The 114,515-nt window shown below is 72.5% G+C and carries 97 protein-coding genes and 2 pseudogenes (2 of these 99 cut by a window edge); 47 read left to right on the top strand and 52 right to left on the bottom strand.

The features are described from left to right. From dxs to HC362_RS07225, 4 genes are all read left to right on the top strand, one after another. Positions 1-798, top strand: the 3' portion of a protein-coding gene (gene dxs, locus HC362_RS07240; RefSeq protein ID WP_243083099.1) for a 1-deoxy-D-xylulose-5-phosphate synthase. The gene continues 1,119 nt to the left of window position 1, outside the view; 798 of the gene's 1,917 nt are visible here — the last part of the coding sequence; its start codon lies beyond the left edge, outside the window; its stop codon occupies positions 796-798. Positions 799-992: 194 nt separating this feature from the next. After that, positions 993-2,462 carry a glycosyltransferase family 39 protein gene (locus HC362_RS07235; RefSeq protein ID WP_243083098.1) on the top strand — a complete coding sequence of 490 codons (1,470 nt, stop codon included), beginning with the start codon at positions 993-995 and terminating at the stop codon, positions 2,460-2,462. Between the two features lie 154 nt (positions 2,463-2,616). Beyond that, complete coding sequence (locus HC362_RS07230; protein WP_243083097.1) at positions 2,617-3,090, top strand: type VII secretion target; 474 nt, start codon at positions 2,617-2,619, stop codon at positions 3,088-3,090. Further along, entirely contained in the window at positions 3,087-5,402 is a 2,316-nt protein-coding gene (locus HC362_RS07225; RefSeq protein ID WP_243083096.1) for a hypothetical protein, read from the top strand. Before HC362_RS07230 ends, HC362_RS07225 begins: the two co-directional genes overlap by 4 nt. Positions 5,403-5,495: 93 nt before the next feature. Here the strand turns inward: HC362_RS07225 and HC362_RS07220 are convergent, their stop codons facing one another. From HC362_RS07220 to HC362_RS07200, 5 genes are all read right to left on the bottom strand, one after another. Continuing rightward, positions 5,496-7,616 (bottom strand): 3-hydroxyacyl-CoA dehydrogenase NAD-binding domain-containing protein, encoded by a 2,121-nt coding sequence (locus HC362_RS07220; protein ID WP_243083095.1) that lies wholly within the window; start codon positions 7,614-7,616, stop codon positions 5,496-5,498. Positions 7,617-7,618: 2 nt separating this feature from the next. Beyond that, a complete protein-coding gene (locus HC362_RS07215) occupies positions 7,619-8,833 on the bottom strand; it encodes an acetyl-CoA C-acyltransferase (RefSeq protein ID WP_243083094.1) in 1,215 nt (404 codons plus the stop codon). A 132-nt stretch (positions 8,834-8,965) separates the two neighbouring features. After that, a complete protein-coding gene (locus tag HC362_RS07210) occupies positions 8,966-10,228 on the bottom strand; it encodes a ribonuclease D (RefSeq protein ID WP_243083093.1) in 1,263 nt (420 codons plus the stop codon). A 124-nt stretch (positions 10,229-10,352) separates the two neighbouring features. Next, positions 10,353-11,033, bottom strand: a complete 681-nt coding sequence (locus HC362_RS07205; protein WP_099884917.1) for a response regulator transcription factor — start codon at positions 11,031-11,033, stop codon at positions 10,353-10,355. 361 nt (positions 11,034-11,394) lie between these two features. Further along, positions 11,395-12,066 (bottom strand): DUF3000 domain-containing protein, encoded by a 672-nt coding sequence (locus HC362_RS07200; protein WP_243083092.1) that lies wholly within the window; start codon positions 12,064-12,066, stop codon positions 11,395-11,397. Positions 12,067-12,139: 73 nt separating this feature from the next. On the opposite strand from HC362_RS07200, the gene hemE reads away from it, so the two are divergent. Beyond that, positions 12,140-13,237, top strand: a complete 1,098-nt coding sequence (gene hemE, locus HC362_RS07195) for a uroporphyrinogen decarboxylase (protein WP_243083091.1) — start codon at positions 12,140-12,142, stop codon at positions 13,235-13,237. Between the two features lie 37 nt (positions 13,238-13,274). On the opposite strand, the gene HC362_RS07190 is transcribed toward hemE, so the two are convergent. After that, positions 13,275-14,666, bottom strand: coding sequence for an FAD-dependent oxidoreductase (locus HC362_RS07190; RefSeq protein ID WP_243083090.1), 1,392 nt, complete (start codon positions 14,664-14,666; stop codon positions 13,275-13,277). 104 nt (positions 14,667-14,770) lie between these two features. Between HC362_RS07190 and hemG the strand changes: the two genes are divergently transcribed. After that, the gene (hemG, locus tag HC362_RS07185; RefSeq protein ID WP_243083089.1) at positions 14,771-16,207 is read left to right on the top strand and encodes a protoporphyrinogen oxidase; all 1,437 of its coding nucleotides are present in this window, start codon (positions 14,771-14,773) and stop codon (positions 16,205-16,207) included. Beyond that, complete coding sequence (hemQ, locus tag HC362_RS07180; RefSeq protein ID WP_243083088.1) at positions 16,200-16,916, top strand: hydrogen peroxide-dependent heme synthase; 717 nt, start codon at positions 16,200-16,202, stop codon at positions 16,914-16,916. The genes hemG and hemQ overlap by 8 nt, the downstream gene beginning before the upstream one ends. A 39-nt stretch (positions 16,917-16,955) precedes the next feature. On the opposite strand, the gene HC362_RS07175 is transcribed toward hemQ, so the two are convergent. From HC362_RS07175 to HC362_RS07165, 3 genes and pseudogenes are all read right to left on the bottom strand, one after another. Next, positions 16,956-18,563, bottom strand: a complete 1,608-nt coding sequence (locus HC362_RS07175; RefSeq protein WP_243083087.1) for an alpha/beta hydrolase — start codon at positions 18,561-18,563, stop codon at positions 16,956-16,958. A gap of 191 nt (positions 18,564-18,754) precedes the next feature. Then, positions 18,755-19,970, bottom strand: a pseudogene (locus HC362_RS07170) (DUF692 family multinuclear iron-containing protein). A gap of 142 nt (positions 19,971-20,112) precedes the next feature. Then, complete coding sequence (locus HC362_RS07165) at positions 20,113-20,817, bottom strand: peptidyl-tRNA hydrolase (RefSeq protein ID WP_243083086.1); 705 nt, start codon at positions 20,815-20,817, stop codon at positions 20,113-20,115. Between the two features lie 46 nt (positions 20,818-20,863). On the opposite strand from HC362_RS07165, the gene HC362_RS07160 reads away from it, so the two are divergent. Both HC362_RS07160 and HC362_RS07155 read left to right on the top strand, forming a co-directional pair. Beyond that, complete coding sequence (locus tag HC362_RS07160; RefSeq protein ID WP_243083085.1) at positions 20,864-21,721, top strand: ATP-binding cassette domain-containing protein; 858 nt, start codon at positions 20,864-20,866, stop codon at positions 21,719-21,721. 10 nt (positions 21,722-21,731) lie between these two features. Continuing rightward, positions 21,732-22,409 (top strand): ABC transporter, encoded by a 678-nt coding sequence (locus HC362_RS07155; RefSeq protein WP_243083084.1) that lies wholly within the window; start codon positions 21,732-21,734, stop codon positions 22,407-22,409. Positions 22,410-22,450: 41 nt separating this feature from the next. Here the strand turns inward: HC362_RS07155 and HC362_RS07150 are convergent, their stop codons facing one another. Then, positions 22,451-23,824: an alkaline phosphatase PhoX gene (locus HC362_RS07150; protein ID WP_243083083.1), complete on the bottom strand. Its 1,374-nt coding sequence runs from the start codon at positions 23,822-23,824 to the stop codon at positions 22,451-22,453. Positions 23,825-23,986: 162 nt separating this feature from the next. Further along, complete coding sequence (gene zapE / locus HC362_RS07145; protein ID WP_243083082.1) at positions 23,987-25,120, bottom strand: cell division protein ZapE; 1,134 nt, start codon at positions 25,118-25,120, stop codon at positions 23,987-23,989. 63 nt (positions 25,121-25,183) lie between these two features. Here zapE and HC362_RS07140 point away from each other — a divergent pair, with 63 nt between their 5' ends. The 5 genes from HC362_RS07140 to HC362_RS07120 all read left to right on the top strand — a co-directional run bounded on the left by HC362_RS07140 (position 25,184) and on the right by HC362_RS07120 (position 30,301). Beyond that, on the top strand, positions 25,184-26,035 hold the full coding sequence (locus HC362_RS07140; RefSeq protein WP_243083081.1) for a pyrimidine reductase family protein: 852 nt from the start codon (positions 25,184-25,186) through the stop codon (positions 26,033-26,035). A 106-nt stretch (positions 26,036-26,141) separates the two neighbouring features. Next, on the top strand, positions 26,142-26,612 hold the full coding sequence (locus tag HC362_RS07135; protein ID WP_243083080.1) for an indole-3-glycerol phosphate synthase: 471 nt from the start codon (positions 26,142-26,144) through the stop codon (positions 26,610-26,612). 220 nt (positions 26,613-26,832) lie between these two features. Continuing rightward, positions 26,833-28,248: a UDP-N-acetylmuramate--L-alanine ligase gene (gene murC, locus HC362_RS07130; RefSeq protein WP_243083079.1), complete on the top strand. Its 1,416-nt coding sequence runs from the start codon at positions 26,833-26,835 to the stop codon at positions 28,246-28,248. Between the two features lie 32 nt (positions 28,249-28,280). Then, positions 28,281-28,688, top strand: coding sequence for a peptide-methionine (R)-S-oxide reductase MsrB (gene msrB / locus HC362_RS07125; protein ID WP_243083078.1), 408 nt, complete (start codon positions 28,281-28,283; stop codon positions 28,686-28,688). 122 nt (positions 28,689-28,810) lie between these two features. After that, a complete protein-coding gene (locus tag HC362_RS07120) occupies positions 28,811-30,301 on the top strand; it encodes an MFS transporter (RefSeq protein ID WP_243083077.1) in 1,491 nt (496 codons plus the stop codon). Positions 30,302-30,323: 22 nt separating this feature from the next. On the opposite strand, the gene treZ is transcribed toward HC362_RS07120, so the two are convergent. Then, entirely contained in the window at positions 30,324-32,084 is a 1,761-nt protein-coding gene (treZ, locus tag HC362_RS07115; RefSeq protein WP_243083076.1) for a malto-oligosyltrehalose trehalohydrolase, read from the bottom strand. A gap of 76 nt (positions 32,085-32,160) precedes the next feature. Beyond that, positions 32,161-33,591, bottom strand: a complete 1,431-nt coding sequence (lpdA, locus tag HC362_RS07110; RefSeq protein WP_243083075.1) for a dihydrolipoyl dehydrogenase — start codon at positions 33,589-33,591, stop codon at positions 32,161-32,163. Positions 33,592-33,725: 134 nt separating this feature from the next. Between lpdA and HC362_RS07105 the strand changes: the two genes are divergently transcribed. Both HC362_RS07105 and HC362_RS07100 read left to right on the top strand, forming a co-directional pair. Then, a complete protein-coding gene (locus HC362_RS07105) occupies positions 33,726-34,481 on the top strand; it encodes a hypothetical protein (RefSeq protein ID WP_243083074.1) in 756 nt (251 codons plus the stop codon). A gap of 23 nt (positions 34,482-34,504) precedes the next feature. Then, positions 34,505-35,389, top strand: a complete 885-nt coding sequence (locus tag HC362_RS07100) for a LysR family transcriptional regulator (protein WP_279240072.1) — start codon at positions 34,505-34,507, stop codon at positions 35,387-35,389. Positions 35,390-35,417: 28 nt separating this feature from the next. On the opposite strand, the gene treY is transcribed toward HC362_RS07100, so the two are convergent. Both treY and glgX read right to left on the bottom strand, forming a co-directional pair. Continuing rightward, the gene (treY, locus tag HC362_RS07095) at positions 35,418-37,820 is read right to left on the bottom strand and encodes a malto-oligosyltrehalose synthase (protein ID WP_243083073.1); all 2,403 of its coding nucleotides are present in this window, start codon (positions 37,818-37,820) and stop codon (positions 35,418-35,420) included. Positions 37,821-37,829: 9 nt separating this feature from the next. Beyond that, the gene (glgX, locus tag HC362_RS07090; RefSeq protein ID WP_243083072.1) at positions 37,830-39,968 is read right to left on the bottom strand and encodes a glycogen debranching protein GlgX; all 2,139 of its coding nucleotides are present in this window, start codon (positions 39,966-39,968) and stop codon (positions 37,830-37,832) included. 178 nt (positions 39,969-40,146) lie between these two features. On the opposite strand from glgX, the gene HC362_RS07085 reads away from it, so the two are divergent. From HC362_RS07085 to HC362_RS07075, 3 genes are all read left to right on the top strand, one after another. After that, a complete protein-coding gene (locus tag HC362_RS07085; protein ID WP_243088405.1) occupies positions 40,147-41,490 on the top strand; it encodes an SAV2148 family HEPN domain-containing protein in 1,344 nt (447 codons plus the stop codon). A gap of 154 nt (positions 41,491-41,644) precedes the next feature. Continuing rightward, the gene (locus HC362_RS07080; RefSeq protein WP_243083071.1) at positions 41,645-42,883 is read left to right on the top strand and encodes a S8 family peptidase; all 1,239 of its coding nucleotides are present in this window, start codon (positions 41,645-41,647) and stop codon (positions 42,881-42,883) included. A gap of 86 nt (positions 42,884-42,969) precedes the next feature. Then, positions 42,970-44,193 carry a S8 family peptidase gene (locus HC362_RS07075; protein WP_243083070.1) on the top strand — a complete coding sequence of 408 codons (1,224 nt, stop codon included), beginning with the start codon at positions 42,970-42,972 and terminating at the stop codon, positions 44,191-44,193. A gap of 224 nt (positions 44,194-44,417) precedes the next feature. Here HC362_RS07075 and HC362_RS07070 read toward each other — a convergent pair whose 3' ends face one another. The 12 genes from HC362_RS07070 to HC362_RS07010 form a co-directional block, all read right to left on the bottom strand. Beyond that, the gene (locus tag HC362_RS07070) at positions 44,418-45,236 is read right to left on the bottom strand and encodes a sirohydrochlorin chelatase (protein ID WP_243083069.1); all 819 of its coding nucleotides are present in this window, start codon (positions 45,234-45,236) and stop codon (positions 44,418-44,420) included. Further along, complete coding sequence (locus HC362_RS07065) at positions 45,236-46,312, bottom strand: ABC transporter permease (RefSeq protein ID WP_243083068.1); 1,077 nt, start codon at positions 46,310-46,312, stop codon at positions 45,236-45,238. The genes HC362_RS07070 and HC362_RS07065 overlap by 1 nt, the downstream gene beginning before the upstream one ends. Next, a complete protein-coding gene (locus HC362_RS07060) occupies positions 46,299-47,078 on the bottom strand; it encodes an ABC transporter ATP-binding protein (protein WP_243083067.1) in 780 nt (259 codons plus the stop codon). The genes HC362_RS07065 and HC362_RS07060 overlap by 14 nt, the downstream gene beginning before the upstream one ends. Then, the gene (locus HC362_RS07055) at positions 47,075-48,205 is read right to left on the bottom strand and encodes an ABC transporter substrate-binding protein (RefSeq protein ID WP_243083066.1); all 1,131 of its coding nucleotides are present in this window, start codon (positions 48,203-48,205) and stop codon (positions 47,075-47,077) included. The genes HC362_RS07060 and HC362_RS07055 overlap by 4 nt, the downstream gene beginning before the upstream one ends. Before the next feature lie 175 nt (positions 48,206-48,380). Then, positions 48,381-49,733, bottom strand: a complete 1,353-nt coding sequence (locus HC362_RS07045; RefSeq protein WP_243083064.1) for a GTP-binding protein — start codon at positions 49,731-49,733, stop codon at positions 48,381-48,383. Between the two features lie 3 nt (positions 49,734-49,736). Continuing rightward, a complete protein-coding gene (gene cysD, locus HC362_RS07040) occupies positions 49,737-50,672 on the bottom strand; it encodes a sulfate adenylyltransferase subunit CysD (protein ID WP_243083063.1) in 936 nt (311 codons plus the stop codon). Further along, entirely contained in the window at positions 50,669-51,211 is a 543-nt protein-coding gene (gene cysC, locus HC362_RS07035; RefSeq protein ID WP_243083062.1) for an adenylyl-sulfate kinase, read from the bottom strand. The genes cysD and cysC overlap by 4 nt, the downstream gene beginning before the upstream one ends. A 46-nt stretch (positions 51,212-51,257) precedes the next feature. Beyond that, positions 51,258-51,974, bottom strand: a complete 717-nt coding sequence (locus tag HC362_RS07030; RefSeq protein ID WP_243083061.1) for a phosphoadenylyl-sulfate reductase — start codon at positions 51,972-51,974, stop codon at positions 51,258-51,260. Next, a complete protein-coding gene (locus HC362_RS07025; protein ID WP_243083060.1) occupies positions 51,971-52,156 on the bottom strand; it encodes a hypothetical protein in 186 nt (61 codons plus the stop codon). Before HC362_RS07025 ends, HC362_RS07030 begins: the two co-directional genes overlap by 4 nt. Continuing rightward, complete coding sequence (locus HC362_RS07020; RefSeq protein WP_243083059.1) at positions 52,153-53,877, bottom strand: nitrite/sulfite reductase; 1,725 nt, start codon at positions 53,875-53,877, stop codon at positions 52,153-52,155. Before HC362_RS07020 ends, HC362_RS07025 begins: the two co-directional genes overlap by 4 nt. A gap of 596 nt (positions 53,878-54,473) precedes the next feature. Further along, on the bottom strand, positions 54,474-55,049 hold the full coding sequence (locus HC362_RS07015) for a GNAT family N-acetyltransferase (RefSeq protein ID WP_243083058.1): 576 nt from the start codon (positions 55,047-55,049) through the stop codon (positions 54,474-54,476). A gap of 22 nt (positions 55,050-55,071) precedes the next feature. After that, on the bottom strand, positions 55,072-56,919 hold the full coding sequence (locus HC362_RS07010) for an ABC-ATPase domain-containing protein (protein WP_243083057.1): 1,848 nt from the start codon (positions 56,917-56,919) through the stop codon (positions 55,072-55,074). A 286-nt stretch (positions 56,920-57,205) separates the two neighbouring features. Here HC362_RS07010 and HC362_RS07005 point away from each other — a divergent pair, with 286 nt between their 5' ends. After that, positions 57,206-58,354, top strand: coding sequence for an MFS transporter (locus tag HC362_RS07005; protein ID WP_243083056.1), 1,149 nt, complete (start codon positions 57,206-57,208; stop codon positions 58,352-58,354). A gap of 20 nt (positions 58,355-58,374) precedes the next feature. On the opposite strand, the gene HC362_RS07000 is transcribed toward HC362_RS07005, so the two are convergent. Next, the gene (locus HC362_RS07000; protein ID WP_243088404.1) at positions 58,375-58,908 is read right to left on the bottom strand and encodes an SRPBCC family protein; all 534 of its coding nucleotides are present in this window, start codon (positions 58,906-58,908) and stop codon (positions 58,375-58,377) included. Positions 58,909-59,077: 169 nt separating this feature from the next. Here HC362_RS07000 and HC362_RS06995 point away from each other — a divergent pair, with 169 nt between their 5' ends. Beyond that, positions 59,078-59,506, top strand: coding sequence for a protein phosphatase (locus HC362_RS06995; protein ID WP_243083055.1), 429 nt, complete (start codon positions 59,078-59,080; stop codon positions 59,504-59,506). A gap of 57 nt (positions 59,507-59,563) precedes the next feature. On the opposite strand, the gene HC362_RS06990 is transcribed toward HC362_RS06995, so the two are convergent. From HC362_RS06990 to HC362_RS06980, 3 genes are all read right to left on the bottom strand, one after another. Next, positions 59,564-60,337: a Mut7-C ubiquitin/RNAse domain-containing protein gene (locus HC362_RS06990; RefSeq protein ID WP_243083054.1), complete on the bottom strand. Its 774-nt coding sequence runs from the start codon at positions 60,335-60,337 to the stop codon at positions 59,564-59,566. Further along, the gene (locus HC362_RS06985; protein ID WP_243083053.1) at positions 60,334-60,636 is read right to left on the bottom strand and encodes an acylphosphatase; all 303 of its coding nucleotides are present in this window, start codon (positions 60,634-60,636) and stop codon (positions 60,334-60,336) included. Before HC362_RS06985 ends, HC362_RS06990 begins: the two co-directional genes overlap by 4 nt. A gap of 104 nt (positions 60,637-60,740) precedes the next feature. Next, positions 60,741-61,232, bottom strand: a complete 492-nt coding sequence (locus tag HC362_RS06980; RefSeq protein WP_243083052.1) for a MarR family winged helix-turn-helix transcriptional regulator — start codon at positions 61,230-61,232, stop codon at positions 60,741-60,743. Between the two features lie 284 nt (positions 61,233-61,516). Between HC362_RS06980 and HC362_RS06975 the strand changes: the two are divergent. Beyond that, positions 61,517-62,967: pseudogene (locus HC362_RS06975) on the top strand (MFS transporter). 98 nt (positions 62,968-63,065) lie between these two features. After that, entirely contained in the window at positions 63,066-63,524 is a 459-nt protein-coding gene (locus tag HC362_RS06970) for a TIGR03618 family F420-dependent PPOX class oxidoreductase (RefSeq protein ID WP_243083051.1), read from the top strand. Positions 63,525-63,587: 63 nt separating this feature from the next. Here the strand turns inward: HC362_RS06970 and HC362_RS06965 are convergent, their stop codons facing one another. After that, positions 63,588-63,932, bottom strand: coding sequence for a MerR family transcriptional regulator (locus tag HC362_RS06965; RefSeq protein WP_243083050.1), 345 nt, complete (start codon positions 63,930-63,932; stop codon positions 63,588-63,590). Between the two features lie 130 nt (positions 63,933-64,062). Here HC362_RS06965 and HC362_RS06960 point away from each other — a divergent pair, with 130 nt between their 5' ends. After that, complete coding sequence (locus HC362_RS06960) at positions 64,063-64,860, top strand: aminotransferase class IV family protein (protein WP_243088403.1); 798 nt, start codon at positions 64,063-64,065, stop codon at positions 64,858-64,860. Here HC362_RS06960 and HC362_RS06955 read toward each other — a convergent pair. The 4 genes from HC362_RS06955 to HC362_RS06940 form a co-directional block, all read right to left on the bottom strand. Next, positions 64,852-65,391 carry a GNAT family N-acetyltransferase gene (locus tag HC362_RS06955; RefSeq protein ID WP_243083049.1) on the bottom strand — a complete coding sequence of 180 codons (540 nt, stop codon included), beginning with the start codon at positions 65,389-65,391 and terminating at the stop codon, positions 64,852-64,854. The two genes, HC362_RS06960 and HC362_RS06955, sit on opposite strands and share 9 nt — an antisense overlap. 71 nt (positions 65,392-65,462) lie before the next feature. Further along, on the bottom strand, positions 65,463-65,831 hold the full coding sequence (locus tag HC362_RS06950) for a DUF4180 domain-containing protein (RefSeq protein WP_243083048.1): 369 nt from the start codon (positions 65,829-65,831) through the stop codon (positions 65,463-65,465). Positions 65,832-65,890: 59 nt separating this feature from the next. Continuing rightward, positions 65,891-67,318, bottom strand: a complete 1,428-nt coding sequence (locus HC362_RS06945) for an NAD-binding protein (RefSeq protein WP_243083047.1) — start codon at positions 67,316-67,318, stop codon at positions 65,891-65,893. 657 nt (positions 67,319-67,975) lie between these two features. Then, on the bottom strand, positions 67,976-68,191 hold the full coding sequence (locus tag HC362_RS06940; RefSeq protein WP_209264226.1) for a hypothetical protein: 216 nt from the start codon (positions 68,189-68,191) through the stop codon (positions 67,976-67,978). Positions 68,192-68,273: 82 nt separating this feature from the next. Here HC362_RS06940 and HC362_RS06935 point away from each other — a divergent pair, with 82 nt between their 5' ends. From HC362_RS06935 to HC362_RS06920, 4 genes are all read left to right on the top strand, one after another. After that, positions 68,274-69,737 (top strand): MFS transporter, encoded by a 1,464-nt coding sequence (locus HC362_RS06935; protein ID WP_243083046.1) that lies wholly within the window; start codon positions 68,274-68,276, stop codon positions 69,735-69,737. A gap of 69 nt (positions 69,738-69,806) precedes the next feature. Further along, complete coding sequence (locus HC362_RS06930) at positions 69,807-70,925, top strand: metallophosphoesterase (protein ID WP_243083045.1); 1,119 nt, start codon at positions 69,807-69,809, stop codon at positions 70,923-70,925. Positions 70,926-71,059: 134 nt separating this feature from the next. Beyond that, positions 71,060-72,670 carry a murein biosynthesis integral membrane protein MurJ gene (gene murJ, locus HC362_RS06925; protein WP_243088402.1) on the top strand — a complete coding sequence of 537 codons (1,611 nt, stop codon included), beginning with the start codon at positions 71,060-71,062 and terminating at the stop codon, positions 72,668-72,670. A gap of 133 nt (positions 72,671-72,803) precedes the next feature. After that, complete coding sequence (locus tag HC362_RS06920) at positions 72,804-73,751, top strand: carbohydrate kinase (protein ID WP_243083044.1); 948 nt, start codon at positions 72,804-72,806, stop codon at positions 73,749-73,751. Positions 73,752-73,800: 49 nt separating this feature from the next. On the opposite strand, the gene HC362_RS06915 is transcribed toward HC362_RS06920, so the two are convergent. After that, the gene (locus HC362_RS06915) at positions 73,801-74,766 is read right to left on the bottom strand and encodes a beta-ketoacyl-ACP synthase III (RefSeq protein ID WP_243083043.1); all 966 of its coding nucleotides are present in this window, start codon (positions 74,764-74,766) and stop codon (positions 73,801-73,803) included. 93 nt (positions 74,767-74,859) lie between these two features. Between HC362_RS06915 and HC362_RS06910 the strand changes: the two genes are divergently transcribed. After that, on the top strand, positions 74,860-75,477 hold the full coding sequence (locus tag HC362_RS06910; protein WP_243083042.1) for a TetR/AcrR family transcriptional regulator: 618 nt from the start codon (positions 74,860-74,862) through the stop codon (positions 75,475-75,477). 221 nt (positions 75,478-75,698) lie between these two features. Continuing rightward, positions 75,699-76,391: a GPR1/FUN34/YaaH family transporter gene (locus HC362_RS06905; RefSeq protein ID WP_243083041.1), complete on the top strand. Its 693-nt coding sequence runs from the start codon at positions 75,699-75,701 to the stop codon at positions 76,389-76,391. Positions 76,392-76,426: 35 nt separating this feature from the next. Here HC362_RS06905 and HC362_RS06900 read toward each other — a convergent pair whose 3' ends face one another. Continuing rightward, positions 76,427-78,097: an acyl-CoA dehydrogenase family protein gene (locus tag HC362_RS06900; RefSeq protein WP_243083040.1), complete on the bottom strand. Its 1,671-nt coding sequence runs from the start codon at positions 78,095-78,097 to the stop codon at positions 76,427-76,429. Between the two features lie 17 nt (positions 78,098-78,114). Between HC362_RS06900 and HC362_RS06895 the strand changes: the two genes are divergently transcribed. From HC362_RS06895 to HC362_RS06885, 3 genes are all read left to right on the top strand, one after another. Further along, the gene (locus tag HC362_RS06895) at positions 78,115-79,305 is read left to right on the top strand and encodes a YihY/virulence factor BrkB family protein (protein WP_243083039.1); all 1,191 of its coding nucleotides are present in this window, start codon (positions 78,115-78,117) and stop codon (positions 79,303-79,305) included. Positions 79,306-79,558: 253 nt separating this feature from the next. Continuing rightward, positions 79,559-80,707 carry a ribosome small subunit-dependent GTPase A gene (gene rsgA / locus HC362_RS06890; RefSeq protein WP_243088401.1) on the top strand — a complete coding sequence of 383 codons (1,149 nt, stop codon included), beginning with the start codon at positions 79,559-79,561 and terminating at the stop codon, positions 80,705-80,707. 126 nt (positions 80,708-80,833) lie between these two features. After that, the gene (locus tag HC362_RS06885) at positions 80,834-82,375 is read left to right on the top strand and encodes a DNA-3-methyladenine glycosylase 2 family protein (RefSeq protein WP_243083038.1); all 1,542 of its coding nucleotides are present in this window, start codon (positions 80,834-80,836) and stop codon (positions 82,373-82,375) included. Here the strand turns inward: HC362_RS06885 and HC362_RS06880 are convergent. Beyond that, positions 82,329-82,748, bottom strand: coding sequence for a PPOX class F420-dependent oxidoreductase (locus tag HC362_RS06880; RefSeq protein ID WP_243083037.1), 420 nt, complete (start codon positions 82,746-82,748; stop codon positions 82,329-82,331). The genes HC362_RS06885 and HC362_RS06880 overlap by 47 nt on opposite strands. Before the next feature lie 126 nt (positions 82,749-82,874). On the opposite strand from HC362_RS06880, the gene HC362_RS06875 reads away from it, so the two are divergent. Beyond that, positions 82,875-84,002 (top strand): protein phosphatase 2C domain-containing protein, encoded by a 1,128-nt coding sequence (locus HC362_RS06875; RefSeq protein ID WP_243083036.1) that lies wholly within the window; start codon positions 82,875-82,877, stop codon positions 84,000-84,002. 9 nt (positions 84,003-84,011) lie between these two features. Here the strand turns inward: HC362_RS06875 and HC362_RS06870 are convergent, their stop codons facing one another. Further along, positions 84,012-84,386 (bottom strand): MerR family transcriptional regulator, encoded by a 375-nt coding sequence (locus HC362_RS06870; RefSeq protein WP_209264212.1) that lies wholly within the window; start codon positions 84,384-84,386, stop codon positions 84,012-84,014. A gap of 112 nt (positions 84,387-84,498) precedes the next feature. On the opposite strand from HC362_RS06870, the gene HC362_RS06865 reads away from it, so the two are divergent. Then, a complete protein-coding gene (locus HC362_RS06865; protein ID WP_243083035.1) occupies positions 84,499-85,758 on the top strand; it encodes an MFS transporter in 1,260 nt (419 codons plus the stop codon). Between the two features lie 47 nt (positions 85,759-85,805). Here the strand turns inward: HC362_RS06865 and HC362_RS06860 are convergent, their stop codons facing one another. Together HC362_RS06860 and HC362_RS06855 are read right to left on the bottom strand one after the other, a co-directional pair. Then, positions 85,806-86,954 carry a DUF2637 domain-containing protein gene (locus tag HC362_RS06860; RefSeq protein ID WP_243083034.1) on the bottom strand — a complete coding sequence of 383 codons (1,149 nt, stop codon included), beginning with the start codon at positions 86,952-86,954 and terminating at the stop codon, positions 85,806-85,808. 218 nt (positions 86,955-87,172) lie between these two features. After that, a complete protein-coding gene (locus HC362_RS06855; protein WP_243083033.1) occupies positions 87,173-88,024 on the bottom strand; it encodes a (2Fe-2S)-binding protein in 852 nt (283 codons plus the stop codon). Between the two features lie 140 nt (positions 88,025-88,164). Here HC362_RS06855 and HC362_RS06850 point away from each other — a divergent pair, with 140 nt between their 5' ends. Continuing rightward, positions 88,165-88,986: a GntR family transcriptional regulator gene (locus tag HC362_RS06850; RefSeq protein ID WP_243083032.1), complete on the top strand. Its 822-nt coding sequence runs from the start codon at positions 88,165-88,167 to the stop codon at positions 88,984-88,986. An 88-nt stretch (positions 88,987-89,074) separates the two neighbouring features. Here HC362_RS06850 and HC362_RS06845 read toward each other — a convergent pair whose 3' ends face one another. Beyond that, positions 89,075-89,896 (bottom strand): hypothetical protein, encoded by an 822-nt coding sequence (locus tag HC362_RS06845; RefSeq protein WP_243083031.1) that lies wholly within the window; start codon positions 89,894-89,896, stop codon positions 89,075-89,077. A gap of 404 nt (positions 89,897-90,300) precedes the next feature. On the opposite strand from HC362_RS06845, the gene HC362_RS06840 reads away from it, so the two are divergent. Genes HC362_RS06840 through HC362_RS06825 form a run of 4 tightly spaced genes read left to right on the top strand, consistent with a single transcriptional unit; the run spans position 90,301 to position 94,849 of the window. Continuing rightward, positions 90,301-91,752 carry a hypothetical protein gene (locus HC362_RS06840; protein WP_243083030.1) on the top strand — a complete coding sequence of 484 codons (1,452 nt, stop codon included), beginning with the start codon at positions 90,301-90,303 and terminating at the stop codon, positions 91,750-91,752. Further along, positions 91,652-92,791 carry a glycosyltransferase family 4 protein gene (locus HC362_RS06835; protein WP_243088400.1) on the top strand — a complete coding sequence of 380 codons (1,140 nt, stop codon included), beginning with the start codon at positions 91,652-91,654 and terminating at the stop codon, positions 92,789-92,791. The genes HC362_RS06840 and HC362_RS06835 overlap by 101 nt, the downstream gene beginning before the upstream one ends. Beyond that, a complete protein-coding gene (locus tag HC362_RS06830; RefSeq protein ID WP_347568423.1) occupies positions 92,785-94,155 on the top strand; it encodes a sensor domain-containing protein in 1,371 nt (456 codons plus the stop codon). The genes HC362_RS06835 and HC362_RS06830 overlap by 7 nt, the downstream gene beginning before the upstream one ends. A 46-nt stretch (positions 94,156-94,201) precedes the next feature. Next, the gene (locus HC362_RS06825; protein ID WP_279240176.1) at positions 94,202-94,849 is read left to right on the top strand and encodes a response regulator transcription factor; all 648 of its coding nucleotides are present in this window, start codon (positions 94,202-94,204) and stop codon (positions 94,847-94,849) included. A 46-nt stretch (positions 94,850-94,895) separates the two neighbouring features. On the opposite strand, the gene HC362_RS06820 is transcribed toward HC362_RS06825, so the two are convergent. Continuing rightward, positions 94,896-96,671 (bottom strand): PucR family transcriptional regulator ligand-binding domain-containing protein, encoded by a 1,776-nt coding sequence (locus HC362_RS06820; protein ID WP_243083028.1) that lies wholly within the window; start codon positions 96,669-96,671, stop codon positions 94,896-94,898. Between the two features lie 355 nt (positions 96,672-97,026). On the opposite strand from HC362_RS06820, the gene HC362_RS06815 reads away from it, so the two are divergent. The 5 genes from HC362_RS06815 to HC362_RS06795 all read left to right on the top strand — a co-directional run bounded on the left by HC362_RS06815 (position 97,027) and on the right by HC362_RS06795 (position 103,751). Beyond that, entirely contained in the window at positions 97,027-97,932 is a 906-nt protein-coding gene (locus tag HC362_RS06815; protein WP_243083027.1) for a xanthine dehydrogenase family protein subunit M, read from the top strand. After that, a complete protein-coding gene (locus HC362_RS06810; RefSeq protein ID WP_243083026.1) occupies positions 97,923-98,447 on the top strand; it encodes a (2Fe-2S)-binding protein in 525 nt (174 codons plus the stop codon). Before HC362_RS06815 ends, HC362_RS06810 begins: the two co-directional genes overlap by 10 nt. Next, on the top strand, positions 98,448-100,841 hold the full coding sequence (gene pucD / locus HC362_RS06805) for a xanthine dehydrogenase subunit D (protein WP_243083025.1): 2,394 nt from the start codon (positions 98,448-98,450) through the stop codon (positions 100,839-100,841). Positions 100,842-101,004: 163 nt separating this feature from the next. Then, positions 101,005-102,486 carry an NCS2 family permease gene (locus HC362_RS06800; RefSeq protein ID WP_243083024.1) on the top strand — a complete coding sequence of 494 codons (1,482 nt, stop codon included), beginning with the start codon at positions 101,005-101,007 and terminating at the stop codon, positions 102,484-102,486. A 101-nt stretch (positions 102,487-102,587) separates the two neighbouring features. Continuing rightward, positions 102,588-103,751: an XdhC/CoxI family protein gene (locus HC362_RS06795; RefSeq protein WP_243083023.1), complete on the top strand. Its 1,164-nt coding sequence runs from the start codon at positions 102,588-102,590 to the stop codon at positions 103,749-103,751. A gap of 36 nt (positions 103,752-103,787) precedes the next feature. Here HC362_RS06795 and HC362_RS06790 read toward each other — a convergent pair whose 3' ends face one another. Beyond that, positions 103,788-104,813: an endonuclease/exonuclease/phosphatase family protein gene (locus HC362_RS06790; RefSeq protein ID WP_243083022.1), complete on the bottom strand. Its 1,026-nt coding sequence runs from the start codon at positions 104,811-104,813 to the stop codon at positions 103,788-103,790. 124 nt (positions 104,814-104,937) lie between these two features. Here HC362_RS06790 and HC362_RS06785 point away from each other — a divergent pair, with 124 nt between their 5' ends. After that, positions 104,938-106,629, top strand: coding sequence for an AMP-binding protein (locus HC362_RS06785; protein ID WP_243083021.1), 1,692 nt, complete (start codon positions 104,938-104,940; stop codon positions 106,627-106,629). 87 nt (positions 106,630-106,716) lie between these two features. Here the strand turns inward: HC362_RS06785 and HC362_RS06780 are convergent, their stop codons facing one another. The 4 genes from HC362_RS06780 to HC362_RS06765 all read right to left on the bottom strand — a co-directional run bounded on the left by HC362_RS06780 (position 106,717) and on the right by HC362_RS06765 (position 110,440). Beyond that, positions 106,717-107,451, bottom strand: coding sequence for a hypothetical protein (locus tag HC362_RS06780; protein ID WP_243083020.1), 735 nt, complete (start codon positions 107,449-107,451; stop codon positions 106,717-106,719). Positions 107,452-107,728: 277 nt separating this feature from the next. After that, the gene (locus HC362_RS06775; protein ID WP_243083019.1) at positions 107,729-109,204 is read right to left on the bottom strand and encodes a catalase; all 1,476 of its coding nucleotides are present in this window, start codon (positions 109,202-109,204) and stop codon (positions 107,729-107,731) included. A 135-nt stretch (positions 109,205-109,339) separates the two neighbouring features. Then, entirely contained in the window at positions 109,340-109,489 is a 150-nt protein-coding gene (locus HC362_RS06770; protein WP_243083018.1) for a hypothetical protein, read from the bottom strand. Between the two features lie 75 nt (positions 109,490-109,564). Next, on the bottom strand, positions 109,565-110,440 hold the full coding sequence (locus HC362_RS06765) for an NAD-dependent epimerase/dehydratase family protein (protein WP_243083017.1): 876 nt from the start codon (positions 110,438-110,440) through the stop codon (positions 109,565-109,567). A 118-nt stretch (positions 110,441-110,558) separates the two neighbouring features. Between HC362_RS06765 and HC362_RS06760 the strand changes: the two genes are divergently transcribed. After that, complete coding sequence (locus HC362_RS06760) at positions 110,559-111,086, top strand: MarR family winged helix-turn-helix transcriptional regulator (RefSeq protein WP_243083016.1); 528 nt, start codon at positions 110,559-110,561, stop codon at positions 111,084-111,086. Between the two features lie 94 nt (positions 111,087-111,180). On the opposite strand, the gene gcl is transcribed toward HC362_RS06760, so the two are convergent. From gcl to HC362_RS06745, 3 genes are all read right to left on the bottom strand, one after another. Further along, positions 111,181-112,950, bottom strand: a complete 1,770-nt coding sequence (gene gcl, locus HC362_RS06755; protein ID WP_243088398.1) for a glyoxylate carboligase — start codon at positions 112,948-112,950, stop codon at positions 111,181-111,183. 125 nt (positions 112,951-113,075) lie between these two features. After that, positions 113,076-113,987, bottom strand: a complete 912-nt coding sequence (locus HC362_RS06750; RefSeq protein WP_243083015.1) for a 2-hydroxy-3-oxopropionate reductase — start codon at positions 113,985-113,987, stop codon at positions 113,076-113,078. A 63-nt stretch (positions 113,988-114,050) separates the two neighbouring features. Continuing rightward, positions 114,051-114,515 carry the 3' portion of a TIM barrel protein gene (locus tag HC362_RS06745; RefSeq protein WP_243083014.1) on the bottom strand. It continues 351 nt past the right edge of the window, so only the last 465 of its 816 coding nucleotides appear in the window; its start codon lies beyond the right edge, outside the window; its stop codon occupies positions 114,051-114,053.

Raw genomic sequence — 114,515 nt, 5'->3', positions numbered from 1 at the left:
GCCGGGCTCGCCACCGGCGGCCTGCACCCGGTCTTCGCCGTCTACGCCACCTTCCTCAACCGCGCCTTCGACCAGCTCCTGATGGATGTGGCGCTGCACAGGTGCGGTGTGACGTTCGTGCTGGACCGGGCAGGGGTCACGGGCTCGGACGGCGCCTCGCACAACGGCATGTGGGACATGTCCGTCCTGCAGTGCGTCCCGGGCCTGCGACTGGCCGCGCCCCGCGACGCCGACCAGGTGCGCGCCCAGCTCCGCGAGGCCGTCGAGGTGGACGACGCGCCCACCGTGGTGCGGTACTCCAAGGGCGCCGTCGGCCCGGCCGTCCCCGCGGTGCGCCGGGTCGGAGGCATGGATGTGCTGCGCGAGCCCGCCGACGGCGCTGGGGCGGATGTCCTGGTGGTGTCGGTGGGGGCGCTGGCCCCGATGTGCCTGGAGGTGGCCGACCTGCTCGACAAGCAGGGGATCACCGCCACGGTGGTGGACCCGCGCTGGGTCAAGCCGGTCGACGAGTCGCTGCCGCCGCTGGCCGAACAGCACCGGGTCGTCGTCACCGTCGAGGACAACAGCCGCGCCGGGGGCGTCGGCTCCGCCGTCGCGCAGGCGCTGCGGGACGCGGGTGTGGACGTTCCGCTGCGGGACTTCGGTATTCCCGAACGCTTCCTGGACCACGGGTCCCGGAAGGAGATCATGGCCGAGATCGGCCTGACAGCGCCGGACATCGCCCGCCAGGTCACGGGGCTCGTCGCCAAGCTGGACGGGCGCTTCGACGCGGAGCGGGCCGAGGTGGCCCGCGACTGACCGCTTTCGCGGGGTGCCTTTCTCCGGCTCCGGGGAGGGGCACCTCCGCGTACCCCTCGCCCCTGAATCGCCGCTCCGCGAAGCGGAGGGTGGGCAGCGCAGCGCACTGTGCCCGGTGGCGCTAGATTGAGGGGATGCCGTTGTCCTCTCTTGCGGAGCGCCACACCACCGCCGCGAGTCACAAGGAACCCGCGGTGAACTGGACGCGGCTCATCGCCGTTCTCCTCGCCCTCACGGTCGTCACCCGTATCCCCTCCTTCGTACGCACCCCATGGAATCCGGACGAGGGGTATCTGGCCACCCAGGCGCGCCAACTGGCCGACGGCGGCGTGCTCTACGACACCGTGGTCGACCGCAAGCCTCCCTTCGTGCCCCTGCTCTACCGCGGTGCCTTCGCCGTCTTCGGTGACGGCTCGCTGTGGCCGGTGCGGATGGCGGCCATCGTCGCCGTGCTGGTGGGTGCGGCCCTGGCCGCCTCGATCGCGGCGCGGCGCTGGGGGCAGCGGTCGGCGTGGACGGCCGGTGCCTGCTACGTCTTCCTGACGATCGGGCTCAAGCCGGAGGACACCCAGGCGGCAACGTTCGAGGTCTTCATGCTGCCCTGGACGGTCGCGGCGATCTGGTACGCCGAGCGGGCCCGCTGGCTCGGGGCCGGGCTGGCGGCGGCCGGAGCGGTGCTCTCGAAACAGACCGGTGGTGCCGTACTGCTGCCGGTCCTCGTCCTGCTGTGGCAGCACCGGGCGGGCTGGGGCGCCTTCGCCCGGGTCGCCGCGGGAGCGGCGCTCCCGGTCGTGAGCGCTGCTCTGGCCTTCGACCCGGGCCGGTTCCTGTACTGGATCGCGACCGGGTCGGGCTCGTACCTGTCCGCCGAGGGCGCCGGGCTCAAACCCGTGCTGCGCGCCCTCGCCGGCGTCGGGCTGCTGACGCTCGCCGCTCTCCCGCTGGTGGTCGCCCTCGTCCGCGTCGTACGCTCGCGCGCCGCCGTGCCGCCCGCCGGCCGGGCCCCGCTCAGCGGCACGGCAGATCTGTGGATCTGGCTGGCCGCCTCGCTCGGCGCCGCCACCGTCGGCTTCCAGTTCTTCGGGCACTACTTCCTGCAACTCGTCCCGCCGCTCGCGCTGCTGGGCGCCGCGGCGCTGCACGAGCTCACCGCCCGCGCCGCCACCGCGGCGCTCACCGCCACCGCACTGGTGGCCTGCGGCTACGTCGGCTGGGGGTTCACCGACAGCCGCGCCGAGGTCGACCACGCGCGCCGGCTGGCCGACACCGTGCGCTCGTACACCGACCGCAAGGACCGGGTGCTGCTGTGGGGCATGCACCCGGAGGGGTACTGGCTGTCCCAGCGCTCGCCCGCCTCCCGCTATCTGACCGCCGGGTTCCTCACCAACTTCAGCGGCGGCCGGGGCGAGGCGCGGGTGGGCGAGCGGTACGCGATGGACGGCGCCTGGCCGCACTTCGAACGGGAGCTGCGGCGGCGCCCGCCCGAGCTGATCGTCGACGACTCGCGCGGCAAGCGGTACGGCGTCCAGCAGATCCCCACCCTTCGCCGGCACCTCGCCCGCCACTACGAGAAGGTGGCCACCATCGACGGCTCCTCGTTCTACCTGCGCAACCGCCCGGAGATCCGCACCTCCCGGGCCGGCCACGCGCCACACCGCCGCTGAGGGTGCCACGCGCGCCGGGCCGTGTTCGCTTGTCCAGTTGCCGCTCCCTTGTTGATCGTCTGCTGTTTCCCTGCGGTGGCTACGGTCGCCCCGCGTGCGTCGCGTCGATGCGCGCGGGGGAAGTCCCACGACGCAGGGCTACGGGGAGGACAGCTTGTCGTTCGAGCAGGAGTGGGCCGGGCTCAAGGCCGCGTACGCGCCCGAGGGGACGGCGCACTTGCGGCTCGCCGGGGCCGACGGGCTCCAGGGAGGCGGCGGTGGTGGCATCGGAGGCGGGCCGAACCCGAAGCAGCGACTCAATGTGACCGGATCCGTGCTGCGGGGTCGGGCGGGCCGTGCGGAGACCGTGCGGGGACAGTTCCTCAAGGCGGACGACGAGGTCATGCGCGAGACCGGGCAGATCACCGGAACCCTCAAGGGCTTCCGTACGGACGCCGCGATCGCCACCTTCCAGGAGCGCTGGCGCGACCAGATGAGCTACGTCAAGCAGCAGTTCAGCAGCACCGCTTCCGCGCTGCGTACCGCAGCGGGCGCGTTCGAGACCGAGGATCACCGGCGCAAGAAGGACATCGACCGTGCCGCCGGTACGAAGGACAGCCACGCACCGGCCGGAGGTGGCCGCTCGTGAGCGACCAGCTCGGCTACACCGACGTACGTCATGCCGACCTCACCCCGCTGGACGAGGCGGTCGGCAAGTGGAAGAACGCGCCGGGCAAGTTCCAGCAGGTCGCGACCAACTTCCAGACCGAGGTCGTCAAGGGCCTGGCGAACTCCGACTTCGAGGGGGAGACGGCCGAGGCGGCGTGGCGGAAGTTCCGCGCCGTCAAGGCCGAGCTGCTGGCGGCACAGGAGGAGTCCCGGCGGGTGCACACGGTGCTGTCCGAGGCGCTGTCGAAGTTCCGTGCCGCGCAGAAGGAGCTCGAGGCCATCGAGGACGAGCTGGAGGGGCACAAACACCTCAAGCTCAACAAGAAGGACGGCACCGTCGAGCTGAAGCTCACGGACGAGGAAGAGAAGTCCCGTGTGGCTTACTCACAGGCGTACAGCGCGGTCATCGCCGGTTACTGGTTCCGTACCAGCGCGGCTCTCGAAAGCGCCGACCAGGCCGACCAGGACCTCGCCCAGGCGCTGACCACCGACGTCAACGGCGCCGCGCGCGGCTTCAACGACCACGCGTACGACAGCCTCAAGGCCGCCCGCGAGCACTCCGCGCAGGACCTCAAGGAGGCCCTGCACCTGGCGAAGGCCGAGAACGGCAAGATGTCCTCCGACCAGTTCGAGCGGCTCACCGCGCTGGTCACCCGGCACAGCCAGGACCCGGAATTCGCCGAGCGGTTCGCCACCAAGCTCGGCGCCCAGCGGACGCTGCAGCTGTGGTACAACGCCACCCACCCGCACAATGAGCTGTACCCGGACACGAAGATCGACGACAAGGCGTGGTGGAAGTCGGCCAGGACGCTCCAGGACTCGCTCAGCACCACGCTGGCCACCGCCTCGCACGCGGACTCGCCGCAGATGCGCCAGTGGCAGAACGACATCATCGCGCTGGGCGACAAGCGGCTGGAGAGCAGCGGCGGCAGGACCCACCCCTTCGGCTTCCAGCTGATGAGCAACCTCATGCACTCGGGCACCTACGACAGCGGCTTCCTCAACCGCTACGGTGACCGGCTCGTCGCCTGGGACAAAGAGCTCAACACCCGTGAAAACTATGCCTACTGGGCCAACAGCGCCGATACCGACGACCTCGACCCGTCCGGTGAGCCCGGCGACACCGGCCACGACGCGATGGTCGGCTTCCTGGAGGCGCTCGGCCACAACCCCGAAGCCTCCACCGAGTTCTTCGCCCAGCCGGACTCCGTCAACGGCGCCGTTGACCGGGACTCCGAACTCAACGACCACCTCAAGTATCTGACCGAGGACCGCAACTGGATCTTCGACGGCAACACCCAAGCGGGCCCGCGCCGGCTTCCCGGACACGAGGCGCTCGGCCACGCGCTCACCGCCGCCACGACCGGCTACGCCTGGGACGATCCGCAACTCAGGGGCGCGGACCCGGAGATCTTCGCGCACGGCGGCAACCGGCGCACCGCGGCCACCGCCGGGGTGATGGAACAGGTCGTCCACGTCTACAGTGGCGAGGACGGCCCCAAGCTGCTGCACGACCAGCCGGCCCTCGCCGCAAGCCTGGGCGCGATGGGCGGCGCCTATGTGGACGACATCAACCGTGCCGTCTCCGGCGTGGGCGACTCGCTGCAGAGCGACGGTGCCTTCCCGCCGGGCTACCGGTCCCCGGCACAGTTCAGCCGCGACCAAGCGGTGGATTTCCTCAGCGTCCTCGGCCAGAACGAGACCTCGCACGGCCTGATGAACCAGGCCGAACACCTCTACACCCTGGACCGGTTGGCCCACGACCCGCCCTCCGGCAGCGACGAGGCCTGGGCAACGGGGCGGCGGGTGCTGCTGACCGAGGCCGAGGCACGGGGCACGCTGGACCACTCCCGGGTCCAGCAGATCGAGGCCCGGTACGCCGCCGACAGCGCCGAGGCACAGAAGGCGTTCGCGGAGTCGGCCGACTGGACCCGCGTCGGTATGAGCACCGGGGCGCCGGCGCTCGCCAACGGAATACTGAGCGTGGTGGGCAAGAGCGGGCCCTGGGGCGTGCTCGTTCCGCTCGTCCAGGCGGGCGGCGTGGAATGGGCGAAGCAGTTCCACGACGACGTTGTTTTCGGGGGGCCGGATCTGCCCGATCCACCGCGGAACAAAGATCAGTTCTTCGCTCGCGGTGAGCACGATCTCGGCGCCACCGCCGAAAAATACCTGGAGAAGTACGGCAAGGGTCCCGATGTGACCGGAGATCTCGCCGACGACATCAAGTCCAAGTACCTGGCCATCGGCCCGCAGGGCAACGCCTTTGAAGGCCGCGAGCCCTATACAGGGTGAAAGAGCCCTGCCCTGCCCTTGAAGGAAAACACCGGCCGAAACCACGGGCGAAACCCGATAGAAACGGCGGAAGGGCAGGGCAGGGTTACCGCCTTACTCGGGGATGCTGGCCAGTCCCGGCTCCAGGAAGCGGCGCCCGGTGGCCCGCTCGCTGACACCCGCGCGGTCCAGGTAGGGGGTCACTCCACCGAGGTGGAAGGGCCACCCGGCACCGGTGATCAGGCACAGGTCGATGTCCTGGGCCTCGGCCACCACGCCCTCGTCCAGCATCAGCCGGATCTCCTCGGCGATGGCGTTCAGCGCCCGCTCCCGCACCTGCTCCTCGGTCAGCACGGTGCTGCCGACCTCGAACAGCGAGGCGACCTCCGGGTCCAGCTCCTGGGTGCCGGGAACGTACAGGTTCCGCTTGCCGGCCTCCACGACCCGCCCCAGGTTCTCCGAGACGGCGAACCGGTCGGGGAATGCCTCGTGCAGCGTGCCGGCGACGTGGTGTGCGACGGCGGGGCCCACCAGCTCCAGCAGCTGGATCGGCGACATGGGCAGCCCCAGCGGCGCCAGCGCCCGGTCGGCGACCTCGACAGGCGTGCCCTCGTCGATGGAGCGCAGCACCTCGCCGAGGAAGCGGGTCAGCACCCGGTTGACGACGAACGCGGGTGCGTCCTTGACCAGTACGGCCGTCTTCTTCAGCTTCTTGGCGACGCCGAAGGCGGTGGCCAGCGAGGCGTCGTCGGTCTTCTCGCCCCGCACGATCTCCAGCAGCGGAAGGATCGCCACCGGGTTGAAGAAGTGGAAGCCCACGACCCGCTCGGGGTGCTTGAGCTGCGAGGCCATCTCGCTGACCGACAGCGAGGAGGTGTTGGTGGCGAGAATGGCGTGCTCCGGCACGGCCGCCTCGACCTCGGCGAACACCTTCTGCTTGACGCCCATCTCCTCGAAGACGGCCTCGATGACGAAGTCCGCGTCGGCGAACGCGGTGGCCTTGTCCAGGGAGCCGGTCACCAGGGCCTTGAGGCGGTTGGCCTTGTCCTGGTTGACACGGCCCTTGAGCAGCAGCTTGTCGATTTCCTCGTGGCAGTAGGCCACGCCCTTGTCGACCCGCTCCTGGTCGATGTCGGTCAGTACGACCGGCACCTCCAGACGGCGGGCGAACAGCAGCCCGAGCTGCGAGGCCATCAGCCCGGCGCCGACGACGCCGACCTTGGTGACCGGACGCGCCAGGTCCTTGGAGGGGGCGCCCGCCGGGCGCTTGGCGCGCTTCTGCACCAGGTTGAAGGCGTAGATGCCGCTGCGCAGTTCGCCGCCCATGATCAGGTCGGCCAGCGCCTGGGTCTCCTCCTCGAAGCCCTTGCGCAGGTCGCCGTTCTTGGCCGCGGCGATGATGTCCAGCGCGCGGTAGGCGGCCGGGGCCGCACCGTGCACCTTGCTGTCCGCGATCTGCTTGCCGCGCTCGACGGCCGCGTCCCATGCCTCGCCGCGGTCGATCTCGGGGCGTACGACGTCGATCTCGCCCTTGAGGACGGACGCCGTCCAGCGCAGCGACTCCTCCAGGAAGTCGGCGCCCTCGAACAGGGCGTCGGCGATGCCCAGTTCGTAGACCTGCTTGCCCTTGAGCTGGCGGTTCTGGTTGAGCGAGTTCTCGATGATGACGCTGACCGCGCGGTCGGCGCCGATCAGGTTCGGCAGCAGCGCGCAGCCGCCCCAGCCCGGCACGAGGCCCAGGAAGACCTCGGGCAGCGAGAAGGCGGGCAGCGCGGCCGAGACGGTGCGGTAGGTGCAGTGCAGCCCCACCTCGACACCGCCGCCCATCGCCGCGCCGTTGTAGTACGCGAACGTCGGCACGGCCAGGTTGGCGAGCCGGACGAAGACGTCGTGGCCGCCCTTGCCGATGGCGACCGCCTCCTCGTGCCGCTTCAGCAGCTCGACGCCCTTGAGGTCGGCGCCGACGGCGAAGATGAACGGCTTGCCGGTCAGCCCGACGCCGACGATCTCGCCGTCCGCCGCCTCCTTCTCCACCTGGTCGATGGCGGCGTTCAGATTGGCCAGCGACTGCGGCCCGAAGGTGGTGGGCTTGGTGTGGTCAAGGCCGTTGTCCAGCGTGATGAGGGCGAACCTGCCCGCCCTGCCGGGCAGGTCGAGGTGGCGTACGTGCGCCTGGGTGACGACCTCGTCAGGGAACAGCTCGGCCGCGCCCTTCAGCAGCTCAGCGGTGCTCATTCTTACTTGCCCTCCCAGTGCGGGTTCTCCCAGATGACGGTCCCGCCCATGCCGAAGCCGACGCACATGGTGGTCAGGCCGTAGCGGACGTGCGGCTGCTCCTCGAACTGACGGGCGAGCTGAGTCATCAGCCGCACGCCGGAGGAGGCCAGCGGGTGGCCGAAGGCGATGGCGCCGCCGTACTGGTTGACGCGCGGGTCGTCGTCGGCGATGCCGTAGTGGTCCAGCAGCGCGAGCACCTGGACGGCGAACGCCTCGTTGATCTCGAACAGACCGATGTCGTCGATCGACAGACCGGCCTTCGCCAGCGCCTTCTCGGTGGCCGGCACCGGGCCGACGCCCATCACCTCGGGCTCCACACCGGCGAACGCGTAGGACACCAGCCGCATCTTGACCGGCAGCCCCAGTTCCTGCGCCACGTCCTCGGCGGCGATCAGCGAGGCGGTGGCGCCGTCGTTGAGCCCCGCGGCGTTGCCCGGGGTGACCCGGCCGTGCGCCCGGAACGGGGTCTTGAGCCCGGCCAGGTTCTCCAGCGTGGTGCCCGGCCGCATCGGCTCGTCGGCCGTGGCCAGACCCCAGCCGGTCTCACCGCCCTCGGGCGAGGTGCGGCGGATGGAGATCGGCACCAGGTCGGGCTGGATCTTGTCGTTCGCGTACGCCTTGGCCGCCTTCTCCTGGCTGCGCACCGCGAAGGCGTCGGCGCGCTCCTTGGTCAGGTGCGGGAAGCGGTCGTGCAGGTTCTCGGCGGTCATGCCCATGAACATCGCCGACTCGTCGACCAGCTTCTCAGAGACGAAGCGCGGGTTGGGGTCGACGCCCTCGCCCATCGGGTGGCGGCCCATGTGCTCGACGCCGCCGGCGACGACGAGGTCGTACGCGCCGAAGGCGATCGAGCCGGAGGTCGTGGTCACGGCCGTCATCGCGCCCGCGCACATCCTGTCGATGGAGTAGCCGGGGACGGTCTTCGGCAGCCCCGCGAGGATTCCGGCGGTGCGGCCCAGGGTCAGCCCCTGGTCACCGATCTGGGTGGTCGCCGCGACGGCGACCTCGTCGATGCGCTCCGGAGGCAGGTCGGGGTTGCGGCGCAGCAGCTCACGGATGCACTTGACGACCAGGTCGTCGGCGCGGGTCTCGTGATAGATGCCCTTGGGGCCCGCCTTGCCGAACGGTGTGCGAACGCCGTCGACGAAGACGACGTCCCTTGCGGTACGAGGCACTTTGGCTCTCCTCCAGGTGCGGCCAGGGGTCTGTCACTCCCCATGCTACTTGCCAGTAACCGCCTGGCAAGGGTCGCCCTCGTCACGGCTCACCATGTGCCGGTTGTGGGCATCTGTTCCGGGGGTGCCCCCTTACGCGGAAGCGGTCAGCGCCACGCGCAGCAGCTCCGCGGTTTGGGTGATCTGCCATTCGCGGGCGCCCAGCGCACGCAGGGCCGCGGCAACCGAGTCGACGGAAACCTCCGCCGGAGGCTCCCAGCACAGGCGCCGCACCGTGTCAGGCGTCAGCAGATTCTCCTGCGGCAGGTTCAACTCCTCCGCGTGCTGTGTGACCGCCGCGCGCGCTGCCGCGAGCCGGGCCGCCGCCGCCGGGTCCTTGTCGGCCCAGGAGCGCGGCGGGGGCGGCCCATTGGTCGCCTGCGACTGCTGCGGCAGCTGCTCCTCTGGCAGCGCGCGGGCCCGCTCGACGGCCGCCTGCCACTGGTCGAGCTGCTTGCGGCTCATCCGCTGCCCGAACCCGGGCAGCGCGGCCAGCGCTCTGGCGTTGGCGGGCATCGCCAGCGCCGCCTCCACGATGGCGGCGTCGGACAGCACCTTGCCCGGCGAGACGTCCCGCTTGCGCGCCACCGCGTCCCGCGCCTGCCACAGCTCCCGTACGACAGCCATCTGGCGGCGCCGCCGCACCTTGTGCATGCCGGAGGTGCGCCGCCACGGGTCCTTGCGCGGGGGCGGGGCCGGGGCCGCGGCGATGGCCGCGAACTCCTCCTGGGCCCACGCCAGCTTCCCCTGCCGGGACAGCTCCTGCTCCAGCGCGTCCCGCAGATCGACCAGGAGTTCCACGTCCAGTGCCGCGTACCGCAGCCAGGGCTCGGGCAGCGGCCGGGTGGACCAGTCCACGGCGGAGTGGCCCTTCTCCAGGGCGTATCCGAGTACGTTCTCCACCATGGCGCCCAGCCCGACCCGGGCGAACCCGGCGAGGCGTCCGGCCAGCTCGGTGTCGAAGAGCCGCGTGGGCCGCATGCCTATTTCCCGCAGGCACGGCAGATCCTGGCTGGCGGCGTGCAGCACCCACTCGGTGCCCGCCAGGGCCGCGTCCAGGCCGGACAGATCGGGGCACGCGACGGGGTCGATCAGCGCGGTGCCCGCGCCCGCGCGGCGCAGCTGCACCAGATAGGCCCGCTGTCCGTAGCGGTACCCGGACGCGCGTTCGGCGTCGACGGCCACCGGGCCGCTCCCCACGGCGAAGGCGTCCGTCACCCGCGCCAGCTCCTCGGCCGTCACGGTGACGGGCGGGATCCCCTCGCGTGGTTCCAGGAGAGGGACCGGCGCCGGCGCTGCGTCCTGGAGGTGGGCCTGAGCTGCGGATGCTGATGCGGTCTCTTGGGCGTCGGTCACCAGTCAAGGGTATCCGCGCGCACGCAATGGCGAGCGCCCGCCGACGGAACGTTACGTCGACGGGCGCCCGGAAAGCCGAAAAGCGAGGGAGGCAGGGGGGTACCGGAGAGTAGGGGTGGGGGGATCAGTGGATGATGCCTGTCCGCAGGGCGACGGCGACCATCCCGGCACGGTCGCCGGTGCCCAGCTTGCGGGCGATCCGGGCGAGGTGGCTCTTGACCGTCAGCGCCGAGAGGCCCATCGACACACCGATGGCCTTGTTGGACTGGCCCTCGGCCACCAGGCGCAGCACCTCGACCTCGCGGCCCGACAGCTCCCGGTAGCCGCCCGGGTGGCCGGGGCCACCGGGGCCGCCACCCGGCCTGCGGTGCATCCGCGCGGCAGCGGCGGCGCCGATGGGTGCGGCACCGTGCCGGGTGGGCAGCGGGCCGCCCAGGTTGGTGCGGGTGCCGGTGACGACATAGCCCTTGACGCCGCCGGCCAGGGCGTTGCGTACGGCGCCGATGTCGTCGGCGGCGGAGAGCGCCAGGCCGTTGGGCCAGCCCGCCGCTCTGGTCTCGGACAGCAGGCTGAGCCCGGAGCCGTCGGGCAGGTGGACGTCGGCCACGCAGATGTCGCGTGGGTTGCCGATTCGGGGACGGGCCTCCGCGATGGACGACGCCTCGATCACGTCCCGTACGCCGAGAGCCCACAGGTGGCGGGTCACGGTGGAACGGACGCGGGGGTCGGCCACGACGACCATGGCCGTCGGCTTGTTCGGGCGGTAGGCGACCAGGCTTGTGGGGTGCTCAAGGAGAACAGACACCGGGCCTCCTGGGGGAGTGGCTGTGGGGGACGGATCCGAACGAGTCGGGTATTCCGCGTGAAGGGTCACAGACTCCTTCGGCACCTTCTCCACCCCTCTTTAGAGAAAGATCACGAATTAGTGACCCGAATTTCCACAATGCCGTTTCCCCGGGCATTTTCCACCGCTGGAAAGATTCCTTTGTCTACACAGAGACCGACGGTCCGGTGCCTGGAATTGTCCAGCGTCTTTGTAGACAAAACGCCGCACCCGAAGGGTGCGGCGATGCAGAGAGGGCGCGCCCCGTCCCGCCCGACTCAGCAAGGGGCACCCCCTCATCAGCACAAGGGGGTGCCCGTCAGTACAGCGGAGGGGTCAGGCCCTAGCGCGGCCCCCGGCGCTGCGGCAGCTGCACCACCGACGTACCCTCACCTGTCTCGGGCGGCAACCCCGCACACTGGCAAAGGAGTTCGCACCACGCCGTCAGATGCGCGGCCGCATCCGGCGTGGCGCCCTCCGGCGTCCAGCTCGCCCGGATCTCCAGCACCTCCTCGGCGGCACGCTCCGCCAGCCCGCCGAAGTACGCGGAACTCGACCGTGTCACCGTCCCGCTCGGCTCCCCGTACCCGGCGCCCCGCGCCTCCAGCGCTCCGGTCAGCCATGTCCAGGTCACCTCGGGCAGCAGCGGGTCACCGGCGATCTCCGGCTCCAGCTCGGCCCGGCCCAGGGTGACCACCCGGAAGGTGCCCTGCCACGACTCCTGGCCCTGCGGATCGTGCAGCAGCACGAACCGCCCGTCGGCCAGCTCGGCCCCCGCGTCGTCCGGCTCCGTCACCGTCGCCTCCAGTGCGAAGGAGTACGGTGCCAGCCGCCGGGGCGCGGGGAGCGTCGAGAGCCGGACCTCGGGGCGCGGCCGGGTCTCGCTCAGCGCCTCGACAGCCGCCCGGAAAGGGGGCGGCGAGGAGTCCCCGCCCCCGCCGCCGGAGCCTCCCGTCCCGCTGGTGTCTTCCACTCCGCCGGAGCCTCCCGCCTTCGCCGCCCGAGCCGCAGTCATGGCCCGAAGAGTAGGCGGACGGCGGGCCCGAGGCTGGTAGGGACACCCCATTAGGCCATGGGAGACTTCGGGTGTGAGTGGAAACGACCGCCCTGAGGGCCAGCCGACGCAGACATCTCACGCCGCAGCGGGCGCCGCGGCGGACAAGACGTCCGCACCGTTCCTCCGCGCTTGCCGACGTGAGCCCGTGCCGCACACGCCGGTGTGGTTCATGCGACAGGCCGGCCGCTCACTGCCGGAGTACCGCAAGGTGCGCGAGGGCATCGCGATGCTCGACTCGTGCATGCGGCCCGACCTGGTCGCCGAGATCACCCTGCAGCCCGTGCGCCGGCACAAGGTGGACGCCGCGATCTACTTCAGCGACATCGTCGTCCCCCTCAAGGCCATCGGTGTCGACCTGGACATCAAGCCGGGCGTCGGCCCCGTCGTCGAGAAGCCCATCCGCACCCGCGCCGACCTGGAGCGGCTGCGTCCCCTGGACCCCGAGGACGTCTCGTACGTCACCGAGGCCGTCGGCATCCTCACCCGGGAGCTGGGCGCCACCCCGCTCATCGGCTTCGCCGGTGCTCCCTTCACGCTGGCCAGCTACCTGGTGGAGGGCGGCCCCTCCAAGAACCACGAGCGCACCAAGGCCCTGATGTACGGGGACCCCGAACTGTGGGCCGATCTGCTGGACCGGCTCGCCGACATCACCGCCGCGTTCCTCAAGGTGCAGATCGAGGCCGGCGCCAATGCTGTGCAGCTGTTCGACTCGTGGGTGGGTGCGCTCGCCCCTGATGACTACCGGCGCAGCGTCCAGCCCGCCTCCCGGAAGGTCTTCGAGGCCGTCGCCGGCTACGGGGTGCCCCGCATCCACTTCGGCGTCGGCACCGGTGAGCTGCTCGGTCTCATGGGGGAGGCCGGCGCCGATGTCGTCGGCGCCGACTGGCGGGTGCCGGTGGACGAGGCCGCACGCCGGGTCGGCCCCGGCAAGGCGATCCAGGGCAACCTGGACCCGGCCGTCCTCTTCGCGCCCCGCGAGGCCGTGGAGCGCCAGGCCGCGCACATCCTGCAGGCCGCACGCGGGCTGGAGGGGCACATCTTCAACCTGGGCCACGGGGTCCTCCCGGACACGGACCCCCAGGCCCTCACGGACCTGGTGGCGTACGTGCACGAAAACAGCTCGCGCTGAGGGCGGACGGACTGGTTCCGGCCCACAGCCCGGGGGGTCAGCTCTCCCGGACGGCGGCGGCCGCCTTGCGGGCCGCAACGAGCACCGGGTCCCACACCGGGCTGAACGGCGGGGCGTAGCCCAGGTCCAGAGAGGTCATCTGCTCCACCGTCATACCCGCGTGCAGGGCGACCGCGGCGATGTCCACCCGCTTCCCCGCGTTCTCACGGCCGACGATCTGGACGCCGAGCAGCCGCCCCGAGCGGAGTTCGGCGAGCATCTTGACGTGGATCGGCCGGGTGCCCGGGTAGTACCCGGCCCGGGTCGTCGACTCGATCACCACGCTGGTGAAGCGGAGCCCGACGGCGGCGGCCTGCGCCTCCAGCAGACCCGTCCTGGCGATCTCCAGGTCGCACACCTTGCTGACCGCCGTGCCGACCACGCCGGGGAAGGTGGCGTAGCCGCCGCCGATGTTGGCGCCGATGACCTGGCCGTGCTTGTTGGCGTGCGTGCCCAGCGGCACGTGCTGGGCACGCCCTGAGACGAGGTTGAGGACCTCCACGCAGTCGCCGCCCGCCCAGATGTTCTCCTGGCCGCGCACCCGCATCGCCAGATCCGTCAGCAGCCCGCCCGACTCGCCCAGCGGCAATCCCGCCTCGCGCGCCGGCTCGGTCGCCGGCCGCACGCCCAGCCCCAGTACGACGACGTCGGCCGGGTACTCGGCGTCCTGGGTGGCGACCGCGCACGCGCGTCCCCGCTCGTCGGTACGGACCTCGGTGACGGCGGCGCCCAGCACCGTCTCGATGTCCATCGAGCACATCGCCTCGTGCACCAGCTTGCCCATGTCCGGGTCGAGGGTGGACATCGGCTGCTCGGCCTTCTCCAGCACCGTCACCTGGTAGCCGCGCCGCACGAACGCCTCGGCCATCTCCACGCCGATGTAACCGGCGCCGACGACGACCGCCCTGCGCGGGGAGTCGCCGCCGGACTCCACCCTCCCCTCCAACGCGTCCAGCAGCCGCTGACCGTCGTCCAGCGTCTGCACCCCGTACACGCCCTCCGCGTCGATGCCCGGCAGCGGCGGGCGTACCGGGACGGCGCCGGTGGCCAGCACCAGCTGGTCGTAGCCCACCCAGCGCTCGGCGCCCTCCTGCTCCCTCACCCGGACCCGCTGGCCGGCCACATCGAGCTCGACCGCCTCGGTACGCATCCGCAGATCGATGCCGCGTGAGCGGTGCTCCTCGGGCGAGCGGGCGACGAGACTGTCCCGCTCGGCGACCTGACCGCCCACCCAGTAGGGGATGCCGCAGGCCGAGTACGAGGAGAAGCGGCCCCGCTCGAAGGCCACGATCTCCAGCTCTCCCGGGCCCTTGAGCCGGCGTGCCTGCGCGGCGGCCGACATGCCCGTCGCATCCCCGCCGATGACCACCATCCGCTCCGCTGCCGCCATCGCGGACGCTCCTTTCGCCGTGCGGGCCGCGCCGCCCACCGGACCCGCTGTCACTGACAGGGCCCACGCTATGCGCCGGATACCGTTCTGCGAGACTTGCCCGTATGCACGTACTTGTCATCGGGGGCGGTATCTCCGGGCTGGCCGCCGCGCACCAACTGCTGGCGTCCGGCGCGCGGGTGACCCTCGCCGAGGCCGACACCCGGCTCGGCGGCAAGCTGCGTGTGGGCAGCATCGCCGGAACGGCCGCCGTCGACCTGGGCGCCGAGTCCATGCTGGCCCGCCGCCCCGAGGCGGTGGAGCTGGCGCGCGCCGTGGGTCTGGGCGAGCAGCTCCAGCCGCCGTCCGTCGCCGGGGGCGCGATCTGGACGCGCGGCGCCGTACGGCCCATGCCCAAGGGACATCTCATGGGCGTACCCGGCGATCCGAGCGCGGTCAGCGGGGTGCTCTCACCCGAGGGGCTGGCCCGGATCAGCGAGGACGGGCGGCTGCCGCGCACCGAGCTCGGCGCCGACGCGGCCGTGGGCAGCTATGTCGCCGAGCGGCTCGGCCGGGAGGTCGTCGACCGGCTGGTGGAACCCCTGCTGGGCGGGGTGTACGCCGGTGACGCGTACCGCATCTCGATGCGCGCCGCCGTCCCGCAGCTGTACGAGGCGGCGCGCGGCGAGCGCTCCCTGCTGGCCGCGGTACGCGCCGTGCAGGACCGCGCCGCCGCCACGCCCGCACCCGCGGGGCCGGTCTTCATGGGCATCGAGGGCGGCGTCGGACGGCTGCCCCAGGCCGTGGCCGACGCCTGCGCCGCCAAGGGCGCCGACATCCGGCTGAACACTCCGGTGCGCGAGCTGCGTCGTACGACCACCGACGGCGGACCCGGCTGGCTGGCCGTGACCGACTCCGAGGTGCTGAACGCCGACGCCGTCGTACTGGCCATCCCCGCACCGGCCGCGGCCAGGCTGCTGGCACCGCACGTGCCCGCGGCGGCCACGGCGCTCGACGCGGTCGAGTACGCCTCGATGGCCCTGGTCACCCTTGCCTTCCGCAGGTCCGAGGCGGACCGCGTACCGGACGGCAGCGGCTTCCTGGTGCCGCCCGTGGACGGCCGCGCCATCAAGGCCGCCACCTTCTCCGCGCACAAGTGGAGCTGGGTCGCCGAACAGGACCCCTCCCTGTTCGTGCTGCGCACCTCGCTGGGCCGCTACGGCGAGGAACACCTGCTCCAGCGGGACGACGCCGAACTGGTGGAGCTGTCGCTGCGCGACCTGCGCGCAGCCACCGGGCTGGACGCGCGCCCCGTCGACACCCTTGTCTCCCGCTGGGACAGCGGACTGCCGCAGTACCCGGTCGGACACCTCGAGCGCGTGGCCGCCGTACGGGCGGCCACAGACGCGCTGCCGGGCCTCGCCGTGGCCGGCGCCGTCTACGGGGGCGTGGGGATTCCCGCCTGCGTGGCCGACGGCCGGCGAGCGGCCCGGCACGTACTGCAAGCAGCCGCATCGGCTGAGTCGGTCAACGAGAACGGTGAGAAGACACGCCATGAGTGAGGCACCGCAGAAGTCGCCCAACGCGGGCAAGAAGGCCAAGGACCTCAACGAGGTCATCCGCTACACCCTCTGGTCGGTCTTCCGGCTGCGCGACGTACTCCCCGAGGACCGCGCCGGGTACGCGGACGAGGTGGAGGAGCTGTTCGGCCAGCTCGCCGCCAAGGACGTGGTCGTCCGCGGTACGTACGACGTCTCCGGGCTGCGGGCCGACGCCGACCTGATGATCTGGTGGCACTCGGAGGACTCCGACGCGCTCCAGGACGCCTACAACCGCTTCCGCCGCACCGGGCTGGGCCGCGCGCTGGAGCCCGTCTGGTCGAACATGGCGCTGCACCGCCCCGCCGAGTTCAACAAGTCGCACATCCCGGCCTTCCTCGCCGACGAGGAGCCGCGCGCCTATGTGAGCGTCTACCCCTTCGTGCGCAGCTATGAGTGGTACCTGCTGCCCGACGAGGACCGCCGCCGGATGCTCGCCGACCACGGCAAGATGGCCCGCGGCTTCCCGGATGTCCGGGCCAACACCGTGCCGGCCTTCTCGCTGGGCGACTACGAGTGGATTCTCGCCTTCGAGGCCGACGAGCTGTACCGCATCGTCGACCTGATGCGGCACCTGCGCGGTTCGGAAGCGCGCAGGCATGTGCGGGAGGAGATCCCCTTCTTCACGGGCCGCCGCAAGGCGCTGCGCGAACTGGTCGCGGGGCTCGCGTAGCCAGGACCCTTCCGGACAGGGCACCTCTTCCCGGCCCCACTAGCGGAGCACTCCCACACCGGCGCCCGGCAGCGCACGTTGCCGGGCGCCCGGCTTCGGCTCGGGCCGCGCCGCGCACTCCGCGTGGGTGCCCGGCGTCTTGCCGTCGAGGAGGTACCGCTCGATGTGGGCGTCCACGCAGGGGTTGCCGCCGCTGACCCCGTGGTTGCCGGCGCCGCGCTCGGTCACCAGGGCGGACCCGGCCAGCCGGCGCTGGGTCTCCAACGCGCCGTTGTACGGCGTGGCCGCGTCGCGGGTGGCGGCCACCAGCAGTACGTCAGGGAGCTCACCCGCGTCGGCGCCGACGTCCAGCGGCTTGTCCGGCTGCGTCTTCCAGTAGGCGCACGGCAGGTTCATCCAGGCGTTCTCCCAGGTGTTGAACGGTGCCACGGCAGCCGTCGCGGAGTTGTCCCTCTCCCAGCGCTCCCAGTCGCGCGGCCAGGGCGCGTCCTGGCACTCGACCGCGTTGTAGACGGCGTTGCCGTTCTCCTCGCTCTGCGCCTTCTCCATCTTGGGCGCGGCCAGCTTCACCAGCGGTTCCGGGTCGCCGTCGCGGAAGTCGGAGAGGGCCTGTGCGTACGGGGCCCAGGTGACGTCCGCGTATCCGGTGTCCAGATAGGTGGCGATCAGTTCCTTGGAGCCGACCGTGCCGCCCGCGGGCCGCCGGTCGACGGCCGCCCGCACCGCGTCGAAGGAGCGCTGCACCTCCTGGGCCGTGTGTCCCAGGTGGTAGGTGTCGTGGTGCCGGGCGACCCAGCTCTTCCAGTCCGTCCAGCGCCGCTCGAAGGCGCGGTTCTGGTCGAGGTTGGCCTGGTACCAGACGCTGTCCGGCGAAGGGTCGACCACGCTGTCGAGCACCAGGCGGCGGACGTGGCCGGGGAAGAGCGTGGCGTAGACGGAGCCGATGTAGGTGCCGTAGGAGACCCCGAGGTAGTTGAGTTTGCGCTGCCCCAGGGCCGCGCGCAGTACGTCCAGGTCGCGGGCGTTGTTCGGCGTGGTGTAGTGCCGCAGCCGGTCGGGCTGGGCCTTGGCGCAGCCGGCGGCGTAGGCCGCGGCCTTCCGCTTCATGGCCTGCTTGAACTCCGGGCCGGGGCGCTCGGGGGAGTGGTTGGGGCCCTTGAGGAACTCCGCGGGGTCCTGGCAGGAGAGCGGGTCGGAGCGGCCGACGCCTCGTGGCGCGTAGCCGATGAAGTCGTAGCTCGCGTTCAGGCGCTTCCACAGGCCGCCGAGCTTCGAGTAGAGGGGGAACTTCATGGCGCTGCCCCCAGGGCCGCCCGGGTTGTAGACGAGCGCACCCAGGTGCTGGTCGCTGCCGCCGGTGGCCCGGGCCCTGCTGACGGTGAGGTGGATCTGCTCGCCGTCCGGCCGGGCGTAGTCGACCGGGACCGAGACGGTGCCGCACTCGATGAAGCTGGGCAGCCGCTCGGCCGGGGGGCAGTGCCCCCACTCGATGCCGCGATCCACCGCGTCGGCGGCCGCAGCCTTGACACCGGCCGACTCCGGTACGCGCCCGGACGGCGGCCAGGCGCCGCGGTCGGCCGCCATGGAGGCGGGCGCCAGGGTGAGGGCCAGGGCACCGACTGTCGAGGGGATCGCTGCTGCGCGCACTGAGGCTCCCGCTGTGTGTCGCTGTCGCTCCGTCAGCCATGCCCCAGGGCACCGCCGCTCATATTTGATGCTCAGCGGCTCATACGCAGATGTAAAGGATCACCTACCGGTGTCGCGGAACACCGCCCGATCGGGGCGATCCGGGCGAGGGTGGGGGCCGGCGCCGGAGGCCACCGTCGGCGGGGCTGATATCAGCGTGGCCGCGGGCCCGCGCGGTGCTTGTACCAGCGCTTGAGCTCCCTGCGCGAGCGCCGGGGGAGCCGGGCCTCCTCGAGTGCGTACGCGGCGAAGTGCAGTGCGTCCCAGCGGTAGTTGGCCGTCATGGGCCGCCCTGTCGCGTACGCGGCGAACAGGGCGCGGTACTCCTCCTCGCCGAGGAGCTCCGGCAGCTGAGGCGCCACCTTCGCGACGATGTCGGCGCGCTTGGCCCGCAGCGCCCTGGCCTGGATCTCCAGCCTCTGCCGGTCGAAGCCGGGCGGCGCGGGCGCGCCGGCGACCAGCGCCGACAGCAGCGCCGCCTGGTCACGGCTCAGCCGGGCCCGCGCGTCATCGGACACCGGTGGCCCCCTGCCGCGCGGCGTCGGCCGCGGCCTCGGCCACAGCGCGGATCCGGTCCAGCTCCGCTGCCAGCTCCGCCACCGGAGGGAAGTTCTCGTCCCGCTCCAGCAGCACCCCGGGCGGTACCGTCCTGGCGCACAGCTCCGCCAGGACGTCCAGCACGGGTCCGGTCACCGGGTGCCCATGGCTGTCGTGCCAGACGCCGCCGCGTTCGACACCGCCCGCCACATGGACGTAGCCGAGTGCCTCCAGCGGCAGCCGGTCCAGCGCGGCCACCGGGTCCTCGCCGCGGTTCACCCGATTGGTGTGCAGGTTGGCGACGTCGATCAGCAGGCCGACGCCGGTGCGCTCGACCAGCTCGGCCAGGAACTCGCCCTCGGTCAGCTCCTCGTGGGGCCAGCTGACGAGTGCTGCGATGTTCTCCACGGCCAGCGGCACCGGCAGCGCCTCCTGCGCGATACGGATGTTCTCGCACAGCACGTCCAGCGCGTCCCGGGTGCGGGGCACCGGCAGCAGGTGACCGGCCTCCATCCGGGGGAGGCCCGTGCTGCCGCCGCCGGCTCTGACGAACGCGATGTGCTCGGTCACCAGTGGAGCGTCCAGCGCCTCGGCGCACGCGGCGAGTGCGGCCAGCCGCTCGGGGCAGGGGCGCTCGGCGCCCCCGAGGCCGAGCGTCACTCCGTGCGGCACCACCACGGTGCCGCGCTTCCGCAGCCGCAGCAGCGAGTCGGGCAGATGGCCCGGACACACGTTCTCGGCGACGACCTCGACCCAGTCGATACCCGGCAGCGCCTCGATGCCGTCCGCGATCTCGGGACGCCAGCCGATCCCGGTGCCCAGCCTCTCCATGGCCCGCTCCTCCCCCGTGGCTGCGTCAGGACTCCTGCTCCGCGAGCACCGGTTCATGCGCGGAGCACGGCTGTTCAGAGCTGAACTTGAGCTTCGGGCGGACCGGACCGAGCTTCGTGCGCGGCCTTCGGCGTGACCAGGGTCAGCCCGCGGGCCGCAGCGCCGGGTGCTCCGCGACGACGGTGCACGAGCCGGGCGCGACCTCGGTGAACCCGGCGTCCCTGACCACCGGGAGCCCGCCGCCGGTCAACTCCGCCCAGTGCGCGGGCCCGTGTGCCGGGCGCACCGCCAGGGGAAAGCCCGCCGCGCCCCACTCGGTTCGCGCGGCGGCGTCCAGCTGCCACCAGGCGAGCTGCGCGGCATGGCCGGCCTGGGCCATGGCCTTGCCCGCCGACATCTCCACCTCCGGATTGAGCCACAGCACCGGCGTACCGGCGGCGGGCGCGGCCGGCGGCTGAGGATCGTCCAGCTCGGTACCCGACACCTGGAGCCGCGCCAGCTCCTTGGGCCAGCCGTCCAGCGGAACCGGCGGGAAGACCCGCACCTGGGCCGTACGCCCCGACACGGTGATGCCCTCCAGCGGCTCGGTGCGCCGCCACTCAGCACCGCGGGCCCGGCGTACCACCTTGCGGATCTGCCGCTCCTCCCACAGCCGCACCCGCTTGTGCCACTCGCCGGTCTCCTCGGCCGTACGCGGGTCGGCCAGCAGCGTGAGCACCGCGCGGGCCGCTGTCTCCAGGGCGTCCGTACGCGCCGGCGGTGCCGTGCGCTCGATACGGACGACGAGGGGCAGGACGAACCTGTCGGGTTCGGCGGGGTGCGGTGCTGCGGATTCGGAGACGGTCACACCGTTCAGTCTGCCAGCGGCCGGTGCCGCTCCTAGGATCGGGCCCATGAGGCTGGAGAACGTGGGCCGCCGCTACCGTGCGGGCGGCCCCTGGGTGCTGCGCGGGGTGAACCTCGACCTGCGCGCGGGCACCCTGCTGCGCGTGGAAGGCGGCAACGGAACCGGCAAGTCCACCCTGCTGCGGCTGATGGCGGGGATCGACGCGCCCAGTGCGGGGCGGGTGCGCGCACGCCCGCGCACCCGCGGCTACGTTCCCGAACGCTTCCCCGCCGCACTCCCGTTGACAGCGCTCGGCTACCTCACCCACCTCGGCCGCGTGCGCGGACTCGGCAAGCGCGCGGCAGCCGAGGAGGGCGCCGCCTGGCTGGAGCGGTTCGGCGCCGGGCAGTACGCCGCGACCAGGATGCGGGAGCTGTCCAAGGGCAGCGCACAGAAAGTCGCCGTCGCACAGGCCCTCGTCGGCAGCCCTGGGCTGCTGGTGCTCGACGAGGCCTGGACCGGCCTCGACCAGCGCGCCCGTACGGTGCTCGACACCGTGGTACGCGGGCGGGTGGCCGCCGGTGCCACCGTGGCCTTCGTCGATCACGACCCGGCCCGGCTCGCCGGTGCCCCGGACCTCACCGTGCGGGTCGCGCCCGGGGGCCTGGTCACCGCGGCCGAGCCGGTGGAAGGCGCGCGGCGGCCCGCGATGACGCGCATCGAAGCGCTGGGGGCGCCCGGCGCCGGGGCGCCCGAGGGCCTGCCGGGAAGCGCGCGGCGGCGGCTCGCGCCGGATGGCGAGCTGGCGCTGACGGTGCCGGACGCCGACTCCGACGCGGCGCTGCGGGCCCTGCTGGCGGCCCGGCCGGGCTGGCACATCCGTTCCGTACGACCGCTCGGGGAGCGGGAAGGGGACTCCGTATGAGGGCGACACGATGAAGGCCACGCTCGCACTGACCCGCTACCAGCTGGCCCTGCTGGTGCGCTCCCAGCGGTGGCTCGCGCCGCTGCTGCTGTACGTGGGACTGCTGGCCGTCGGTGTCCGCGCCGGGCAGCCGGTGCTGGACTCGCTCGGGCTCGCCGCCGCGGCGCTGCTGCCCGTCGCCGCGTGGCTGGTACGCGGCTGTGTGACGGCCGAGCCCACCGCTGCCAGACACTGCGCCGCCGCTGCGGCCGGAGCCTGGCGCGTGCATCTCGCGGGCGTCGCCGCCGGGGCGGTCATGGCACTGCTGTTCGGGTGCGCGGGTGCGGGAGCTGTGGCCTGGCTGAGCGCGCCGCGGAGCACCGACGGCTCCGCGGCCGTGCCGCTGCTGCCCGCCGTGGCCGCCGGCCTGTGCGGGGTGCTGGCCTGTGTACTGACGGGGGCCGCGGTGGGGGCCCTGGGCAACCGGCCGTTGATCCGCTCGCGGGGCTACGCGGTCTGCGCCACCCTGCTGGGGAGCGTCGCAGCGCTCGCGTTGGGCGCCTCTCCCGCCAACGCGGCGGTCACCGGGCTGGTGCACGGCTCCGCACGGGGCGAGGTGCAGGTGCCTTGGCTCGCGTTGCTCGCCGCGGTCGTGGCTGCGGGCTTCGCCGCGCTTACGGCGTGCATTGCGGCTGCCCGCCGCGGATGAGGGGGCGCCCCCCTTCGGGGCGCCCCCTCAGGCGTGCGGTCTCAGTGTTTCCAGGGGCCCGTGACTGCGAACGTGGTGCCCGGCGTGTAGCAGTTGACGTACATGGTGCGGCCGTCGGGGGAGAAGGTCACGCCCGCGAACTCGCCCCACTCGGGTTCCTCGGGGGTGCCGATGTTCTGGGCGCCCCGCGCCATCGGGTAGACGGTGCCGCGCCGGGTGAGGCCGAAGACGTGCTGGGCGCCCGCGCCGTCCTCGCACACCATCAGTCCGCCGCCGGGGGCGAGGCAGATGTTGTCGGGCTCCTCGCCGGGCAGTTGCACATCGGTGTCGGGTCCGAAGACGACGACCAGGGTGAGGCGGTGGCACCGCGGATCGTAGCGCCACACCTGGCCGAAGTGGTCACCCTGCGAGCCCTCCGAGCTGCGCGCGTAGCTGGAGACGAAGTAGACGCAGGAGCCGCCCCAGTAGCAGCCCTCCAGCTTCTGCGCGTGGGTGATGCCGCCCTTGCCGAAGTCCTGGAGACGGATGGGGGTCTCCTTGGCGAGCGGGTCGGGGACCTCGACCCATTCGACGCCGTCGAAGGAGGTGCCCGTCTCGGTGACGGCCGAGAGGTCCGGTACGCCCGGCACCCGCATGGCCTCCAGCGTGCCGCCCGCGTGCAGCGAACCGTAACCGCCCTTGGGCTTCTTGGGCAGGAAGCGGTAGAAGAGCCCGAAGGGCTTGTCGAAGGCGTCCTCGGTCTCGTAGACGACGCCGGTACGCGGATCGAAGGCGACCGCCTCGTGCTGGAAGCGGCCCATCGCCTTGAGCGGCTCGACGGAGGTGGGCCTGCGGCGGTCGAAGCCGACTTCGAAGATGAAGCCGTGGTCCTTGGTGTAGCCGTCCTCGCCGGCGCGCAGCTCGGTTTCCTCACAGGTCAGCCAGGTGTCCCAGAGGCTCGGCCCGCCCGCGCAGTTGGTGGAGGTGCCCGCGATGCCGACGCGTTCGGTCAACACGTCACCGTCGCGGTCCACTTCCAGGACGGTGCAGCCGCCCTTGGCCGCGGGGTCGTAGGTCAGCCCCTCGACCGTGGGGACGGACACCCGCGCGTTCATCCGGTTCTCGTGGTTGCGGACCAGCCAGGTGCGGCCCCGGCGGGCACCGGCGAAGGCGGCCATGCCGTCGCAGTTGCTGGGCACCTTGCCCTCGCCGGAGCGGAGCGGATCGCCCTCGCGGGAGAGCACCTTGTAGTGGAAGCCCTTGGGCAGGTCGAGCAGCCCGTCGGGGTCGGGGACGAGCGGGCCGTAGCCCGCGCTGCCGCCGGTGGACTGGGCCGCGGCGGTTCCTGTGAACAATTCCGAGAGCGCGCCGCTGAAGGCGACTGCCGCCCCGGCGGCTCCGGTTCTTGCCAGCAGTTGACGTCGGCTCGTGGGCATCGGGCACTCTCCCCTGTTGGCGGACAGGTGACCCAGCGTGTTTACCATGCGCACCAGCGTGCGCACACCGCTCAGGACGCAACCGACATGAACTCGGCCCCACCGACCATGCACTCGGCGGTGTCGGCGGGGTCGGCGGTGTCCCCGGCGAGCCGGGCCGGGTCAGCCGTCGGCGCCGACCAGCGCGCCGCCGTCCCTGGCGAGCGCGGTCAGCCGGGAGATGGCCCGGAAGTACTTCTTGCGGTACCCGCCCTTGAGCATGTCCTCGCTGAACAGTTGGTCGAAGGGCACGCCCGAGGCCAGTACCGGCACCTCGCGGTCGTAGAGCCGGTCGGCGAGCACCACCAGGCGCAGCGCGGTCGACTGGTCGGGGACCGGCGTCAGCCCCGTCAGGCAGACCGCCCGCACACCCCGCACCAGCGCGCCGTAGCGGCTGGGGTGGACGCGTGAGAGGTGGCCCAGCAGGGCGGGGAAGTCGTCCAGCGAGGCGCCGGGTATCCGGTGCGCGGCCCGGGTGACCTCCTCGGCGGCGTACGGCTCGGGTGCCTCGGGCAGCCCGCGGTGGCGGTAGTCCTCACCGTCGATGCGCAGGGTGCGGAAGTGCGCGGACAGGCCCTGGATCTCCCGGAGGAAGTCGGCGGCGGCGAACCGCCCCTCACCCAGCTTGCCCGGCAGGGTGTTCGAGGTCGCCGCGAGCGCCACGCCGTTCTCCACCAGCTTGGCCAGCAGGCTGGAGACGAGCACCGTGTCGCCCGGGTCGTCCAGCTCGAACTCGTCGATGCACAGCAGCTGGTGGTCGCCGAGGGTCCGCACGGTCTGCTGAAAGCCCAGTGCGCCCACCAGGTTCGTCAGCTCCACGAAGGTGCCGAACGCCTTGCGCCCGGGCGCGGCCGGCGCCGCGTGCCACAGGGAGGCGAGCAGATGCGTCTTGCCGACGCCGTAGCCGCCGTCCAGATACACCCCGCGGGGGCCGGCGGGCGCCGCCTGCTTCGGTACCCGGCGGAACCAGCGCCTGGGCCCGCCGCCGTCCGCGCTCCGCGAGGCGCCGCCGAGGCGGTCCGCGAACGCGCTGAGCGCCCCTACCGCCTCGGTCTGGCTGGGCTGTGCGGGGTCGGGTATGTAGGTGGCGAAACGCACACCGTCGAAGCGCGGAGGCGGCACCATCTCGGCCACCAACTGGTCGGCCGGGACGTGCGGCTCGCGTGCGGTGAGGGCGACGGGTGCGTCGCCGGGGCCGCCGGAGGCCTCGGAGCCGGTCTCGGATATGTGCGCTTCGGTCGTTGACACGATTGTCATGCTAGTCGGCCCGCCCCCGCGCACGTGCCGCCCGCCGGGCGTGCGCCGTGCCACACTGCGCGCATGCGACGCCTGTTCCCATCGAGCACAGCCCCCGTACCCGCCGCTGACGCCGCCGACGCTCCCGCGTCCCCCGGTCGCGGGCGCATGCCGCAGGCGGCGGACCCGGAGCGGAGCATCGCTCAGATCGCCGAGGAGTACGCCTACCCGCCGGTCGGCGAGGGTGCCGACGAGGCCGACCGGTGGCTGCGCGCCAACATGGTCGCCTCCCTGGACGGCGCCATCCACCACGGGGGGCGCTCCCAGCCGCTCTCCTCCAAGGCCGACATGTGGATCTTCGGGGTGCTGCGGGCGCTCGCCGACGTGGTGGTCGTCGGCGCCCGCACCGTACGCCAGGAGGGGTACCGGCCCGCCAAGCGGCGCAGCGGCTTCGCGGACCGGCGTGCCGCCGCCGGGCAGCCGCCGGTGCCCGCCATCGCCGTGGTCAGCGCCAGCCTGGAGCTGGACTTCTCGGCCCCGCTGTTCACCGAGCCCGTTGTCCCGACGCTGCTGCTCACCGGCAGCGGCGCCCCCGCCGACCGGGTGGCGCAGGCGAGGGAGGCCGGCGCGGAGGTGATCTTCGCAGGTGAGGGTGGTGCCGCGGACCCCGCGCGGGTGCCTGGCCTGCTCGCCGAGCGGGGGCTGCGGCGCCAGTTGACCGAGGGCGGTCCCACTTTGCTGGGGGAATTCGCCGACGCGGGGGTACTCGATGAGCTATGTCTGTCGATCTCTCCGAGGATCGTGGCCGGATCGGCGCCGCGCATCATGAACGGGCCCGTGCTGCCAGACCCGGACGAGTTCACGCTGGAGGGGGTGCTGGAAGAGGACGGCTTCCTCTTCACGCGTTACCGTCGGTTGCGGAACGTCGCGGAATGAGACGTTCCGCTTTCGTGTCGCTGGGCAGACTGACAATCGCAGGACCCGTGGGCACACTGCAGCAGGGTTTCTTTCCGACCGTTCGACCGGAGAAGGGGCGCCCGTCGTGATCACGACAGTGCTGATGATCGAGAAGCCGCTGGTGTCCGCCGACGCGGAAATGGTGACGACGCTGCACGGCGAGGAGCCGGTCTCGTTCGTCGTCCTGATGCAGCCGCGCGGCGACCAGGACCGGCTGCTGCGAGCGCTGGACGATGTGGCGCTCGGCGAGCTGGACCAGGTGGTGCGCGAGGCGCGGGAACCCGAGGGCGGCGAGGCCGTGGGCCCCGCCGAACAGGCTCTGGAGCTGTCCCTCAAGCGCCTCAGAGACGCCGGCTGCGAGGCTGTCGGCCAGATCATCGAGGAGCACCCCCTCGACGTCCTGAAGTCGGTCGCGGAACAGACCCACGCCGACGAGGTCATCGTGCTGACAGCCCCCCACCTGGTCGAGGAGTTCTTCCACCGCGACTGGGCCTCCCGCGCGAGGCACAAGGTCGGTGTCCCGGTACTGAAACTGTTCGCGCACAACGAGGAGTGAGGGGCCTGCGCCGCCGAGGGGCCTGCGCCGCCGAGGGGGCGCGCCCCGAAGGGGCGCGGGGAACTGCGCGATCAACCACAACGAACCCGCAGCCCGGGTAGGGCAGCCCGGGGCAGGCGCTTCCCGGCACGGGGGCGAGGGCTCGCATCCTGCCCGGCGGCGCACCGCATAGGCTTGCGCTGTCCCTCGTGAACCGCCGAGCAAGCCAGGAGAGGTCCGTATGACCGCTGCCGCCACTCCCGCCCTCCCTTCCACCATGGAGCGGCCGCACTTCGTCGGGATCGGTGGCGCGGGGATGTCCGGCATCGCGAAGATCCTGGCGGTGCGCGGTGCCCGTGTCGCGGGCAGCGACGCCCGGGAGTCGGCGACAGCCGACGCGCTGCGTGGCTTCGGCGTGACCGTCCACATCGGTCACGCCGAAGCGCATCTGGCGCCGGACGCGACCGTGGTCGTCGTCTCCAGCGCCATCCGCGAGGACAACCCCGAGCTGGTCGAGGCCAACCGGCGCGGGCTGCCCGTGCTGCACAGGGCCGACGCGCTGGCCGCGCTGATGGAGGGGCTGCGGCCGCTGGCCGTCGCCGGTACGCACGGCAAGACGACGACCACCTCGATGCTCGCCGTCAGCCTGGCCGACCTGGGCCTGGACCCCTCCTACGCGATCGGCGGCGACCTGGAGGGCCCCGGTTCCAACGCCCACCAGGGCACCGGGGAGATCTTCGTCGCGGAGGCGGATGAAAGCGACCGCAGCTTCCACAAGTACGCGCCCGAGGTCGCCATCGTCCTCAACGTGGAGCTCGACCACCACGCCAATTACGCGTCCATGGAAGAGATCTACGCGTCCTTCGAGACGTTCGCCGCACGCATCGTGGACGGCGGCACCCTGGTGATCTCCGCCGACCACGAGGGCGCGCGGGAGCTCACCCGTCGGCTGCGCGCCGCTCCGCGCGACCGTGCGCTCACCATCCGTACCTACGGGGTGGCCGAGGACGCCGACGTACGGGTCCTCGAGATCACCCCCAAGGGCCTGACCAGCGAGGTCACGGTGGCCCTCGACGGTGCGGAGCTGACCTTCGACGTCTCGGTCCCCGGCAACCACTACGCCCTCAACGCGGTGGCGGCCCTCGCCGCCGGAGCGGCGCTCGGGGTGCCCGCGCGGGATCTGGGCCGGGCCCTCGCCTCGTACACCGGCGTCAAGCGCCGCCTCCAGCTCAAGGGGCTGACCCGCGGTGTGCAGGTGATCGACTCCTACGCCCACCACCCCACCGAGATGACCGCCGATCTGGAGGCCATCAGGGGCGGCGCCGACAACGGCCGGGTGCTGGTGGTCTTCCAGCCGCACCTCTTCAGCCGCACCCAGGAGCTGGGCAAGGAGATGGGGGAGGCGCTGGCGCTGGCCGACGGCTCGGTCGTGCTGCCGATCTACCCGGCCCGTGAGGACCCCATCCCGGGCGTGACCAGCGCCCTGATCACACACGCGGCGCAGGCGGCGGGCGCGGCCGTACGGGCCATGGACACGCCGGGCGAGGCCGTGGAGGCGGTCGTGGGAATGGCGGAGCCCGGCGATCTCGTTCTCACCATGGGAGCGGGTGACGTCACGGAACTGGGCCCCAGGATTCTCGCCCGGCTCGCGGAGTGACCACCCTTCCTACGACGTGCTGAGGAGCCGAGATGGCCTACGAGATCGACAAGCCCGAGGAGCAGTGGCGCGCCGAGCTGTCGCCCGAGGAGTACCACGTGCTGCGCGAGGCCGGCACGGAGCGCCCATTCACCGGTGAGTACACCGACACCGAGACCACCGGGGTCTACCAGTGCCGGGCCTGCGGCGCCGAGCTGTTCCGCTCCGACACCAAGTTCGCCTCGCACTGCGGCTGGCCCAGCTTCTACGACCCGGCCGACTCCGCCGCCGTCGAACTGCTGACCGACCGCTCCCTGGGCATGGTCCGCACCGAGGTCCGCTGCGCCCGCTGCGGCTCCCACCTCGGCCATGTCTTCGAGGGCGAGGGCTATCCGACGCCGACGGATCAGCGGTACTGCATCAACAGCATCTCGCTGAAGCTGGTGCCCAAGGAGCAGTAAGCGGACCCAAGCGAGGCGGACCCATCCGCCTCCGAGGGAATGACGAGCAGCCCCCGGCAGTTCATTTGTACGCTGCATAGAGATTGTTGACTGCTGGACAGCGAGAGAGCGGGGGGCCGCGCGTGGGCGCCGGGGACGAAGTGCGGGCAGACGGAGCGGGCGGCCGGTGGATCGTCCCTGTACTGGCCTTCGGCGGGATCTCCGTCGCCATCATGCAGACACTCATCGTGCCGGTGATCGCCCAACTCCCGGAACTGCTGCACACCTCGACCTCCAACGCCTCCTGGGTGATCACCTCCACCCTGCTCTCCGGCGCCGTCGCCACACCCATCATGGGCAGGCTCGGCGACCTGTACGGAAAGCGGCGCATCGTGCTGCTCAGCCTGGGGCTGATGGTGCTCGGCTCGCTGGTGTGCGGCTTCACCTCCGCGCTGGTGCCCATGGTGGCCGGGCGGGCCGTGCAGGGGTTCGCGATGGGCGCCATCCCGCTGGGCATCGGCATCATGCGCGACGCGCTGCCCCCCGAACGGCTGGGCTCGGCCATGGCGTTCATGAGCTCGTCGCTCGGCGTGGGCGGCGCGCTGGGCATGCCGCTGGCCGCCTATGTCGCCCAGTACACCGACTGGCACGTGCTGTTCTTCGGCGCCGCGGGCATCGGCGCGCTCGCCATGGCGCTGGTCGCGCTCCTGGTGCCGGAATCCCCGCTGCGTACCCCCGGCCGCTTCGACGTGCTGGGCACCCTGGGACTGACGGCCGGCCTGGTGACGCTGCTGCTGCCCATCTCCAAGGGCGGCGACTGGGGATGGGGCAGCGGGACGGTGCTCGGGCTGTTCGGCTCCTCCGTGGTGATCTTCATCGGCTGGGGCCTGCTGGAGCTGCGGACCGAGGACCCGCTGGTGGACCTGCGTACGACGGCGCGCCGCCAGGTGCTGCTGACCAACCTCGCCTCCATCATGGTCGGACTCGCCTTCTACGCCCTCACGCTGGTGCTTCCCCAACTCCTCCAGCTCCCGGCGGCCACCGGGTACGGGCTCGGCCAGTCGATGGTCGTCTCCGGGCTGTGCGTGGCTCCGATGGGCATCGCGATGATGCTCGTCTCCTCGCTGTCGGCCAGGCTGTCGCGGGCACGCGGGCCGAAGGTGTCGCTGATGACGGGGCTGACGATCCTGGCCGTCTCCTACCTGGCGGGCACCCAGTTGATGTCCGCCGTGTGGCAGACGGTGGTGTTGGCCGTGCTGATCGGGGTCGGCATCGGCATCGCCTACTCCGCGATGCCCGCGTTGATACTCGGGGCGGTCGACCCCTCCGAGTCCGGCGCGGCCAACGGGCTGAACACTCTGATGCGGTCGATCGGCACGTCGACGTCGAGTGCGGTCGTCGGGGTCGTCCTGGCCCATATGACCAGCCCGCTCGGCCGCACCCAGGTCCCCAACCTGGACGGCTTCCGCACGTCCTTCCTCATCGCGGCCGGCGCCGCGCTACTGGGCCTGCTGATCGCGGCGTTCCTCCCCTCGTCGTCCAACCGCAAAAGTGCTGAGGGACGCGCCCCGACAGGGGCGCGGGGAACTGCGCGCGCAACCACAACGCACCCGCAGCCCGCGAACGGCCAATAGGGGCACCCCCTCCCCGGGACTGTCAGCGCAGCACGGCGGCGGACTGCGGCGGCAGCCGCACCGTACCGTCCACCTCCCGCGTCTCCGGCTCCCAGGCCGCCAGCAGCGACACCGCATGCCCGGAGGGCACCCGCACCGTCGCCGTACGGTCCTCCGCGAGGTTCACCGCGACGTACAGCGGCCCGTTGCGCAGCAACAGCCAACGGCCGTCGTCGCCGTCCGCCCAGCGGACATCCGCCTCGCCCAGTGGCAGCTGCGCCAGCACAGGATGGGCGCGGCGTATCCCCGACAAGGTGCGGTGCCATTCCAGCAGCCGGGCGTGCGGCTCGCGCAGCGGTTCGCTCCAGTCCAGGCACGAGCGCCCGCGCGTGGCCGGATCCTGCGGGTCGGGGATCTCCTCGGCGTCCCACCCATGGCGTGCGAACTCCCGCCGCCGCCCCTGCCGTACGGCCTCGGCCAGCGCGGCGTCCTGGTGGTCGGTGAAGAACTGCCAGGGTGTGCGGGCGCCCCATTCCTCGCCCATGAACAGCATCGGCGTCCCCGGCGCGAGCAGCACCAGCGCGGCGGCGCACGCCAGCAGTCCTGGCGCCAGGGACGCGGACAGCCGGTCGCCCAGCGCGCGGTTGCCGATCTGGTCGTGGGTCTGCGCGTACGCCAGGAAGCGGTGGGCCGGGGTCTCGGCGCCGCCGGGACGGCGTACCGGCAGGCCGTGCCCGCGGCCGCGGAAGCTGGAGTACGTACCGTCGTGGAAGAAGGCACCGGTCAGCGTCTTGGCGAGGGCGGCCAGCGGGTCGCGGGCGAAGTCGGCGTAGTAGCCGTGTGCTTCGCCGGTCAGCGCGGTGTGCAGCGCGTGGTGGAAGTCGTCGTTCCACTGGGCGTGCATCCCGTGGCCGTTGACGGTGCGCGGGGCGATGGTGCGCGGGTCGTTCAGATCGGACTCGGCGATCAGGAAGAGGGGGCGCCCGGTGTGCGCGGCCAGCGTGTCGACGGCCTCGGAGAGCTGGGCGAGGAAGTGCTCGGCGCGGGTGTCGGCCAGCGCGTGGACGGCGTCCAGCCGGAGCCCGTCGAGGTGGTAGTCGCGCAGGAAGGCCAGCGCGCTGCCGATGAGATGGGCGCGCACCTCGTCCGAGCCCGGTGCGTCCAGGTTGACGGCCGACCCCCAGGGCGTCTGGTGGCGGTCGGTGAAGTACGGCCCGAAGGCGGGCAGTTGGTTGCCGGAGGGGCCCAGGTGGTTGTGGACGACGTCGAGGACGACCCCGATGCCGTGTCCGTGCGCGGCGTCCACGAACGCCTTGAGCCCGTCTGGCCCGCCGTAGGGCTCGTGCACCGCCCACGGCGCCACGCCGTCGTACCCCCAGCCGTGGGTGCCGGGAAACGGGCAGACGGGCATCAGCTCGATGTGGCTGACGCCCAGCCGGGCCAGGTGGCCGAGGCGTTCGGCCGCCGCGGCGAAGGTGCCCTCGGGGGTGAAGGTCCCGATGTGCAGCTCGTAGAGGACGGCTCCCGGCAGCGGCAGTCCGCGCCACGGGTGCCGCCAGGTGTACGCGTCGTGGTCGACGACGGCGCTCAGCCCCTCGGGCCCGTCCGGCTGGCGGCGCGAGCGCGGGTCCGGCAGTACGGGGCCGCCGTCGAGGGCGAAGCCGTAGCGGGTGCCGGCCGCTGCCGGTGCCTCGGCCTGCCACCAGCCCCGGTGGGTGGGCGAGTGGGTCATCGGGATGCCGGGAGCGGGCGGGAGGTGGAGGGTGACGGTTCGCGCGGTCGGAGCCCAGACGTCGAACAGCATGCACACCATTGTTGCCCGCACCCATCCGCCCGGCACCCGGTGCGCTTCGCCGGGTGCCGGGCAACCGGCTGCGCGCTCAGGCGTGTTGGTGCAGGCCCCGTCCCGCCAGGGTCAGGAAGGTCTCGCCCACCGCCTCGCTCAGCGTCGGGTGCGGGTGGACGTGCTGGGCGATGTCCGAGGGGGAGGCGTCCCAGGCGACGGCCAGCTGGGACTCGGCGATCATCTCCGAGACGTGCGGTCCCACCAGGTGCACGCCCAGCACCCGCCCGTCCGGGCCCGGTTCGGCGACGACCTTCACCATGCCGCCCTGGCCGTGCACCATCCCCTTGGCCGTCGCGGTCAGCGGCAGCGTGTTGACGGCCACCTCGTGCCCGGCGGCCCTGGCCGCCGCCTCGCTGAGGCCGACCGAGGCCGTCTGCGGGCTGGAGTACGTCACCCGCGGGACGGCGGCGTAGTCCACCGGGCGGGGCGTGAGCCCGGCCAGCGTCTCGGCGACCACCAGTCCCTCCGCGAACGAGGCGTGCGCCAGGCCGAGGGAGGGCGGCGGGATCAGGTCTCCGACGACGTGCACACCCGGTGCGGCCGTCTCCAGGGTGGACCAGTCGGCCGGTGGCACATGGCCACGCTCATCCGTCCCGACACCGGCCGCCGCCAGGTCGAGTCCGTCGGTGACGGGTACCCGGCCCACCGCCACCAGCAGCCGCTCCGCCGTGATCATGGTCTCGTCCCCGCGCGCCGGCCGTACCCGTGCCCGCACCTGTCCGCCGGTTCGCTGCGCGTCCAGCAGCCGGGCGCCCGTCAGCACGGTGATGCCGCGCTTCTTCAGCGCGCGGGTCAGCTGGCGGCCGACGTCCGCGTCCTCCAGCGGAAGCAACCCCTCCGCCGCCTCCACCAGCGTGACCTCGGCCCCCATGGAGCGGTGGAAGGAGGCGTACTCGACGCCGATGGCGCCCCCGCCCAGCACGAGTACGCTGCGCGGCAGCCCGGGCGCGAACAGCGCGTCGTCGCTGGTGACGATGTGCTCCCCGTCCGGTTCGAGACCCGGCAGGGTGCGCGGACGGGAGCCGGTCGCCAGTACGAGACCGCGCCGTGCCGTCCACTGCTGCGTGCCCCCGGCGCCGGGCACCTCGACGCGTACGGTGCGCGGGCCCGCGAGCGCGGCGGTGCCCCGTACGACCGTTACTCCCGCCGCCGACAGCTGGCCCTCGACCCCTTTGTGGTTGCGCGCGACGATGTCGTCGCGGGTGGCGACCAGCGCGCTCCACTCGACGCTGTCGAGCGTCGCCTTGACCCCCCACCGCTCGCGGGCCTCGGCCACCCCGTCGACCAGTTCGGCCGCGTGCAGCATGGCCTTGCTGGGCACGCAGCCCCGGTGCAGACAGGTGCCGCCGACCAGATCCCGCTCGACGAGGGTGACCCCGAGCCCGAGATGTGCGGCGCGAAGTGCCGTGCTGTAGCCGCCCGTTCCGCCGCCGATGACGATCACGTCCGTGGTGTTGCCACTCATGACACCCACCCTCCGCCCGGTGCGGTGATGAGTCCAACGCAATGATTCTATGGTTGTGATGAGAACTGTTCATGGGCTTCACTCGTGACTGGGCCTGGCTGGTGGACTGATGGGCCATTTCTCGAAGACAGGCCATGGGGGGAATCGCGGTGCGTGGCAAGAAGCTCGCTTGTTCGCTGGTATGTCTCCTGACGCTGCTCGGCGCTGTCGGATGTGCCGGCGGTGAGGGCGGCGACGGCGGCGGGGGAGGCCCGAGCGACAAGGACACCGCGGAAGCCTCCGAGAAGACCGGACCGGACGAGTCCGCTTCGCCGTCGCCGACCGGGCGGCCGCTGTCGGTCGCCGAGGCCCGCAGCGCGCTGCTGAAGGCGGACGATCTGTCCGGCGGGTGGACGGTGGGCGAGGAGAGCCTCGATGGCAAGGACGACCTGGAGAAGACCAACCTGCGCGGGATGAAGGGGAAGAGCGCGGGCTGCCGCGCCTTCCTCACTCGTACCAACCGGTCCATCGGCCTGCCCGTGGTCGCCGTCGAGCGAAGCCTGGAACACACCTCCGACGGCGAGATCACCGCGCGTCTCGTCAGCTACCGCGACGACGAGGCTGCCCGGCGCGCCATGCGTCAGATGCGGGAAGCCCCCGGCAAGTGCGCCGAGGGCGGCACCAAGGACGGTGTGGAGATCGCCATCCAGCCTTGGTCGGCACCACAGGCCGGTGACGAGTCCGTAGGGCGCCGCCTGGTGGTCATGGGCGCCCCTTTCGGAACCGTCCAGGCGCGGGTGGGCTCCTCCGTCGTCGACCTCACGTTCGTCGGGAACGGCGACGACAAGGCGCTGGTGTCCCGCGCGACCCGCGAGGCCGTCGAGCGGCTGCGGGAAGTGGCCGGAAAGTAGCGGGATCCGAGGGGAGCGGGACTGTGAGTCTGCGGCAGATGGAGTATCTCGTCACGGTCGTCGAGGAGACCTCGTTCACCCGCGCCGCCGAGGCCCTGCACGTCACCCAGTCGGCGCTCTCGCACCAGATCAAGGCCCTGGAGCGGGAGGTCGGTGGCCCGCTGCTGGAACGGCTGCCGCGCGGGGTGCGGCTGACGCCGATGGGCCGGGCCTTTCTGCCGGACGCCGAGCTCGCCGTGCGCAGTGCCCGACAGGCGCGCCGTGCCGCACGGGCCGCGGCCGGTGCGGGAGGCGGCGAACTGGAGATCGCCACCGTGCACGGCCTCGCGGTCGGCGTACTGACGCGAGCCGTCGCCAGGATGCGCCGGCTCCATCCGCAGGTGACGCTGCGGCTGCACGAGTACGCGACCGAGGACGAGCTGCGCGACCGGATGACACGCGGCATCGCGGACCTCGCCGTCGGCTACCGGACCGACGACTGGCCGGGGCCCAGCTGGCAGATCGGCGAGGAGAGGATCGTCCTCGTCGTCCCGCCCGACGACCCGCTGTGCGACCGCGCCGGAGCCGACGGTGAACCGGTCGCGCTGGAGGAGCTGGCCGACCGCGGCTGGGTGCGGTGCGGGATGGAGCCCCGGATCGAGGGCACGCCCTTCGTCGATCTGGTCTGCGGCCGGGCCGGGTTCGTCCCGCGGACGGCGCTGCGGGTCGAACACCCGACGACAGCGGCGCGGATGGCGGCCGTCGGCGCGGGCATCTGCCTCGTCTCGGCGCATCTGACCCCGGATCTGGTGCCCGCCGGGCAGATTGTCGACATCGGCCCGCCCTGGCGCCGCCCGCTGACTGCTTTTTGCCGGTCGCAGCCGTGCGGGGTGGCGGAGGCCTTTCTGGATGTGCTGCGGGAAGGGTGAGCGCCACCGGCGCCTCTGACGGGTGCGCTCATGTCTTCCTGGTCAGCAGGGCAACCGGAGCTCCCTCGAAGAGCTGGTCCAGCGGCACGGTGCCCGTCAGCTCGCGCGCGCCGAGAGCGTCCTGCCAGGTGCCCGGTGGGAGGGCCAGCCGGGTACCGCCCCAGCCGCCGTGCTGCTCCAGGCGGAGCGAGAGCCGGGTGACCGCCGTCAGTACCGAGCCCGACCGTACGAAGGCCACACAGTGCGCGGCCCGCTCGCCCTCCGCGTACAGCGGCTCGTATGCGGCCCCGGCGAGGAACAGCTCAGCACGCTCCGCGCGCAACCGCAGCGCCGTCGCCGTCAGCCGTGCCTTCTCCGCGTCCAGCGGGCTGTCCTCGGGCCGCTCTCCCAGTTCCGCCGGAGCGCGGTTGTCCGGGTCCACCAGCGCGCGGTGGACCCGCTCGGTGCCCTGGTAGAGGTCGGGTACGCCCGGCATCGTCAGGTGCAGCAGTGCGGCGCCCAGCACATTGGCCCGTACGGCGGGGGCGATGTGCTGTGCGAAACCGGCCAGCGCCCGGGCGCCCGCGCTGTCGCGCTGTGCCGTCACGAACCGCTCGACCGCTGCCTCGTACTCCGCGTCGCCTTCCGTCCAGGTGGTGCGCAGCCCGGCCTCCCGCACGGCCTTCAGCAGCGCGGGCACCAGCCGCCGGGGCGGCGGCGGGTACGCGCCGAGAGCGAGCGCGGTCTGCCAGTAGACCCATGCGGTGTGGCGGTCGGGCGCACCGGAGTGCTCCGCTCGCTCCAGCAGCGCTGCCCACCGCCCGGGGCATTCGCTCAGTACGGCAAGGGTGGCGCGTGCGTCGCCGCTGCGCTTGGTGTCGTGCGTGGACAGTGCCGTACCCGAGGTGGGCCGGTCGCGCTGCGTACGCGAGCAGTGCGCGTGGAACCGAGCGGGCGCCACCGCCGGCAGCGCGGGCTCGCCGCCGACCTCGCAGGCCGACAGCAGCGGCACATAGCGGTAGAAGGCCATGTCCTCGACCGACTTGGCGCGCAGCGCGGACGAGAGCTGAGCGAACCGCGCGGGGAACCCCGTCGCGGCCGGGCCGCCACCGGGAGCGTCGCCCAGGGCGAGGCGCAGCACGGTGTCCACCGCCGCGGCCTCCTCCGGCACCTGGAACGCCCCACGGGCGCCCTCGGCTGCCCCTTCCAGCAGCGCGGCGTCCCGGGGCGCGGGCGTCACCCCGTGCGCCGTGTACGGCCGGTACACCGGCAGCCGCAGCAGCAGCTCGCACAGCGCGGTGCGCAGCGCCCAGGGCGCGTGGTCGCGCAACGACAGCTCGGGGGAGGCGGCACATGCCCGTACGGCGGTACGGGTCAGCCGTTCGGTCTCGGCCGCCAGATCGTGCGTCAGGACGCGGTGCGCGGCGCGCCGCCGGGTCGGCTCCCACTCACCGCCCAGGTCCGCCGGCGCACCGGTGAAGGACCGGTAGTGGTCGGCCAGTTCGGCGTGCCCTGGGGGGTCGACGAAGAGGCCGTCCACCTGCCGCAGCGTCTCGTACCCCGTCGTCCCCGCCACCGGCCAGGAGCGGGGGAGCTGTTCGCCGTCGGCGAGGATCTTCTCCACCACGGTCCAGCGTCCCCCGCTCTCCCGGTGCAGCCGCCGCAAGTAGCCGCCCGGGTCGGCGAGTCCGTCCGGGTGGTCGACGCGCAGCCCGTCGGCGACCCCCTCGCGCAGCAGCTGGAGGACTTTGCCGTGCGTCGCTGCGAACACCTCCGGGTCCTCGACGCGGACCGCGATCAGACCCGAAATGGTGAAGAAGCGCCGGTAGTTGAGCTCGCTCCTGCCCAGCCGCCACCAGGCCGGACGGTAGTGCTGCGCCGCGCACAGCTCGGGCAGCGGCAGCCCCTCCGAGCCCTCGCGCAGGGGGAGCACATGGGCGTGGTAGCGCAGGGTGCCGTCCTGAACCCGCATATGGGGCAGCACCTCGTCCAGCCGTTCCCCCAGCACCGGCAGCAGTATCCGGCCGTCCCCCGCCGCCCAGTCGATGTCGAACCAGCGCGCGCTGGGCGAGTCGGGCCCGTCCCGCAGCACCTCCCACAGTGGGCGGTTCAGCCGCAGATCCGCGGGAACGGCCATATGGTTCGGCACGATGTCCAGGATCAGCCCCAGGCCGTGCGCCCGTGCGGTCGCCGACAGGGCACGCAGCCCGTCCTCGCCCCCCAGCTCCTTCCGTACGGTGCCATGGTCGGTGACGTCGTAGCCATGGGTGGAGCCCGGCACGGCCGTCAGGACGGGGGAGAGGTGCAGATGCGACACGCCGAGCCGGGCCAGTCGGGGGACGGCGTGCTCGGCGGCGGCGAACGGGAAGTCCGGCTGGAGCTGGAGGCGGTAGGTCGCGGTGGGTACCGACGCCGGTAGCGTGCCCTCAGGTGTGATGCCCTCAGATGTCATATGACCCCCTCACACCGGACGTTGCAGCACCGCCATGCTGCGGGACTCCAGGCGCAGCGGCTCGCCCGCTGCCACCTTGGGACCCCCACCCCTTGTGGGGGTTTCCTCCTGCGCCGTGTCGACGATGACCTCCCACTCCCTGCCGTGGTTGACGGGGATGACGAAGTCCAGCGGCTCGTCGTGGGTGTTGAACAGCAGCAGGAACGAGTCGTCGGTGATGCGCTCCCCCCGCTCGCCGGGCTCGGAGATGGCGTTGCCGTTGAGGAAGACGGTCAGGGAGCGGGTGTGCTCGGCCTGCCAGTCGCGCTGCGTCATCCCGGCGCCCTCGGGGGTGAACCAGGCGATGTCGGAGAGCTCGTCGTGGGTGCCTTCCATGGGCCGCCCGTGGAAGAAGCGGCGGCGGCGGAAGACGGGGTGGTCACGGCGCAGCCACACCATGGCGCGTACGAAGTCGTACAGCGCCTGGTCGGGTGCGCCGGACCAGTCGGCGGGTGCGCCGTCGCCCGGCCACCGCACCCAGGCGAGCGGCCCGTCCTGGCAGTAGGCGTTGTTGTTGCCCTGTTGGGTGCGGCCGAACTCGTCACCGTGGCTGAGCATCGGCACCCCCTGGGACAGCATCAGCGTGGCGATGAAGTTCCGCTTCTGTCTGCGCCGCAGTTCCACCACAGCCGCGTCGTCCGTGGGGCCTTCGACGCCGCAGTTCCACGACCTGTTGTAGCTCTCGCCGTCCCGGTTGTCCTCGCCGTTGGCCTCGTTGTGCTTGTCGTCGTAGGAGACGAGGTCGTGCAGGGTGAAGCCGTCGTGGCAGGTGACGAAGTTTATGGAGGCGAGCGGGCGGCGCCCGTCGTCCTGGTACAGGTCGGAGGAGCCGGTGAGCCGGAAGCCGAACTCGGCCATCGCGCGCGGGCGGCCGCGCCACAGGTCGCGCACGGTGTCGCGGTAGCGCCCGTTCCACTCCGTCCACAGTGGCGGAAAGTTGCCCACCTGGTAGCCGCCCTCGCCCAGGTCCCACGGCTCGGCGATCAGCTTCACCTGGCTGACGACGGGGTCCTGCTGCACCAGGTCGAAGAAGGACGAGAGCCGGTCCACCTCGTGGAACTGGCGCGCCAGGGTGGCGGCCAGGTCGAAGCGGAAGCCGTCCACGTGCATGTCGAGCACCCAGTAGCGCAGCGAGTCCATGATGAGCTGGAGGACGTGGGGGCTGCGCATCAGGAGTGAATTACCCGTGCCCGTCGTGTCCGTGTAGTAGCGCGGGTCGTCCGCGAGGCGGTAGTACGAGGCATTGTCCAGTCCGCGGAAGGAGAGCGTGGGGCCGAGGTGGTTGCCTTCCGCCGTGTGGTTGTAGACGACGTCGAGGATGACCTCGATGCCTGCCTCGTGCAGGGCCCGTACGGCGTGTTTGAACTCCTGGACCTGCTGCCCGCGCTCGCCCCAGGAGGCGTAGGTGTTGTGCGGGGCGAAGAATCCGATGGTGTTGTAGCCCCAGTAGTTGGTCATTCCCGCCTCGGCGAGGCGGTGGTCGGTGACCGATTGGTGCACCGGCATCAGCTCCAGCGCGGTCACCCCCAGCTCGCTCAGGTGCCGGATGACGGCCGGGTGCGCCAGTGCCGCGTAGGTGCCGCGCAGTTCGTCGGGCAGCTGGGGGTGCAGCATGGTGAGGCCCTTGACGTGTGCCTCGTAGAGGACCGTGCGGTGGTAGTCGGTGCGCGGCGGCCGGTCGTCGCCCCAGTCGAAGTAGGGGTTGATCACCACGGAGGTCATGGTGTGCGGTGCCGAGTCCAGGTCGTTGCGCCGCTCCGGATCGTCGAAGTGGTAGCCGAAGACGGCCTCGTTCCAGTCGACGGAGCCGCTGATGGCCTTCGCGTACGGGTCGAGCAGGAGTTTGGCGCTGTTGCAGCGGCGGCCGGTCCCGGGCGCGTAGGGGCCGTGCGCGCGGAAGCCGTAGCGCTGTCCGGGCAGCACCCCGGGCAGGTAGGCGTGGCGGACGAAACCGTCCGACTCGCGCAGCTCGACGGCGGTCTCCGAGCCGTCCTCGTGCAGCAAGCACACCTCGACGCGCTCGGCCGCCTCGGAGAAGACGGCGAAGTTGGTGCCGGCGCCGTCGTAGTTGGCGCCCAGGGGGTACGCGTGTCCCGGCCAGACCTGCATAGGAGTGTCTCTTCCCCATCGACGTGTCGGTACGGCACCGCGGCGGGCGCGGTGGTCCCTGTCGTCATCTTCCCCCGTCCACCCGTACGGGCACCGGAAGTTGCCAGGGGTTCCGGATGCACCCCCAAGGCAGCCGCAGTAGTCTTCCTTGATCGAACAGCGGGGGCCGAGACCGGGCGTGGAAGGCGGTGCGCAGTTGGGCGCGGGAGGGTTTGAACTCCCCCCAGGCGAAGGCGGTGAGGGACCGGACGGCGGTGGTGCCGCATCGGAGCCCGGAACGGCGGACGATCCGGCGGGCGGGCCGGGTCTGCCGGGGCCGCCAGGACGAGGGCTGGGGGAGGTCGGGCCGCAGCCGGGCGCCGTTCCGCTGGCCCGCCCCATGGAGATCGGCGCCGACGTGGGCTGGGGCGAGGACGACTGGGCCGAGGTGCGCACCAGGGCGCAGCGCGCGGGGCGGGCCTATGTGTGGCTGAATCTCGTCGAGCAGCGGATGCGCGCTGTCGTCGCCGCCGTACTGCGGCCGATCTACGAACCGGTGCACGGCGAGGAATGGGTGATCGCCGCAGCCGGTCCCGCCGGTCAGGAGTGGGTCCAGCGGGCCGTGGCCGTACGCGAGGTCAGCCGCCGCAAGGGCTACCTTCTCGACCCGGCCGACGACACCCTGATCTCCTTCCTGACGCTGCCGCAGCTCCGTGAGCTGATGGTGCAGCACTGGCCGTGTTTCGAGCCGTACTTCGACGAGCGGCGCGAGGTGGAACTGGCGCTGGACGAGCTGGAGGTGGCGCGCAGCGCGGTGGCGCGAAATCGCGCGCTGTCCGAGACGGTCCTGGCACAGGCCGAGCGGATGTGCCGGCGCCTGCTGGAGCTGCTGGGGGCCGCGCCCGAGGGTGCGGCGGCTGCCGGGCGGCTGCCGGTCGACGCGGTCGAGGAGCTGGTCGGGGACCGGTTCGCCGATGTGGTCGGCGTGCACGGCGACCGGGTGCGGCTCCAGCGGCAGCTGCCGGCCGAGGATCTGTTCGGCGGGGCGCGTCGGCTGGACGCCATCGGGATCGGGCTGAATCTGCTGGTGCAGAACTACAGCGGGCGCCGTCTGGTGCGGCTCGCCGAGGCGGGCTGCCGGGTGCGTCTGCTGTTCCTCAACCCGGCGAGCAGCGCGGTGAAGCGGCGGGAGCGCGAACTGGGCCTGAAGAAGGGCGAGCTGGCCCGCTCGGTGGAGACCAACATCCTCCATATGCGACGGGTGCGCGCCCGGCTGCGGGACCAGGGGGCTTTCGAGATCCACGTCTTCGACGAGACTCCCCGGTTCACGGCGTACATGGTCGACGGGGACGGGCCCGACGGCCTCGCCGTGGTGCAGTCGTATCTGCGCGGCGCGCGGGGTATGGAAACCCCCGTTCTGGTGCTGCGCGGGCCCGGCCGTACGGTGCCGTCGGCGGTACGCGACGAGGGGGAGGCTGCCCTCTTTCCCGCGTACCGGGAGGAGTTCGAGGCGTTCTGGGGGGACTCGCGGCCGGTGTCGTAGGTGCCCGGACGGGCACCGGCGAGGGCCGCGGCCGTACTGTGTCGTGTCTGTCACAGTCCCCCAAGTCACTTGAGCCACAGGGAGCAATCCGACAGGGTTTCGAACGATCCATCGACGGATCGTTCGACCGCACACTTCGGAGGACTCCCTCGGCATGGCACAACACGGGGCACGCCACACCAAACGCCGGATATCCCTCGCCATCGGCGCCGCAGTCGCCGTCGCGGCGGGCGCGACACTGCTGACGCTCCCCGCCGGGGCCTCACCCGCCGAAGGCACCGTCCTCGGCGCCGGCGCGAAGGGCGCGGTCAAGGGCGACTACATCGTGCTGCTCAAGGGCGACCCCGCCAAGGGCACCGGCGTCAGGGCCGCCACCGAGGCCGATGACCTCACCGAGGAGTACGGCGGCAAGGTCGAGCACACCTACCACGCCGCGCTCAACGGCTACTCCGCCAAGGGGCTCAGCCCCCAGGAGGCGCGGCGGCTGGCGGCGGACGACAAGGTGGCGAAGGTCGTCCAGGCCCGCGAGATCACCGCGCACGCCACCCAGACCCGGCCGCCCTCCTGGGGCCAGGACCGGGTCGACCAGGCGTCGAAGTCCCTCAACAAGAAGTACACCTACCCGGGCAGCGCGGGCTCGGGCGTGACGGCCTACGTCATCGACAGCGGAGTGCGCGTCAGCCACCAGGACTTCGGGGGCCGCGCCGCCAACGGCCGCGACATCGTGGACAACGACAAGACCGCGCAGGACGGCGCCAACCACGGCACACACGTCGCGGGCACCATCGCGGGCACCAAGTACGGCATCGCCAAGAAGGCGAAGATCGTCGCCGTGCGCATCCTCGGCAACGACAACCGGGGCAGCACGGCCGACGCCGTCGCCGGCATCGACTGGATGATCAGGCACCACAAGGCCAAGGGCGGCCCCGCGGTGGCCAATATGAGCGTCGGCGGCTTCAAGGACTACGCGCTGGACGAGGCCGTCAAGAGAGCCGTCGCCGCGAAGATCACCGTCGTCGCCTCGGCGGGCAACGACAGCGGCAACGCCTCCGCCGCCTCCCCCGCCCGGGTGACCCAGGCCATCACGGTCGCGGCGAGCGACCAGAAGGACCGGCGGGGGAGCTTCTCCAACTACGGGAAGGTCGTCGACCTTTACGCACCCGGCGTGGACATCGTCTCGGCCAGCAACAAGAGCAACACCGCCGCACGGACCATGTGGGGCACCTCCATGGCAGCCCCGCACGTCTCGGGCGCCGCCGCGCTCTACCTGAGCAAGCACAAGACAGCCACCCCGGCGCAGGTCGCCAAGGCGCTGACCGACGGCGCCACCAAGGGCGCCATCGCCAACCCGGGCACCAGCACGCCCAACAAGCTGCTGCGCGTCCCCAGGTGACGTCCGTGCGGCCGGGAGCAAACCGCTCCCGGCCGCACGCACGCACCCGGATCCCCCCACAACCCACCAGAAGAGGTACCCCGCCCATGGCAACCCACGTGGCCCGTCACACCAAGCGCCGGATCTCACTCGCGATCGGCGCGGCACTCGCCGTCGCGGGCGGCGCGACGCTCCTCACCCTCCCGGCGGACGCGGCACCGGCCGAGGGCACCGTCGTCGGCGCCCACTCAGAGGACGCGGTCAAGGGCAGCTACATCGTCCTGCTCAAGGGCGGCACCGGCGGCTCGCTCCGGGCCGGGAGCGCGGGCGAGGACCTCGCCGAGGAGTACGGCGGAAAGGTCAGCCGCACCTACGACTCGGCCGTCAACGGCTTCAACGCCACCGGCATGTCGGCCCAGGAGGCGCGCAGGCTCGCCGCCGACGACAAGGTCGCGCAGGTCTACCAGAACCAGCGGATCACCACCACGGGCACCCAGACCAACCCGCCCTCCTGGGGGCTGGACCGCATCGACCAGAAGACGAACAAGCTCGACCGGGAATACACCTACCCGGCCGCCGCCGGCAAGGGCGTGACCGCGTACGTCATCGACACCGGCGTACGCATCAGCCACCGCGAGTTCGGCGGCCGGGCCTCCTACGGCTACGACGCCGTGGACAAGGACAGCACGGCCCAGGACGGCAACGGCCACGGCACCCACGTCGCCGGCACCATCGCGGGCACCACCTACGGAGTCGCCAAGAAGGCGAAGATCGTGGCCGTACGCGTGCTCGACGACGAGGGCACCGGCACCACCGCGCTCGCCGTTGCGGGCGTCGACTGGGTCACCAAGCACCACAAGGGTCCCTCGGTCGCCAATATGAGCCTCGGCGGCGGCAAGGACGCGGCGCTGGACGCCGCCGTCAAGCGCTCCATCGCCTCGGGCGTCAGCTACGCCGTCTCGGCGGGCAACGAGAGCGCCGACGCCTCCGCCTCCTCACCGGCACGGGTCAGCACGGCGCTCACCGTCGCCGCCAGTGACCGCAGGGACCGGCAGGTGTCCTTCTCCAACTACGGCAAGCGTGTGGACCTTTACGCGCCCGGCGTGAACATCGTCTCCGCGAGCAACAAGAGCGACCGCGGCACCGCCACGATGTCCGGAACCTCCATGGCTTCCCCGCATGTGGCAGGCGCCGCGGCCCTCTACCTGAGCGGCCACCGGAACGCCACCCCCGCCGATGTGGCCTCCGCTCTCACCAAGGGCGCGACCCCCGGCGCGATCGCCAACCCCGCCAAGGGCACCCCCAACAAACTGCTCCGCGTGGTCAAGTGACGTTCATTCACGGTCATTTCTGACCCCCGCCCGTGCGTAACCCCGGATTTCCGGGTAAGCGCACCACAGGCCCGCCGTGCCCTTCCCCCACGGGGCACGGCGGGCTTCTTCGCGGGCCGCAAGAGCCGGCAGCGCAGTTCCCCGCGCCCCGAAGGGGCGCGGGGAACTGCGCGACAAGCCACGACGTGCCCGCAGTCCGCAACGATCGGGCAGGGGCAGCCTCGTCACGCCGCGACGGCAGAGCGCCCCCCGAAGAAAGAGCCCCCAGCGACAGCGGTATAGCGCTCCGCGACCACCCGGGCCATCTCCGGTGCTGCGCCCAGTACGGGGGCCAGGATGTCGGCGCCGGACTCGCGAGCCCCGGCCGCGATGCGGTCGGGGAGGCGGCCGGGGGCCAGGACGTAGGGGGCGACGGCCACGCGGTGGCAGCCGTCGGCGCGCAGGGCCCGTACGGCGTCCGCCGTACGGGGTTGAGCAGCGGAGGCGAACGCAGGCCGCACGGCACACCAACCGGTGGTACGCCGCCACTCCCGCGCGATTTCAGCGATCACTGCGCTCGCCTCCGGGTCGGAGGAACCGGCGGACGCCAGGACGACGCCGGTCGTGGGCGCGGCACCGGGCGTCAGCCCGGCCGCGCGCAGTCGCCGCTCCAGGGCGGCGGTCAGCAGGGGGTGCGGGCCCAGCACCTCGGCCTGCCGGACGGCCAGGTCCGGCAGCGCGGAGGTCGCCTCGGCCAGCACCGCGGGGATGTCGGTCTTGGCGTGGAAGGCCCGGGTGAGGAGCAGCGGGACGGCGACGACCTCGCGCACGCCCGCCGCGTACAGCCGTCCCAGCGCTCCGTGCACCGACGGTACGTCGAAGTCCAGGTAGCCCGCCTCCACCCGGACGCCCGGCAGCAGCCGCCGCACCCGCGCCGTGAGCGCGGTGACCGTCGCGGCGTGCCGGGGGTCGCGGCTGCCGTGCGCGACCAGCAGCAGCGCGGGCGGCCCTCCTGGAGCGGCGGGCACCCCTCCGGGAGCGGTGATCAGTGGCGCGTGGACCATCAGCGCAGCAGCCCCCGGTGGCGGAGCACCCGCCGCTCCACGGGTGCGAAGATGAGCAGTTCGATACCGATGCCGACCAGCAGGATCAGCAGGATGGCACCGAGCACCAGCGGCATGTCCTGGTAGGAGCGTCCGGTCTCCAGCAGCCTGCCCAGTCCTACGCCCAGTTCCGGCGAGGTGGCGATGAGTTCGGCCGCCATCAGGGAGCGCCAGGAGAACGCCCAGCCCTGCTTGAGCCCGGAGATGTAGCCCGGCAGCGCGGCGGGCAGCAGGACGTGCCGTATGCCGCGCAGTCCGGTGGCACCGAGCACCTTTCCGGCACGCAGGTGGAGCGGGTCGATCCGGTCGACGCCCGCGACCAGCCCGTTGGCGATCGAGGGTACGGCGCCGAGGAGCACCACGGCGTAGATCGTCGCGTCCGTCAGCCCGAACCAGATGATCGCGGCGGGCACCCACGCCACCGACGGCAGGGACTGCAGCCCGGACAGGATCGGCCCGATGGCGGCGCGCACCGGCCGCACCCTGGCCACCAGGAGCCCCAGCGGCGTACCGACCAGCAGCGCAACCGCGAAGCCCAGCGCGCCGCGCGAGACGCTCTGCCAGATGACGCCGAGAATCGTGCCCTTGTACCACTCCTCGGCCAGCGCGTCCCACACCATCAGCGGGCTCGGCAGCTGGTAGTCCGGCTTCAGGTGCAGTGCGAACGCCGCCTGCCACAGGCCCAGTACGAGGACGACGGCCACCAGCGGGGGCAGCGCCTTGCGCCGCAGCAGCACCGGCAGCGGGGTGCGGTCGGTGGTGCGGGTGTCGAGCGCGTCGAGCCCCGCTTCGAGCCCCGCCAGATCGCCGCCCGCCTCCTCGGCGCTCTTCGGCCCGGCCCCGACTGCGGTCCGGGGGGCGGCTGTCCGTTCGGCGGCTGTCTGTGCGGCGGCGGTCTCGCCGGTCGCGGTCCGCGCGGCCGCGGACGACCCCTCGGCGGTCGTGACCGCCGACCCCTCGGCGGTCGTGACCGCGTTCCCGGTGTGCCGGGTGCCCTCGGCACCCTCGGTCTGCGGCTGTGTCTCAGTGCTGGCCATGACGGCGGATCTCCCCCCGGAGCTGTTCGGTGATCTCGACGGACAGCCCGGCCACGTCCGCGTCCTCGATCCGGCGCGGGTGCGGAATGCCGACCTCCCACTCGCGGGCGATCCGCCCGGGCCGGGAGGAGAGCAGCACCACGCGCTGGGCCAGGCGGACGGCCTCCCGGACGTTGTGCGTGACGAACAGGACGGCGACGTTCGTCTCCGACCAGATGCGGGTCAGTTCCTCGTGCAGGACGTCCCGGGTGATGGCGTCCAGTGCCGCGAACGGCTCGTCCATCAGCAGCAGCTTGCTGTCCTGGGCCAGCGCGCGGGCGAGCGCCACGCGCTGCCGCATCCCGCCGGACAGCTCGTGCACCCGCTTGCGGTACGCGCCCTTGAGCCGTACGAGCTCCAGCAGCCGCTCGGCCTCGGCCGGGCGGTCCGCCTTGGGCATGCCGCGCAGCTTGAGGGCCAGTTCGATGTTCTTGCCCGCGGTCAGCCAGGGGAACAGCGCGTGCTCCTGGAACATCAGCGCCGGGCGGCCGCCGGGCACCTCCACGGTGCCCGAGGTGGGGGTGTCGAGTCCGGCCACGAGGTTGAGCAGGGTGCTCTTGCCGCAGCCCGAGGCGCCCAGCAGCGTGACGAACTCGCCGTCGGCGACATCGAGGGTGATGTCGTCCAGCACATGCTGCTTGCCGAACGTCTTGGAGACACCCGCGATACGGGTGGCGGCGCGGATGGGCGTGGTGACGGTCACCGGTTCACCTCCTGTAGTGGTCATGGGCTCTCGTCCCGGCCCAGCCCGGCATCGGTCACAGCGGGGCGGCCCTCGCTTCTGAGGACCCGGTTCAGCGGGTCGAGGTCGTAGATCCCCGCCAGGTCCGCGTTCTCCAGCAGACCCACCGAGGCCGCGTGGTCCGCCTGTTCGCGCAGCGTCGCGGCCAGCGGGTCGTCCGTGACGTCGATCCGGGCGAACGCCGCGTCGAGCACCTTGTCCGGCAGCCGCTTGCCCGCGTCCCGCTGGAGCGCGTCGTTGATGTACTTCTTGGCCGGTTCGGGGTGCTTGCGGATCCACGCGTTGGTCTTGACGGAGCCGCGCAGCACCGCCTGGACCGCGTCCGGGTGCTCGTCGAGGAAGTCCTGGCGCACCACCAGGTTGGTGGTGACGAACTTTCCGCCCTTCCACAGCTTCTTCTCGTCCAGCAGGGTCTTTCCGCCCTCGCTCCGGAGCTTGGAGGCGGTCGGCTCGGGCACCCATGCGCCGTCGACGCCGCCCTGCTGGAAGGTGGTGGGGATCTCCTTGTTGTCCTGCCGCAGTACCGAGGTCTCACCCTCGCCCGTCTCGGGGTCGACCTCGATGCCCTTGCCCTTGAGGTAGTGCAGCAGGGCGACGTCCTGGGTGTTGCCCAGCTGCGGGGTGGCGATCTTCTTGCCCTTGAGGTCCGCGAGCGACGTGACCTTCTTCGGGTCCACGACGAGCGAGACCCCGCCGGAGGTCGCGCCCCCGACGATGCGCAGGTTCCTGCCCTTGGACTTGACGTATCCGTTGACGGAGGGCGAGGGGCCCACCCAGGCCATGTCCACGGCCTTGGCGTTGAGCGCCTCGATCGCGGAGGGGCCCGCGTTGAAGACCTGGGTCCTGAGCCTGGTGCCGCCCAGCTCCTTCGGGATCAGGCCGCCGGAGCGCAGCCCGACCAGGGGCGTGGCGTGGGTGACGTTGGGGAAGTAGCCGACCTTCACCTCGTCGAGCCCGTCGACCTTCTTGCCGCCCACGGGCTTCGGGTCGCCGCTCTCCACGGCCTTGGAGCCGTAGCCGCAGCCGGCGGCGGCCAGCAGCACCGGAAGAGCCACCAGGGCGGTGAGGGCACGCCGAGCGTGGCGTGACCTCACAGGGCGGACAGGGGGCATGGGAGGGGTCCTCTCGGGAGCGGAAGGGGGCGCGGACGGGAAGGGCGTACGGACGCACGCTCGTCACCGCCGGCATCGCCCCACTCCGCCCTGGCCGCTGCCGCGTGCGCCGCTGCCGATGCGGCCACCGGTCTGGTCGAAGGTCGAGAAGACCTCTCCTGGGATGCCCATGGGCCTAGAAGTCCCAGCCGTCGTCTTCGGGCGCCTCGGCTGCCGCCACCTGTGCGCCGGCGAACGCCTCACCGGCCATGCCGGCCGTCAGCGTGGAGCCGTCGGCGGGGTCGATCAGCAGGAAGGAGCCGGTGCGCCGGGAGCTCGCGTACGGGTCGACGGGCAGCGCCTCGGCGGTGCGCAGCACGACGCGGCCGATGTCGTTGGCGGCCAGCTCGCCGGGCGCCGGGTGGTGCGAGAGGTCGGCCAGGGTCAGCCGGGTGGGGATCTCCTTGACGATGGCCTTGACGGTGCGGGTGGTGTGCTTGAGCAGCACCCGGTCGCCGGGCTTGAGCGGCCTGTCGTGCAGATGGCAGACGGTCGCGGTCAGGTCCTGGCTGGGCCGCAGCGTCGCCTCCGCGGGTGCGATCAGGTCACCGCGCGAGATGTCCAGGTCGTCGGCGAGCCGGATGGTGACCGACTGCGGCGCCCAGGCGACGTCCACCGACTGGCCCAGCGCGTCGATCGCCTCGATGGTGCTGGAGCGGCCCGACGGGTGCACGGTGACGCGGTCGCCGACGCGCAGCACTCCGGAGGCCAACTGGCCTGCGTAGCCCCGGTAGTCGGGGTGGTCGGGGGTCTGCGGTCGGATGACGTACTGGACGGGGAAGCGCGCCGGGTCGTCGGTCGGGTCGTGGGTGACCGGGACCGTCTCCAGGTGCTCCAGCACGGTCGGCCCGCTGTACCAGTCCATGTGCGCGGAGGGGGTGACCACATTGTCGCCCTCCAGCGCGGAGATCGGGATGGCGGTCACCTCGGGCACGCCCAGCGAGGTGGCGTAGCCGGAGAACTCGTCCGCGATCGTGGCGAAGACGTCCTCGGCGTAGTCCACCAGGTCCATCTTGTTGACGGCCAGCACCACGTGCGGGACGCGCAGCAGCGCGGCCACGGCGGCGTGCCGACGGGTCTGCTCGACCACCCCGTTGCGGGCGTCCACCAGCACGACGGCCAGTTCGGCGGTGGAGGCGCCGGTGACCATGTTCCGGGTGTACTGCACATGCCCCGGGGTGTCCGCGAGGATGAACCGCCGCCTGGGCGTGGCGAAGTAGCGGTACGCCACATCGATGGTGATGCCCTGCTCGCGCTCGGCGCGCAGTCCGTCGGTGAGAAGCGCCAGGTCGGGTGCCTCCTGGCCGCGCGCCTGCGAGGCCCGTGAGACGGCCTCCAGCTGGTCGGTCAGCACCGACTTGGAGTCGTGCAGCAGGCGGCCCACCAGGGTGGACTTGCCGTCGTCGACGCTTCCGGCGGTGGCGAACCGCAGCAGCGAGGTGGCCGCCAGCGCTTCGGCGGCGAGGGCTGTGTCGGCTGTGGTGCTCATCGTCTAGAAGTAGCCTTCCCGCTTGCGGTCTTCCATCGCGGCCTCGGAGAGCTTGTCGTCGGCGCGGGTGGCGCCGCGCTCGGTCAGCCGGGAGGCGGCGATCTCGGCGATCACCTTCTCCACGGTGTCCGCGTCCGAGTCGACGGCGCCGGTGCAGGACATGTCGCCGACGGTGCGGTAGCGCACCAGGCGCTTCTCGACCCGCTCGCCGTCCTTGGGGCCGCCCCACTCGCCGGGTGCCAGCCACATCCCGGAGCGGGAGAAGACCTCCCGCTCGTGCGCGTAGTAGATCGAGGGGAGTTCGATCTTCTCCCGCGCGATGTACTGCCACACATCCAGCTCGGTCCAGTTGGAGAGCGGGAAGACCCGCACATGCTCGCCGGGGGCGTGCCGGCCGTTGTAGAGCTGCCACAGCTCGGGGCGCTGCCGGCGCGGGTCCCAGCCGCCGAACTCGTCCCGCAGCGAGAAGACCCGCTCCTTGGCGCGCGCCTTCTCCTCGTCCCGGCGCCCGCCGCCGAAGACCGCGTCGAAGCGGTGCTCGTTGATGGCCTCCAGGAGCGGCAGCGTCTGCAGCGGGTTGCGGGTCCCGTCGGGCCGCTCGCGCAGCGTGCCGTTGTCGATGTACTGCTGCACCGAGGCGACGTACAGCCGCAGCCCGTGCTCGGCCACCGTCTCGTCCCGGAAGCGCAGCACCTCGGGGAAGTTGTGCCCGGTGTCCACGTGCAGCAGCCCGAAGGGCAGCGGCGCAGGGGCGAACGCCTTCAGCGCCAGGTGCAGCATGACGATGGAGTCCTTGCCGCCGGAGAAGAGGATCACCGGGCGCTCGAACTCGCCCGCGACCTCGCGGAAGATGTGCACCGCCTCCGACTCCAGCGCGTCCAGGTGGGTCAGCGCGAAGGGGTTGTCGGTCTCCTCCGGTGCGGTCACCGCCGTGGTCATAGCAGTCCCCTCTCCTTCAGCAAGGTGTGCAGCGCCGTGGCGGATTCGGCCACGTCGCGCCCGTGTGTCTCGAGGCGCAGATCCGGGTCGGCCGGCTCCTCGTAGGGGTCGTCGACACCCGTCAGCCCACTCAGTTCACCGGCGGCCTGCTTCGCGTAGAGGCCCTTCACATCGCGCTGTGAGCACACCTCGACCGGCGTGGCCACATGGATCTCCAGATACGGCGTGCCCTCGGCCATATGGCGCTTGCGCACCGCCTCCCGGCTGTCCGCGTACGGGGCGATGACCGGTACCAGCACGATCACCCCGTGCGAGGCCAGCAGCTCGGAGACGAAGCCGATGCGCTGCACATTGGTGTCCCGGTCGGTACGGGAGAAGCCGAGGCCCGCGGAGAGGAAGGTGCGGATCTCGTCGCCGTCCAGGACCTCGGTCCGGCGTCCCTCGCCGCGCAGCTGCTCGGCGAGGGCAGTGGCGATCGTCGTCTTGCCCGCACTCGGCAGGCCGGTCAGCCACACGGTGGCGCCGCGTGCCTCGCTCATCGGTCTCCCCTGGTCGAATTGCCGCCGGTTGGCACAGTTCTGCCCGTCATGTGTGCAGCCCGCACTCGGTCTTGCCGCTACCGGCCCAGCGCCCGGCGCGTACGTCCTCACCCGCCAGCACGCGGCGGGTGCAGGGGGCGCAGCCGATGGAGGCGTAGCCGTCGGACAGCAGCGGGTTGGTCAGTACGCCGTGCTCGGCGATGTAGCCCTCCACGTCCTGCTGGGTCCAGCGGGCGATGGGGGAGACCTTGACCTTCTGCCGCTTCTCGTCCCAGCCGACCACCGGGGTGTTCGCCCGGGTCGGGGACTCCTCGCGGCGCAGCCCCGTGGCCCATGCGTCGTACCCGCGCAGCCCCTCCTCCAGCGGCTGCACCTTGCGCATCGCGCAGCACAGGTCGGGGTCGCGGTCGTGCAGCCTGGGGCCGTACTCGGCGTCCTGCTCGGCGACCGTCCGGCGGGGCGTGAGGGTGATGACCTCCACGTCCATCACGGCCTCGACGGCGTCCCGGGTGCCGATGGTCTCCGGGAAGTGGTAGCCGGTGTCCAGGAAGACCACGCGTACGCCCGGGAAGACACGGGAGGCCAGGTGGGCGACCACGGCGTCCTCCATGGAGGAGGTGACGCAGAACCGGTGTCCGAAGGTCTCGGCGGCCCAGCGCAGCACCTCGAGCGCGTCGGCCTCCTCGAAGTCCCGGCCCGCCTGCTCGGCCAGCGACCGCAGCTCTTCGGGAGAGCGCTGCTCCGTTATGTGCGCGGTGCTCATGAGGTGGGGTCCTCTCCGTCGGAGTGTGCCGACCGCAGCCCGGAGGCCAGCAGCCCGAGGAACTTCAGCCGGAACGCCCGGTTGCAGGCGACGCACTCCCACGCCCCGGGGCCTTCCTCACTGGGGCGCAGATCCTCGTCACCGCAGTACGGGCAGTAGAACGGCGCGGCCCTCTCACTCATTTGAGATCACTCTCAGCCGCGCGCGCCGCCCACTGGGCGAACCGTTCGCCGTCCTCGCGCTGCGCCTGGAAGGCGCGCAGCACACGTTCGATGTAGTCGGGAAGCTCTTCGGCGGTCACCTTCAGCCCGCGCACCTTGCGGCCGAAGCCGGGCTCCATGCCCAGCGAGCCGCCGAGGTGCACCTGGTAGCCCTCGACCTGGTTCCCCGAGGCGTCGGTGACCAGCTGGCCCTTGAGTCCGATGTCCGCGACCTGGATACGGGCGCAGGAGTTCGGGCAGCCGTTGAGGTTGATGGTGACGGGCTGGTCGAAGTCGGGGAGCCTGCGCTCCAGTTCGTCGATCAGCCAGGACCCGCGGCCCTTGGTCTCCACGATGGCCAGCTTGCAGAACTCGATGCCCGTGCACGCCATCGTGCCGCGCCGGAAGACGGACGGCCGGGTCGTCAGGTCGAGCGCCTCCAGGCCCTCGCGCAGCGACTCCACCTGGTCCTGCTCTACGTCGAGCACCAGCATCTTCTGCTCGACGGTGGTGCGCACCCGCCCGGAACCGTGTGCCTCCGCCAGATCGGCGATCTTGCTGAGCGTCGTACCGTCGACCCGGCCCACCCGCGGCGCGAAGCCGACGTAGTAGCGGCCGTCCTTCTGCTCGTGCACGCCGATGTGGTCGCGCCACTGCTGGGCCGGCTGCTCGGGAGCCGGGCCGTCGGTCATCTTGCGGCCCAGGTACTCGTCCTCCAGCACCTGCCGGAACTTGACCGGCCCCCAGTCGGCGACCAGGAACTTCAGCCGGGCGCGGTTGCGCAGCCGCCGGTAGCCGTAGTCGCGGAAGATGCCGGTGACGCCCTCGTGGACGTCGGCGACCTCCTCGACCGGCACCCAGGCGCCCAGCCGGACGCCGAGCTTGGGGTTGGTCGAGAGAGCGCCGCCGACCCACACGTCGAATCCGGGGCCGTGCTCGGGGTGCACCACGCCGACGAACGCCACGTCGTTGATCTCGTGGGCGACGTCCAGCAGCGGCGAGCCGGAGACGGCCGTCTTGAACTTGCGGGGCAGGTTCGAGTACGCGGGATTGCCGACGACGCGGCGGTTGATCTCCTCGATGGCCGGGGTGCCGTCGATGATCTCGTCGGCCGCGATACCGGCGACGGGGGAGCCGAGGATGACGCGCGGGGTGTCGCCGCAGGCCTCGGTCGTGGACAGCCCCACGCCCTCCAGCCGGCGCCAGATCTCCGGCATGTCCTCGATGCGGATCCAGTGGAACTGCACGTTCTGCCGGTCGGTGATGTCGGCGGTGCCGCGGGCGAACTCCTGCGAGATGTCCCCGATGACCCGCAGCTGCTCGGTGGTCAGCCGCCCGCCGTCGATGCGGACGCGCAGCATGAAGAACTCGTCGTCCAGCTCCTCCGGCTCCAGTACGGCGGTCTTGCCGCCGCTGATGCCCGGCTTGCGCTGGGTGTAGAGGCCCCACCAGCGCATCCGGCCGCGCAGGTCGGCACCGTCGATGGACTCGAAACCGCGATGAGCGTAGATCGTCTCAATTCGTGTCCGCACGTTGAGACCGTCGTCGTCCTTCTTGGTCTGCTCGTTGCCGTTGAGCGGCGTGAAGTGACCAGCGGCCCACTGCCCTTCGCCGCGGTGGCGTCCCGCCTTGCGGCGGGCGGGGGCTGGAGGCACCCCCTGCTCGGAGAGCTTGGGGGAGGGGCGCTCGGAGGTGTCGGCCATGGCGGGAGATCCTTCGGGCAGGGGGCGCGGGCACACGTCGGGCGGGTGCGGTCGGGGCGCGCCGGGCGGGTCCGTCTCACGGGGAGCGGCTCGAGGGCCCGTGCGCAGGGGTTTCGGCACCGGTCCCGGGCGGCTCGCCCGCGACGGTGAGGGCGGCGGCTGCGGTTCGGCGGTACCTGGTCGGCGTCGGAGGACGTCAGGAGGGGGGTGTCAGAACGGCGGTGCTGTGACTGTCAGCTCGCCGGACAGATGGCGCTGGACACGCGAACGAGGTCGACGTGACGTCGACTCACCAAGGCGATTCCAGCGCGAGACATGACGGAAGCCTCGCACGCGCGTCTGACCTCAGTCCACTGCCGTCCGCATGGCGGACAGAAGTCGCTCGCATGATGAGAAGCCCTCTTGTGTTGCCGCGGTCGGCGTCCCGCCGTGAGGGGCTTGTGGCGTCTTCCGTGTGCGGCAGGGTGCCGGGCTGAGCGCGCCGTTCCCCGCGCCCCTTCGGGGCGCAGTTCCCCGGGCCCCGTAAGGGGCGCGGGGAACTGCGCGACAAGCCACGACGTGAGCGGCAGCCCGCCACGACCGGCAGAGGCACCCCCTCACGCACCCGGCCAGGGGCCCGGCGGGGCTACCCGTGGCTGCTGCCCAGTTTCCGTGCGGTACACACGGAACCCGCGCCGCTCATAGTTGGCCCGCGCGTGGCGACCGTCCAGAGAACAGGTGTGCAGCCAGACGAGTCCGGTCGCCGGGTGGCCCTCCCAGCGGTCGGCGAGGTCCCAGGCGCGGGCGACCCCGACCGAGAGCAGGTGGCCACCGATGCCCCGCCCCCGGAAGGCCGGCAGCAGCCCGAAATAGCTGACCTCCACCGTGCCCGCCTCCGCGGCGCCGTCCAGCTCGATGAAACCGGCCGGGGTGCCCCGCACATAGGCGACCCACGTCTCGACCCCCGGGCGCTCCAGGAAGCGCCGCCACTGCTCGTACGGCCACGGCAGCCGGTCGATCCAGGTGTTGTCCGCGCCGACGGAGGCGTACAGGAACCGGCTGAACTCCGGGCTGGGCACCTCGGCGCGGTGGACGGTGACCCCGGCGGACGGATCCGGTACCCGGGCGGGTGTCAGTTGCCCGGGGGCTGTCTGCTCCAGATACCAGGTGGTCACGGTCACGGTGTCGCTCATGACGCCACCCAACCATGCCCCCTCAGCGGAGCATCCGCAGCCCCCGGACGCGGTTGATCGCCGCGGCGGTCTCGAACCGCCGGGGTACGGCGAAATCCTCGTCCCGAATACTGAGAAGCGGCCCCGTCGCGCCGTCTGCGAGCAGCTCGTCCAGCTGGTCCAGCGCCTGCGCCAGCGTGCGCTGCCCGTCCAGCAGTCCGCGCCGCACCATCAGCTCCAGCGCCAGGCCGATTCCGGTGACCTGGCGCGGGTCGGCGATCTGCTCGACGGCGCGCAGGTCCACCTCGTGGTCGCCGAAGGAGAGCACGTCCTCGCCCCGCGCCCGGATCCGGGGCCGCCCGCGCACCTCGGCGTCGAGCGACGAGGGGTCGGGCACCCGCGCCACCACGCCGGGGAACGACTCGGCCTCGGCGTGCCGCCCGGTGGGCACCGCCGCGATCTCGCGCGCCCGCTCGGTGACGTCCGAGGGGCGGTAGGCGTCCATCATCACGACGCGGTCGGCGACCTCCAGATAGTCCCCGGAGCCGCCCATCACCAGCACCGTCGAGACGCCGTGGTCGCGGTGGAGCGAGCGGATGGTGTCCACCAGCGGGGTCAGCGGCTCGCGGTCCTTGGCGACCAGCGCCTGCATCCGGGCGTCCCGGATCATCAGGTTCGTCGCGGCGGTGTCCTCGTCGATCAGCAGCACCCGCGCACCGGCCTCCACGGCCTCGCACAGCGAAGCGGCCTGCGAAGTGGAGCCCGAGGCGTTCTGGGTGGAGAAGTCCGAGGTGTCCGAGCCGTCCGGCAGGTGGTCGACGAAGGCGTGCACATCCACCCGCTCCACGCGGCGGCCGTCCTCGGCCCGCAGCTTCACCGTCTCGCTCCGTGAGACGACCAGTTCGCGCCCGTCGCCCGGCACGTGGTCCCAGATGCCCGTCTCCAGCGCCCGCAGCAGGGTGGACTTGCCGTGGAACCCGCCGCCGACGACCAGGTTCACCCCCTCGGGGACGCCCATGCCGGTCACCGCGCCCGCGTGCGGCAGCTCGACCGTCACCCGCAGCTGTTCGGGCGAGGTGAAGGGCACCACGCCGCTGCCGGTGGCCGGCCGGTCGTCCACGCCGCTGCGGCGCGGCAGCACCGCGCCGTCGGCGACGAACCCCACCAGGCCGCGCTCTGCCAGCGCCTCCCGCAGCGCCACCGAGTCCTCGACCGTCTCCACGAACCGCCGCACTTCAGCCGCGTCCAACGACGCGTAGCGCAGCGCCTGTTCGGCCACGCGCGGCAGCACCTGGCACAGCAGCCGCTCGGCCTCCCGCGCGTCGATCCGGCGCCCGTGTCCCGGCAGCGCGGCGCCCAGCCGCAAGGTCACCGAGCCGTCCTCGCCGCTCACGGTGCACGAGCTGCGCTCCAGCACCTCCTGGCCGCCCGCGTCCACCCGCAGCGCCTTCTCGCCGCGCACGGCCGCCGCCGCCTGCCGCGCCAGATACGAGGACAGCGCGCGGCGCCGGGTCGCGGTCCGCCACAGCTCGGGCGGCAGCGCGGCGAGCCGGTCCGGCACATGGAGGGCGACCCTGGCGGGCGGCGCGTACGGGTCGGACTGGCCGCGCACCAGCTCCAGCAGCAGGCCGCCGGGCATCTCCCAGCGTCCGACCAGGCCCTTGTAGCGCCCGTACTGCGCACCCTCCAGCGTCCGCAGCTGCGCCGCCAGCCCGGTACGGACAGCGCGCGGCCGGTGCTCGTCGTAGCCGGAGCGGCCGGGGTGCTCGCGCGGCGGGCCGCCGTGCCCGCGCGGCCGGTGCCCGCCGCGCGGTCCTCCGTGGCCGCCCCTCGAGTAGGGCCGCCCGCCGCCACGCCGCTGCCCGCCGGCTCCAGAGGACTGCTCCCGCACGCCGCTCGCCTGCCTTTCCGTCGTTGGTCGGGTGTTGCGCGGAACCCGACGATACGGGGCCGAACCGACAGCTGTGCAACGCAGTCCCGGCCGGGCCGAGGCGGTCCGGCCGCTGTGGCGCGGCCCCGGGCCCGTGCTGCTGCCCGGGTCCCCAGAAGGGGTCAAATTCCAGTACACTCCGTCTTCTTGGGGAAAACCCCCATATTCTCTCGTTCCGTGGGGTCGCCGCAGGCGAGCCGACCTCGCCCCGGCCGACCACCGTGGCGACCACGAGAGAGGGGGCACCATGTCCGCGCTGCGCTGGGCGGCCGCCCTCGGCAACGCCGACTGGCACCTGGCCGCGCCCCTGCTCGCCGCTCTCGCCACGGCCTGGCACACGGACATCGCCACCGTCACCACCGGGCTGGCCGCCTACTCCCTCGGCCAAGGGCTCGCCCTGCCCCTGTGGGGCTGGTTCGCGGACCGCTACGGACCCGGCCGCAGCCTGCGCACCGGGCTGCTGGTGGCGGCGGCCGCCTCCGTCGGCTCGGCCCTGTGCCCGGGTCCGGCCTGGTGGATCGCGCTGCGTACGGCCGCGGGCGCCGGCTTCGCCACCGTCACCCCCTCCGTCTCCCTCTGCTACGAGTCGCTCAGCCCGGCCCAGGCCAGACAGCGCGCGTTCGCCACCCTCACCACCGTGACGGCGGCGAGCGCGATCGCCTCTCCCGTACTCGCCGACACCGTGCTGCGCTGCGGTTCCTGGCGGCCCGCGTTCGCCGTCATCGCCGTACTGACCGCGGTCACCGTCTGCCGCATCCGTGCGGCCACCCGCCCCCTGCCCGGCCCGCTGCCCGACCCTCCAAAGGTGGCCCGCGCGGCCCAGGACCCGCCCCGCGCCGGAGCGCGTGGGGCCCGCGCCGCGTACTGCACCGTGCTCGGTCTCGGCGCGGCCGAGGGCACCGTCATGCTCGGGCTGCCCGCTCTCCTCGCCCCCGCGCTGGCCACCGCGGGAAGCCGGACCTCGACCACCGCCGTGCTGGTCACCTACGCCCTCGGTGTCCTCACCAGCACCTTCGTACTGCGCCGGCACGCACGGGTATGGGGGCCCAGGAGGCTGCTGGCCACCGGTGGCTCGATGGGCGTCACGGGTGCGCTGCTGGCCGCTGTGGTGCCGGGCACGGCGGTCCTGATGCTGTGCGCCGCGCTGCTGGGCACCGCCTGGAGCTACCTCCACACCACGCTGCAGACCTGGCTGCCCCGGCTGCTGCCGCCCCCGGCCCGGGCCCGCGCCGCCTCCCTCTTCTCCGCCTCGGCCATACTGGCCAGCTCCGCCGCGGTGGCGCTCACCAGCTCACTGCTGCAGGACGGCCGGCACGCCACCGTCTTCGCCGCCGGCGGCATCCTGTGCGCGGCCCTCACCTGCTGGACGCTGCTGGTGGCCCGCCGCTGGGGGTGACGGCCCCGCGCCGGTGCGGCTCAGCCCGGGTCGCCGCCGTCCGGCAGCGGCGCGCCCGACGGCATACCGGCGGCGACGTAGGCGTCGTAGCGGGCCTGCCAGTCGCTGGCCGAGCCCGCCGCGTGCGGGCCGGACGGGCTCCCGCCGTTCAGCAGTTCGGACAGCTCGTCCAGGCACACGTCCCAGCCGGCCGCGTTGCGCGCTGCCGCCTCGCGGTCCTCGAGTACGTCGGTCAGGGCGAGCACACACCCCTCGCCGCGGCGGCCGAGCTCGAAGAGGAGTTCGTCGTCACCCCAGGTGTAGGCCAGACGGCGCGGCGGATCGAACTCCAGGACGGTCCCGGAGTGGTCCTCCGCGTACGGGTCACCCGCGAAGTCGACGCGTCCGCCCACCATCGGCTCGATGTGCACGGTGGGCGAGGGGAACCACGCCGCCATCCGGTCCGGTTCCGTCAGCGCGCGCCACACCTCTTCCGCGCTCACGGCGAACGGGCGCTCCAGCCGTACGGCGGGCAGGCCGTCCCGCTCCACCAGAATCCCCAGCTCCATACTCATCTCACGCACCGCCTCCGCCTGGCCGGGCCGCCCCGGGCGCCGGGCGCGACCGTCCCGCCGAGTCTCCCGCCGCGGCCCGGCGCCCGCGCCCGGGGCGGGTCCGTACGGGGGAGCCGGGACTCTTCCCGATCACCCCGCACCGGGCCCGGCCGCTCGCTAGGCTCCCGGTATGTCAGCAACCTGGGAACCCGGGGCACCGGGGGTGCTGCGCCTGCCGTCCGGTCGGCTCGTCCGTGGGCGGGGGCTGAGTCGGCCCCTGCCGTCAGGCCCCGCACCGCACTTCGGCCTGTACCTGCTGAGCCGCCCACCGGCCGGCATCGACTGGGAGTCCCGCTGGCTGCGCTGGCCCGACTTCCGCCTGCCGAGCGACCGCGCCGAGGCCCGCGAGGCCCTGGGCCAGGTGTGGGAGCGCGCCGGGACCGAGCGGGTCGAGGTCGCCTGCGGCGGCGGTCAGGGGCGTACGGGCACGGCGCTGGCCTGCCTCGCGGTGCTCGACGGCGTCCCGCCGGACGAGGCGGTCGGGTATGTCCGTGAGCACTACTCGCGCCGCGCGGTCGAGACCCCGTGGCAGCGCCGGTATGTGACACGCTTCGGGTAGGCGCGGCACCAATCCGCGGTCTGCGATCCGCAGCCGGGGCGCCCCCCCCCATCGGCTTCAGCCGCCCCGGCGCCGCGCCGCGTCCACGCGGGCCGTCAAGCGCGCATGGTGGGCGCCCGGCCAGTACAGGCGCCCACATGAGGCACAGCGCGTGAACGTGTCGTACGTGCGCCGGGTGCCGGGTGGAAGCTGATCGGCGATCTCCTCCTTGGCGACGGCTGCCAGCGAGCCGTTGCACGCCGGGCAGCGCGTCCAGGGGGCGAGCGGGGGATCGAACCGTTCCAGTACGTCGGTGGTCTGCTCGTCGGCCCGGCTGCCGCGCACGAAAGCGCCCAGCCACAGGGTCCGCCTGCGCAGCAGCCCCCGGTCCTGGGTCAGCAGGACGCGCCGCTCGGCATTGGCCTGCTCCACCAGCTGAGGGTCGTGCGCGTCGTTGCGGTAGGCGGTGTCCACGCCCAGCAGCCGCAGGCGCCTGGCCAGTGACCCCAGGTGGACGTCGAGGACGAAGCGCGGCGGCGAGGGCGCGGACGGCGGGAGCGGCTGCGGACGGTGCACCGGAACCAGCGTGATGTGGGCGCCGTCCGCCGGCCGGTGGGAGTCGGCGACGGGCTCGCCGTCGGCCCGCAGCCCGGCCACCTCCGTCAGCGGCACACCCAGCGACTGCACGACGTGCCCCAGCGAGGACGTCCCGTCGTACGGGCAGTGCACGCCCTCCGGCTCCCCGGCCCGGCGGCGCAGCCGCGTGGGAAGGAAGAAGCGCAGCTCGTCGGGTACGTGGACGTGGAGCCGGAGCCGCTCGCCCGCAGCCGGGCGGTGCTCCGGTCCCGTCACCGGTCCCGGCCCCGCGAGAGGGCGGTGGTGCGCACCTCGAAGGTGGCGTGCCCCTGCGGCTCCTGCTCGGTCACCCTCACGTCGTCGACGAAGGCTGCCGGTGGCCCCTCGTGCGCCCATTCCACCAGTGCGTCGACGGCGTCCGGCTCTCCCTCGAAGAGGGCTTCCACGGTGCCGTCGGGCAGGTTGCGCACCCAGCCGTGCACGCCGTGCGCCGCTGCCGTCTGCCGGCAGGTGTCCCGGAAGAACACCCCTTGGACCTGTCCCGTCACGATCACGCGCTTGGACGTCACAGCCATCAGTTCACCTCAGCCGTCGCGTGGTGGGTCCCCGCCATGGTCGTCCTCCATGGTCGCGCGAACGCCGTCGCCGGGCACACCCGCGGCCCTGTGCTGCCGCCGCTTCACCGGCTGCGCTGCCGGGCCCGGCGGGCGGGGGCCGGGGTGGGGGCCGGGGTGCTCAGATGGCCGGTGGCCAGATGGTCGAGGAGCCGCAGGAACGTCTCCCGGTCGCCGTCCGGCAGCGCCTCCAGCGCCCGTTGGTGCACCTCGTCGACGATCTGCTGGCTGCGCTCGGCCGTCCGCGCGCCCTCTTCGGTGACGGCGATGATCCGTGCCCGGCGGTCGGTGCTGGAGGGGCGGCGCTCGGCGAGCCCGGCCTTCTCCAGGGCGTCCACGGTCACGACCATCGTGGTCTTGTCCATGTCGCCGATCTCGGCGAGTTCGCTCTGACTGCACTCGCGCTCCAGCGCGTGGACGAGCACGCAGTGCATCCGCGCGGTGAGCCCGATCTCGGCGAGTGCCGCCGCCATCCGGGTGCGCAGCACATGGCTGGTGTGGTCCAGCAGGTAGGAGAGGTCCGGCTGGGTGCGGGTCGGTGGCGTCATGGCGGTCATGGGACCAGCCTACCGGCAAATTCGATCCGAAAAATATCGTCTACAACGAAACTATCTGCTACGGTCTCGCTATCTGCTCCACCGCCGCTCCACCTCCGCTTCGCTCCCCCTCGCCTCCACCCGCGTTCGCCGGGTGTGCGACCAGAGAGGCCGTCATGTCTGCCATATCGCCCAAGACCACCAAGACCACCAAGCCCGCCAAGCCCTCGAAGTCCTCGAAATCGGCGCTCACCACTCGACGTCCACGCGGTCTCGCCCTCGGCGTCATCGCTGCCGGAACGCTGATGATCATCCTGGACGGCTCCATCGTCACCGTGGCGATGCCGGCCATCCAGCGCGACCTCGACTTCAGCCCCTCGCAGCTGAGTTGGGTCGTCAACGCCTACCTCATCGCCTTCGGGAGCCTGCTGCTGCTCGCCGGCCGGCTCGGCGACCTGATCGGCCGCTGGGGGCACCCCCGGCCGGAGGTTGGGGGAGGATGTTCCTCGCCGGTACCGGCGTCTTCACCGCGGCCTCACTGCTGGCCGGGTTCGCCACCACCCCCGCCGTCCTGCTCGCCGCCCGCTTCCTGCAGGGCGTCGGCAGCGCCATGGCTGCTGCCGTGGGGCTCGGCATCCTCGTCACGCTCTACCCCGGACGCGGCGAAAGAGCCCGTGCCATAGCCGTGTTCAGCTTCACCGGCGCCGCAGGCGCCTCCATCGGCCAGGTCCTCGGCGGTGTCCTCACCGACCTGCTCAACTGGCACTGGATCTTCTTCATCAACCTGCCCATCGGTGCCGCCGTACTCGCCCTCGCCCTGCCGGCGCTGCCCTCCGACAGCGGGCTCGGACTCCGGGCCGGAGCCGACGCCTGGGGAGCGCTGCTGATCACCGTCGGCCTGATGGCCGGAATCTACGGAGTCATCAACACCACCAGCCACGGCTGGAGCTCACCGCACACCTTCCTCCCGGTGCTGCTCGGTGCGGCGCTGCTCGCCGGCTTCTTCCTCCGCCAGGCCCGTGCCCGTACGCCGCTGATGCCGCTGCGCATCCTGCGCTCGCGCACCGTCGCCGCCGCGAACGTCGTCCAGATGCTGATGGTCGCCGCGCTGTACTCCTTCCAGGTGCTGGTGGCCCTCTACCTCCAGGGCGTGCTGGGCTACGGCGCCGCGCGTACCGGTCTCGCGATGCTGCCGGCAGCGCTCGTCATCGGCGTCGTCTCGCTCGGCGTCTCGGCCCGGCTGGTCGCACGGTACGGGGAACGCGCCGTACTGCTGACCGGCCTCGGACTCCTGATCGGCGTGCTCGCGCTGCTCACCCGGCTGCCCGAGCGCGCGTACTACGGCACCGACCTGCTGCCCGTGATGCTGCTCGCGGCAGGCTTCGGACTCGCGCTTCCCGCCCTCACCGCGCTGGGCATGTCCGGCGCGAACGCACGCGACGCGGGGCTGGCCTCCGGGCTGTTCAACACCACGCAGCAGATCGGTATGGCCCTCGGCGTGGCCACGCTGTCCACCCTGGCCACCGCCCGCACCGAAGCGCTGACGGCCTCGGGCAGTTCGCGTGCCGCAGCGCTGACCGGGGGCTACCACGTGGCTTTCGCCGCCGGGACGGGGCTGCTCGTCGTGGCGCTCGCCGTCGCCTTCGTGGCACTCCGGAAGCCCGCAGCCACCGCAACCACCGCCGCCGCCACCGGCACCGCCACGGCGGAGGCGGCGCAGACATCGGCCACCGCCGAGCGGCAGCCCACGGGCTGACCTCCGCGGTCACCCCGAGGACGCCCCCCCGCAGCCGTTACGCCGCGCCCTCCGAGGCGCACCCCGTACCGCAACCCGCCCCGTGAAAGGAAACCCCCATGTCCGGCCCCGCTCCGCGCCCGCTCACCGAGTCCGAACTCCACCGTCTCCTCGCCGAGCAGCAGTTCGGCGTGCTGGCCAGTGTCCGCAAGACCGGCCATCCGCACCTGACCACGGTCCTGTACCGGTGGGACGAGTCGGCGCGCGTCCTGCGGATCTCCACCACCCGCAACCGCCTCAAGCCCCGCCACTACCGCGCCGATCCGCACGCAGCGCTCCATGTGAGCCGGGATGTGTGGACCTTCGCGGTCGCCGAGGGCGAGGCGGAGGTCTCCGCGCCCACGACGGTGCCCGGCGACGCCGTCGGCCGCGAACTCGCCGCCATGGCCGGGGGATTCGCCTCAGCCGCTGACGAGGCGGCGTTCCTCGCCGAGGCGGTCGAGGAGGAGCGTGTCGTCCTCCGTATCCACGTCTCGCGGCTGTACGGCACGACCCTCGACATCGGCGAGGCCGGCTGACCGCGGCTCCGCCCCCTCAGGCGTGCGGCCGGAGCCTCGGTTCCGGCCGCACGCGAAGGATGATCACGGGCCGTCCAGCAGGCCGGCGAGCTTGCCGCGGCTGCGTTCGAGCGCGTCGATCCGCTCCTCCATGGCTGACAGCTCACCGTTGAGGATCTCGCGCAGTTCCGCGCACCAGTGGAGGACAGGCTGCTCACCCCGGGCACACGGCAGCACCGTACGGATCACCTCGGTGGACAGACCCGCCCGCAGCAGCGCACGGATCTGCCGCACCACCACGACGCTGTCCTCGTCGTAGCGGCGGTAGCCGTTCGGCCCGCGGGTGGCTGTCAGCAGCCCCTGCGCCTCGTAGTAGCGCAGCAGTCGGCTGCTGACTCCGGTACGCCGGGACAACTCCCCGATCAGCATCTGAGCCGTGACCTGCCTTCCGCGGTTGACCTTCGCACTGATGTCAGGCCCTAACGTCCCCGGCGTGAACACACATTCCAACCGCGCCGACGAGCAGCGCCCTGAGAAGTCCCGGCCCGCCGCTCCCACCCTGTACACCGCGCAGCTCGACGGCCGCCCGGCAACGGCGGAAGAGCTCGCCCCGCTGGCCTTCGCCGGTTACGCGCACTTCACCGCGGTGCAGGTGCGGGACGGCCGGATGAGGGGGCTCGATCTCCACCTGGCACGGCTGCGGTCCGCCTCGGTGGAGCTGTTCGGCCGGGCGCTGCCGGACGACCGGGTGCGGTCGCATCTGCGGACGGCGCTGGAGGGCGGCCCGGCCGATGTCTCCCTGACGGCGACCGTGTACTCGACGGCGGGCGAGTTCACCGCAGCCGGTGACCAGGCCGGGCTCTCCCTGCTGGTGCGGACAGGACCGCCCGCGTCCGGCCCGGCGGGTCCGCTCGCGCTCGGCACGGTCGCGTACGAACGGCCGCTCGCGACGGTGAAACACGTCGGAGAGGTGGCCAAGACCTACTACCTCAGGCAGGCGGTGGGGGAGGGGTTCGACGACGCCGCATTCGTCGACGGGCGGGGGCGGCTCAGCGAGGGAACGATCTGGAACCTCGCCTTCTGGGACGGTGAAACCGTGCTGTGGCCCCGGGCCGGAATGCTGGGCGGGACCATGATGGGCGTGGTCCGCCGGCAACTGACGCGCCTCGGCGTACCCCAGCGGGACCGCGAGATCACCCTCGCCGACCTGTCCGCGCTCGCCGGAGCCGCCGTGCTGAACTCCTGGACGCCGGGCGTGGCGGTGCACCGTATCGGTCCCGAACCCGTTCCCCCGGCACCGGCGTTCCTCGACCTGCTGCACCGCGCCCACCGGGCCGAACCCCTCACCTCACCCTGAGAGCGGGCGGCGGCGCCGGTAGACGACGCTGGGGCGGAGCGGGCCCGGCGGAACGGTGGGGTCCTCGAAGTCGTCGGCGGGGTCGTGGGTCATCCCCAGGCGGCGCATCACCGCCTGGGAGGGGAGATTGGTCGCCGTGGTGATCGCCACGATCTCCGGCAGCCCCAGGGACTCGAAGCCGAACTCCAGCGCCGCCCGGCCCGCTTCGGTCGCATAGCCGTGGCCCCACGCCGAGCGTGCCAGCCGCCAGCCCGCCTCCACCCCGGTGACCGGAAGCTCCTCCTCCACCGGGTCCAGCCCGGCGAACCCGACGAACTGTCCGGTCGGCCGCACCTCGACCGCCCACCAGCCCCAGCCCCGCGCTTCCAGATCCCCCTGGAACCGCGCGACGGACGCGTCACTCTCCGCCCGGCTGAGCACTCCGGGGAAGTGCTCCCGCACCTGAGGGTCGGCGTTCAACGCCGCCCACGGCCCGAGATCACTCTCCCGCCATTCGCGGAGCAGCAGGCGTTCGGTTCGCAGCATTTTCACAGTGCGAAGCTAACGGCCCGCAGGAGGGAGCGCGACGGAATAACCGCGACGGAACAATGCGGCCCCGCCGGTCAGCCGCGCAGCCGCTCCCGCAGCTCTTCCACGTCGGTCAGGAACCAGGTCTGCTGCCCGCGGTTGCACTCCCGTACGAAGTCACGGAGCGACGAACTGGCCTCGAGTTGCCGGGAGATGTCGCCGACGACCGCGAGGCGCAGCCCGTACTGGACGAACTTCTGGACGACGTCCCCGGCCAGCCGGGTGCGCAGTCGGAAGAACGCCTCGTCCAGCCGGGAAGCCGGGATCACCGCCCATTCGGCGCCCTGGTACGAGGTGTTGCCGATGACATCGAGGGCATCGCTCTCGCTGCCGATGGTCTCGCCGTCGGCGTCCCATATCAGGACGGTGACACCGTTGATCGTCTCCAGGCCGCTGCTGCTCATGGCCGTCAAGGCTAGAGCGGTCGACGGGCGAGGGCGACCGGGTTTCGGCGGCGGCGCGCTCAGCCCGCCGCCGGTTCCCGCACCGGTCCGTGACCCTGTTCCGTGTCGTCACGGCTTCCGTGCGGGTGGTGGCCAGGCGTACGCCGGCCACCTGGGGCTTCGTGCCGGTGGTGGTCGCAGCGGGCCGCGTGCGGCACCTGGGTGAACGCTCCGTCCGTGTGCTCCACCAGCAGCCGTCTGCCGTGCGCCAGCACAGCGCCTGGCTCAAGGCCGGTCAGACTCGCGGCGGTGTGGACGGCGCTGAGGCTGGCGAGGTCGTGCACGATCCCGATGCTGAACAGGGACCGGGTCTCTGCGATGGCCTCGTGGTCGCCCGCCCGGATGACGACGCGCAGTTGGTCGGCGACGGCCCGTGCGGCGACGGCCACCGAGATGTTGTCCAGGTCGTCGGAGGCGACGGCGGCCATGGCCTGGGCCCGGTGGAGGCCGAGCTTGCGCAGTACGAACCGGTCCTTGGCGTCCGCGACGACGACGGGCACCCCGAGTGCCTTCGCCAGCCGCAGGTTGGGCGCCGCCGGGTCGCGTTCCACCGCGATCACCCCCAGGCCGAGCCCCTGCAGGCGGGTGCACAGCCGCAGCCCGACCTGGCCGAGCCCGACCACCACCACATGGCCGGAGCGGGGCATCGCCCTGGGGCCCACCATGCCGATGGAGCGGGGGGCCAGCAGCCGGTCGACCATCCCGGCGGTGAAGACGGCGGTGAAGACGATGGTGGCCAGCATGGCGAGGCCGGCGAACACCAGGTAGCCCGGCGAGCCGTGCGCGGCCGCCGGGCCCACGGTGGCCAGCGTCCGCGCGGCTTCGAAGAAAGCGTCCACCGGCGGCCGGTGGTTGAGGGCCACCGACCATGTCCAGTCGGCCAGCAGCACGGCGAACAGCCCGGCCAGACCGGAGAGCATGATCCGCGAGCTGCCGTCGTGCGGTCGCAGCTGCCCCCTGATCTTGCCCAGCCGTGCCCGGTATCTGAGCGGGCGCGGCGGCCGGTACGGTTCGAGCCGTACCGTGTCCTCCTCCCAGCGGGCGCCGATGTGTCCCGAGGCCGTCCGGTCGAGGGCCAGCAGATCGGGCTGGAGACAGGCGGCCAGCAGGACGGGGGCCGCGACCTCGGCAGGTGAGGTGACCCGGCAGTTGGGCACCGTGGTCTCGAGTTGGTCAGCGACCGTCCGGTCGAAGATCGTCACCACCAGATGTACTCCGGGGCGGATGTGTTCGACGGCCAGCGCATAGCGCAGGGACTCGGCGTCGTCGTCGAAGAGCACCGCGACGCCCGCCACCTCCCGGATGCGGCCCGAGTGCCGGCTCTCGTCGGGCCCGGAGCCCACGGCCCGGTGCAGCGCCGCGTCCGTGGGATAGGCCAGATGGCACACGCTGTGCCCGGCCGCCTGCAGATGGCCGCAGACCCTCCGCGCCGCATCGTCGCCGATCACGACGTAGTGCTTCCGCTGTGTCCGGTCGACGGGGCGTTCGCCGGAAGCCTCAGACGGCGAAGGCACAGTCATCGGACCGGTAGGGGTCGCAGTCGAGGCAACGGAGGCTCCGGCAGCCGTCGCACCTGGTGAGCAATCGGCCGCAGTGGCACCTGGGGCCGCTCGTGTCAGTGGGTTCCGTTTCCGTTGCCGGGCGCCCGCTTGCGGCGCTCATGAACGCTCCAATCAGGGAGTTCGGAAAAAGGTGAGCGGGAGGGCGGGGGCCACAAAGGGGCCTGCTCCCGCACACGGTGGTCGGCCTGGATGCTCGGCCGAGCGGACCGGGCGTACGTGGCTCCTTGGCCGCCCGGCCCGCCTCGCTGCTCCGGACGTCGCGGCTGCGCTCCAGGATTCCGGCGTGCGCAGCGAGCGCGAGCAGCGCGGACGGAAAAACTCCCACCGTCCGTGGCGGACCGGGCCGGCCGGCGGAGAAACCGGGGGTCACCCGGCGCGAATCTCGCGCACCCCGACGGTAGGGGTGGCACCTCCCCCGCACTATGTACAGATGTCACACCTCTGCGGCCCGGGCTTGGACAGATGCTCAAGGGGCGCCCCCCCCGTGCGGGGCCGGTGACCGCGGGCAGCGGTGGCCGGTCACTGCTGTCGGGGGGGGGCCGGTCAGGGCTTGCGCGGGGCCCACTCGTAGGCGCCGCCGCCCCGCCAGTCGATGAGGGAGGCGTCGTCCAGCCGGATGTGTTCGCGGTCCATACCGGCGTCTTCGAGCAGGTTCAGCAGTTCCATGACGTTGTGCGCCGTGCCGAGGATCCGGTCACGGGCCACGACGCGTCGGCCGCCCTCGGCGTCGGGCGGGTGCACGGTGACGGGTGCCGCCATGGGTCCACGGTGCGGTCGCGAGGCGCCGTCCGCATCTCGGGGGCAGTAGACACTGTCTACGCAGCGCTGGTAGACAGTGTCTATGAGAAAACCGAACGCCCGTACCGGGCCGCCCGGAGGAGCGCTGCGCGCCCTCACCCTGCTCGCCGGTGCCACCGGGGCCGCCGTCGTGGCGCTGGACGGCACCGTGCTCGTGGTCGTCCAGCCCGCCATGCGGCACGAGCTGGGGGGCACGCTCGCGCAGTTGCAGTGGGCCGGCACCGGCTATCTGATCGCCGTGGCGAGCCTGCTGGTCTTCGCGGGGCGGCTCGGCGACCGGTACGGGCACCATCGCCTCTTCGCGCTCGGCATGCTGGGCTTCGGCGCGGCCTCGGCCGGTATCGGGGTTGCCGACGGCATCGGCTGGGTCATCGGACTGCGCGCCGTGCAAGGGGTGTTCGGGGCGCTGCTGCAGCCGGCCACGCTCGGCATGCTGCGCGCCGTCTTCCCGCCGGAGCGGCTGGGCATGGCGATCGCCGTGCGGACGAGTGTGATCGGGCTGGCGGCCGCTGTGGGGCCGGTGCTGGGCGGGGCGCTGGCCGCGGGACCGGGCTGGCGGGCGGTGTTCTTCCTCAATGTTCCGGTGGCGGTGGCCGTGGGGATCCCCGCGCTGCTGGCGGCGCGGAGAGCGCCGGGAAGGACGGCGCGGGACGCCGGTCTCGACCTGCCCGGCGCCTGCCTGCTCGGTGTCGCACTGCTCTGCCTGGTGCACACACTCGTCGCCGTGCCCGATGGCGGCTGGACGACGGTGAACGGCCTCGCGGCGGCCGTCGGAGCCGTGACGGCCGCCGTCTTCGTCCGGCACGAACGCCGGTACGCCGCAGCGCCGTTGGTGCCCGGGGGGCTGCTGCGCACGCCGGGCATCACGCCCGCGCTGGCGCTGCTGCTCGTGAGTTCGGCGGCGCTGCACGGGACGCTGTTCGTCGGCACGTACTTCCTTCAGGACGTGGTCGGACTCGACCCCTTCGAGTGCGCGGTACGCACGCTGCCGCTCGCGGTGACGATGGTGCTGGGCGCTCCGCTGTGCGCCGTACTGTTGCGGCGGTACGGTCCGCGCCGTACGGCCGGGGCAGGTGCGGTGGTGCTGGCTGCGGGGGTGGCGCTGTTGTCCCGGGCGGGGGCGGAAGCGGGTGCGGGGACGGTGGGTGCGGCCTTCTTCGCGCTGGGCGGGGGCTTCGTGGCCGTCATGGTCACCGCAACCTCCGTCGTGGTGCGGCAGGCACCGGCCGGGCAGGCGGGGGTGGCCGGCGGTCTGAAGCAGACGGCGGTGAACGTGGGCCCCGTGCTGGGAGTTGCCGCGGCCACCACGCTGATGTCCGTCCGTTCGGCTACCGGACAGCCGCCCGATACGGCCTTTCTGGCGGCGATGGCCCCGACCCTTGGCTGCCTGGCGCTCGTCGCGGCCATCGGGCTGCTGCCGGCCGGCCGCTTGCCGGGCTCCGACTCCGGCTCAGGAACAAAAAGTTACCGACGAGTTGACAGTGTTTCCCGCCGCGCTCACTCTTAGCTGCGCCGTGTACATGCCATCTTCACCCAGTGGAGGTGGTGTCTGTACAAGTCACGCGAGGAGAGACGTATGGGAACTCAGGGGGACGGCACCGGCATCAGCAGACGGACGGTGCTCGCGGGCGTCGGCGGCGCGGGCGCGGCCGCCGTACTGGGCGGCGCCGCACTGCCGCGGTCGGCGTACGCGGCCGAAGGCGGCGTCGACAAGCTGCCGATGCCCGACAAGGCCGAACTGACCCTGCTGCTGACCGGCGACGCGGGCACCGGCGAGGACGGCCAGTGGAAGGTCGCCGACGCCGCCCGCGCGGTGTGTGCGCGGCGCGGCGTGGACCTGGCGATCGGACTCGGCGACAACATCTACGAGAACGGCCCCGAGAGCGACACCGACGACGAGTTCCAGTCCAAGTTCGAACGCCCCAACACCGGACTCGACGTCCCCTGGCTGATGGTGCTCGGCAACCACGACACCAGCGGCATCATCCCCGGCAGCGGCGGCTGGCCCTCGCGGGGCGACCACGAGGTGGCCTACCACGCGCACTCGGCCCGCTGGTACATGCCCGGCCGCTACTACGCGGTGGCCGTACCCGGTGGCGCCACCGAGCCCGTCGCCGAGTTCTTCGCGCTCGACACCACGCCGCTCTCCTCCTATGTGCTCCAGACCGACCCCCGCTACTACTGGGACGGGCCCTTCGCGCGCGAGCAGCGTGCCTGGCTCACCGAGTCGCTGGCCGCCTCCCGCGCCCGCTGGAAGTTCGTCTTCGCCCACCACCCGCTCCGCAACAACGGCACGCACCGCAACGCCGGCGAGTACGAGGGCGTGACCTGCGGCGACTACCTCAGCGGCAAGCACGTCAAGGAGCTGTACGAGCAAGTCGTCGTCGGCAAGGCGGAGTTCATCCTCTCCGGCCACGACCACACCCTGCAGATCCTGGACACCGGCGCCGACTACCGGGGCACCCAGCAGATCGTGTGCGGCGCGGCGGCCAAGACCAAGGGCCGCGCGGACAAGCCCAGCAACAAGGCGTTCTGGGAGGCCTACGACACCCTCGGCTTCATGCTGCTGACGATCAACGCGCAGCAGGTCGTCGTGGACGCCTACACCGTCGACCCCGGCACCGGCGAGCACACCCACGCCTACCGCCACACCCGCACCGACCGGCTGCCCGCCACCGCGGGAGCCGTCTCGTAGGCGCCGATTCCCGCACCATGATCGGCCCGGCGTAGATTGGCCCGATGGCGGAGGGGACGAAGACCACAGTCGGGGTGGGGGACGAGCCGGTGGCGGCCGCGGCGAAGCCGGGACTCGCCAGATCATCGTTGCTGATGGCGGCCGGTACGGTCGTCTCGCGCGCCACCGGACTCATCCGGCAGGTGCTCCAGGCGGCGGCACTCGGCACCGGGCTGCTGGCCAGCACGTACAACACGGCCAACACCGTGCCGACCAGCCTGTACACGCTGCTGATCGGCGGCGCGCTCAACGCCGTGCTGGTGCCGCAGCTGGTCCGGGCGCGGGCCACGCACCCGGACGGCGGTCGCGCGTACGAGCAGCGGCTGGTCACCCTGGTCGTCACCGTGCTCGCGCTCGGTACCGCGCTCGCCGTCTGGGCGGCGCCGCAGATCGTCGGCCTCTACATGCGGGACACCCCGGCCCGGCACGAGGCGTTCGAGCTGACCGTCGTCTTCGCGCGCTTCCTGCTGCCGCAGATCTTCTTCTACGGACTGTTCGGGATGCTCGGGCAAGTGCTCAACGCGCGCGAGAAGTTCGGCGCGATGATGTGGACGCCCATCCTCAACAACGTCGTCCTGGTCGCCATGTTCGGTGCCTACCTGGGGATGATGACCGTCCCCGAGCGGGTCGCCGACATCACCGAGGGGCAGGTGCGGCTGCTGGGCCTCGGCACCACCGCCGGGATCGCCCTGCAGGCCCTGGCACTGATTCCCTTCGTCCGTGCCGCCGGGTTCCGCTTCCGGCCGCGGTTCGACTGGCGCGGCACCGGGCTGGGCAGCAGCGCCCACGCCGCCAAGTGGACGCTGCTGTTCGTACTGGCCAACCAGGTCGCGCTCACCGTCGTCACCAACTACGCCAACGCCGCCGACCAGGCACTGCCCGAAGCGGGCGCCGGGTACTCCGCGTACACCTACGCGCAGACCATCTGGATGCTTCCGCAGTCCATCGTCACCGTCTCGCTGGTGACCGCGCTGCTGCCCCGGATGAGCCGCGCGGTGGCCGAGGGGCGCCCCGCTGACCTGCGCGCCGATCTGGCGAGTGCGCTCCGGCTCACCGGCGCCGTGATCGTCCCGACCGCCTTCCTCTTCCTCGCGCTCGGACCGCAGATCGCCGCGCTGCTGTTCGCACACGGCGCCGCTGACGCCCAGTCGGCGCAGCCGCTGGGACAGATGCTCCAGGCGTTCGGCCTCGGGCTGATCCCGTTCTCGGCGCAGTACCTGCTGCTGCGCGGCTTCTACGCGTTCGAGGACACCCGGACGCCGTTCTTCATGGCCGCCTTCATCGCGGCCGTCAACATCGCCCTGGCCACCTGCTGTCATCTGGCGCTGCCCGCGCGGTGGGCCGTGACCGGCATGGCCGCGGGCTATTCGCTCTCCTACGCGGCCGGGTTCGCCCTCACCGCCTGGCTGCTGCGCCGTCGGCTGGCCGCGCCGCTGGACCCCTCGGGGCGCGTGCTGGGCGTGTACGGGCGGCTGTTCCTGGCTTCGGCTGCCGCGGCGGGGCTCGCCTGGTGGGCGGCGGACGTGGTGCGGGGCGCGACGGGCGGGGGCACGGCCGGCTCGGGCGCGGCCCTCGCGGCGGGCGTGGTGGTGCTGGCGCTGGGCCATGTGCTGCTGGGGTGGGTGTTGCGGGTGCCGGAACTGCGGGGGTTGGGGGGCCGGCTGAGAGGGCGCGCCCCGAAGGGGCGCGGGGAACTGCGCGACTAGCACAGCTCGCCCGCACCCGGGCGAACAACCTCGGCCCCGACAGCGGCTTCCCGCCACCCGGGGCGCCGTACCCAGCATGAACGTACCGTAGTGCCGCCGAGAGGCTGGACCGTACCAAGGTGAAAGGGCCGAGATGACCGCTGAACACCCCATCGCCGTACTGGGCGAATGCGTCGCGGACGCCTTCGTGGCGCCGCCGCGCGGCGAGGACCCCGCACCGCTCGCGCTGGATGTCTTCCCCGGCGGCGGCCCGGCCAACACCGCGGTGGCGCTGGCACGGCTGGGCACCCCGACCCGCTTCCTCGGCCGGCTCTCGCACGACGTGTTCGGGCGGCTGTTCGCCTCCCGTCTCGCGGAGTCGGACGTCGACGTGAGCCACGCGGTGCGCGCGTCCGAGCCCAGCACCCTGGCCGTCGCCGACGTCGCCGAGGACGGCAGCGCCGACTACGCCTTCCACGCCCAGCAGACCGCCGACTTCCAGTGGACCGACGAGGAGCTGGCCTCCGGCACCGCCGACCCCCTCTCCTGCCTGCACACCGGCTCGCTCGCGCTGGTGCAGCAGCCCGGCGGTGCGGCTGTCGAGCGGCTGCTGGCGAAGATACGTGACCGCGCCACCGTCTCCCTCGACCCCAATGTGCGTCCCCTGCTGGTCGACCCGGCCGTCTACCGCGAGGCGCTGCCCCGCTGGTGTGCGGCCGCCGACATCCTGCGGCTCTCCGACGACGACCTGGCCCATCTGCGGCCCGGCGCAACGCCGGACGAGGCCGCCGACGCCTTCCACGCGGACGGGGTGCCGCTGGTGGTGGTCACCCTGGGTGCGGAGGGGGTCATGGCCTCGTTCGACGGCAACCGCTTCCGCGTTCCGACGCCGCCGACCGAGGTGGTGGACACCGTCGGTGCGGGCGACTCCTTCATGGCGGGCTTCCTGCACGCCCTTCGGGGAGCGGGCGCGTTGGGCGGCAGACTGGATTCCCTCACGGGGGAGCAGGTCACCGAGGCCCTGACGTTCGGCGTACGGGTCGCCGCCGCGGTCGTCTCCGTCCGCGGCGCCAACCCGCCCTGGGCGCGGGACCTCGGTTAGAGCCGCGCCCCGCGCCGACAGGGGCACCCCTCCCCGGAGGCCGGCCGCCTCAGGGGCAACGCACCACCTGGCCCGCCCAGGAGAGGCCGCCGCCGAAGGTGAGGAGGAGGACGGGGGCGCCCGGTGGCAGTTCGCGGCGCTCGACCAGCTTGGCGAGGGCCAGCGGTACGGAGGCGGCCGAGGTGTTGCCGGACTCGACCACGTCGCGGGCGACCACCACGTCCTCGGCGAGCTCCAACTGACGCACCAGGGCCTCGATCATGCGCAGGTTGGCCTGGTGGGTGACCACACCCGCCAGGTCCCCCGGCGCCAGCCCGGCCCGTTCGCACGCGCGGCGGGCCACCGCCGGAAGCTCGGTGGTGACCCAGCGGAAGACGGCCTGGCCTTCCTGGGCGAAGCGCGGCTGCCAGTCGTCCAGCAGCCGTACGGTGTCGCCGCGCGTCGGGTCCGAGCCCCATTCGACGGGCCCGATACCGTCCGGCTCCACCGCGTCGGCGCCGTCCGGTACGGCGCTGACGATCGCGGCGCCTGCCCCGTCGGCCAGCAGGACACAGGTGGTGCGGTCGGTCCAGTCGGTGACGTCGGACATCTTCTCCGCGCCGATCACCAGCGCGTGGCGTGCCGCGCCCGCGCGCACCGAGTGGCTCGCGGAGGCGAGCGCGGTGCAGAAGCCGGCGCAGCCGTTGTTGAGGTCGTAGGCGACGGCTGAGGGGATGCCGAGCGCGCCCGCGACCTGGGCCGCGTTGCTGGGGCAGCGGTCGCGTGCGGAGCAGGTGGCCAGTACGACCATGTCGATGTCGGCGGGGTCCAGGCCGGAAGCGGCCAGCGCCTTGCCCGCCGCCACCGTGGCAAGACCTGCGACGGTCTCGGACTCCGCCGCGATCCGCCGGGTGACGATCCCGGTGCGCTGACGAATCCACGCGTCGCTGGTCTCGACCATGCCCGCGAGGTCGTCGTTGGTCAGTACGCGGTCGGGCTGGTGGTGGCCCAGCGCTGCGATACGGGTTCCCGGCACGGTGCTGTTCTCCTCGTCGAGGGGACGGTGTGGCGGGAATATAGCAACCGATCGATCGGAAGTTAAACCGCTCGGGCCGGTTACGATGGGTGCATGAGTCCACGCAAGTCCGCCGCCGAGGCCCGCAGAACGCGCGAGCGGATCATCGAGCGCAGCGTCGCCATCGGCTCCGTCGAGGGGCTGGAGGGGCTGACCATCGGGCGGCTCGCCACCGACCTCGGTATGAGCAAGGCGGGCGTGCTCGGCCACTTCGGCTCCAAGCAGGCCCTCCAGCTGGCCGCACTGCACGGCGCCTCGGGACTCTTCACCCGCCTGGTGTGGGAGCCGGTCGCCGGGCTGCGGCCCGGGCTGGTCCGGCTGCGGGCCTTCTGCGAGGCGTGGATCCGCTATCTGGAACGGGAGCGCACCGCCTTCCCCGGCGGCTGCCTGTTCACCGCCGCCTCCGTCGAGTTCGACGCGCGCGGCGGCCCCGTGCACGACACGGTGGCCCGCTTCATGCTGCGCGGACGGCGGCTGCTCGTGAACGATCTGCGGATCGCCGTCGAGGTGGGGGAGCTCCCCGGCGACGTGGAGCCCGAACAACTCGCCTTCGAACTGCACGGCCTCTACATGGGGCTGAACCAGGAGCTCCAGCTCTTCGCCGACGCCACGGCTCCCGCCAGGACCCGCCGCGCCCTGGACCGGCTGCTGGGGCCGCCGCCGGGCGGCTGACGCCTGGCACAGGGGGCGGCTGCTACGAGGGTGCCCCTGCCTGTGTGTTGCAGGCTGCGGCGATCCCTGGTTGCGCGCGCCGTTCCCCGCGCCCCTTCGGGGGCGCGCCGTGTGCCTGCGGCGCCGTCCCACGAGGGTTCCGTACTGTGACCCGTGGGGTGTGCCGGACAGGCGAACGGGCACCCGGGCGCCCCGCACGCGGCACGCTGGAGGCAGGCACAGTGCACGACGAGCACAGCGAGCAACAGACACCCGAACCCGCCGCGGCCCGGATCTTCTTGCGACCGGTTGCCAGCAGCCTTCCGCTGGGCCTCTTCTCCTTCGGCATGGGCACGATCCTGCTGTCGGCCGACCAGCTGCACTGGGTGCCGCTGCGGCACACCGGCCAGCTGTTCGTCCTGATGCTGGTGTTCGTCGTACCGCTGCAGCTGCTCGCCGGAGTGCTGGCCTTTCTCGCACGCGACTCCGACGCCGCCGCCTCGATGCCCACGCTGGGCGCGACCTGGGGCGGGACGGCCGTGCTGTCGCTGCTGCAGCCGCCGGGAGCGCGCAGCCTTGCCCTGGCGGTCTTCCTGCTGGCCGCCGCCGCCTTCGTGCTGATGCTCGGGCTGGTCGCGTTCGCCGGGAAGCAGGTGCTCGGCGTGCTGCTGACGCTGGCGGCCGTGCGGTACGCGCTGGACGGCGTCTACGACCTGACGGGCGTCGGCGCCGTACAGACGGCGTCCGGCTGCCTCGGCGTGGCTCTGGCGGTCATCGCACTGTACGGGGGGACAGCGGCGCTGCTGGAGGAGATGACCGAGCGGTCACCGCTGCCCCTCGGCAGGCGGGGCCGGGCACGGACAGCCGTCGCGGGCACCCTGTCGGACCAGCTCGTCACCGTGCGGAACGAGGCAGGAGTCCGCCGCCAGCTGTGACCGCCCGGCCGCGGCCGGCCAGGACAGGACCGGCCCTATGTCACCGGCAGCGCCCGCTCCACGATCCCCGCCAGGTCCAGTCCTGAGGGCAGCGTGCCGAAGGCCGCGCCCCAGTCGCCGCCCAGCCGGGAGGCGCAGAAGGCGTCGGAGACCGCCGTCGGCGCGAACCGCACCAGCAGCGAGCCCTGCAGCACCAGCGCCATCCGCTCCACCAGCCGCCGGGCCCTGGACTCGATCCCCTCCAGGTCCGCCAGCTGGGAGAAGACATCCTTGGTCGCCGCGTCCAGCCGATGGTCGGCGCCGTGCGCCTGCCCGATCTCGGTGAGGAAGGCGTTCAGCGACTCGGGGGAGCGCTGCAGCGCCCGCAGCACGTCCAGCGCCTGGACGTTCCCCGAGCCCTCCCACAGCGAGTTGAGCGGCGACTCGCGCAGCAGCCGCGGCATCGGCGACTCCTCCACATAGCCGTTGCCGCCGAGGCACTCCAGCGCCTCGCCCGCCAGCGGAACGCCCCGCTTGGTCACCCAGTACTTCGCCGTCGGCAGCGCCAGCCGCAGGAAGGCGCGGTCAGCCGCCGCCTGTTCGCCCTCACCCGCCGCGCTGTCGTACGCGGCGGCCAGCCGCAGCGCCAGCGTGGTGGCCGCCTCCGACTCCAGCGCCATGTCCGCGAGGACGTTTCGCATCAGCGGCTGCTCGATCAGCAGCTTGCCGAACGCCGAGCGGTGCGCGGTGTGGTGGACGGCCTGGACGACGGCCTGCCGCATCAGCGCGGCCGATCCCGTCACACAGTCCAGCCGGGTCGCCGCCACCATCTCGATGATCGTCGCCACCCCCCGGCCCTCCTCACCGACGCGGCGCGCCCAGGTGGTGCCGTCGAACTCCACCTCGCTGGAGGCGTTGGAGCGGTTGCCCAGCTTGTCCTTGAGCCGCTGGATACGGAACGCGTTGCGCGTGCCGTCCGGCAGCACCCGTGGCACCAGGAAGCAGGTGAGCCCCCCGGGCGCCTGCGCCAGCACCAGGAAGACGTCCGACATCGGCGCCGAGCAGAACCACTTGTGGCCCAGCAGCGTGTACGCGCCCTCGCCGCTGCCCTCGCCCGTCAGCGGCACGGCCTCGGTCGTGTTGGCCCGCACATCGCTGCCGCCCTGCTTCTCCGTCATGCCCATCCCGGCGATCGCGCCCAGCTTGGCGCTCGCCGGCCGGTCCAGGCCCCAGTCGTAGGAGCGCGAGCTCAGCCGCGGCTCCCACTCGGCGGCCAGCGCGGGGTCCTTGCGCAGCGCGGGCACGGCCGCGTGCGTCATCGAGACCGGACAGCTGTGCCCCGCCTCCACCTGGGACCACACATAAAAGCCCGCCGTACGCAGCAGCTGCCCGTCGGGCCGCGACCACGCGTCCGTCAGCCCGGCGCCCACCGCCCGCTCCATCAGCCGGTGCCAGGAGGGATGGAACTCCACCTCGTCGATCCGGTGCCCGTACCGGTCGTGGGTACGCAGCACAGGCGGGTACTCGTTGGCCTGCCGGCCCCACTCCTGCGCCTCGGCCGAGCCCGCGGCGCGGCCCAGCTCCGACAGCTCGGCGCGGGCCTCCTCCGCGTGCTCGGGGGCCACATGGCGGGCCACGCCTTCGGCCAGCGCGGGGTCGGCGGCGAAGACGTCGTAGTCGACCAGCGGCGGAGCCTGGTTGGTCACGGTGTGTGTCGAGGGTGGCATACAGATACGTTAAAGAGGTGCGTGCAGTCGAGGAAACCCCTGAGCAGACCGCCGGACGGGCCCCGCGGTGGGCTCCCCGGCGGTCCCACAGCCAGTTCCGCAGGGCGCGGGTGAAGTACCGGGACGTCCCCAAAAGGAGGATGGCCTGGCTGCTGCTCAAGGACACTGTCAACTCGTGCATGGAGTACCGCGTGCTCGGGCTGGCGGCCGAGGCGGCGTTCTTCACGCTGATCTCGATCCCCCCGCTGCTGCTCGGCGTGATCGGCCTGCTGGGCTACCTGGACTGGATCGGCGCCGACACGATCGAGATGATCCGGCGCAACTTCCTTGACGCCTCCGCGACCGTCCTCTCCGACCGGGGCGTCGACCAACTGGCGCGCCCGCTCATCGACGACGTGATCAAGGGCGGGGGCCCCGACGTGATCTCGCTGGGCTTCGCGCTGGCCCTGTGGTCGGGCTCGCGGGCCGTCAACGTCTTCATCGACACCATCACCGTGATGTACGGACTGGACGGCCGGCGAGGCATCGTCAAGACCCGGCTGCTGGCCTTCTTCCTCTACCTCGTGGCCCTGGTGATCGGCGCCGTGGCGCTGCCGCTGATGGTGGCGGGACCGGACGCGGTGCTGCGGCTGGTCCCGCAGGCCGAGTGGGTGGTCGGCGTCTTCTACTGGCCCGTCGTGCTGCTGCTGTCCATCGTCTTCCTCACCACCCTGTACCACGTCTCCGTGCCGGTGCGCTCCCCCTGGCGGGAGGACATCCCCGGCGCGCTGGTGGCGCTCGTCATGTGGGTGCTCGGCAGCTTCCTGCTGCGGCTGTATCTGACGAACACCGTGGAAGGCCCCACCATCTACGGCTCGCTGGCCGCGCCGGTGGCGGTGCTGCTGTGGATCGGCGTCTCGGCATTCGCCGTGCTGGTGGGAGCGGCCGTGAACGCGGCGATCGACCATGTCTGGCCCTCGGTGGCCACGGCGGCGGCACGGCGCGCCAACGAGCGGCGCCGGGAGGAGGCGGCCGCCGAGGTCGTCGCCGCGGTCGCCGCGCGGCGCCGCCGGATGGAGGAGTACGAGGACGGCGAGGGGGACGGCTTCGACATGGACGCTCCCGCGGAGTTCCCTGAACGCTGGACCAAGTTCCTGCCGCCCGAGGACGTCCGGGGCCGTCTCCTGCGCCCCCGGGGCCGCGACCGGGGCGACGACAGCGAGGGATGAAGCGAGGGATGAAGCGAGGGATAAACCGGTGGCGGCGTGGCACCCTGCCGGGCTACTGTCCGACCGGACCCGCACGGTGGCGCACAAGTCCGCCGTGCTCTGCGACAAGAACGGAGGTGTCACTGATGGCTGTCATCGCGCTGGGCGCTGCCCACAACCAGTCCGTCACATTCACCTCCGCGGCCACCGGCTGACTCCTTCCCACCCGGAGCCGGGGCCGCCCTTGTGAAGGGTCAACCCCTTGTCGCAGCACATCTCTCATCCTTCTGCCCACCCCCGCGCTCACGCCTCCGCACAGGACCACGCCGTACTGGCCGCCTACGGCTGGGACGCCGACTGGCAGGCGGCGTACGACCGGGCGATCGCCGACCCGGCCACCGCCGGCCCCGACCCGCTGCCCGGCAGGGTGGTACGGGTCGACCGTGGCCGGTGCGACCTGGTCACCCCGGCCGGCACCCTGCGCGCCGACACCGAGTTCGTCGTCCCACGCGACCCCATGCGGGTCGTGTGCACCGGCGACTGGGCGGTCGTCGACGCGGACGGCGCCCCGCCGTACGTACGGACGCTGCTGCCGCGCCGTACCGCGTTCGCCCGCTCCACCTCCTCCAAGCGCTCGGAGGGCCAGGTACTGGCCGCGAACGTCGACCACGCGCTGATCGCCGTCTCCCTCGGCGCCGAGCTGGACCTGGGACGCATCGAGCGGTTCATCTCGCTGGCGTGGAGCAGCGGCGCCCAGCCGCTGCTCGCTCTCACGAAAGCGGACCTCGTCCCCGACGCCGTGACCGTCGGGCACCTGCTCGCGGACGCGGAGACCGCAGCGCCCGGCGTCCAGGTGCTGCCGGTCAGCGCGGAGACGGGCCAGGGGATCGACGTCCTCGCCGCGGGCCTCGCGGGCGGCACCACGGCGCTGCTCGGCCAGTCCGGGGCGGGCAAGTCCACGCTCGCCAACGCGCTGCTGGGGCGCCGGGCGCAGACCGTCCAGGCCATTCGTGACCGGGACGGCAAGGGGCGGCACACCACGACCACCCGCAATTTGCTGCCTCTGCCGATGCAGCTGGGCGGCGGCGTCCTCATCGACACCCCCGGCCTGCGTGGGGTGGGCCTCTGGGACGCCGAGGAAGGGCTCGGCCAGGCGTTCTCCGAGATCGAACAGCTCGCCGCCGAGTGCCGGTTCCAGGACTGCGCGCATCGGGAGGAGCCCGGCTGCGCCGTGCTGGCCGCCGTAGAGGACGGCACCCTCCCTGGGCGCCGCCTCGACAGCTACCGCAAGCTGCTGAGGGAGAACGCCCGCTTGGCCGCCCGTACGGATGCGCGGCTGCGCGCTGAGCAGCGGCGGGTCTTCAAGCAGCGGCAGGCGTTGGGGCGGCACATGAGTGAGCGCAAGCGCGGGCGCCGCGGTTGATGGTGCCGCGCGGTTCTTGGGCCCCCTCCCGTGTTTCTGGGGAGGGGGTGCCCCTTGTGGGGCGCCCCGACGGCCCTGTCCGATTTCCGCTAGCCCTCGCTCTGGCGCCCGCCCACACTGGAGGGCGTGACCACACAAGACAGCAGGTACGAGGCCGTACGCAGCAGGGACGCCCGGTTCGACGGGGTGTTCTTCCTGGGCGTACGCACCACCGGGATCTACTGCCGGCCCAGCTGCCCGGCAGTGACGCCGAAGCGGGAGAACGTCAGCTTCTACCCCACGGCGGCGGCCGCCCAGGCCGCCGGCTTCCGTGCCTGCCGCCGCTGCCGCCCGGACGCGGTGCCCGGTTCCGCCGAGTGGAACGTACGCGCCGACCTGGTGGGCCGCGCGATGCGGATGATCTCCGACGGGGTCGTGGACCGCGAAGGCGTCGCCGGACTCGCCCAGCGCCTCGGGTACAGCCCACGCCAGGTGCAGCGCCAGCTGACCGCGGAGCTCGGCGCGGGTCCCGTCGCGCTCGCCCGAGCGCAGCGGGCGCACACCGCGCGTGTGCTGCTCCAGACGACGCCGCTGCCCGTCACCCAGGTCGCGTTCGCGGCCGGATTCGCGAGCGTACGGCAGTTCAACGACACCGTCCGCGAGATCTACGCCCGTACGCCCAGCGAGCTGCGCGCCGCCTCGGCGCGGGGCGGGCACGGCCCGGCGGGCCGCCCCGAGGTGCGGGACGCGGCGACGCACGGTGGCGGGGCCGCCGCAGGGGTCCCGCTGCGGCTGGCCTACCGGGGCGCGTACGCGACCGAGCAGGTCTTCGGCTTCCTCGAGCACCGCGTCATACCGGGCGTCGAGGAGGTGCTGGGCGAGCCCGGCAGCCGCACCTACCGGCGCACGCTGAACCTGCCGTACAGCACCGGCATCGCGGAGGTGGACGAGTGCCCGGCACGCAGCGGAAAGGGCTGGCTCGAATGCCGGCTGCACCTGGGCGACCTGCGTGACCTGACGACCGCCGTGCAGCGCATTCGGCGCCTCTTCGACCTGGACGCCGACCCGTACGCGGTCGTCGAACGGCTCGGCGGCCGCACGGCGCTGGGCGAGTTGGCCGCCCGCACACCGGGGCTGCGCTCACCCGGGGCCGCCGACACGCACGAGCTGGCGCTCCGCGCGGTCCTCGGCCAGCAGGTCACCGTCGGTGCCGCGCGCACGCTGGGCGGCAGGCTCGTCGCCGCGTACGGCAAACCGCTCGCCTCTCCCGACGGCACCCTCACCCACCTGTTCCCCGAGCCCGACGCGCTCGCCGAGGCACCACTGACCGAGCTGGGCATGCCCGAGACCCGCCGCCGCACCATCCGGGCCGTCGCGGCCGCCCTCGCGGACGGCACCGTCGTGCTCGACCCGGGCGCCGACCGGGAGGAGACCGAACGGGCACTGCTGGCCCTGCCCGGAGTCGGCCCGTGGACGGCCGGCTACATGCGGATGCGTGCCCTGGGCGACCCGGACGTCTTCCTCCCCGGCGACGCGGGCGTACGGCACGGACTGGCACTGACCGGGGCCGCGCCCGGCGACGCCGACCAGTGGCGCCCGTGGCGGTCCTACGCGCTGCACCACCTGTGGTACGCGACGGGCCTCACTCCTCCGCCAGCCCCCAACTGTGCACCTTCCGCGGGTGAATGACGATCAGCTCGTCACTGAAGTGCGGACCCAGGTCGTGCGGCCCCTCGCGCAGCTCGGCCACGCCCCGGATCTCCACGCCGCGCACCCGCCACGGCTTGAGACTGACGATGTCGTCCACGACCAGCGAGAGACGCGGCTGGGTGCGCAGGTTGCGCCACTTCTTCGTCGTACCGAGCGCGTAGCCGCCCACCAGGATCGTGCCGTCGTCCTGCGGGAAGAACCCGACCGGATTGTTCTGCGGCTGCCCCGCCGTATCCACCGTCGCCAGCCGCCCGAGCCGCTGGGAGGCCAGGAACTCCCGCTCGGCGGGGGAGAACTCCCAGCCGCCGGAACCGGCGGGAGCGGCACCGGAATTCTGTGTCACCTGTGTCATACCGGCAGTGTCGTACCCCCCACTCGGCCCCACATCGGAACCCGGTCGTACCCCCACCCCCGCCTTCTGCCCTAGGTCCTGCCCCACCGGTGCCGTACCGACCGGCGGGAGGGGGACAATGAGGCCATGAGCCGACAGGGGGCACAGGGTGGTGGGCAACCCCGGGACTGGTGGGCGCAGTTGTACGACCCGCGCGCTCCCGATACGGGCCGCGCGCGGGCCTCGGACAGCCTGGATGAGCGCTACCGCTCGGTGAGCCGCACCCTGACCGACGCCTCCGGTGCGGAGCCCGGCCCTTCTGGGACCGTCGACCCGGAGCCCTCGGGGGTGCTGCCGGTGACCGATCCCGGCTCGGTGGCCGAGGTGGTGCCGGACACGGTGCTGGAGGGGACGCGGTACGGGTGCACCGCGCTGCGAGCGGCTTCGGTACGCGGGGAAGCGGCGCGGCGTGCGGGGGAGTTGCGCACGGACGCGCTGTTGGTCGTACGGTTCGGAGCCGGCGAGGACGGGTTGCTGCTGGCCGCAGTGGCGGCAGGGGCCAGGTCGGGGCCCGGCGGGCACCGGGCCGCGCGCGAGGTGTGTCACTCGATAGCGGCGGCCGTCGGCCGCAGCAGCGCGCGGCTCGTGGCGGATCTGCGCGCGGACCGCAGGAGCGAGCTCCAGCCCGGCCTGCACCGGCTGACGGACCGGACCTTCGGCAGGCTGCGCGCCAAGGCGGCGGCACTGGGTCTTGAGCCCGGCGGGTACACCGCCGACCTGCGGTGTCTGCTGCTGCCCGCCGATCCCCGGTGTCGTACGCGCGTCGCCTTCGGCACCGGCGGGGGCGGGCTGTTCAGGCTGCGCGGCGGAGCCTGGCAGGACATCGAGCCCCCGGCCACCGTGTCACGGCCGCCGGAAGGGGATGCGGTGATCGGCCGCGATCCGGCCGCCGGCGCCGCGGCGGCCCGGGACGGGTTCACTCCCGCGCAACCGCCCGAGCCCGCCCCAGCCGAGCCGTTCCGCTTCCGCTCCTGCGCCTCGGACCCCGGTGACGTGCTGCTGCTGTGCGGCCCCGGTCTGGCCGAGCCGCTGCGCGTCGCGCTGTCCCATGCCGGGGAGCCGCACGCCGAGCCGACCCTCGCGGACCGGCTCGCCGCCCGCTGGGCGCCCCCGGGAGGGGAACTGCCCGGACCCGGGGCGTACCTCGATGAGTTGGGGCGCGGCGTCGAGGGCTTCGACGGGGACCGTACGGCGGTCACCGTCTGGGAGAGCTGACCGGCAGCCTCACGCCTGCGGCGCCCTGGTGGCCCGTACCGCCTCCAGGTACTCGGCGATGGCGTCCCGGTTGCGGCTCAGGCACTCCACGCGTGCCGTCATGCGCTCCAGTTGGTCCTCGAGGGTGGCGAGCATCTCGGGGGTGGCGTCCTGGAAGTGGATGACCCTGGGCTTGTCGAGGCACGGCAGGATCTGTTTGATGATCCGGGTGGGGAGCCCCGCGTCGAGCAGTCCGCGGATCTGCAGTACGCGGTCGACGAACCGCTCGTCGTAGTCGCGGTAGCCGTTGGGCAGGCGGTCGGCGACGATGAGGCCCTGCTCCTCGTAGTAGCGCAGCAGGCGCCTGGGCGTTCCGGTGCGCTCCGAGAGTTCTCCGATCCGCATACGGCCGCCCCTCGATCTCTCCGGCTCCGGTTCGGGTTCCGGGACTGCTTCCGGCTCCGGTTCTGGTTCCATTTGACCTTCACATCAATGTGAGGGTTCGAGCATACCGGCCATGCGAACCGACACCGCGCGTGCAGCGCACACCGGGACCGGGGCCACGCCCCCGACTCCCCCTGAAACCGCCGCTGTCCGCTCCGGCGACCGCCGGAGCCTCCCGCTCGCCGCGCTGCTGGCGCTGGCGACCGCCGTCTTCATCACCAGCCTCACCGAGACCCTGCCCGCCGGACTGCTGCCCGCGATGAGCGCGGATCTCGCCGTCAGCGAGTCCGCCATGGGCCAGACGGTCACCGTCTACGCGGTCGGTACCGCTCTCACGGCCATCCCGCTGACGGCGTTCACCGCCGGGTGGCGGCGCAAGCGGCTGCTGCTGACGGCGATGGCGGGCTTCGCCGCGGCCAACACCGTCACGGCCGTCTCCACCGACTACACCCTCACCATGGTGGCGCGCTTCGTCGCCGGGGTGGCCGCCGGGCTCGCCTGGGCGCTGCTGGCCGGCTACGCGCGCCGCCTGGTGCCCCCGCACCTGGGCGGCCGGGCCATCGCGATCGCCATGGCGGGTATCCCGGTGGCGCTCTCGCTGGGCGTCCCCGCCGGCACCTTTCTGGGCAAGGCGCTGGGCTGGCGGGTCGCCTTCTGGGCCATGACGGTGCTCACCGCCGCGCTGCTCGCCTGGATCACGGCCGCCGTCCCCGACCAGCCCGGGCAGCGTCCGGAGGCGCGGACACCCATGCTGCGCGTCCTTCGGATACCGGGCGTGGCACCCGTACTGTTCGTCACGCTCGGCTACGTGCTGGCCCATACGGTGCTCTACACCTACATCGCGGCCTTCCTGGGCGACGCGGGCCTGGGCGGTCAGGTCGACCGGGTCCTGCTGGTCTTCGGCGCCGCGTCCCTGGCCAGCATCTGGTTCGTCGGCGCGCACATCGGGCGCAGGCTGCGCGCCCTCACGATCGGGGGCGCGCTCCTGGTCGCCGTCGCGGCAGCCGTGCTGGCGGTGGCGGCCGACAGTACACCGCTGGTGTACGGCGCGGTCGCCGCGTGGGGACTCGGCTGGGGAGGGGCACCGACGCTGCTCCAGACGGCCGTCGGAGAGGCGGGCGGTGAGTCCGCCGACGCCGCGCAGGCGATGCTCGTCACGCTGTGGAACTCGGCCATGGCGGGCGGTGGCGTGGTGGGCGGCCTCCTGCTGGACGCCCTGGGCGCCGGGGCCTTCCCATGGAGTGTTCTGGCGCTGATGGCGCCGGTGCTGGCCGTGGTGCTGGTGGCCCGCACCCACGCCTTCCCGGCACGGCGCGCCACCGCCACCGGGTGAGGCGCCACGTCACGCCCCCGGTGAGTGCCGGGGGCGTGACCGTACCGTCAGCCGAACTGGCGCTCGATCTGGGCCAGTTTCTCCTCCAGCGTGTCGAGCCGGGGACTGGCGGCGTTCTTCTCGCCGCCGATCCCCTCCCGGCCGAGGTCACCGCGGGCTGCGGCGCTGTCGTCCCCCACGGCCTGCAGAGCGGGTCTGCTGCGCGGCACGGGCGCGGCGCTCACCGCTGGCAGGTCGGCGGGGCGATCGCCGGGGACCGGCGAGGCGGCCGGGGACGCGGGGGGCGAGGCCGCCGTTGCGGGGCTGCCGATCTCGACCTCCACATGGGGTCCCGGCTGGCCGCGGCCCATGCTCCAGCGCCGGTGCTGCCGGTTGATGGCCTTGACCCGGGCCCGGTCCAGGCGCTCCTGGTCCTTGCGGCGCAGCCGCTCCTGCTCGCGCCTGCGCCGGTCGTCGCGCACCTCGTCGACGGCCTCGTCCAGCGTCCGCACGCCCTCCAGCAGCATCAGTGACCACGCCCCGAACGTCTCGCGGGGCGCCCGCAGCCAGCGGACGATACGGATCTGCGGCAGCGGCCTGGGCACCAGCCCCTGGTCGCGCAGTGCGGCGCGGCGGGTCTGTTTGAGCGCGCGGTCGAACAGGATCGCCGCCGAGAGGGACATGCCGGCGAAGAACTGCGGGGCGCCGTCGTGCCCGACTCCGCGCGGCGCGTGCACCCAGTTGAACCACGCCGCGGCGCCCGCGAAGATCCACACCAGCAGCCGCGATCCCAGTGAGGCGTCACCGTGGCTGGCCTCGCGTACGGCGATCATCGCGGAGAACATCGCGGCCCCGTCCAGCCCGAACGGGACCAGGTACTCCCAGCCGCCGCTCAGCCCCAGGTTCTGCCTGCCGAAGCCGACCAGTCCGTGGAAGGAGAGTGCGGCGGCCACGGCGGCGCAGCAGAACAGGAGCAGGTACGCGGCTGTCGCGTAGAGGGTCTCCTTCCGGCGGCGCCGCTCCTCCATGCGCTCCCAGGAGTCGGGCTGTCCGGGCTGGCCCTGCGCCGTGGCCGCGTCGTCCCCGGCTGAGGCGCTGCTCTCGGCGGAGGAGCTGTGGCGGCGCGAACGTGCCATCACGAGCACCGCGGTCAGAGTGCCGACGAGCAGTACGGCGCTCGGCAGCACCCAGTTCAGCGATATGTCGGTCAGTCTCATCGGGTGTGCCCCTTGCCGCGCGGTACCGGGGCGCGCACATCACGGACGCCGCGTACGGGTCCGTATGTGCGCGGGGCGGTGCCGCGCTCGCGCTCTGGCTTGCTTCGTGTTGCCGAGCATCTTTACGGCAGCGCGGTACCCCTATGGGGGGTTTCGGGGCAAGAGAACGCCAAAAGGGGGGCACCGGGGGCCGACAGAGGTACGTGGGGTCGAACTCCTCAGCGAGTGCCGGTCATCCGCTCGATACGTTCCGCGTCGCACGTACGGGGGCAGGTGACACAGGTGTCCTCGGGGCGGAGGGTGTAGAAGAGGCAGCAGCTCGCCCGGTCACGGGTGGTCAGCGCGGAGCCGTCGGGCGCTGACAGCCGGCGGAAGCCCGCCGGCTGGGCGAACGGTTTCAGCGAGCCGGGGAGCAGGAGTTCGGCCTCCGCCTTCGCGCGCGGCTCCTCGCCCAGCAGATGGCCCAGATACCAGAGCCCTTCGGTGATCTCGTCGGTGGCCATCCCCCACAGCGCCCGCGAACCGCGCCGCGTCCGCGGCCTGAACCCCTCGAGCACCGGCCCCAGATGGGCCGCCACAGCGCTCCGCACCTCGGCGCGCAGGGCCTCCTCGCCGGAGACCACGCGGGCCCCGGGCGCGGATGCCGCCGGGTCGTCCGGCAGGCACGCGAACTCCTCGATACGGACCGCCAGCCGGCCCAGCGACCGCTGGAAGGCCACCGCGTCGACGGGCAGCCTCGGCACCCGCCGCTGCAGGAACCAGGGGATCGTCACGAGCAGGCAGACGGGCCAGGCGTAGCGGTGCAGCCCGAAGCTGGCGATCACGTCCGGGCGGCCCGGCTGCCCGTAGTCCCGCAGGATCTGCTCCTCGTCCCAGGCCAGGAACGAGTCGAGCGCCTCGCCGCCGGCCGCCAGGGTGCTCGCGCGCACCCAGCCCGCGCCCTCGGGCAAGGGCTCACCGGCCGTGGTCTCGGTCACACGCAGCGAGGGGAACACCTCGGTCAGCCGCGCGTACGCCGCACGGAAAGGGGAGACGTCAGGGGCTACGCGGGCGAGGGTGGGCACAGCCATGAGGACCACCGAATCGACGATCGTTAGCAGGTAAGCCTTACCTTAGCTGATTGTGCCCGAGGTTTGATCTCGTGTCGCGTCGGCCTAGGGTGCACGGCAGCCTGCACTGGTGATGACGTACGGAGAGTGCTGGGGGCCATATGGAGCAGAGCCGAGCGCGGTCGGCAACGGCGCCGACAGCCGTCTCGCGGACCGCCGTCGCACCGACAGCCGTCGTGCCGACCGCCGCGTGGGCCGAGAGCGTGCCGGACGCGGTCCCCTTCGCGTCGCCCGAAGCGAGTACCGCGCGGCAGCCGGAGCCGGCCACCCGCGGCGAACACACCCACAGCGAGCCGACGCCCCCGAAGGTGGTGCCACAGCGGCACTCCGTGCGCGACCAGATCTTGGAAGCCCTGCGCGACGCCCTGCTCTCCGGCGAACTCGTCCCTGGCGAGGTCTACTCCGCACCGGCCCTCGCGGAGCGCTTCGGAGTGTCGGCCACACCCGTACGGGAGGCGATGCAGCTCCTGGCGAGCGAGGGCGCCGTCGAGACGGTGCCCAACAGGGGCTTCCGCGTGGCCCGGCACAGCCCCCGCGACCTGGCGGAACTCACCGAGATCCGCGCCCTGCTGGAAGTGCCGGCCGTACTGGCGCTCGCCCGGTCCCAGCCCGTGGAGCGCTGGACCCGGCTGCGGCCGCTGGCCGAGGACACCCTGCAGGCGGCGGCGTGCGGGGACCGCACCGCGTACGCCGAGACCGACCGCGCCTTCCACCGGGCCGTGCTGGAGCTGACCGGCAACCGGCAGCTGGTCGCGGTGGCCGAGGACGTACAGCGGCGGGCGCATCTGTCGGCCCTGCGCGCCTCGCCCGCACCCCGCACCACCGACCTGCTGGCCGAGGCCGCCGACCACCTCGCACTGCTGGACGCGCTGACGGACCAGGACCTCCCCGCAGTCGAGCGCCTCGTACGCGGCCACTTCTGACCTGCGAGCGACCCCGTGTGGCGACCGGTACGCGGTCGCTCAGGACGTGCGGCCGACGGCTCGCGAGGCCGGAGCGCCGGCCGCCGCGTCACCCCTCGTCCGGTGGCGCCCCCTCAGCGGCGGCGTCCGCGGTGGCCTCGCTCTCGGCTCCGCCGGTGTGCGCCTCGCTCTCGGCCGCGTCGGGCAGCCGGCCCGCTAGCCAGGTCGGCACCCCGCCCAGCAGCCGGAACAGTCGCCCCGCCTCCCGGCGCAGCCGGGTCGCCTCCGGCTCCGGCTGTACGTCGGCGAGCGAGGCGAGCGCGGGCGCCATACCGACCAGGAACCCCAGCTCCTCGCGCAGCCGCAGCGACTCGGCGAAGCCGTGGCGCGCCTCGGCCAGTTCGCCCTCGCGCGCCGCGAGCCCGGCCAGATGCCGCCAGGTCGAGGAGCACAGCAGCAGGTCACCGCGTGCGGTCGCGCCCGCGTGCGCCCTGCGGTACGCGGCACGCGCCGACTCCGGGGTCTCGCTCAGGTTCTCCGCCAGCAGCCCGCGCCGGAAGTCCAGCATGGCGCGGCCCGGTGCGTTGGGCTCCAGCAGCGCAGCGGCCCGGCCGAGCGCGGCCCGCGCCTCGTCGGTGCGGTCGCGTACGCCCAGCACGGTGGCCGCGTAGGCGAGTTGGCCGCGTTCGCAGGCCGCGGCGCCGCGGTCGTCGTCCACCTGCGCGACCGCCTCGGCGACGCGCAGCGCGTCCTCGGCCGCCGCCCAGTCGTCCGCCGTGTACATGCACCGCTCGACGAAGAGCGCGGCCCGGCCGAGCGCCGCCTGCGGGTACTCGTGGGCGTACGGCTCCAGCAGTGCCGCCGCGTCCTCCCAGCAGCCGCGTGAGCGCAGTCGCCACACGGCCCGGCCCAACGGGGTGTCAGGACCCATCGCAGGTGGGCGCCCCTCGCGCTTCGTGGGTCCTATGGGGTCTGTGGTGCCTGCGGGATCCAGCCTTTCCGAACGTGACATGGCGGTGTCCGCCACAGTGCCCTCCCCAAGCGCGCCGTCGAGCCGGATGTGATCGCATCACAGCACGGGTGGAGCCGCCCGGCCAAGAGGCTGGTGTGAATCAGTTCACAAAGTTTTACCGGCGGCCACGGTCTGCCAAGGAGAGGGCAGGGCTCGGAGAGCGGCCGGAAGCGGGAGCCAGAGGGCCGGAAAAGGGCAGCACGGAGCTTGAGCGGCAGCACAAGGGGCAGCGCAAGGGGCAGGGCACGGGGTAGACCCAGCTCTACCCCAAGTCGGCAGCCAACTGTGGCGATCTTCGCCGCGAAGAGCGGTTCGCTGGCCGGGTGAACACCTCAGCCGCACGTCATGCCGGATACGCGGTCCCCGCCCTGTGGGCCGGATGTGCCGTCTTCGCCGCTCTCACCGCCGCGGTGACCACGCTGCCACCACACCGGGTGTGGGGCGCGTTCGCCGCATGCGGCTACGCCGCTGCCGCGCTCGCCTCGCTGGCCGCCACCCGGCGCGCCCGGCGCTTCCCGCGCGCCCTGCGCTTCCGGCACACCCGGCGCGCCCGGCGCGGCCCGGCGCCGGGCGTGGCGTGCCGGGCCGGTCCGCCGCCACTTCGCCGCACGCCGCCACCCCGCCGCACGCCGCTGACCCGCACAGCCGCGTACCTGTGCTGCGCGTCGGCGGCCCTGGTGCCGCTGCTCGTGCTCGCGTTCACACACAGCGCCCAGGAAGAGGTGCACGTCGTACACCGCGCCGCCGCCCGCCTGCTGGCCGAAGGCACGCCCTATCCGAGCCCCGGCCGGCTCGCCGGTGCCGACTACGAGGCATACAACCCCTATCTGCCCGGCATGGCACTCTTCGGCGTACCGCACCAACTCATCGGCCTGGACGCGCGGTTCTGCTTCGCCGCCGTCTTCTGGCTCACCTTCGCCCTCAGCCTCCGGATCGCCGGGGCCCGGTCCGTCGGCCGCCGTACGCTGCTGCTGACCGCTTCGCCGTTGATCGCGCTGCCCATGGCGGTCGGCGGGGACGACCTGCCGGTGCTCGGCCTCGTCTGCCTCGGGCTGGCACTGGGGTGCCCCGGGCCGCCGTCATCGGGCCGCACCCCCGCGTGGTACGCGACATCCGCAGGACTCGTCCTCGGCGCGGCCTGCACCCTCAAAGCGACGGCCTGGCCCGCGCTCGCGGTCGCCGCGGCGCTCCTCGCAGCGCGCGGTGGGCGGCCCGCGGTGCTGCGGCTCCTCGGCGGTGCGGCGCCGCCCCTGGCAGCCGGGCTGGTGCTGCCCGCGCTGGCCGACGGACCCGGCCTGATGGCCAATGCGGTCCGCTTTCCGCTCGGCATGGCGGAGGCCGACTCGCCTGCGGCATCCCCCTTGCCGGGCACGCTGCTCGCCACCCTCGGCCCGGCCGGACACCTGTGCGCCGTCGCCGCGCTGGTGCTCGCCGCCCTGCTGACAGCCGCCTCGCTGCTGCTGCGGCCGCCCCGGGACGCGAGCCGGGCCGCTCTCCGGCTCGCGCTGGGCCTGCTGCTGGCCATGGCACTGCTGCCCGCTTCCCGCTTCGGCCACGCCGTCCACCCCGCCGTACTCGCCCTGTGGGCCCACTGGAGGACCCTCGATGCCCGACGAGAAACCCGACCGGATACCCGCCCCGATGCCCGGCGAGACGAACCAGCCCGACCGACCCCTGCCGGGCCGCACGCTGATCGTGACGAACGACTATCCGCCGCGCCGTGGCGGCATCGAGACGTTCGTCCACGAGGTCGCACGCCGGTTTCCACCCCATGAGGTCGTCGTCTACACGGCGGCCCAGCCCGGCTCGGACGCCTTCGACGCGGCCCAGCCGTTCCCCGTCGTCCGGGAGCGGGTCCGCACGCTGCTGCCGACGCCGCGGGTGGCGCGGACGGCCCGGGCGCTGGCCTTCCGCTACGGGTGCGACCGGGTGTGGTTCGGCGCGGCCGCCCCGCTGGGACTGCTCGCGGGACGGCTCGGACTGCCCTCGGTGGCCACCACGCACGGGCACGAGATGTGGTGGGCCGCGCTGCCCGGCACCCGGCAGCTGCTGCGCCGGATCGGCGAGACCGCCGGGGTGGTCACCCACCTCACCGCCTACTCCCGGGCCCGTACGGCAGGCGCGTTCGGCCCCCGCGCCCGAGCGGCCCGCCTGGTGCCAGGCGTCGACGCGGAGCTCTTCCGGCCGGGCGGCCGGGACCAGACGCGGGCGATACGGCGCGAACTGGGTGTGGGCGAGGGGCCGTTGATCCTCACCGTCTCGCGGCTCGTCCGCCGCAAGGGGCAGGACACCCTGATCCGCGCCATGCCCCGGGTGCGGGCCGCCGTTCCTGGCGCCACCCTGCTGATCGTCGGCTCAGGGCCCCACGAGCGGGCGCTGCGCCGGATGGTGCGGCGGCTGCCGGGGCTGCCCGAAGGCGCGGTCGTCTTCGCCGGCTCCCGGGCGCACGAGGAGCTGCCGCCCTGCTACGCGGCAGCCGACATCTTCGCCATGCCCTGCCGCACCCGCCGCCTGGGGCTGGAGGCCGAGGGGCTCGGCATCGTCTGTCTGGAGGCCGCTGCCGCCGGACTCCCCGTGCTCACGGGGAAGTCGGGCGGCGCGCCCGAGGCCGTCCTGGACGGGGAGAGCGGCCATGTGGTCGACGGGCGCGACGTCGACGCCGTCGCCGTCAGGCTCGTCGGACTGCTCGGCGCTCCCCGGACAGCCGCCGCGATGGGCGCCCGGGGCCGCGCCTGGGTCACGGCCGAGTGGAGCTGGGACGCCACCGCCGGTCGGCTGCGCTCGCTGCTGTCCCATACGGTCGAGACGTGGTGAGCAGCGATAGGAGGGTGGCTACGCGGGCGGCGGAGGCCCCGGCCGGGGACGCCGCAAGTGTGTGGCAGGCACTGGCGGGCGGGCCCGTGGGTTTTCTCGGATCGCTGTGGCCGCTGCGTGCGTTGGGCTATCTGCTGGCGGGCGGTGTGCTGGGGCTCGGCTGGCTGTTCCTCGCCGTGGGCCTCGTGGTGGTGGGGATTCTGCTGCTGCCGACCGGGATCGGAGTGGTCGCGCTGCTGTGCGTACCGGCGTCAGCGGCGGGGCTCGCCGGGCTGGAGCGGCGGCGGCTGCGCTGGCTCGACCGGCGGGACGCGCCGTCACCGCACCAGGACGCGTCCGACGCGGCCCGCGGCGAACCGGGCGCGGTACCGAGGCCCCGTGCTCTGCGCAGGCTGTGGCGGCGCACCAAGTCGCCTGCCACCTGGGTGGAGTTGGGCTTCGCCGTGCCCAACGCGCTGCTCTCGCTGCTCGACCTGCTGGTGGCCGTGGTGGGGCTGGGCCTGGTCGCCAGCCAGCCGTTCGCGCTGTTCACCGTGGTGGGCGGGGACCGGGTGATGTACGGCGAGGGCATCGTGCTGACCGAGCCGGGGCAGGTGCTGCCGTGGCTCCTGCTGACCCCGGTCCTCGCCGCGCTCGCCTGCTATCTGTTCGCGGCGCTGGCCGGAGTGCGGGCCACGCTCGCGCGGGCCGTGCTGGTGGGGCCGCGCCGTGAGAAGGAGCTGGACGCGCGGCTGACGGAGGTGACCGCGTCCCGCGCCCGGCTGGCCGACGCGTTCGAGGTCGAGCGCCGCCGTATCGAACGCGATCTGCACGACGGTGCGCAGCAGCGGCTCACCGGGCTGATCATGACGCTGGGACTGGCCAAGCTGGACGCAGATCCGGCGCTGGTGGCCAGGGCGCAGGACGAGGCCCGTGCCGTACTGGCCGAACTGCGGGACCTGGTACGCGGTATCCACCCGTCCGTGCTCACCGACCGGGGCCTGGGCGCCGCGGTCGAGGCCCTGGCCGAAAGCTCGGCCCTTCCCGTACGGGTGGTGGACAGGACCGGTGCCCGGCGGCCCGCCGAGGCGCTGGAGGTCGCCGCGTACTTCGCCGTCGCCGAGGCGCTCACCAACGCGGCCAAGCACAGCGGTGCCTCGTACGCGGCAGTGACGGTACGCGGCGGCGAGGAGCTGACGGTGGAGGTCCGCGACGACGGGCGGGGCGGCGCCGACCCGGACCGCGGCACCGGCCTGACGGGGCTCGCCGACCGGCTGGCTGTACACGGCGGACGGCTGCGCCTCTCCAGCCCGCGGGGCGGCCCTACGGTGGTGCGCATAGAGCTGCCGTGGACCGACGGGCAGGATGGGCGGGGGACGGTATGAGAGGCACGGGGCCGGGGGACCGGGCGGGGGAGCAGAAGTGCGACTGGTGATCGCGGAGGATTCCGTACTGCTGCGCGAGGGGCTGAGCCAGATCCTCGCGCGCTTCGGCCACGAGGTATGCGCGGGAGTCGGTGACGCGTCCGCGCTGCTGGAGGCGGTGGCCGAGCACACGCCGGACTGCGTCGTCACGGATGTCCGGATGCCGCCGGGGCTGCGTGACGAGGGGCTGCGTGCCGCGCTCCAACTGCGCGCCGAGCGGACTGCGTTGCCGATCCTGGTGCTGTCGCAGTACGTGGAGAACTCCTACGCGGCGGAGCTGCTGGCCACCGGCGACGGGGTCGGCTATCTGCTCAAGGACCGGGTGGGTGACGTCGCGGAGTTCACCGAGGCGCTGGAGCGGGTGGCGGCGGGCGGCACCGCCATCGACCCCGAGGTGGTCAGGCGGCTGCTGGCCCGGGACCGGGAACCCGCCGAGCTGCGGCGGCTGACGCCCCGGGAGCGCGAGGTGCTGGCCGCCATGGCGGAAGGCCGCTCCAACGGGGGCATCGCCCGCGCGCTGGTCATCAGCGAGGCGGCGGTCGTCAAGCACGTCCGCTCCATTCTGACCAAGCTCGACCTGCCGCCCGCGCCGGACGACCACCGTCGGGTGCTGGCCGTCCTGGCGTATCTGCGAAGGCCCCGGGCTGTCGGGTGAGAGGGCGTCCCCGCCTGCCGGTTCCGCCCCTCAGCTCATCCGCCCCTCAGCTCATCCGCAGCGCCAGGAAGAAGTCGAGCTTGTCCTCCAGGCGGGACAGGTCCCGGCCGGTGAGCTGTTCGATGCGGCTGACGCGGTAGCGGAGCGTGTTGACGTGCAGATGGAGGCGGCCCGCACAGCGGGTCCAGGAGCCGTCCGAGGAGAGGAACGCCTCCAGCGTTGGCACCAGTTCGGCGCGGTGCTTGCGGTCGTACTCGCGCAGCGGGTCCAGCAGCCGCGCTGTGAAGGCGCGGCGCACGTCGTCCGGTACGAACGGCAGCAGCAGCACATGCGAGGCCAGCTCCTCGTGACCCGCGGCGCGGACCGCGCCCGCGCGTGCCGCCGCGACCCGGCGGGCGTGCCGGGCCTCCTCCAGGGCGCCCCGCAGGCCCTCGGCGGAGTGCACGGCGGCGCTCACCCCGAGCGTCAGCCTGCCGTCGTCGGCCAGGGCGCGCCCCAGCGGCTCGCTGACCTCGGCGAGCAGCGAGTCGGCGTGCAGCCCCTCGCCGCCGTGTGCGCCGGTGAGCCCGGCAGGCTCCTCCCCGGCCGGAGCCGTGCCGCGCCCGGCGGCCTCCCCGGCGCCGTCCTGGGAGCCCTCGGTGCCCTGGCGTCCGTACGTGCCCTCGGGCACGGCCGGCTCCTCGCCGGTCAGCGGCACCAGTGCGACCGCCTCGCCGTCCACCTGTGCGACGGCGATCCGGTCCGAGCCGTCAGGGCCGGTCGTACGCGGGTCGACCAGCAGCTCCTCCAGCAGCGACTGGGCGATCGACCCGCCGTCCAGGGCGCGTGCCGGGTCCGGCTCGTCCCATTCGACGCGGGCGACGATCACCTGCCAGGCGGGTGCGGCACCCTGGCCTGGCAGCAGCACAGGGGCCGCCACCCGCAGGCGTGCGGCGATCTCTGAGGGCGGCGCGCCGGTCTGCACCAGCTCCAGCACCTCCTGGGCCAGCCGGCGCCGCACGGTGCGGGCGGCATCCCGTCTGTCGCGCTCGACGGCGATCAGCTGGGTGACGCCGTGCAGCAGGTCGAGGCGTTCGGCGGGCCAGTCACCGGTGTCGGCGGCCACGGCCAGCAGCCAGTCGGACAGGACGGTGCGGCGCGGGTCGCCGGTGGCGCGGCTGACGGGGAACAGGGAGTAGGCCACGCCCTCGTCGGTGGTCCGGTGCGGGCTGCGCCGTCCGGCGCGTACGGCGGCCATATGGGCGCCCGCCAGCCGGGCCGCGGTGGGGTGCGGCAGCGCGGGGCCCTGACTGGGTCCCGCGATCTGGCGGCCGGTGGGGGAGAGCACCCAGGCGGCCAGGTCGAGATCCGAGCCGAGCAGGTCGAGCACCACGTCGGGGCCCCCGCCGGCGGGGCCGGAGGACATCAGGCGGCGGTGCCGGTCCACGACGGCGGCCAGGTCGCCGGCGCGCTCGGTGGAGACCTGGCGGACGACGTGCTCGGTGATGGTGGCGAAGGCGACGGACTCGGTGACGGAGAACAGCGGCAGCCGGTGCCGGGCGCAGGCGTCCACCAGGTCCTGGGGGACGGGGCCGAGCTCGGCCTCACCCGCGGCGAGGCCCGCGACGCCGGCCGTGGCCAGGATCTGGACGAAGGGCTCGGAGTCCTCGGGGGAGCGCCGCCAGGCCAGTCCGGTCAGCACCAGCTCGCCGCCGGACAGATAGCGGCTGGGGTCACGCAGGTCGGTGGTCATGACGCCGCGCACCGTCCGGTCCAGCTCGTCCTCGCCGCCGAGCAGTCCGAGGCCCAGCGAGTCGTTCTCCAGGAGCGCGCGCAGCCGCATCGTCTCGTCGCCTGCCGTTCGTGTGTCGTGATGTGCTGGTTGGTGCAGAGGGCATGGCCGTGCCGCGGGGGGTGGCCGTGGCCGTGCCACGGGCGTGTGACCGTGAGGAAGCCGTGAGGTTACCTGTTCCCGGCTTTCGTCTGAATCTACAAGACCGGATGGCCGACCAGCCAAACGCTTCATGTTTTCGGTGACTGCACCGGAGCGGGTACCTGTCGGTGTACTGACCGCATCCCCCCACGACCACCTCCCACTCCATCGCACCACTCCGGATCGCACACCAGTACAGGACCCCCGCGGCGGCACTCGTACAGCACCTGTCAGCACCCCCGCCAGTACACCGAGAAGAGACACCATGGAGTTCCTGCGCCCGGCCAGTTGGGAGGAGGCGCTCGCCGCGAAGGCGGAGCACCCCTCAGCCGTGCCCATCGCGGGCGGCACCGACGTCATGGTCGAGATCAACTTCGATCACCGCCGCCCCACTCACCTCATGGATCTGAACCGGGTCCGGGAGCTGCACGAGTGGGAGGTCGGCGACGAGACCGTCCGGCTCGGTGCCTCCGTCTCCTATTCGGAGATCATCGATGAGCTGGCCTCTGTGCTGCCGGGTCTCGCACTGGCTGCGCACACCGTGGGCTCCCCGCAGATCCGCAACCGGGGCAGCGTCGGCGGCAATCTCGGCGCCGCCTCCCCCGCAGGGGACTCGCACCCCGCGCTGCTCGCAGCGGGCGCCGAGGTCGAGGTGGAGTCGGTGCGGGGCACCCGGTCCATCCCCGTCGAGGACTTCTACACCGGTGTGAAGCGCAACGCGCTCGCCGAGGACGAACTGATCAAGTCGGTCCACATCAGGAAGGCCGACGGGCCGCAGCAGTTCTCGAAGGTCGGCACCCGCAACGCCATGGTCATCGCCGTGTGCGCCTTCGGTATCGCGCTGCACCCCAAGGCCCGCACCGTACGGACCGGCGTCGGCTCGGCGGCCCCGACCCCGCTGCGGGCCCGCGCCGCCGAGGACTTCCTGAACGCGGCGCTGGAGGACGGCGGCTTCTGGGACAACGGCAGGACGATTCCGCCCTCCGTCGCGCGTGAGTTCGCCGAGCTGTGCTCAGGCGCCTGCAACCCGATCGACGACGTACGGGGCAGCGCCGCCTACCGCCGCCGTGCCGTGGGAGTCATGGCCCGCCGCACCCTGGGCTGGACCTGGGAGAGCTACCAGGCCGGCGGGAACGGCCGCACCACCGAGGGAGGCGCCCGATGCGCGTGACATTCACCGTCAACGGACGGCGGCACGAGGCCGACGACGTGTGGGAGGGCGAGTCCCTGCTGTACGTGCTGCGCGAGCGGATGGGACTGCCCGGCTCCAAGAACGCCTGCGAACAGGGCGAGTGCGGCTCCTGCACGGTCCGGCTGGACGGCGAGTCGGTCTGTGCCTGCCTGGTGGCCGCGGGCCAGGCCGAGGGCCGCGAGGTCGTCACCGTCGAGGGCCTGGCCGAGTACGCGAGGGAGCGCGACGGCTCCGCGCCGACGGGCGGCAGCGGTGACCTGGCACCGGTCCAGCAGGCGTTCCTCGACGCCGGCGCCGTGCAGTGCGGCTTCTGCACCCCCGGTCTGCTGGTCGCGGCCGACGAGCTGATCGAGCGCAACCCGCGGCCCTCGGACGCGGACATCCGCGAGGCCCTCTCGGGCAACCTGTGCCGCTGCACCGGCTACGAGAAGATCATGGACGCCGTCCGCCTGGCCGCTGCCCGCGCCGACGACAGCGCGCAGGAGGTGGTCTGAATGGCACCCGCGACCGGGCCCACCGGCACCCCCTCCAAGCTGGAGCAGGGCGCCGGAGCCGAGGCCGGGGTCGGCGACTCCCCGCTGCGTCCCGACGGCACCCTCAAGGTGACCGGCGAGTTCGCCTACTCCTCGGACATGTGGCACGAGGACATGCTGTGGGGCTGCACGCTGCGCAGCCCGCACGCCCACGCGGAGATCGTCTCCGTCGACGTCGGCGAGGCGCTGGCGCAGGCGGGCGTACACGCCGTGCTCACCTACGACGACCTCCCGACCGAGGTGAAGAACTACGGCCTGGAGATCCAGGACACCCCCGTCCTGGCCCACGGCCGGGTCCGCCACCACGGCGAGCCGGTGGCGCTGGTGGCGGCCGACCACCCGGAGACGGCACGCCGCGCAGCGGCCAAGATCAAGGTCGAGTACCGCGAGCTGCCCGTGGTGCACGACGAGGCATCCGCGCTCGCCGAGGACGCGCCGCTGCTCCACCCGGGCCGCGACGATCACCATGCCGCGCATGTCCCGCACCCCAACGTCGTGCACCGCCAGCCCATCGTGCGCGGCGACGCGAAGGCGGCGGCCGAGCGCGCCGATGTCATCGTGACCGGCGAGTACGAGGTCGGCATGCAGGACCAGGCCTTCCTCGGGCCCGAGTCGGGGCTGGCCGTGCCCGCCGAGGACGGCGGTGTGGACCTCTACATCGCCACCCAGTGGCTCCACGCCGACCTGCGCCAGATCGCCCCCGTCCTCGGGCTGCCCGAGGAGAAGGTACGGATGACGCTCTCCGGCGTCGGCGGCGCCTTCGGCGGGCGCGAGGACCTGTCCATGCAGATCCACGCCTGCCTGCTGGCGCTGGTCACCGGCAAGCCCGTCAAGATCGTCTACAACCGCTTCGAGTCCTTCTTCGGACATGTGCACCGGCACCCGGCCAAGCTGTGGTACGAGCACGGCGCCACCCGCGACGGCGAGCTCACCCATATGAGGTGCCGCATCGTGCTGGACGGCGGGGCCTACGCCTCGTCGTCTCCGGCGGTGGTCGGCAACGCGGCCTCGCTCGGCGTCGGCCCGTATGTGGTGGACGACGTCGAGATCGAGGCGCTGGCGCTCTACACCAACAACCCGCCCTGCGGTGCGATGCGCGGCTTCGGCGCGGTGCAGGCGTGCTTCGCCTACGAGGCGCAGATGGACAAGCTCGCGGCCGAACTGGGCATGGACCCGGTCGAGCTGCGGCAGAAGAACGCCATGTCCCAGGGCACCGTGATGCCCACAGGGCAGACCGTCGACTCGCCGGCCCCGGTGGCCGAGCTGCTGCGCAGGGTCAAGGCCATGCCGCTGCCGATGGAGGCGCAGTGGGAGAACGTCGGCGGTGAGCCCGATGTACGGGCGCTGCCGGGCGGCCTGTCCAACACCACGCACGGCGAGGGCGTCGTACGAGGTGTGGGCTACGCCGTCGGGATAAAGAACGTCGGCTTCTCCGAGGGCTTCGACGACTACTCGACGGCGCGGGTGCGGCTGCAGGTCGTCGGCGGGGAGCCGGTGGCCATGGTGCACACGGCGATGGCCGAGGTGGGCCAGGGCGGTGTCACCGTGCACGCCCAGATCGCCCGCACCGAGCTGGGCGTCGCCCGGGTGAACATCCAGCCCGCCGACACCAGGGTCGGCTCGGCCGGCTCGACCTCGGCTTCCCGGCAGACGTATGTGACCGGCGGCGCCGTCAAGCACGTGTGCGAACTGGTGCGCGAGCAGGTGCTGGAGCGCGGGCGCCGGAAGTTCGGCACCCACCACCCCGCCTGGGCCACGGCCGAACTGCTGCTGGAGAGCGGCAAGGTCGTCACCGACGGCGGCGAGGTGCTGGCCTCGCTGGCGGACGTGCTCGGCGACGAGCCCGTCGAGGCCGAGGACGAGTGGCGGCACCGGCCCACCGAGCCCTTCGACCTGCGGACCGGTCAGGGCTTCGGCCACGTCCAGTACTCCTTCGCCGCGCACCGGGCCGTGGTGGAGGTCGACACCGAGCTCGGGCTGGTCAAGGTCGTCGAACTGGCTTGCGCACAGGACGTGGGCAAAGCGATGAACCCGCAGGCCGTGGTGGGCCAGATCCAGGGCGGCACCACGCAGGGGCTCGGGCTCGCGGTGATGGAGGAGATCGTGGTCGACCCCACGGCCAAGGTCCGCAACCCCTCCTTCACCGACTATCTGATCCCCACGATTCTGGACACGCCCACCATCCCGGTGGACGTGCTGGAGCTCGCCGACGAGCACGCCCCCTACGGGCTCCGCGGTGCGGGCGAGGCGCCGACCCTGTCCTCGACACCGGCCGTGCTGGCGGCCATCCGGGCCGCGACCGGTAAGGCGCTGCCCCGGGTGCCGGTGCGGCCCGAGCACATCGTCGAGGTGTGAGGCGCAGGGGGCCCCGGCCCCCCCCAACCCCCCGTCTTCCCCGCTCGCGCGCCCCTGCGCGGGTGGGCGGGGAAAGAGCAAGACGCGGGCCGTCCCCCGGGTCGTGCTTCCCAAATCCTCGGTATCTGCCGAGGTGCCCCTATGAACCTTGGGAGTCAGCACAATGACCCAGTCGAAAGTAGGGCCGACGACGACACCGGAGGATGCGGGTCCTGGGTCCCGTATCCCCGCGGGGCGCTCGTGGCTCGACAGGTACTTCCACATCTCCGAGCGAGGGTCGACCTACGGCCAGGAGATACGTGGCGGTATCACCACCTTCATGGCGATGGCGTACATCGTCCTGCTCAACCCCGTCATCCTGTCCGTGCCCGATGTGCACAAGCACACCCTGGACGGCGGGCAGGTCACCACGGCGACGGCGTTCGCCGCCGCGGCGACCACCATCGTGATGGGCTTCATCGGCAACGTCCCACTGGCCCTGGCGGCGGGACTGAGCGTCTCGGCCGTGATGGCCTTCCAGGTCGTGCCCGAGATGAGCTGGGGCAACGCCTGGGCGATGTGTCTGATCTACGGTGCCGTGATCGTGCTTCTGGTGGTCACCGGGCTCCGTGAGCTGATCATGAACGCGATCCCCCTGGCGCTCAAGCACGCCATCACCATGGGCATCGGACTGTTCGTCTGCCTCATCGGGCTCGTCCAGGCCGGCTTCGTCACCTCGATGCCAGGACCCGGCGGCATCCCCGGGCAGAAGCCCATCCAGCTCGGTACCGCGGACATGCTCACCGGCTGGCCGGTGCTGTGCTTCGCCTTCACGGTGCTGCTGATCTTCGCGCTGCAGGTCCGCAAGGTGCCCGGAGCCATCCTCGTCGGCATCGTCAGCGGCACGGTCCTGGCCGCGCTGATCCACCAGTTCGCCGGTCTCGACAAGAAGGACTGGGGCGGCAGGAACGCCCCGGAGCTGCCCGGGTCGATGGTCAGCTCCCCCGACTTCGGGCTGTTCGGGTCCATCTCCTTCAACGGCCTGGGCGATGTCGGCGGCATCACCATCGGCGTCATCGTCTTCACCCTGGTGCTGGCCGGGTTCTTCGACGCCATCGGCACCATCATCGGCATCGGCCAGCAGGCCGGCCTCGCCGACAGGGACGGCCGGATGCCGGGCCTGAACAAGGCGCTGACCATCGACGGTGCCGGCGGCATGATCGGCGGTCTGTCCGGCGCCTCGGGCCAGACCGTGTTCGTGGAGTCCACCGCCGGCGTCGGCGACGGCGCCAGAACCGGCCTGGCCAGCGTCGTCACCGGACTCGGCTTCGCCGCCTGTCTGTTCTTCACGCCCCTCGCGCAGGTGATCCCTCCGCAGGTGGCGGCCGCGGCGCTCGTCGTCATCGGATCGATGATGATGACCAATGCCATGCACATCGACTGGACCGACCCGGCGACCTCGATCCCGGTCTTCCTGACGACCGTGCTGATGCCGTTCACGTACTCCATCACGGCCGGTATCGGCGCCGGTGTCATCGCCTACGTCCTCATCAAGGCCGTGCAGGGAAAGATTCGCGAGCCCGGATGGTTGATGTGGGTGTTGTCGCTCGTCTTCCTGGTCTATTTCGCCCTGAACCCGATCGAGCAGTGGCTGGGGGTCAAATAGCTCCCTAGCCTCTGCTCCCCGGCCCGGGCGGGAGCGGGTGCGGTCTCCCTGGCCGTTCCCGCTCCCGTCGAGGCCGTTGTCACCGCCGAGGAGAGAAGCACATGCTTGACATCGCCGCTGAGCTGCACCGCTGGTGCCAGGAGGGGCGGGACTTCGCCGTCGCCACCGTCGTCGCCGTCGGCGGCAGTGCGCCGCGGCAGCCCGGCGCGGCGCTGGCCGTCGACGCGGACGGCGAGGCCGTCGGCAGCGTGAGCGGCGGCTGCGTGGAGGGTGCCGTCTACGAGCTGTGCCAGGAGGCGCTGGCCTCGGGCGGCAGCGTCCGCCAGACCTTCGGCTACAGCGACGAGGACGCCTTCGCCGTCGGTCTCACCTGCGGCGGCGTCATCGACATCCTGGTCACCCCCCTCCGCGCGCGGGCGGCGGAGCGCGAGGTGTTCGCACAGGCCGCGGCCGAGGCGGTCGAGGGCCGTACGGCAGCGCTCGTACGGATCGTGGAAGGGCCCCAGGAGCTGCTGGGCGGCGCCCTGTGGCTGGACGCCGAAGGGCAGCCGCACGGAGCGCTGGGCGGGGCACCCGAACTGGACGCAACCGCCGCCGCCGAGGGCCGGGCGCTGCTGGCGGCCGGCCGTACCGCGACGGTCACCGTCGGCGCGGACGGCAGCATGTGCGGGCAGCCGGTGACGCTGCTGGTGGAATCCAGCGTCCCGCCGCCGCGGATGCTGGTCTTCGGCGCCATCGACTTCGCGGCAGCGCTGGTGAGGATCGGCAAGTTCCTCGGCTTCCACGTGACGGTGTGCGACGCGCGGCCCGTCTTCGCCACGGCCCGCCGCTTCCCCGGGGCCGACGAGGTCGTCGTCGACTGGCCGCACCGCTACCTCGACTCCCAGGACCTCGACGCCCGGACGGTCGTCTGTGTGCTCACCCACGACGCCAAGTTCGACGTGCCCCTGCTGGAGAGCGCGCTGCGGCTGCCGGTCGCCTACGTCGGCGCCATGGGCTCCCGGCGCACCCACCTCGACCGGCTGGAGCGGCTCCGCGAGGCCGGGCTGACCTCGCTGGAGCTGGCCCGCCTGCGCTCCCCGATCGGCCTGGACCTGGGCGCCCGCACCCCGGAGGAGACGGCGCTGTCCATCGCAGCCGAGATCGTCGCCACGCGGCACGGCGGCAGCGGAGTGCCGCTCAACGGGGCGCACAGCCCCATCCACCACGACAGCGGCCCCGCCACGCCGATCACCGGGGGCGGCGCCGACCGGGCCGCCGGCTGAGCCCCGGCAGCTGTCCCACAGCAGTTCGGAGCCGCCTCACAGGAGCTTCACGTTCACCAGCAGCGCGCGGTGGTCGGTGCCCCGCAGGTCCAGGAACTTCCCGTCCACCGGCAGCAGGGTCTCGCTCAGCAGCACATGGTCGATCTGGGCACCGAGCAGCGGGGTGGTGCGGGTGGGCCAGGTGGGGGTGCGGGAGTTGCCCAGCATGCGGGCAGCATCGCGCATACCCGTCTTCAGGATGGCGCGGAAGGCGGCGTGGTCCTGCGAGGAGTTGAAGTCGCCGGCCATCAGCGTCGGCAGCTTCCCCCGCGCGTCAGCGGCGGCCCGCAGCCGGTCCAGCTCCACCCGCCACGCCCCCGTGCCGGCGGGCATCGGCGGCATCGGGTGCGCGACCTGGAGGGCGACCCGCTCGCCGTGCACGTCCGCGACGGCGCCGGGCATCGAGAGCCTGCCGCGCACCTCGCTGCGGTTGTGCAGCGGATAGATGCTCAGCAGCGCGGACCCGCGCGCACCCCCGCCGCCGGTGATGATCCGGTGCGGGTACTCCTCGCGCAGCACGGGGTCGCGCAGTTCCCTCGCACACCGCGCGTCGCACTCCTGGAGGGCGACGATCTGCGGTCGCTCCCTGCGCACCGTCGCCACCAGATCCGCGGTGGCGGCCCCGTACTTCAGATTCGCCGTCAGCACCCGGAACTGGGCCTTCGCCGGCCTGCCCGCCGCGTCGCCGGGCGCGGGTGGCCCGTACGGCCGCAGGAACCACCCGGTGCCCGCCAGCACGGCCAGCGCCCACAGCAGCACCAGCCACCGGCGGGCGAAGGCCGCCCCCAGCGCCGCCAGCCAGGCCGGGGCGAGGAACCAGGGCAGGAACGCCAGCAGTTGCGGCACCGGCGTCGGCCCGTCCTCGTCGCCGGCCCGGAACGCCAGCGGCACCGAGAGCACCAGCAGGGTCAGTACCGACAGCGCCGCGACGACGGGCCGGCGCCGCCCGCGCCGCCGGGCGCGGCCCAGCCCGACCCCGTCCGCCGCTTCCCGGTCCCCGCGTGTGCCGGCCCCCGTGTACACGTCTCCGATGATGCCGCACCTCCTGTCACATGCGCGTAAGCCCCCGGCCGGGGGTGGTGCGCGCGCGGGTGGACGTACACGATGGCTCCCAACGCCCGCAGCACCCCGCTGAGCAGGAGGAAACATGGTCCCGTCCACGCCCACCGAACAGTTCCGGGCCGCCCGCGACACGCTGCTGCGACACCGGACGGACTACGAGGCCGCACGCGCCGCCTTCAGCTGGCCCCGGCTCGAACAGTTCAACTGGGCGCTGGACTGGTTCGACCACATCGCCGCCGGCAACGACCGGCTCGCGCTGCACATCGTCGAGGAGGACGGTACCGAGCGGCGCGTCACCTTCGACCAGATGCGGACCCGCTCCGACCAGGTCGCCAACTGGCTGCGCGACCGCGGCGTGGCACCCGGCGACCGGGTCATCGTCATGCTCGGCAACCAGGTCGAGCTGTGGGAGACGCTGCTGGCGCTGATGAAGCTGCGCGCCGTCGTCATCCCCGCGACCCCGCAGCTGGGCCCCCGCGACCTGGCCGACCGCGTCACCCGCGGCGAGGCCCGGCACGTGGTCGTGCGCGCGGCGGACACCGGGAAGTTCACCGGCACCGACGTGCCCGGCGACTACACCCGCATCGCCGTCGGCAGCGGCGGCACCCCGGCCTCCGGCTGGCTGGCCTACGAGGACGCGTACGAGGCCGCGAGCGCGTACGACCCGCAGGGCGTCACACGCGCCGACGACACCCTGCTGCTGTACTTCACCTCCGGTACGACCGCGCTGCCCAAGCTGGTCGAGCACACCCATGTGTCGTACCCCGTCGGACACCTGGCGACGATGTACTGGATCGGTCTGCGGCCCGGCGACGTGCACCTGAACATCTCCTCGCCCGGCTGGGCCAAACACGCCTGGTCCAACTTCTTCGCGCCCTGGAACGCCGAGGCGACCATCTTCATCCACAACTACACCCGGTTCGACCCGAGCCGCCTGATGGCCGAGATGGACCGGGCCGGCGTCACCAGCTTCTGCGCCCCGCCCACCGTCTGGCGCATGCTCATCCAGGCCGACCTCAGCCGGCTGTCCGCCGTCCCCCGCGAGGTCGTCGCCGCCGGTGAGCCGCTCAACCCTGAGGTCATCGAGCACGTCCGCCGGGCCTGGGGCGTCACCATCCGGGACGGCTTCGGCCAGACCGAGACCGCCGTCCAGGTCGCCAACACCCCGGGCCAGCCCCTCAAGCCCGGCTCGATGGGCCGCCCCACGCCCGGTTTCGAGGTCACTCTCGTCGACCCGGTCACCGGCGAGGCGGGCGTCGAGGAGGGCGAGATCTGCCTCGACCTGTCCGCCCGCCCTGTCGGCCTCATGGTCGGCTACCGGGGCGACGCGGAGCGCACCGCCGAGGCGATGGCCGACGGCTACTACCGGACGGGGGACATCGGGGCGCGGGACAAGGAGGGCTACCTCACCTACGTGGGGCGCAGCGACGATGTCTTCAAGGCGAGTGACTACAAGGTCTCGCCGTTCGAGGTGGAGAGCGTGCTGCTGGAGCACGAGGCCGTCGCCGAGGCCGCGGTTGTCCCCTCGCCGGATCCGGTGCGGCTCGCCGTGCCCAAGGCGTATGTGGTCCTGGCGGACGGCTTCCGCGCCGACGCGGAGACCGCGGCCTTGTTGTTCGCGCACTCGCGGGAGCGGCTCGCGCCGTACAAGCGGGTGCGGGTTGTCGAGTTCGCGGACCTGCCGAAGACGATTTCGGGGAAGATCCGGCGTGTGGAGCTCCGCGCGCATGCGGCCGGCGAGGCCGGCACCCCCGGCACGGAGTACCGGGACCGGTAGGGGGGTGCCCCTTGCTGCGCGTCGTGGACTGCGGGTGTGTTGCTGGTTGCTCGCGCAGTTCCCCGCGCCCCTGAAAGGGGTCCCGCATCAACGCGGCGTACGGATCAAGTGCTCCGCGGCTTCGTTGACGGCGCGCGGCGTCCCCGTCAGGTCGAGGACGAACAGCGGGAGCCGCAACTCGTCGGCGCGCCCCCGCGCCTCACGCAGATACCCCGCAAGGGCAAAGCACACGGCGACGACCGAGTCGTTCAGCCCGTTGAGCCACAGCGTCTCGACGTCCCGCACCCCGGCAGGGGAGGTGGACGGGTCGACATGCGCGACGACCGACGGACCCCGCACATCGACACCCGAGGCGGGCGTCCGCTCGGCGACGCGTATGCCCTCGAACCCGAGCCACCGCAGGTACTGCGCCGCGGCGAGCTTCGCGTCGTGGGCCGTGCGGATGGTGACGGGCCGGAAAGGCGGCCGCGGCACGGGGGCACGCGCGGCGGAGGCGGGCTCCGGGCCGGTCGGCGGCGCCGAGGCCGGCTCCTCGGCGGGCGGCGCAGCCACCCCGGTACGGCCCCTGGCGACGGGCACCCGCAGCGTCGTACCGCAGCCGCAGCCCAACTCGGGCTGCGGCCACTCGTCCACCCGCCCGCAGGACGGGCACCGCACGGAGATCCAGGACCCCGCCCAGGTGCGGTGCCGCACCTGGATGGCGGCGGCGGAGGACAGCAGCGGCAGGGCGACCGGCGCGCCACAGCCGCAGGGGTAGACCGGCGCGGTGTAGCTGTGCTCGCGCCGGCACACCGGGCAGCGCACAAGCACTCTCTCAGCCATCGTTCGGCTCCTGGCACGGGTGGTCCGGTGGGCACTGCCCTGAGAGCATGCCCGGTCGCCCCCCAATCGTCGCCGATGGGAGCGGTTTTACGAAGGGGCGGGTGCCGGGCCGGGCGCCGGTGGGGGAGGATGGCACGGGTATGCCCCCGCGCGGGACGGCCACCCCTCATCAACTGGACCGTCCCGCACGGGGGCGCGCGCCGGGCCGACCTCCCAATCAGCCCGGTACGCCGTTTGGCGCGCGCCTCTTGCCGGCGCGCCGGTGGAAGGGGGGCGCTCAGCCCTCCTGGAGCTCGCGCACCGCCGCCTCCACGCGGCGCCCGTAGTCCGGGTCGGCGGCGGTGAAGTGGGCGATGTTCTTCTCGATGACGTCCTCGCGGGTCACCTGGGAGAGCCCGCCGGCGATGTTGGCGACCAGGCGGCCCTTCTCCTCCTCCGACATCAGCCGGAAGAGCTCGCCGGCCTGGAAGAAGTCGTCGTCCTTGGTGTGCTGCGGGGCCTCGTGGGTGCCCCAGTAGCCGGTCACCGGGCGCGGCGCGGACAGCGGGACGCCGGTCTCGACGGGGCCGCCGTAGGAGTTGGGCTCGTAGTTCTTGGCGTACCGGTCGTAGGCGTTGGCGGCCATGAAGCCGTCCCTGCCGTAGTTGTTCGCCTTGCCGGAGGGGACCGCCTTGGGCGCGTTGACCGGCAGCTGGGTGTGGTTGACGCCGAGCCGGTAGCGGTGCGCGTCGGCGTAGGCGAACAGCCGGCCCTGGAGCATCTTGTCGGGCGAGGGGCCGATGCCGGGCACGAAGTTGTTGGGCGAGAACGCGGACTGCTCGACCTCGGCGAAGACGTTGTCCGGGTTGCGGTCCAGCACCAGGCGGCCCACGCGCTGCAGCGGGTAGTCCTTGTGCGGCCACACCTTGGTCAGGTCGAACGGGTTGAAGCGGTAGTCGGCCGCCTCGTCGGCGGGCATGATCTGCACATACAGCGTCCAGGACGGGAAGACGCCGCGCTCGATGGACTGCAGCAGATCCGTCTGGTGGCTGTTGGGGTCGGTGCCGCACAGCTCGGCGGCCTGCTCGCTGGACAGGCAGCGGATGCCCTGGTTCGTCTTGAAGTGGTACTTGACGTAGAAGACCTCGCCCTGGGGGTTGGTCCACTGGTAGGTGTGCGAGCCGTAGCCGTTCATGTGCCGGTACGAGGCGGGGATGCCGCGGTCGCCCATCAGCCAGGTGACCTGGTGGGTGGCCTCGGGGGAGTGGGCCCAGAAGTCCCAGACGTTGTCCGGCTCCTGCTTGCCGGTGAACGGGTCGCGCTTCTGGGAGTGGATGAAGTCGGGGAACTTCAGCGGGTCCTTGATGAAGAAGACCGGGGTGTTGTTGCCGACGAGGTCGTAATTTCCCTCTTCCGTGTAGAACTTGAGAGCGAAGCCGCGCGGGTCGCGGGCCGCGTCGGGGCCGCCGAGGTTGTCGGCGACGGTGGAGAAGCGCAGGAACGTCTCGGTACGGCGGCCGACCTCGCCGAGGAAGTGGGCGCCGGTGTAGTCGCTGACCTCGTCGGTCACCTCGAAGTAGCCGTAGGCGCCGGAGCCGCGGGCGTGTACGACACGCTCCGGGATGCGCTCCCGGTTGAACCGCGCCAGCTTCTCCAGCAGGTGCTGGTCCTGGAGCAGGAGCGGGCCACCGATGCCGGCGGAGGTGGAGTTCTGGTTGTCGGCGACGGGCGCGCCCGCCTCGGTGGTCAGCGTGGGCTTCGGCGACTTCGACATGGACGACCTTCCTGGGCGAGATCTGCGCGGAAAACAATTTCCGCATCATGGAGCGTAGGGAGACCCGGAAGGGTAGTCAACAGTTTGTTGAAACTTTGGCCCGCCGCCTCCGGCGAAGCGGCGGGCGGGGAGTCGTCAGTCGCTCTTGACCTGTGAGTTCTGCGTGGCGCCGATCTTCCCGTCGCCGTCTCCCTCGGCCAGCACATGCAGCGGCCGGCCCTCGGGTACGTCGGGGAGCGGTTGGCTGTCCGGGGAGAGGGGCCGTCGGCGTACGTCGACGCTCATCGTCCGTTCCTCCGTTTCCTCGTTGTGCGTCGGTCGGTGTTCGCCCGTTGCGGGTCAGCGGCAGGAGCCCTCAGGTCAGCGGTAGGAGCCCGCGCGCAGATCGGCAACGGCGTCGGGGTGCCGGGGCCGCCAGCCCAGTCGGCCTTGCGCCTGCTCGCCGCTGACGGACTGGTCGAGGGCCAGCGCGTCGGCGAACTGCGTGCCGAGCTCCGCACGCGCCTCGTCCAGTGGCCACACCCGCGGCTCGCCGGAGACCCCGGCGGCTTCGCCGGCGGCCGTGGCCAGTTCCCGGACCGGGACCGCCGACTGGCTCACGCCGTGCCACACCGTCCCGGCCGGCGCCTGCTCCACCACCTTCGCGAAAAGGTCGGCCAAGTCGTCGACGTGCACCATCGGCCAGCGCACCGCCGGGTCGCCGACGACCACGGGGGCCTTGTGCTTGCGGGCCAGATCGACCAGCAGGGCGGGAATGCCGCCGCCGCGTCCGTGCACGATGCCGGGGCGGACGACGCCGGCGCGGACACCGTCGTCGGCGGTGGCCAGCACCTGTCGTTCGATGTCCGGTCGGTACCCCACGATCGGGATCGGGTCGGTGGGTGCGTCCTCGTCGGCGGTCGAGGCCCCGGTGGCACCCAGGACCCAGATGCCGCTGGTGTAGACGAACGGGCGCCCGGTGCCGCGCAGCGGGTCGGTCAACGCTGCGACGGCCGCGGCGTCGGTGTCGGCGTCACCGGTGGGCGTGGCCAGATTGATGACTGCGTCGATGTCAGGGGTGACCGCTGCGGAGAGCGAGTCCGGGTCGCTCAGGTCGCCGATACGCCGCTCGTACCGCCCTTCGGGCCGTTCGTTGCCCGGGCGGACGAGTTCCACCACCTGATGCCCCAGTGCCATCAGCCTGTCGGCGGCGGCCGAACCAAGGTAACCGTGCGCTCCAACGATAAGAGTGTGCATGTCGCCTCCCTCGAAAACTTCGATGACGAAATATTAGAGACGGGTGCTCGTCCCGTCAAATTATTCGACATGGAAGTATTAGACTGCGAGGGATAGTGCTTCGCGAGGGAGGAAAACCGTGACGGAGACGGACCAACAGGACGGAGTCGACGTGATCGTTCAGGAGTGGCAGGCAGTGCGGCCCGATCTGGACTGTTCTCCCATGGCCGTCATCGGCCGCCTCTCCCGTGCGTCACGACTGCTCGAACGCGCCCTCAAGGACGAGTTCGCCGAGCATGGCCTCGAATCGTGGGAGTTCGACGTACTGGCCACGCTGCTGCGCGCCGGCCCACCCCACGTGCTCACCGCCGGTGAACTGAGCAGTGCCGCCATGGTGAGTTCGGCGGCGCTCACCAACCGGGTCGACCGGCTGGTGAAGAGGGGACTGGTCGACCGCGAGGTGGACCCCGCGCATCGGCGACGGGTGCTGGTCTCCCTGTCGGAAGAAGGCCTGCGCCTGGTCAACAAGGTTGTCGAGCACCACCTGGCCAACGAACGCCGCCTGCTCACGGGGCTCCCCGTCGCCGAATGCGACCAGCTCGCGACACTGCTGCGCCGTCTGCTCATCTCCCTCGGAGACGGCGGACGGCAAGGGGCGGACGTCTGATACGGCGGCGTCCGGCCGGACGCCACGGCCCCGCCCCCCCCGCGGTCGCGGTGAGAGGGCGGGGCAGGCGGGCTCTGGGAGGAGGAGCGCGGCCTCAGCCCAGCGGCACCGTCGCCGTCGGCGCATGCGCAGCCTCGCTCGCCAGCTCCTCGAACTCGTTGACCGAGGCGATATCGGACCCGCTCATCGAGATATTGGTGATCCGCTCCAGGATCGCCTCCACCACGACGGGCACCCGGTACTCCGCGGCGATCTTCTTCGCCTCCTCGAAGGCGGGCAGCAGCTGGTCCGGCTCGGTCACACGCAGCGCCTTGCAGCCCAGCCCCTCGGCGACCTTCACATGGTCGACGCCGTAGCCGCCCAGCTCGGGCGCGTTGATGTTCTCGAACTCCAGATTGACCTGGAAGTCCATGTCGAAGTTGCGCTGCGCCTGCCGGATCAGACCGAGATAGGAGTTGTTGACCAGCACGTGCACATAGGGAATGCGGTGCTGCGCGCCGACCGCCAGCTCCTCGATCATGAACTGGAAGTCGTAGTCGCCCGAGAGTGCCACGACACTCGCCTGGGGGTCCGCCTTGGCGACACCCAGCGCCGCGGGAACGGTCCACCCCAGCGGACCCGCCTGACCGCAGTTGATCCAGTGCCGCGGTCGGTAGACGTGCAGGAACTGCGCGCCGGCGATCTGGGAGAGACCGATGGTCGACACATAGCGCGTCTCAGGACCGAAGGCCCGGTTCATCTCCTCGTACACCCGCTGCGGCTTGAGCGGCACGTTGTCGAAGTGCGTACGCCGCTGGAGCTCGCCCTTGCGCTCGCGCGCGCCGGCCGCCCACTTCGACAGGTCCGTCAGCTTCCCGCTCCGCTTCCGCTCCCTGGCGATCTCCACGAACAGTTTCAGCGCCGCGTGCGCGTCCGAGACGATGCCGTAGTCCGGCGCGAAGATCTTGCCGATCTGCGTCGGCTCGATGTCCACGTGCACGAACTTCCGGCCCTCGGTGTAGGTGGCCAGCGCGCCCGTGTGCCGGTTGGCCCAGCGGTTGCCGATCCCGAGCACGAAGTCGGACTCCAGGAACGTGGCGTTCCCGTAGCGGTGCGAGGTCTGCAGCCCCACCATGCCCGCGTGCAGCGGGTGGTCGTCCCCGATCGCGCCCCAGCCCATCAGGGTCGGCACGACGGGGATACCGGTCAGCTCGGCGAACTCCACCAGCAGCTCGGACGCGTCCGCGTTGATGATGCCGCCGCCCGCAACGATCAGCGGACGCTCGGCCTCGGCCAGCATGTCCATGGCCTTCTCGACCTGCCTGCGGCTCGCCGCCGGCTTGTGCGGCACCAGCGGCTCATAGGTGTCGGGGTCGAACTCGATCTCCGTCATCTGGACATCGATCGGCAGGTCGATCAGCACCGGACCCGGCCGGCCCGAGCGCATCAGGTGGAACGCCTCCTGGAAGACGCCCGGCACCTGTGCCGCCTCCTTGACGGTGGTGGCCTTCTTGGTCACCGGGGCCGCGATCGAGGCGATGTCGACGGCCTGGAAGTCCTCCTTCTCGATCACGGCCACCGGAGCCTGCCCGGTGATGCACAGAATCGGGATCGAGTCGCCGATCGCCGAGTAGAGGCCGGTGATCATGTCGGTGCCCGCAGGGCCCGAAGTGCCGATGCACACCCCGATGTTGCCGGGCGCCGTCCGGGTGTAGCCCTCGGCCATGTGCGAGGCGCCCTCGACGTGGCGGGCGAGCGTGTGCTCGACGCCGCCCGCGGCGCGCAGCGCCGCGTAGAAGGGGTTGATCGCCGCACCCGGCACGCCGAAAGCGGTGTCCACACCCTCACGCTTGAGGATCTCAACTGCCGCGCGGGCAGCGGTCATACGAGCCATCGAACTCTCCTGGTTCGGTGCAGGTGGTATCCGGGCGGCGGCGCCTGGGCGCGACAGGACAGTGTCGACGCCGCCGCCCGGAGTCTGTGGGGAGGGCCCCGGAAGCGGGGCGGCCCTCAGTTGGCGCCGTCGGGGTTCTCGCCCGACAGCCGCTTGACGCCGCGCACCAGCGCCGAGTGGTCGAGCCCGCCGTCACCCTGCGCCCGCAGCGCCGCGACGAGCTGGGCGACCAGCGCACCGGCGGGCACGGCGGCGCCGACCGCGCGGGCCGCGTCGGTCACGATGCCCATGTCCTTGTGGTGCAGGTCGATCTTGAAGCCGGGCTTGTAGTCGCCCGCCAGGATGCTGTCCTTCTTCCGGGTCAGCACCGTGGAGCCGGCCAGTCCGCCGTTGAGCACGTCCAGCGCGGCCTTGAGGTCCACGCCGGACTTCTTCAGGAAGACCACGGCCTCGGCGACGGCCTCGATGTTCACCGCGACGATGAGCTGGTTGGCGGCCTTCACCGTCTGCCCCGAGCCGGCCGGACCGCACAGCACGATCGTCTTGCCGAGCGCTTCGAGGATCGGCTTCGCCGCGTCGAAGGTCGCCTGCTCACCGCCGACCATGATGGACAGTACGGCCTCGATCGCACCCGCCTCGCCGCCCGAGACCGGCGCGTCCAGCGCCTTGATCCCCTTGGCCTTCGCGGCCTTCGCGACCTCGATCGAGGTCTGCGGGGTGATCGACGACATGTCGATGAGGGTGCCGCCCGTACGGAGGTTGTCCAGGACCCCGCCCTCGTGCAGGACGACCGCCTCCACATGGGGAGAGGCCGGGACCATCGTGATGACGACATCGGCGTCCTTGGCCGCCTCCGCCACGGAGGCCGCGCCCTTGCCGCCGTCCTTGACGAACTCCTCGACCTTCTCGGTCTCCAGGGTGTACGCCGTGACGTCGTAGCCGGCCTTGAGCAGGTTACGGGCCATGGGAGCGCCCATGATTCCCAGACCGATGAAACCGATCTTGGTGTTGCCGGGCGTGTAAGTCATTCTCTCGCCTTTCGCAGATCTGAAAAGTGGGGCCGCCGCCGACCCCGCGAATCCCGGAGGGGATCAGGAGCGCCAGCCGAAGGCCGCCGCACTTCCGCCGTCGCCGGGCTTGTACTCCAGCCCGATGAACCCCTCGTAGCCCGCCTTGTCCAACCGGCCGAACAGGTCCTCGAAGTCCAGCGACCCCGTCCCCGGCGCTCCGCGCCCGGGGTTGTCCGCGATCTGTACGTGCGCGGTCTTGCCGGTGTACGCGTCGATCGCCGCGCCGAGGTCCTCGCCGTTCATGGACAGGTGGTAGAGGTCCATCAGGAAGCGCGCGTTGTCCAGTCCGGTGGCCTTGTTGACCGCGTCGACGACCTCGATGGCGCGGGGAGCGCTGACGAGGGGGCACTTGGGGGACTCGGGCGCGTTCAGCGCCTCGATCAGGAGCACGGCCCCCGCGCGGTCCGCCGCCTGCGCCGCCAGGGCCAGGTTCTCCAGCGCGAGAGCGTCCTGCTCGGCCTCCGTGGCACCGTCGACGCGGTTGCC

This window comes from Streptomyces sp. 891-h (assembly GCF_022760275.1).
GTDB classification, from domain to species: domain Bacteria; phylum Actinomycetota; class Actinomycetes; order Streptomycetales; family Streptomycetaceae; genus Streptomyces; species Streptomyces spirodelae.
Note: the sequence above shows the minus strand (reverse complement) of the source record. Positions and strands in the feature narration are given on the sequence as shown.

What these genes read in the sequence shown, in the direction of transcription:
- HC362_RS06810 (WP_243083026.1), top strand. Translation starts at nt 97,923, where the DNA reads ATGCGCGTGACATTCACCGTCAACGGACGGCGGCACGAGGCCGACGAC.
- HC362_RS06900 (WP_243083040.1), bottom strand. Translation starts at nt 78,097, where the DNA reads ATGCCACCCTCGACACACACCGTGACCAACCAGGCTCCGCCGCTGGTC.
- HC362_RS06880 (WP_243083037.1), bottom strand. Translation starts at nt 82,748, where the DNA reads ATGACACAGGTGACACAGAATTCCGGTGCCGCTCCCGCCGGTTCCGGC.
- hemQ (WP_243083088.1), top strand. Translation starts at nt 16,200, where the DNA reads ATGAGTGAGGCACCGCAGAAGTCGCCCAACGCGGGCAAGAAGGCCAAG.
- HC362_RS07030 (WP_243083061.1), bottom strand. Translation starts at nt 51,974, where the DNA reads ATGAGCACCGCGCACATAACGGAGCAGCGCTCTCCCGAAGAGCTGCGG.
- HC362_RS06965 (WP_243083050.1), bottom strand. Translation starts at nt 63,932, where the DNA reads ATGCTGATCGGGGAGTTGTCCCGGCGTACCGGAGTCAGCAGCCGACTG.
- glgX (WP_243083072.1), bottom strand. Translation starts at nt 39,968, where the DNA reads ATGCAGGTCTGGCCGGGACACGCGTACCCCCTGGGCGCCAACTACGAC.
- murC (WP_243083079.1), top strand. Translation starts at nt 26,833, where the DNA reads ATGACCGCTGCCGCCACTCCCGCCCTCCCTTCCACCATGGAGCGGCCG.
- HC362_RS06970 (WP_243083051.1), top strand. Translation starts at nt 63,066, where the DNA reads ATGTCCGGCCCCGCTCCGCGCCCGCTCACCGAGTCCGAACTCCACCGT.
- HC362_RS07190 (WP_243083090.1), bottom strand. Translation starts at nt 14,666, where the DNA reads ATGGCGGCAGCGGAGCGGATGGTGGTCATCGGCGGGGATGCGACGGGC.
- HC362_RS07155 (WP_243083084.1), top strand. Translation starts at nt 21,732, where the DNA reads ATGAAGGCCACGCTCGCACTGACCCGCTACCAGCTGGCCCTGCTGGTG.
- cysD (WP_243083063.1), bottom strand. Translation starts at nt 50,672, where the DNA reads ATGACCACGGCGGTGACCGCACCGGAGGAGACCGACAACCCCTTCGCG.
- HC362_RS06800 (WP_243083024.1), top strand. Translation starts at nt 101,005, where the DNA reads ATGACCCAGTCGAAAGTAGGGCCGACGACGACACCGGAGGATGCGGGT.
- HC362_RS06935 (WP_243083046.1), top strand. Translation starts at nt 68,274, where the DNA reads ATGAGAAAACCGAACGCCCGTACCGGGCCGCCCGGAGGAGCGCTGCGC.
- hemG (WP_243083089.1), top strand. Translation starts at nt 14,771, where the DNA reads ATGCACGTACTTGTCATCGGGGGCGGTATCTCCGGGCTGGCCGCCGCG.
- HC362_RS06940 (WP_209264226.1), bottom strand. Translation starts at nt 68,191, where the DNA reads ATGGCGGCACCCGTCACCGTGCACCCGCCCGACGCCGAGGGCGGCCGA.
- zapE (WP_243083082.1), bottom strand. Translation starts at nt 25,120, where the DNA reads ATGACAATCGTGTCAACGACCGAAGCGCACATATCCGAGACCGGCTCC.
- gcl (WP_243088398.1), bottom strand. Translation starts at nt 112,950, where the DNA reads ATGACCGCTGCCCGCGCGGCAGTTGAGATCCTCAAGCGTGAGGGTGTG.
- treZ (WP_243083076.1), bottom strand. Translation starts at nt 32,084, where the DNA reads ATGCTGTTCGACGTCTGGGCTCCGACCGCGCGAACCGTCACCCTCCAC.
- HC362_RS07140 (WP_243083081.1), top strand. Translation starts at nt 25,184, where the DNA reads ATGCGACGCCTGTTCCCATCGAGCACAGCCCCCGTACCCGCCGCTGAC.
- HC362_RS06980 (WP_243083052.1), bottom strand. Translation starts at nt 61,232, where the DNA reads ATGACCGCCATGACGCCACCGACCCGCACCCAGCCGGACCTCTCCTAC.
- HC362_RS06845 (WP_243083031.1), bottom strand. Translation starts at nt 89,896, where the DNA reads ATGGGTCCTGACACCCCGTTGGGCCGGGCCGTGTGGCGACTGCGCTCA.
- HC362_RS07025 (WP_243083060.1), bottom strand. Translation starts at nt 52,156, where the DNA reads ATGAGTGAGAGGGCCGCGCCGTTCTACTGCCCGTACTGCGGTGACGAG.
- HC362_RS07060 (WP_243083067.1), bottom strand. Translation starts at nt 47,078, where the DNA reads ATGACCACTACAGGAGGTGAACCGGTGACCGTCACCACGCCCATCCGC.
- HC362_RS06910 (WP_243083042.1), top strand. Translation starts at nt 74,860, where the DNA reads ATGAGTCCACGCAAGTCCGCCGCCGAGGCCCGCAGAACGCGCGAGCGG.
- HC362_RS06930 (WP_243083045.1), top strand. Translation starts at nt 69,807, where the DNA reads ATGGGAACTCAGGGGGACGGCACCGGCATCAGCAGACGGACGGTGCTC.
- HC362_RS06950 (WP_243083048.1), bottom strand. Translation starts at nt 65,831, where the DNA reads ATGAGCAGCAGCGGCCTGGAGACGATCAACGGTGTCACCGTCCTGATA.
- HC362_RS06855 (WP_243083033.1), bottom strand. Translation starts at nt 88,024, where the DNA reads ATGGCTGTGCCCACCCTCGCCCGCGTAGCCCCTGACGTCTCCCCTTTC.
- HC362_RS06795 (WP_243083023.1), top strand. Translation starts at nt 102,588, where the DNA reads ATGCTTGACATCGCCGCTGAGCTGCACCGCTGGTGCCAGGAGGGGCGG.
- HC362_RS06870 (WP_209264212.1), bottom strand. Translation starts at nt 84,386, where the DNA reads ATGCGGATCGGAGAACTCTCGGAGCGCACCGGAACGCCCAGGCGCCTG.
- HC362_RS06780 (WP_243083020.1), bottom strand. Translation starts at nt 107,451, where the DNA reads ATGGCTGAGAGAGTGCTTGTGCGCTGCCCGGTGTGCCGGCGCGAGCAC.
- HC362_RS07080 (WP_243083071.1), top strand. Translation starts at nt 41,645, where the DNA reads ATGGCACAACACGGGGCACGCCACACCAAACGCCGGATATCCCTCGCC.
- HC362_RS06770 (WP_243083018.1), bottom strand. Translation starts at nt 109,489, where the DNA reads ATGAGCGTCGACGTACGCCGACGGCCCCTCTCCCCGGACAGCCAACCG.
- HC362_RS07045 (WP_243083064.1), bottom strand. Translation starts at nt 49,733, where the DNA reads ATGAGCACCACAGCCGACACAGCCCTCGCCGCCGAAGCGCTGGCGGCC.
- HC362_RS06815 (WP_243083027.1), top strand. Translation starts at nt 97,027, where the DNA reads ATGGAGTTCCTGCGCCCGGCCAGTTGGGAGGAGGCGCTCGCCGCGAAG.
- treY (WP_243083073.1), bottom strand. Translation starts at nt 37,820, where the DNA reads ATGACATCTGAGGGCATCACACCTGAGGGCACGCTACCGGCGTCGGTA.
- HC362_RS06850 (WP_243083032.1), top strand. Translation starts at nt 88,165, where the DNA reads ATGGAGCAGAGCCGAGCGCGGTCGGCAACGGCGCCGACAGCCGTCTCG.
- HC362_RS07200 (WP_243083092.1), bottom strand. Translation starts at nt 12,066, where the DNA reads ATGACTGCGGCTCGGGCGGCGAAGGCGGGAGGCTCCGGCGGAGTGGAA.
- HC362_RS07105 (WP_243083074.1), top strand. Translation starts at nt 33,726, where the DNA reads ATGGGGGGAATCGCGGTGCGTGGCAAGAAGCTCGCTTGTTCGCTGGTA.
- HC362_RS07000 (WP_243088404.1), bottom strand. Translation starts at nt 58,908, where the DNA reads ATGAGTATGGAGCTGGGGATTCTGGTGGAGCGGGACGGCCTGCCCGCC.
- HC362_RS06995 (WP_243083055.1), top strand. Translation starts at nt 59,078, where the DNA reads ATGTCAGCAACCTGGGAACCCGGGGCACCGGGGGTGCTGCGCCTGCCG.
- HC362_RS06860 (WP_243083034.1), bottom strand. Translation starts at nt 86,954, where the DNA reads ATGAGACTGACCGACATATCGCTGAACTGGGTGCTGCCGAGCGCCGTA.
- cysC (WP_243083062.1), bottom strand. Translation starts at nt 51,211, where the DNA reads ATGAGCGAGGCACGCGGCGCCACCGTGTGGCTGACCGGCCTGCCGAGT.
- HC362_RS07150 (WP_243083083.1), bottom strand. Translation starts at nt 23,824, where the DNA reads ATGCCCACGAGCCGACGTCAACTGCTGGCAAGAACCGGAGCCGCCGGG.
- HC362_RS06920 (WP_243083044.1), top strand. Translation starts at nt 72,804, where the DNA reads ATGACCGCTGAACACCCCATCGCCGTACTGGGCGAATGCGTCGCGGAC.
- HC362_RS07015 (WP_243083058.1), bottom strand. Translation starts at nt 55,049, where the DNA reads ATGAGCGACACCGTGACCGTGACCACCTGGTATCTGGAGCAGACAGCC.
- msrB (WP_243083078.1), top strand. Translation starts at nt 28,281, where the DNA reads ATGGCCTACGAGATCGACAAGCCCGAGGAGCAGTGGCGCGCCGAGCTG.
- HC362_RS06765 (WP_243083017.1), bottom strand. Translation starts at nt 110,440, where the DNA reads ATGCACACTCTTATCGTTGGAGCGCACGGTTACCTTGGTTCGGCCGCC.
- HC362_RS07160 (WP_243083085.1), top strand. Translation starts at nt 20,864, where the DNA reads ATGAGGCTGGAGAACGTGGGCCGCCGCTACCGTGCGGGCGGCCCCTGG.
- HC362_RS07065 (WP_243083068.1), bottom strand. Translation starts at nt 46,312, where the DNA reads ATGGCCAGCACTGAGACACAGCCGCAGACCGAGGGTGCCGAGGGCACC.
- lpdA (WP_243083075.1), bottom strand. Translation starts at nt 33,591, where the DNA reads ATGAGTGGCAACACCACGGACGTGATCGTCATCGGCGGCGGAACGGGC.
- murJ (WP_243088402.1), top strand. Translation starts at nt 71,060, where the DNA reads ATGGCGGCCGGTACGGTCGTCTCGCGCGCCACCGGACTCATCCGGCAG.
- HC362_RS07220 (WP_243083095.1), bottom strand. Translation starts at nt 7,616, where the DNA reads ATGAGCACCGCTGAGCTGCTGAAGGGCGCGGCCGAGCTGTTCCCTGAC.
- HC362_RS07055 (WP_243083066.1), bottom strand. Translation starts at nt 48,205, where the DNA reads ATGCCCCCTGTCCGCCCTGTGAGGTCACGCCACGCTCGGCGTGCCCTC.
- HC362_RS07020 (WP_243083059.1), bottom strand. Translation starts at nt 53,877, where the DNA reads ATGGCCGACACCTCCGAGCGCCCCTCCCCCAAGCTCTCCGAGCAGGGG.
- HC362_RS06750 (WP_243083015.1), bottom strand. Translation starts at nt 113,987, where the DNA reads ATGACTTACACGCCCGGCAACACCAAGATCGGTTTCATCGGTCTGGGA.
- HC362_RS07070 (WP_243083069.1), bottom strand. Translation starts at nt 45,236, where the DNA reads ATGGTCCACGCGCCACTGATCACCGCTCCCGGAGGGGTGCCCGCCGCT.
- pucD (WP_243083025.1), top strand. Translation starts at nt 98,448, where the DNA reads ATGGCACCCGCGACCGGGCCCACCGGCACCCCCTCCAAGCTGGAGCAG.
- HC362_RS07075 (WP_243083070.1), top strand. Translation starts at nt 42,970, where the DNA reads ATGGCAACCCACGTGGCCCGTCACACCAAGCGCCGGATCTCACTCGCG.
- HC362_RS06985 (WP_243083053.1), bottom strand. Translation starts at nt 60,636, where the DNA reads ATGGCTGTGACGTCCAAGCGCGTGATCGTGACGGGACAGGTCCAAGGG.
- HC362_RS06785 (WP_243083021.1), top strand. Translation starts at nt 104,938, where the DNA reads ATGGTCCCGTCCACGCCCACCGAACAGTTCCGGGCCGCCCGCGACACG.
- HC362_RS07005 (WP_243083056.1), top strand. Translation starts at nt 57,206, where the DNA reads ATGTCCGCGCTGCGCTGGGCGGCCGCCCTCGGCAACGCCGACTGGCAC.
- HC362_RS06820 (WP_243083028.1), bottom strand. Translation starts at nt 96,671, where the DNA reads ATGCGGCTGCGCGCGCTCCTGGAGAACGACTCGCTGGGCCTCGGACTG.
- HC362_RS06775 (WP_243083019.1), bottom strand. Translation starts at nt 109,204, where the DNA reads ATGTCGAAGTCGCCGAAGCCCACGCTGACCACCGAGGCGGGCGCGCCC.
- HC362_RS06875 (WP_243083036.1), top strand. Translation starts at nt 82,875, where the DNA reads ATGAGCCGACAGGGGGCACAGGGTGGTGGGCAACCCCGGGACTGGTGG.
- HC362_RS06865 (WP_243083035.1), top strand. Translation starts at nt 84,499, where the DNA reads ATGCGAACCGACACCGCGCGTGCAGCGCACACCGGGACCGGGGCCACG.